Here is a 115,343-nt window from a genome sequence, read left to right as displayed (position 1 = left end):
CGTTCGTGATACCCGGCATAACCTTTGCGGAAGGGACCAAAGCCAAGCTTTGCGGGTGCTTCGCAGCCTGACAGGGCGATGAGGTGCAGGATCGCTCCGTTCCGGTCGAACTCGGACATTCGGATGTAGATGTTCGCCGCGATCAGAGCAGTTGTCAGGGGTAAGGCCACGACCATCAGCCCAATGCGAAAAGGCGACAAAGCCCGCCGCCGCGTCGCATCAGCGCGCAGGTGTCGCTTTGAGGGCTGCGGGTTCAGGTGTTCCTGTTCCTGCGTAGGGCGATCCAAATCCATACCCCGTCTGTATACGCGATTTGTGGCAAAGCCGAGGCGGCGGCGACCCGACGGGCTGGAACTGTGTCCCTCAAACCCGTATCAAATGGTCATCTCTGACGCGACAGCAAGCCGAGTGCGATGCCCAAGGCCGACCCATACCAACCCACGGACGATACAGCGCGCAAGTTGGCGCGCGATCTGGTGGGCAGCGCTAGTTTTGCCGCGCTGTCCTTTCTGCGCCCGGACAACGGCTTGCCATCATCGTCGCGCATTGCATTGGCGACAGATGAGAATGGGCAACCGATCTCGTTGATTTCAAACGCTGTCCGATCACACACGTGCTCTGCACGCGAACCCAGCCTGTGCGCTATTGATCGGAGAACCGGCGGACAAGGGCGATCCGCTGACACATCCGCGCCTAACATTGCACGCCACAGCGCAGTTGATCGCCCGAGGCACACCCGATCATGCGGGTCTGCGCCTGCGCTATCTGGAGTTGCGCCCGAAGGCCAAGCTTTATGTCGATTTTGCCGACTTCGGGTTTGTTCGCTTTGACATCACCGACGGGCTGCTCAACGCAGGGTTCGGAAAAGCCTACCGTCTGAGCCCTGCGGATTTCTAGACGTCATCGGACCACGTGAACCGCGCATTTTGCGTGGCGCACCACATGCGTCGCGGTAGACCCCAACAGCAGGTCCTGCATCCCCGGCCGATGCGATGCCATGATGATCAGATCCGGGCTGTGTGCCTCGGCCCAGTCCAGGATACTGCGGCCCGAATGCCCCTCGATCACCAGCCCTTCGGCATTGGGCAGTTTTGCGGCAAGGTCATCCAGCTCGGTCTGAATGGCCTTGCGCGCTTCGGTCAGATATTCGGCGGGCATGTAGGAAATCGCATAGTTGGGAATATGCTCGACAACATGCAGCAAGGTGACCTTTGCGTCCGGTGTTGCCAATACCTCGGCCAGTTTGATCGGGCCGGACGTATCCCGTTCGGTGTCGAAGGAAATGGGGACAAGAATGTTGTGATACATTTTAGGGCCTCCGTTTAACCGCAGTCATAGTAAACCACGCGGAAATCAGAGGCCTTGATCCAGGTCAGGATCGGTCAAAGGTTTCGGCCACCTCGTACATGACCGGTTCGAAACTCTTGCATAATTCATTGAGCTTGCGGTTGCGGTCCCGCATCTCGGGCGTGCGCAACATGGCCAGGAAATCCTCACGGCGTTCCCACTGTGAATAGTTGGCAATGCGGGTCTGCGCGTCGTTCACATGAAGGCCCGCTGATACGAATCCCGGCTGCTTGGAGATAAAGCTGGAATAGGCATCCGTCAGCGCTTCCAACAGGTCCTGACAGGTTCCCGGTGTCATTTCAAATGTTGTAATGACGGTCTGCACGGTTGCGGTTTTGGCGATGGTCGGCATCTGATCCTCCTTTGGCTGATCTCAGCCTAGCACAGGAAACCTATAAGTCGCGCAATTCCTTGGATTCTTGTAATTTTGGCAAGAGAATGACGGCCGCCCGCTTGGGGCGACCGCCTGAGCACTTACCGCTCCATTCGCACCAGAACAGATGCCGTACCCCTCAGGTTTTCCTGCCACCGCAGGCGAACACCGTCTTCGTTGTTCCCCTGCTCGACATCGACATAGGGCGTGGCATAGCGAACTGTGCCAAGCGTACTTCTGAGCGCCCCCAGCGCGGTGACGGAATCGCAGCTTCGCGCCTTGCCCTTGAATGGCAAGCGGGCAGAGGTCCAAACGCTCCATGTCCCGGCAGCCGTGTTCTGTGTATGGCGAAGCCGAAGAGGGTTCGCTACTTTCTTGTCGATACCGTGAAAGGTGTTGTTCTGGAACGTCACATTGACGTGGCGATCCTTATTGAGGTCAGCAAACGTTGTATCCACCCGCTCGGCGCGTTCAATGTCGCTGCTGCTTGACCGGAACACGTTCCCCGTTACCGAAAGCCCGTTCAGAAAATGCCCCGGCCCATGGGGGCGGACCACGATATAGCTGAACCAGGGCGGTGCTTCGCTGGAATAGAAGATGTTGTCCGTGATGCTCATGGCGCTGAACGAATTGCCCGAAACATAGCTGGGTTCTGCGTCGCGCTCGTTGCTCCATTCGATAAAGCAGTTGTCGATGTAGTTCTGGGCAATGGTCGAGCTGTTGTAGGTGCCAATCATGATCAGGCCAGCGGTGCGAACGCCCTGCGGAATGCTGTCCCCCTGAAAGAAATGATTGCCCAAAATCATGTTGTTGTCGCCGCCCACCACGGCGAAATGCTTGAACCTTACGACGCGGTTATGGCGCAGCTTGATGTCATTCGCGTTTGTGTTCAGCGCAATCGAGTTACGCTCGGGCACGGTGAAGGATTCCTCGGCGGACAGGAACTGGCAATTGTCGATCAGCATCCCCTTGCACCCGGTCCCGGTTGACGAGATGCCGCGATCTTTGGGGCGGCTGATGAAACAATCGTTCAGCGAAAACGTGCTGCCCGACTGCGCCAGACGGATGGCGCTGCACCGGCTGTTGCACTGGAATTCGATCTGCTCCATGCCGAATTTGCGCAGCGTACTGAAGCCGCTGAAATCCAGCAGATATTTGAAGGACTGGAACGTATAGGTCTGCGTGCCCGAGGCGTCATAGATCGGCGCATTCAGCGTGATCTCGCCCGCACCGACATCCTTGGATCGCACGTAAATCTCGCGCCCCACGCCTGCGCCCTGCACCAGTGATCCAACAGGGATATTCGCCACATTGGCCACATCCGTAAGGCGGGTATTGTCGGAAGGGTCATAGGTGGCGACCGAGGTGAAGGTCTCGGTGTCCCAATCCGTGCTGCTTTTGACGTCGAACTGTCCGTTACGGATCACACGTCGGGTGGAGAAGCCTTGCTTGTTGGGCACAGCCGCCGCCATATCAATCGGCCCCGTCACCGCGACCTTGCGCCCGCCAAGATCCAGCGAGTCGTGGTCCGAGTTGTTCAGCAAAGCCTGAAATGCCTTTTTGAAGGCCAGTTCCTCATCCCCGAAAGCGGTGATGTAGGCAGGCAGATCGAAATTCTTGGTCAACAGCAGCATCTTGTCGTCGGGCATGGTCACCGTGCCTTCGAAATCCATCTCGGACGCCATGCTGGTATTTTCGGCCAAATGATACGTGCCCTGCGGAACATAGACCCGACGACCGCCCGCAGCCTGATCCGCCGCCTCGAACGCAGCCGAGTCATCGGTGACACCGTCGCCAATGGCCCCGTAATCGCGCACATCCACAACGCTGATCATCTCGCGCAGGAACACGCCGCTCACATCCGTGATCTCGATGTCATCGACCCGCACCAGTGCGCCGTTGGCACCAAGGATATCCAGACCAAAATGGCCGTACAGCGCATCGACACCCCAGGGCATGTCCACCCCGGGGCGACGCCCGGTGCCGACGATTGCGGTGATTTCATGCACTGCCCCATAGCCGGAAAGCTGCGTCGCCGGCCCCTCTTCGATCACGCCGGTCAGGTTTGTATCCCCGGCCCCGCCAGCCCAGGCCGCAATCCGAACCTCGGGCAACGGACCGCTGACGGCTTTGACACGCGCCTTGATCTGCAGATAGCAGCCGGGCAGCAGTGGCGTCTGGCCCATATAGCGCAATTGCTGCGTTGGATTGACCTTCAGAATCTCAAGACAGCCGCCAAAATCCGCATCCGCTGGCACAAATGCCCCCGTGCCCGACCCGGCATAGGTGGGCGAGCCCGGTGTCCCGTCCCCCGCAGACCAAACCCCCAGACCATCCGCGAATTGAGGCGGCATGAAAACGATGCCGTCGGTGATTGCCTTGTTCATAGAAATCCCTTTCCCAATCGCGCCGCACAGAACAGCGACACGTTCAAACCCTCAGCCCGGGTCCACCCCGAACGCGAAAGTCTGAGTATCCAAAAGGGATTAACTGCGGCTCATCCCACCGTGACGGTGGCGTTGCCTCAGGCTGATGGGTCGGAATTGCCCAGCAATTGCACGCCGTTGATTTTCCAACCGTTTTCCTGCTCGATCATCTGGTAGTCGAGAATGTGAACCCGGCCGTCACCATCCACGATCATGACCTTTTGCCACAGCGCGCCCGCAATCTCGCGCAGTTCCAGAAACCGCACCTCGGACGGCCGCCACACCATCGGATAGCCGTTGCGCACCATGGCACCAAAGTTGTCGGGATTCTGGAACAGGCGCTGGATATTCGGGCTGGCAAAGGTGAAGGCGGTGGCGAAATCATCGGCTTCGAACGCTTCGATCTGCGCCGCGATATTGGCCTCGATCTCTTCGCTCTGACCATAGGCACCCGAAGCCAGAGCGACACTCAGGGATACAGCAAGCAAAAATCGACGCATGGGGCCACCTCCTGACGGAAGGGTAGCCCCAAGCGGGATCAGGTCAAATCAGACCAGCTCTCCGGCCAGGGCCTTGTCGATCAGTGCGATCGTCTCGGCCACGCCGTAAAGCGCGATGAAACCACCAAAGCGCGGCCCCTGCGAGGCCCCCAGCAGCACCTCATAAAGCGCCGTGAACCAACCGCGCATCGGGTCGAACCGCTCGCGTCCGATGGAATAGACCACTGATTGCAGCGCCTCGTCCTCGACCGGGCCGTCATAGGCCTCAAGCGCAGCTTTCAGCGCCTCCAGCGCTTCGCGTTCCTGATCGGTTGGCGCGCGGTGCTTGCGGGTCGGTTTGACGAAGTCGTTGAAGTAGCGCACGGCAAAGCCCGCCGCCTGATCCAGATCGGGATGGCTTTCCGCAGTCGCGTCGGGCGCGTAACGGCGGATAAAGCCCCACAACGCCTCTTTGTCCTCGGCCCCGGACACTGATGCCAGGTTCAGCAACATCGCAAAGGGCACCATCAGGGTCGACTCGGGCACCTCTCCGCCATGGATATGCCAAACCGGGTTGTTCAACTGCGCCTTCAGGTCCTGACCCGGATAGGCACGCAACTGTTGATGATACTCGTCATAAGCTTTTGGGATCACATCAAAATGCATCCGCTTGGCGGTCTTGGGCTTTTGATACATGAAATAGGCCAGCGACTCGGTCGGCGCATAGGTCAGCCATTCGTCAATCGACACGCCATTGCCGGAGGACTTGGAGATCTTCTGACCGTTTTCATCCAGAAACAGCTCATAGCTGAAATGCTCAGGCGCACGGCCACCCAACGCACGGCAGATCGCGTCATAGATCTTTTCGTTGGTCGCGTGTTCTTTGCCGTACATCTCGAAATCGACGCCCAGCGCCGCCCAGCGCGCGCCGAAATCCGGCTTCCACTGCAGCTTCACGTGGCCGCCGGTGACGGGCACGGTCCATTCCTTGCCGGTTTCATCGTCAAAGGTCACCGTGAAGGTCTCGGCGCAGACCTTTTTCATCGGCACATACATGACCCGCCCGCTTTCCGGGTGCAGCGGCAGGAAGATCGAATAGGTCTGCTGGCGTTCTTCCCGCAGGCTTTTCAGCATGATTGCCATGATCTCGTCATAGCGTTCGACCGCGCGCTTGAGGATCTCGTCAAACTGCCCGGACTCGTAGAATTCCTTGGCCGAATAGAACTCGTAATCGAACCCAAAGGTATCAAGAAACCGCCGCAGCATCGCGTTGTTGTGCGCGCCAAAGCTGTCGTATTCACCGAACGGATCCGGGACCGAGGTCAGCGGGCGCTGCAAATGCTGTTCAAGTATCTCAGGGTTCGGTACATTGGTCGGAACCTTGCGCATCCCGTCCAGATCGTCCGAGAAACAGATCAGCTTGGTGGGGATATCCGACAGCGCCTCGAACGCACGCTTGACCATCGTGGTCCGCGCAACTTCGCCAAACGTGCCGATATGCGGCAAGCCAGAAGGGCCATAGCCCGTTTCAAACAGAACATAGCCCTTTTCCGGCGCATTCTTCTGATAGCGTTTGAGCAACCGGCGCGCCTCTTCAAAAGGCCAGGCCTTGGACGACATTGCGGTGTCACGCAGTTCAGACATTTCGATATGCTCCATCGGGAAGGCTGTGCCGGTCACCCGATGCGACCGGACCGACCCCTCCTATTGTGCTAGTGCAGCATGAGTCAATAATGGCTCATGCTTTTTCGGCCCAGCAAGCGTGGCAGGCTGGTCGCGCGCAGACGAAATCGGCCTGACTGGTCAGCCAATCCCCAAGATCGCGCGCGCCTCGGCCGGAGATGCGACCGCGCGCCCGGCGTTGCCAGCACATGTGGCCAGCGCTTCGATCAACTGCCCGTTGCCCGAGGTTTTGTCGCCTGACGGCAGATAGAACGTGTCCTCAACCCCGGTGCGCAACATACCACCCAACTCGGCGCTCAGCTGGTGCACTGGCCAAATGTCCGCCCGCCCGATCAGCGTTGTCTGCCATTTTGATCCGGGGATCATGTATTTCTGAAGCAGACGCAGCAGATCACCATCCACCGGCATGCCCGAGGCGACACCCATCACAAGGTTATACTGTGCTTGCCTGGCCATTCCCGCACGCACATACATCTCGACCGAGCGGACAATGCCCACGTCAAAGCACTCAAACTCGGGAATGCTTCCGGTCTCTGCCATTACGTCCAAAAAGCCCTGCACCTTTTCGGGCGGGTTATCGAAGACCATCGGTGGCCAGGCCCAATCGCCCGAGGCCCGCAGCTTGAGGTAGTTCAGCGTCCCGGCATTGCAGGCCGCAATCTCGGGCCTGAGTTCACGCAACACACCGACCGGTGCGCTGATATCCGCACCGGGCAAGCCGGTGGTCGAATTGATCAGCACGTCCGGACAGGCATCGCGGATTGCATCAGTAATGTCGCGGGCAACTTTTGGATCCCAGCTGGGCAAGTGACCGCGACCGGGGCCCTGATCCCTGTAATGGACATGAATGATCGACGCCCCTGCATCATAAGCCTCATGCGCCGAGGCTGCGCAGTCTTCGGGGGTAACCGGAACGGGATGCTGCGCCGGGTTGGTCAGCACCCCGTTCAGCGCACAGGTCAGGATCGCCTTATCCATGGTTAAGGCCGTGGCAGGCACCAAACGCAGCGGGTTTGATGGGGGTGGTTGGGTCGTTCAAATGGGGGCTCATAAAGGCTCCTGTTCGGGGGGATTTGCATAGATTGCGTCGATTAAAGCGGCATGGTTTTCCTCGATCACCCGGCGCTTCATCTTAAGGGTCGGGGTCAGTTCATCGGCGTCCTGAGACAGAGGTCGGTCCAGAATACGGAATTCATGCACCTGATTGACGCGAGAATAACGAGGGTTGATCTGGGCAATGGCGGCAGCGACAACCTCTTGCACGCGGGGATGCAACGGTGTCGGATTGTCCAACCCTTCAGCCTTGGCAAAGGCGGCCAGCGCATCTTCCGAGATACTCAGCAGCGCGGCCACGAATTTGCGCCCATCTCCCAACAACATGGCGTGTTCGACCAGCGGAATATCCGTCAGGTCATTTTCAATCGCGGCGGGCGAGATGTTCTTGCCGCCGGTGGTGATCAGAATTTCTTTCTTGCGCCCGGTGATGGTGACAAACCCATCCTCGTCGATCTGCCCCAAGTCACCTGTAAGAAGCCAGCCATCTTCGGTCAGGGTTTCGCTGCTGGATTCAGGGTCTTTCAGATACCCATCAAAGACGTTCGGACCACGCACCAAAACCTCACCGTCCTCGGCAACGCGCGCCTCGATGCCCGGCAGAGGTTTGCCGACACTGCCCAATCGGTTGGCGCTGGCGCAGTTCATCGTGCTGGGGCCGCAGGCCTCGGACTGGCCGTAACCTTCATAGACATCGATGCCGAGGCCGAAAAAGAACTGCAGTGTCTGAACCGAGATCGGTGCCGCAGAGGACAGGATCGTACCGCAATCCGCCAGCCCCAATGCGCGGCGCACCCTTCTCAGCAACAGCCGATCAGCCAGACGGTATTGCAGCGCAAGGCCAAAGCCGGGCTTTTGACCCCCAAGCCGCTTTTGAGCCACCTCCTGCCCAACACCCAGTGCCCAGCGCGCCATCGCGCCTTTGGCCCCTTTTGCCGCAGCAACACCCGTGGTGATCCGTTCTTCGATCTTCTGCCAGACGCGCGGCACGCCCAGAAACACCGTTGGGCGGCACAGGGGCAGCACATCGCGCATGGTCAAAGGGTCCAGACAATACCAGACCTGACTTCCAAACACGGCTTGGCCCAAAATCGAGTTGTTGAACTCTGCAATATGGGCCAGCGGCAGGTATGACAGCATACGCGCGCCGTCCTTGACCTGCATGAACTCACCAAGCGTCTGCGTTATCCAGATCGCGGCGCGATGCGACAGCACAACCGCCTTCGGTTTCCCGGTGGTCCCCGATGTATAGACTAGAAGTGCCGTGTCTTTCAGCGTCAGCGCATTGCGGCGGGCGTCCAATTCGGGCTGAAACTCTGCCCCGCCAAGCCCAAGGAAATCAGGCCAGGACAGCACATCGGCCTCTGCCACCTGTCGGTTCATGGACACGACGTGGCGCAGACCCGGGACATCTGCCCGCACCGATTGCACCCGCGACAGGTTTTCGTCCGTGTCGCACAAGACCAGCGGGCAATCCGAATGGCGGATGATATAGTCAATCTCTTCGGCTGATGAGGTGAAATAGATCCCTGTCGGATTGCACCCGGCCGCCATTGCCGCATGGGCCATGACCACCCATTCCGGGCGATTGCGGCCGAGAATGCAAACGACCTGTCCGGGGTCAAGCCCCAAGGCGATCAATGCACGACCCGCCCGCTCAACCTCGGCCCCGAACCCCGACCAGCTTTGCGATCGCCAATCCCCATCAACCTCGTGCCAATAAGCAGGCGCATCCCCAAGCCGCCTGACGGTGTCGATCAGGTGAAGCGGTACGGGCTTCAGGGTATTGGCGTCGATCGGCTGCATCTCGTCCTTTCCGGGGTCAGGACCGTTTATTGCCGGAACCGCGATCCGGGCGGCGGCGTGGTCTCAGGCGGTCCAGCAAAGCACTGGGCGTTTTCCATCCATTCCCTCGCCAGATCGCCCGAAACGGTCAGATCAGTGTCCACATAGCTGCGCGTCTGCGTCACCGTCTGCGCAAACCCAAGGGCCGAACCGCTGATCTGCCCCACCGACGCGTCGCCAAATTGCCAGACCTCGCCCGAGGGCGCAGTCAGTTCGACGGCAGGCATCGCAGGCGGAACCTCTTTCCCGCGCAGTTGGAACGAAAACCCGAATGTGTTGACGCCCAGAATGACGATGTTCTTGATCCGGTCGCTCTCGGTGCGTTCCGCGCCGAAAAGGTCAAAGACCTCGTGCCCATGGGCCCAGGTCTCCATCTGGCGCGCGCTGATGGACGACCGCGCCGACATCGACGGTCCCACCCAGGGCAGGCGCGTTTTGGGATCCACACCCTGCCAACGGGTGGCCATATCGCGGAAGTAATCCCGCCAGAGGGTCAGCAGCGCCTCGCCCCGTTCCGAGATGGCGGCGTTTTCCATGGCCCGAAACCCCAGCGTCTGGATTTTGGGCAGGCTTTCACCCAGCATCGCATTGAACGCATCCGCCGAGGTCAGCGACAGATCGGCGGCCCGGTTCCAGAAATGCAGATGCACCAACACATCATTCACCGTCCACCCCTTGAACTGGGTGGGCGCATCCCAACGTCCGTTGCACTGCGCCTCGATTACGGCAGCCAATGCTTCGCTTTCCTCCAGAAAGGCAGTGACCTGTTCCATTATGTCTCCAACAGAGTATTGAGCCGGTCGACGGCGTCCAGAAAATCGGCTTTGAAATCCTGAACGACCTGCCCGGCCGAGGTTGTTTCATTCATCAATCCAACCGCCTGCCCGACCCAATAGGTCGCCAGTTCGGTCGCACCCTCATGCCCGGCTGAGGCCAGTTTTTCGGTCAGATGCAATGCCGGCTCGCTGACGATGGTCTGGAACGGCATCGGCAGGGGGGAAACTTCGCTGTCCTCCCACGCATCTGTCCAGGCCGATTTCAACTGTCGGGACATCTTGCCGGTACGCGACTTGCTGCGCACAGTGTCCGAGGACGTGGCCGCCAGCATCTTGTCCTTGATCGGCTGCGCCGGTTCCCCTTCGGCAGTTGTCAGCCAAACCGAACCGCACCACGCTCCCGCAGCCCCCATTGCCATCGCCCCCGCCATCTGCCGACCGGTGGCAATACCGCCCGCCGCCAGAACCGGCCTGCCCTGCGCGACCGAGACGATCTCGGGCGTCAGCACCATGGTTGAAACCTCACCGCAATGACCACCCGCTTCGCCGCCCGCAGCCACAAGAATATCCACCCCGGCGGCGATCTGCCGTTCGGCGTGTTTCTTTGCCCCGACCAGAGCGGCCACCGGAACGCCCCGCTCATGCGCCATGTCGATCATGATCTTCGGCGGCTCACCCAAAGCGTTTGCGATCAGCTTGATCGGGAACGAGAACGCAACCTCAAGCATCGCCTGCGCGCCTTCTGCATCCATGTTGCGGGCGAAATCCAGGAACCTGATCCGATCATCATCAATCCCGGACGTGTCGATGCCATGGCTTTGCAGGACTTGTTCGGCCAGTAGTTTCTGCTCGGCGGGCAACGCGGCCAACAATTGGTCGGGGTCAAGCCCTGCACCAGAGGCCGCAAGGTTGTTCGGTACGATCAGGTCCACGCCGTAAGGTTTGCCATCGACGTTGGCGTCAATCCATTCCAGTTCCTGCCGCAACTGCTCGGGCGTGTACATCACCGCGCCAAACACACCCATCCCACCGGCCCGCGACACCGCAGCGACCACATCCCGGCAATGGCTGAAAGCAAACAGCGGGAACTCCAGCCCCATATTCTTGCACAGCTCAGAATTCACGGCGCGTCTTCCTCCAACGCGATCATCAGCGCGCCAGCGGTCAGTTGCGCACCGGCCCGGGTGACAACCTCGCGGACCTGTCCGTCGCGCGTGGCCGTGATCTGGTGCTGCATTTTCATCGCTTCGAGAACGGCCAGCGTCTGGCCCTTTTCGATCTCATCACCCGGCGCGACGTTGATCGAGACCACAACCCCCGGCATCGGAGCCACGATCCGGCTGCCGCCCGCATCGTCGCCTGACGCGGTCAGTGGATCGAAAATCGTGAACGCGAGGTCAACTGTGTCGAGGCGCAGGCCGAATTGGCGGTTGCCCCAGCGGGTGAAGCTGACGGTAACGCGCCGCCCGTCCAGCGTCAGGGTTGCGCCGGTGTCGTCCATGCTCTGAACCGTCGCGACAAAGCTGTCATCGCCACAACGGACGTCGAAACGATTGCCAACCGGCGAGACCGAGACCTTGGCCTCGGTCTCGCCGTGGATCAGTGTCACCATGTTCGGCAGTGGCGCAACGCTGTGCCAGTCAAGCAATTCGACGCTGACGACGGTGGATTGCGCAAACAGGCGGTCGCGGTCCTGACAATGGATCAGAACGGCGGTCAACGCGAAATCGGCGGGCCGGGCCTGAACCGGGTCGACGCCATCGGGATAGGTCTCGGCGATAAAGGCCGTGGTGGCCGACCCGTCGGCGAAACCGGGCTGGTTCAACGCGTCGATCAGAAAGCCGCGATTGGTGGTCAGACCCAACAGCGCGGTTTCCTTCAGCCCGGCGACCAGACGACGACGCGCCACGTCGCGGCTGGGACCGATGCCGATCACTTTGGCCAGCATCGAATCGTAAAAAGGCGAGACCTCACCCCCCGTTTCGATGCCGGTATCGGTGCGCATCCCTTCGCCGTCGGGTGTTTGCCACAGGGCAATCGGGCCAGTCGCGGGCGCGAAATCCGCGCCGGGGTCTTCGGCATAGAGACGCGCCTCGATGGCGTGCCCGTCAAGCCGCACATCCGCTTGCGTCAACGGCAGGGGCAGGCCTTGCGCCACGATGATCTGCAACTCGACCAGATCGAGGCCGGTGATGGCCTCGGTCACGGGGTGTTCGACCTGCAACCGCGTGTTCATTTCCAGGAAGTAGAACGCACCCGAGGCATCCAGCAGGAACTCGACCGTGCCCGCGCCGCGATAGTCCACCGCACGGGCGGCGGCGATTGCAGCGTCAGTCATTTCCTTGCGCAGTTCGGGCGTCATCACCGGGCATGGCGCTTCTTCCAGAACCTTCTGGTGACGGCGCTGGACCGAGCAATCGCGTTCGCCCAGATGCAGGGTTGTGCCGTGATCGTCAGCAAAGACCTGAACCTCGACATGGCGCGGTGCGATGACGGCTTTTTCCAGAATCAATTCGCCGGACCCAAAGGCGTTTTCCGCCTCGGACCGGGCCAGTTGCAGACCCGCCGCCAAATCGTCGGCACCATGCACGATGCGCATCCCGCGCCCGCCGCCACCGGCAGCGGCCTTGATCATCAGCGGGAAGCCGATTTTGGCGGCGGCCTCGGTCAAAGCGGCGTCGGACTGATCCTCGCCTTCATAACCGGGCACGCAGGGAACCCCGGCGGCGATCATCAGCCGTTTTGCGGCTGCCTTGTTGCCCATCGCGGCGATTGCGCTGGCCGGTGCGCCGATAAAGGTCAGGCCCGCTGCGCCCACGGCGGCGGCAAACGCCTCATTCTCGGACAGAAAGCCATAGCCCGGATGGATCGCCTGTGCGCCCACCTGTTGGGCAGCGGCAATGATGGCATCGCCGCGCAGATAGCTGTCCGCCGGGGCCGAACCACCGATATGAACCGCATCGTCCGCCAGTTTCACATGGCGCGCGTCGCGGTCCGCGTCCGAGTAAACCGCGACTGTCCGCAGGCCCAGCCGCCGAGCGGTGTCGATGACGCGGCAGGCGATCTCACCCCGGTTGGCAATCAGAATTGTGTCAAACATCTTCGGCCTCGGCCCATTTCGGATTTCGTTTCTGCATAAAGCTGGTGACGCCTTCGATCCCTTCGGGCGACAACAGGCACCCGGCGAAGTCATCGGCGGCGCGGGCAATCTGGTCCTGTCGTGGCAGGCTTTCCATGTCGCGCAACAGCGCCTTGGTCACCGCCAGAGCATTGGGGGATACATGGGTGATCTGCGCCCGAATGTCGGTCAAGGCCGCATCGATCCCGTCCGCGCCGCTGACCAACTGGTCGACCAACCCAACCTCAACGGCTTGCTGGCTGGTCAGAGTGGCAGCAGACAGCATCAAACGGCGTGTCTGACGCCGCCCCAGCCGCCGCTGCACCATGGGTGCGATCTGGGCGGCAACGATGCCGATCCGGGTCTCGGTCAGGGCGAACTTGGCGTTTTCCTCGGCGATCACCAGATCACCGCAGCAGACCATGCCAAAACCTCCGGCCATGGCGGCCCCTTCGACCACGATGACCACGAACTGCGGCAACTGATCGATGGCATCGAACACCTGAGCCCCACGGACCGACGCCGCGATGACCTCATCGCGCGCATCCGCTCCTTGGAAAGCGGATTGAAACGCTCGCAGGTCCCCCCCGGCGCAGAACACCCCGCCCCGACCGCGCAGGACCACGCCGCGAATGTCACGGCGTTCCTGCAGTTCGGCGCAGAGGGCCAGCAACTCGTCGATCCGCTCGAACGTCAGCGGGTTTCGACGGGCCGGTTCGTTGAACCAGACCGTCAGCCACCCGCCCCGCTGTTCAAGGTCCAGAGCCTTATAGGCAGCGCCGTCCATCACATCCGCCCCACGCCAAATGCGTTGGGTTTGAGACGGCGATTGCGGCCTTCCTCGACCGTTTCCAGACACATGGCTAAAACCTTGCGGCTGTCGCGCGGATCGATGATGCCATGGTCCAGAACACGCCCCGAGGTGACGAAGCTATCGGATTGTTCGTCAAAGATATGGCGGATGATCTTGCCTTGCTGCTCCAACGCCTCTTTCGGCAGGTCTATGCCCTTGCGCTTGGCGGTCATGGCCTGCACGACACCCATGGTCTTGGCAGCCTGCTCGCCCCCCATCACACCGGATTTCGAATTCGGCCAGGCGAACAGAAAATCGGGCGCAAAGCCATATCCGGCCATGCCGTAATTCCCGGCGCCGAAGCTGGACCCGATATACATCGTGATCTTGGGCACCCGCATGTTGGTGACTGCCTGAATCATCTTCGAGCCGTGCTTGATCATGCCCGCCTGTTCATAGGCGGTGCCGACCATGTAACCGGTCGTATTGTTCAGGAAGATGACCGGGATGTCCGCCTGATCGCACAGCTGGAAGAACTGCGTGGCCTTGTTCGCCCCTTGCGTATCAATCGGACCATTATTGCCAATGATGCCGCAGGCAAACCCGTGGATCGAGGCGCGCATACAGACGGTGGCCGGGCCGAAATCCGGTTTGAAATCCTCAAACTCAGACCCGTCGACCAGACGCGCCACCACCTCGCGCACGTCATAGGGCACCTTGGGGTCGGCAGGCACAATCCCAGCCAGTTCCGCCGGGTCATAGACCGGAGGTTCAAACGCGCGGCGCGGCGGCATGGATTGTCCCTTGTTCCAGTCAAGCTTGCCGACCACATCGCGTGCCATGGCAATCGCCTGCACATCATCCTCGGCCAGATACTCGACCAGTCCGCTGACCGAAGCGTGCATCTCGGCCGAGCCAAGCTCTTTCTCGTCCGCCTCTTCCCCGGTGGCCGCATAGACCAAGGCGGCCCCGGCCAGAGCCGCCATGCCGTTCTTTTTCACCCCGATCACATAATCCGACAAGCCGGGCATATAGGCCCCGCCCGCAGTTGACGCCCCGTGCAGGACCGCGACTGTGGGAATGCCTGCCGCGCTCATCCGGGCCAGATTGGCAAAGGCTGTGCCGCCCCGCGCCCACATCTCGACCTTATAATTAGTCAGGTCGGCCCCCGCGCTTTCGACCAGATGAACAAAGGGCAGCTTGTGTCGCAGCGCCAACCGCTGCACGCTTAGCCCGGCCTCAAGCCCCTTGACGCCCATCGCACCAGCTTTGATGCCGCTGTCATCCACCCAGATGATGCAGCGCACGCCGTTCACAAATCCGATCCCCGCGATCAGCGAAGACCCCGGCACCGATTTCTCTTCTTTCGAGCTGTCGATCAGATACCCAGCAATGGTGTGCAGCGCCAGAAACGGCATGCCGGGGTCAAGCAGCCGGGCCAGACGCTCGCGCGGTAAAATCTGCCCGCGCTTTTCGAACCGCTCGCGTTTCTGTTCCGACAGCTTCACGGGCCGCGCCTCAAGCTCGCGCAGCTTTTCGACCAGAGACAGCATCGCCGCCTGATTTTCGTGAAAAGTTTCGCTGCTGGTCTGAATTGATGATTGATATGGCACGGTGGCTCTCATATAAAACAGGACGTCCTGTTTTTTTCACAAGTCCAGAGCAGCCTGTCAACATGAAAACCAACACGACTTCGTCTGACGCAACTGGCACATCGCCCCGTCGCCAGCAGGATCGCGCCGTTGCGACACGGCGCGCGGTGCTGGATTCCGTGATCGAATGCCTTGACCAACTTGGCTATGCCGAGACCAGTTTCAGCGCGATCCAAAGCCGGTCAGGCCTGTCGCGCGGATCGGTGAACTATCACTTTCCAACCCGTCACGACATGATCGTGGCCGCTGCGGAACTGATGTTGGACAACGCCCGCGCCGGTGCGATCAGCTATTTCGGACGCGCGCATGGTCAGGACAGCGCCGGGGACTATGGGCAGATCGCGCAATTGCTGTGGTCAAGGGTTGTGAACACCTCGGCCGGGCGCGCCTTTGTCGAGCTGATGGTTGCTGCGCGCACCGACCCCAATCTGGAATTTGCGCTTAACGATATGCTGGCGCAGTGGGACGCGGACTTAAACCAGCAACTGCGCGCCACCTATCCCGATGATCCGGAATTGATGGTGATGGTCTGGGATCTTTGCCGCACCTATTTGCGCGGGCTGTTGATTCAGGCGCGTTTTGCGCCGGACCCGATGGCCCTGCAATCCAAAATCGACCAGTTCTCAAAAATCGTCTGGCAATTCGTTCAGTCCAGAAAAAGCACCTGATCACAGTTCGGGGGAAAGAGCATCATGTACGACAATACGCGGCCCGACCGTCATTTCAGCGCAGAGCATCAGGCCTTCCGCAGCAGCCTGCGCGCCTTTGTCGAGGCCGAGATCATGCCCAATATCGACACATGGGAAGACGCCGGTCGCCTTCCGCGCGAGCTGTACAAGAAAGCTGCCGAGGTTGGATTTCAGGGCGTCGCCTTCCCCGAAGATCTGGGGGGCGCGAACGGTGATCTGTTCATGCAAGTGGTTGGCACCGAAGAGATAGCGCGCTGTGGTGCGGGGGGCGTTGCAGCCTCGCTGGGGTCTTTTTCGATTGCGCTGCCTCCGATCGCGCAAAGCGGCAACGCGGTACTGCTCGAAAAGTTCGTGAAACCGGTGATCGCAGGCGACCGCATCGCGGCGCTGGCCATAACCGAGCCCGGCGGAGGATCGGACGTGGCCGCCCTGCGCACCACGGCGATCCGGGATGGTGACCATTACATCGTGAACGGGGAAAAGACCTTTATCACCTCGGGCATGCAGGCCGATCAACTGACCGTGGCTGTGCGCACAGATCCTGACGATCAAAGCATGACCGGCATCTCGTTTCTGGTTGTCGAAGGCGACACGCCGGGGCTGACCCGGACAGAACTGAAAAAGATGGGCTGGTGGGCGTCGGACACCGCGCATCTGCATTTCGACAACTGCCGCGTTCCGGCTGAAAATCTGGTGGGTATGGAAGGCGAAGGCTTTCTGGCGGCCATGCTAAACTTCAACAATGAAAGACTGGCCCTGGCGGTGCACGCCTACACGATGGCGCAGGTCTGCTACGACGAGGCCCTGGCCTGGGCCAGACAGCGCACTGCCTTCGGCAAACCGCTGACAGCGCGTCAGGCCATTCAGCACAAGCTGATCGACATGGCGGCCCGGATCGATGCGGCCCGAACCCTGACCTATGACATCATCTGGCGCTACATGCAGGGCGCTGACCCCTTGAACGTCCACGTCGCCCGCACCTCGATGGCCAAGGTAACAGCGACGGACGCGCTGAAATTTTGCGCCGATGAGGCGGTGCAGATTCTGGGCGGTGCGGGATATATGCGGGGGACGGCCTCGGAACGGATTTACCGCGAAGTGAAGGTGATGACCATCGGCGGCGGCACGGATGAGGTGCTGCGCAATCTCGCAGCGTCACAACTGGGGATTTGACGGGGCATTCATCCTCAAAGTTGCATCTGCCATCTGAAGCACATCGGCCTGCCGACAGATCAATTCAAACCGCTTCACGTGCTGGAATTTTGCCGGTCCGCATACGACCCCGGCCTGACGACCGGGGTCAAAGGCAGATCAATGGCCGGTCAGGACCAGAGTGTTCACCGGCATCAGGATCAGCCGCAGACGCAATCCCGCAGCATGAACCACGCCGATGGTGTCGACGACATGCAGGAAGGCCCCTTCCCAAAACCCAAGGTCTTCATGCTCTAGCCGTTCGTGGTTGTCGGTGTAGACATTTGCCAGACAGTTACTGCCCGGCGGGATGTCGTCGGTCATGCCTTTATACAGCGGCTCCATATACACCAGAATTGAACCGGGGTTGTTGTTGGTCTGCACGTCCCGCAACTCATCCGACGGGCGGATCTGGCCCGAGGGGATCACGTCCTGCACTTCGACCACGACCATCGGGATCACGGTAAAGGGCTTGGTCATGCAACCCAGCTCTCCGATCATGCCGGGTTTGATGACTTGTGCCGAAAGCTGGTTGAACGCAGCCTGAAACCTGTCATGCCCGGAATGCGACGGCACCAAAATGCCGGCAGGACGTAAAAGCGGGCTGACGTAATCCCCCACTTGCAGCCCGAATTGTTCGACCCGACCGGTTACTCCGGCGTTGATCACGGTCTTGTCCAACTCGGTCAGCGCGGCGTCCAGTTGGGCGTTGGCGCTGGCTAGCTGGGCCGGGATCAGCTCTTCGATCTGCTGAACAACCGCCGCGCGCCGGGATTCCGCAGCCGTGACCTGCGCCTCGCGCTCCTCTACCAGGTTCTCCAACCGCTCGATCTCGGTCAGACGAACAGCGCTCGACCCTTCGTCCCGCAGCGTGGTATTGCGTTCCAGATCCTCAAGCGATTGATCCAGCGCGGCGCGGGCACCCGCGATCCCGGCGTCGGCTTCGGCCAGATCGGTTTCGGCCACTTTCAGCGAGGCCTGCACCTGAGCAACCTGCGCATGCGCGGCCTGAACCTGCGCCTGCTGAGTGAAATCCTCGATCCGGAAAATCGGCTGGCCGGCCTGCACCAATTCGTTGTTGCGGACATAGACCTCGGACACGCGCCCACCCAGTTGCGGCAGGATGGTGACTGTCCTGAAATAGGACGCAGCGGTTGTGCTGGCCGGGTGGAAATAGAACAGCGTGGTGATGACCGTCAGGGCCAGAATGGCGCAGGTGGTCAGCCCCCAGCGCAATTCATACCACATGGTGAACAACGTAATCTCATGCCCGATCCGCTTACCTTGGACAAAGCGGCGGAACAGATAGTCGGGCAGCACCGTAATCAGGGCGCAGATCATCGTCTCGATCATGACTTAGTGCTCCTGCGCTTCGGTTTTGTCCGCACTCGGCGCGGCTGGGGGCGGCGCTTCGGGCAGCGTCTCTGGCACAGGTGACCGACCCAAAGATCGAATAGCGTCGGCAATGTTCTTCATCGGCGTCGCAAAATCCGGGAACTGGAACCCGGCAACCAGAATGGCCGCAATCCAGAAAATTCCGTTATGCGTGAACAGGGCCAACAGCGCCAGAATTCCCACCAACTGGAACTGCGGATGGTTGTTTTCATGCGCCATTTTCTCGGGAACCGAATGAAGTGTCAGGTAGCCAACACCGATCAGCACCACAAGCACCACAAAGAAAACGACCATGGCGGAGAAAAGGTAATCGCTCCCGTCAGCTGCGACGACGTATCTGGGAATATGCCCGGTGGCCATTGGATGAAGCTCTGCTGCGGTCACCTTACCCTCCTGTTTGTTTTGCTACTTCTTTGACCGGGTTGAAGCACAAATTCAAGCTTGCTTATAGTCCACGGACCGACTGTCGAGACGAACAGGGACCTCAGACACCGATATGAAACCTGAAACCCTTTGGGGTAGCTGCCTAAATGAAAGCACATGATATGATTGATTTCCTCATCATCGGCGGCGGCATTGCGGGGCTGAGCGCAGGCGCCCGGCTGTCACAGCACGGGTCCGTAACCGTGATTGAGGCAGAAGATGCCGTGGGGTATCATGCATCCGGTCGATCGGCCGCCCTGTTCGAGCAGAATTACGGCCCGCCATCGGTGGTAGAGCTGAACAAAGCCAGCGCCCAGTTTCTGCATACAGAGAACGAAGGCTACCTGACACCCCGCGGACTGATGTTGGTCGCAGCCAAAGATCAGCGTGAAGCCTTCAATGCTGATCTGACCAGTCTCGGTATGAGCAGGGTGTCGGTCGAAGATGCAGTTTCCCGAATACCAATTCTTGATCCCGCAGGTGTTGGCTATGCCGCACTCAGCGAAGCCGCGTTTGACATCGACACGGACCGCCTGATGCAGGATTTCTCGCGCACCATTCGCAGAAATGGCGGGGCCGTGCTGACAAAGCACAAGGTGACGGCCATTCACAAATCGGCGCATTGGCGGGTCGAGGCCGGAGACGTATTCGACGCCCGCCACCTGATCAACGCGGCAGGCGCATGGGCGGATGAGATTGCACAACTGGCCGACGTTCAGCCCATCGGCATCACCCCGCGCCGCCGTTCCATGGCGCGAATCCCGGCCCCAGGAGGGCACGACGTCTCGGGCTGGCCGATGATGCTGGGCACAGACGAAAGCTGGTATGCTAAACCGGATGCGGGCAAGTTGCTGGTATCTCCGGCCGACGCAACACCGGTTACACCGCATGACGCCTATGCGGACGACATGGTACTGGCCGAAGGCTTGGCGCGGTATGAGGCTTTGGTGACCGAACCTGTCACGCGGATTGAGACAAACTGGGCCGGGTTGCGCAGCTTTGCGCCAGATGGGACGTTGGTGTTGGGCCCCGACCCGCTGGAACGGTCGTTTATCTGGTGCGTTGGTCAGGGCGGGTACGGGTTCCAAAGCGCGCCAGCCGCTTCTCAGTTTCTGGCAGATCTTGTTGTCGGAAACACTCCGATATTTGATCAAACCATCATCGACATGCTAACCCCGGACCGATTGAACAGATGAGCAAGCGCATCCCTCCGCCAAATGCCAGCGTCGCCACCCCGGCGGAAAACGGCAAACTGGTCGCGCCCGCCGCCACCCGGAACGCAGGCGTTCTGAGTGACCTTTTGGAAGCGTGGGCCCCCTCCGACGGCTCCGCCCTCGAAATCGCCAGCGGCACGGGCCAGCATGTTTGCGCCTTTGCCGAGCGTTTGCCCAACCTGTTCTGGCAGCCGACAGAGATTGATCCCGAACGCCGCGCCAGCATTGATGCATATGCACTCAATCTCCCCAACATCGCACCGGCTTTGGAACTGAACGCAACGCAAGCGGGTTGGAGCAAGCAATTCGCGCCGAAGGACCTGATCGTGCTGATTAATCTGCTGCACCTGATCAGTTGGGAAGAGGCGGAAACTCTGGTGTCGGAAACCGCAAAAAAGCTCTCACCCGGTGGGCGCTTTATTCTGTACGGCCCGTTCAAACGGGACGGGCTGTTGACCAGTGACGGAGATAAACGGTTTCATGAGGCGCTTGTCCTGCAGGACCCCGAAATTGGTTACAAAAACGATGCCGACATTCGATCAATGCTGTTTGCCAAGGGGATGAAGCGCGTCGAAACCGTTGAAATGCCCGCAAACAATCTGGCCTTCATTGCCACGGCATAAGTCAGCCGGCCTTGTTCAAAAAGCCTGCTGTCGCAGGCTTGCCTCCGGCGGAGGTATTTTTGAACAGAAGAAGTAACGGATCGTTAACTCTAATCGGCGACAGTGTTTTTGCGGTACAGGCGGAGGCGCCGATGACCGTAACAGGAGAAGGCCCCCCTCGCCAAAAGCAGGGGGGCTGAATCTTGTGACCAGCCCCCGCTTCTCTTGTTCAAAAATACCTCCGCCGGAGGCATGGGGCGCCGCAGGCGGCCCATTTATTGCGACCCATTAGCCGTCCTTGCGGATGACCTCGTTTTTCGGGTCATACGGGCTGTCGCAAGTGACAACCGCATCCCACAGTTTGTCCTGCATTTTGACCTGCAGCTTGGTGCCTTCGACCGCCAGTTCGGGTTTCACGTATCCCAAACCGATGGATTTTTCGAACGCCACCGAGTAGCCACCCGAGGTCAGACGTCCCACGCGCTCACCTTCCGGCGTATAGAGCGCCTCGCGGCCCCACGGATCGGCATCGTCCGGCCCGTCGATCAGCAGCGTGCAGCATTTCACGCGCACGCCGGTTTCTTCCAGCTTGGCCTTGCCGTGGAAATCCTTGGACAGATCGACAAAACGCGGCAGGTCGGCCTCGAGCGGGGTCGCGTCGCGGCCCAGTTCAGTGCCGAAAGCGCGATAGGATTTCTCTTGCCGCAGCCAGTTCTGGGCGCGGGCGCCGACCAGTTTCATGCCGTGTTTCTCACCGGCTTTTTCCAGCAGGTCGAACAGGTAGTTCTGCATCTCGATCGGGTGGTGCAGTTCCCAGCCCAACTCACCGGTATAGGCCACGCGGATCGCGTTGACCGGGCACATGCCCAGTTCGATCTGGCGCGCCGACAGCCACGGGAAGCGCTTGTTGGACAACGCAGTGTCCGGGTCGGCGTCCTTGATGATCTCTTTCAGAACGTCACGCGACTTAGGTCCGGCGATGGCAAAGACGCCCCACTGGGTGGTCACGTCCTGGATTTCGATATAGCCGAACTCCTCCATCTTGTCCTCGGCCGCCTTGCGCAGGTAGTCGGCGTCATACTCGGTCCAGGCACCGGCAGAGACGATGTAATAGTTGTTCTCGCCATTGCGGACGATGGTGTATTCGGTGCGGGTGGTGCCATGCGAGGTCAGCGCGTAGGTCAGGTTGATACGACCAACCTTGGGCAGCTTGTTGCAGGTGAACCAGTCCAGGAACGCGGTCGCACCGGGGCCTTTGACGACATGCTTGGTGAAGGCCGAGGCATCGATCAGGCCGACGCCTTCGCGGATCGCCTTGGCTTCTTCGACGGCATATTGCCACCAGCCGCCACGGCGGAACGAGCGGCTTTCCTTGTCGAAATTGTCCGCCGCGTCCAGCGGGCCAAAGTAGTTGGGACGTTCCCAGCCATTGACCCAGCCGAATTGCGCGCCGCGTGCCTTTTGGCGGTCATACGCAGGGACGGTGCGCAGCGGACGGCAAGCCTCACGCTCTTCATCCGGGTGGTGCAGGATGTAGACGTGTTCGTAGCATTCCTCGTTCTTGCGGGCTGCGAATTCGGTGGTCATCCAGTTGGACGAGTACCGCTTGGGGTCCAGCGAGGCCATGTCGATCTCGGCTTCGCCATCGACCATCATCTGCGCCAGGTAATAGCCGGTGCCACCCGCAGCGGTGATACCAAACGAGAAACCTTCGGCCAGCCACATATTGCGCAGGCCCGGAGCCGGACCGACCAGCGGGTTGCCGTCAGGGGTGTAGCAGATCGGGCCGTTGAAATCGTCTTTCAGACCGGATTCGGCGCAGGAGGGGACGCGCTCGGCCATGGCCATGTACTGATCGGCGATCCGGTCCAGATCCAGCGGGAACAGGTCGGCGCGGAAGCTGTCGGGCACGCCATGTTCGAACTGTGCGGGCGCGCCATGTTCGTAGATGCCCAGAATCCAGCCGCCGCGTTCCTCACGCGCGTAGGATTCGTTGTCGGCGTCGCGGACAACGGGATGCTCGGGGTTGCCCGCTTCGCGCCATTTGACCAGTTCGGGGTCCTTGTCCATGACGATGAACGTGTGCTCGACCGGGATCGCGGGCATCTTGATGCCCAGCATCTTGGCGGTGCGCTGCGCGTGGTTGCCTGATGCGGTCACCACATGCTCGGCGGTGATCACCACCTGCTCATCGGACGGGATAAGGTTACCACCTTTTTCGATCATCTTGGTGCAGGTGACTTCCCAATGGGTGCCGTTCCAGTGGAAGGCATCGGCCTGCATCTTGCGTACGATGTCCACGCCGCGCTGGCGCGCGCCCTTGGCCATGGCCTGCGTCACGTCGGCCGGGTTAATATAGCCGTCTTCGGTGTGATAAATCGCGCCTTTCAGATCCGAGGTCTCGATCAGCGGCCAGCGGTCCTTGATCTGTTCGGGCGTCAGCCATTCATAAGCGACATCGCAGGTCTCGGCAGTCGAGGCATAGAGCATGTATTCATCCATACGCTCCTGCGTCTGCGCCATGCGCAGGTTGCCGACCACGGCAAAGCCTGCGTTCAGGCCGGTCTCTTCCTCAAGCTGTTTATAGAAATCGACCGAGTATTTGTGGATATGGGTCGTCGCGTAGGACATATTGAACAGCGGCAGCAGGCCCGCCGCGTGCCAGGTCGAGCCCGAGGTCAGCTCATCCCGTTCGATCAGCATCACATCGTCCCAGCCCGCTTTGGCCAGATGATAGGCAATCGAGGTGCCGACGGCACCGCCGCCAACAACCAGTGCTTTGACTTGGGTTTTCATAACCGGGCGTCTCCCCTTGAATTCAGTTGCACCCATATGGCGCAAATCCAGGGCGCGGCGCGACATTCATCCGACCGGTGATAAGAAAAAAACGACCCGCAGGCTGAATCAGTGTCCTAAAAAGTCGCAGTGAGACAGCGAATATGGCCCCGCGATACAGCGGGCTATTGGTCCGGAACGATCTTTCCCGGGTTCATGATATTGTCCGGATCCAACGCAGCCTTGATCGTGGCCATGTACCGGGTCGCAGCGCCAAGTTCCTTGACCAGATAAGGGCGCTTTCCCTGACCAATTCCGTGCTCACCCGTGCAGGTTCCATCCATCGAGATTGCCAGATCGTTCAGCCAGCCAACGAACTGATCGGCCCTGGCAACCTCATCTTTGTTGTCCATATCGATCAGGGGTAACGTGTGGAAATTCCCATCGCCCACATGCCCTACAATCGGCGCGATCAGGTCCAGTTCGGCGGCTTTGCCCTGCGCGGCACCAACCGCTTCGGCCAAGCGCGAGATCGGAACGCAGACATCCGTCGATATGCCCTGTGCGCCGGGGCGCAATTGCAGGCAGGCCCAATACATATCATGACGCGCCTGCCAAAGCTTGTTGCGTTCTTCGGTGGTCGAGGTCGCAGCGAAATCGGCACCCCCGAATTCAGCGGCGATCTCACCAAAGGTTGCGGCCTGTTCCGCCGCGCCATTCTCGGACCCGTGGAATTCCAGCAGCAACAGCGGAGTTTCGGGCAACGTCAGGCCAGAATAGGCGTTCGCGGCCCGAACCGACATCTCATCCAGCAGTTCAATCCGCGCGACCGGGATGCCGTATTGGATTGTCATCATCACCGCCTGACACGCGGCATCGACGGTTGGGAAAGAACAGCGGGCCGAGCTGATCGCCTCGGGTATCCCGTGCAACCGCAGCGTCAGTTCCGTAATAATGCCCAGCGTCCCCTCGGCCCCGATCAGCAGCCGGGCCAGATCGTAGCCGGCCGAAGACTTCTTGGCGCGGTTCCCGGTTCGGATCACCTGCCCGTCTGGCATCACGGCCTCAAGGCTCAGCACGTTGTCGCGCATGGTCCCGTATCGCACGGCATTGGTGCCCGAGGCCCGCGTTGCGGCCATTCCACCCAGCGAAGCGTTGGCCCCCGGATCGATGGGAAAGAACAAGCCCTGATCGCGCAGATGGGTGTTCAGGTCCTCTCGGGTGACGCCGGGTTGCACGACACAATCCAGATCGCTGGCATTTACCGCCAGCACCCTGTTCATCTGCATCAGATCAACGCAAACCCCACCGGCTGGCGCATTGACGTGCCCCTCAAGCGAGGTGCCGGTGCCGAAGGCAATCACCGGAACCTTGAGGGCCGCGCAGGTTTTTACGATGTCGGCGACCTCGCTGGTCGTCTGCGGAAAGACGACGGCATCGGGGCTTTGGTTCGCGATCCACGTCGTGGTGTGACCATGCTGTTCCCGGATCGCGGCGCTGGTTTGAAGCCGGTCGCCAAAGCGCTGTTTCAGAATTCCAATCGCCGTTTCAATACCCGCGTCATTGCGGGGCAGCGCGGTTGCCTGCACCATCTTGGTTCTCCCCTGCCCGACAGGGTGCCGGGCCTTTCAGTTCATGACTAAAAGGCCCGGCAACGCGGGACAAGTCCCAAGACCTATTCGCCCAGCGCGATGCCTTCGCGCCGAGGGTCCGCGCCACCGCTCAGCCCGTCGCGAATTTCGATGGCGTGCAGGCCCGAGGTCAGGTCGCGGGGGTTCACCTCGAACCCAAGCTCGGTCAGGGCATCGACATAACCTTCGGCGGTGGTCCCCAGTTCAACGTCATAGGTGCCGAACCGGTTTACCAGATGCGGCAGCGAGACGGCCTGCTGCACATCCATGCCCCAATCCGCCCAGGCGATGATCGACTTGGCCACGTAGCCAATGATACGGCTGCCACCGGGCGATCCAATGGCCAGAACCGGCGCGCCGTCCAGCATCACAATCGTCGGGCTCATCGACGAGCGGGGACGTTTGCCAGGCTCCAGCCGGTTGGCAATGGGTACTCCGTCCGAATGGGTCTTGAACGAGAAATCCGTCAATTCGTTGTTCAACAGAAACCCGTTGGTCATGAGGCGCGAGCCAAAGCCGTTTTCGATGGTCGTGGTCATCGACAGGACATTGCCATAGCCGTCCACAATCGAAATATGCGAGGTCGAAGGCAGTTCCAGCGAGGCATCATCGGCCCAGTTCAACGCGTGGTCGAATTCGGGATTGCCGGGCGCGACCTCGGTCAGCGCGCTTTCGGTGTTCAGCAAGGCAGCGCGTTCCGACAGGTAGTCCGGATCCACCAGCCCATTGGTCGGCATGGGGACATAATCACTATCCGCCATGTACCGCCCCCGGTCCGCAAAGGCGAGGCGCGAGGCGTCTCCGATCAAACGCCAGGCTTCCATGCTGTCCGGCCCCATGGCGGACAGGTCGAAATTGTCCAGCTTGCCCAGAATCTGACCAACCGTCAGCGCGCCCGATGAAGGGGGCCCCATACCGCATACGTCAAACGACCGGTATGCCGCGCAGACCGGCTCACGCTCGATCACCTGATACAGCGCAAGGTCAATGCCCGACAGAACGCCCGGATTGCCCGGAGCGGTCCGAACGGTGTTGACGATGCCCGCAGCGATATCACCGCCATAAAACCCCGCGGCCCCATCGGCCGCCAGTGTCCGCAACGTCTCTGCATAGTCGGGGTTCACCAATCGCTGCCCTTGTTGCAAGGGTTCTCCGCCGGGCAGGAAATACTCGGCCGTTGCCGGAAAGCGGGAAAGCCGTTCGGCATCATTCTCGACCAGCGTGGCGAGGCGCGGCGACACAAGGAAGCCGTCCTCGGCCAGCCGGATACCATCTGTGAACAGGCCGGGCCATGGCGACCGGCCCCAGCGGCGGTGCGCCTCTTCCAACAGCGCGGGCGTTCCCGGAGTACCCACCGACAGCCCGCCAACTACAGCGTCGAAGAATTTCAGCGGTTCACCGTTTTCGTCGTGAAACAGCCGCGGCGTCGCCTCCAGTGGGGCCGTTTCGCGCCCGTCCAGCGTGTTCAATTCTCCTGTGGCGGCATCGTACCAAACCAGAAATGCCCCGCCCCCAAGACCCGAGGATTGCGGCTCGACCAGCCCCAGAACAACCTGAACAGCAACCATCGCATCCGCAGCCGAGCCGCCTGCGCGCAGCACCCGCGCCCCGGCTTCGACGGCCAGCGGATTGGCGGCGGCGACCATCCAGTTGTCGGATTGCACCGGCACGCCTGCGGCCTTCGCCTCAAGCGCGGCAACCACTTCTTCGGTGAGGGCCTGAACCTGACCTTCCGTTGCCCCTTCGGGCGCAACCGCATCTGCGGTTTCCTGCGCAATAGCCGGGGCAGCAAACGTGATCGCAGACAGTATGAGACCTGAAATATAACCGGAACGCATCGTATCCTCCAATTCAACTATTGCTTTCAACACTGTACGGGCCACCGCAACACCGCAACCATCGGTTGATACAGAACCGAACGACGGCAGAGTTCCGCCACACCGTTCATCACCTAATCTGCGCGGTCCCGATCGTATCGTTGCATGCCCTCAAATTCGGGCAGCCAGCCTTCCCGCCGGATTGTCCAGCATTCATATGTCGGTTTCAATTGGTCGGGTTGGTCAAAACTGCCCAAATGAACCTCGACCTCTTCTCCGGTTTGGGCAAATACCGGCGAACCGCAGATCGGACAAAATGACCGCCCCGCATAGCTGCGGACCTCTCCGCTGATCTCAACCGCGTCCCTGGGAAAGATGGCAGCGGCATAAAACAACGCTCCGTGATGCTTACGACAGTCAAGGCAGTGGCACATCCCAACCCGCGACGGAGGCCCATTTGCCGTTACGCGCACGCTGCCACAGCGGCATCCGGCCCGATAAACCTCCATCACAGTCCTTTCCCAATGCGCTATAGCATAGCGGGCACAACCTGATCCGGCGGGCGGTGGCCATCCTCAAACGTCTTGATGTTGATGATCACCTTCTCGCCCATCTCGATCCGCCCTTCCAACGTGGCCGACCCCATATGCGGCAGAAGCACAACGTTCGGCAATTGCCGCAGGCGCGGGTTCACATTGGTGCCGTGTTCATAAACATCCAGCCCGGCCCCGGCGATCTCACCCGCGCGGATCAGGCGGGTCAGGGCGTTCTCGTCCACCACCTCACCCCGCGACGTGTTCACAAGCACTGCCGAGGGCTTCATCAGCTTCAACCGTCGCGCATTCATCAGGTGAAAGGTCGATGGCGTTGACGGACAATTGACCGAGATCACATCCATGCGCGCCACCATCTGATCCAGGCTTTCCCAATAGGTCGCCTCAAGCTCTTCCTCGGTCTCGGGGCGCAGGCGGCGGCGATTGTGATAATGCACCTGCATGCCAAAGGCGCTGGCACGGCGGGCAACGGCCTGCCCAATCCGGCCCATGCCCAGAATGCCCAGACGTCGACCACCGATCCGGCCACCCAGCAATGCTGTGGGTGCCCACCCGGCCCAATCGCCCTGCTGCATCACGGCCAACCCTTCGGGAATGCGGCGCGTAACCGCCAGAATAAGACCCATGGTCATGTCGGCCGTATCGTCGGTCAGCACACCCGGCGTGTTCGACACCAGAATGCCGCGCTGCCGGGCTGTGGCCACGTCGATATTATCGACACCCGCGCCATAGTTTGCGATCAGACGCAGGTTCTCACCCGCCTGCCCCAACAATCCACCGTCAATTGTGTCGGTCACTGTGGGTACCAGCACATCGGCCTCTTGCACCGCCGCGACCAGTTCTTCGCGTGTCATGGGCGCGTCATCCTCGCGCAGGCGAACATCGAACAACTCGCTCAACCGCGTTTCCACTGCCTCGGGCAACCGTCGCGTTACAACAACACTCAGACGTTCTCTTGGCACCTCAGCCCTCCCATCGCTTTGCAAACGCGCGCGCTCCATGGCATCGTGGCGCAGGATAAGGCGGGGCACAAGAACCCCTAAGGCATTGAGTCGACCTTTTTTCGAAAGCAGATCAACAGGCACAAGAGCAGACAGTCAGTGAGTGGTCTTCTACCGGTGAAACGCCGCTGTTTGGCGATCCTTACCGTGGTTCTTATGGCGTTCGGCCCAATCGCCGCCGCGACGCAAGAGGCGCGCGGCCCTGTCACGAATCTGCCCCTGCCCCGCTATGTCTCGATGAAAGCGGCCGAGGGGAATGTGCGGCGCGGCCCGTCCCTGACCCATCGAATCGACTGGGTGTTCAAACGTCGGGGCATGCCGCTGCAGATCACGGCAGAGTATGGCAACTGGCGCAAGGTACAGGACCGTGACGGAGCAGGCGGCTGGGTCCATTACGCGTTGCTGTCAGGTGTTCGGACCGTTCTGATCGAATCCGATATGTTGCCCGTCTACGCCCGCCCTGACCCAAATTCTCAGATCAATGCGCATTTCGAAACCGGAGTCGTCGCCCGCCTTGGCACCTGCTCATTGGATTGGTGCCGTATTTCCGCAGGCGGCTATCGCGGCTGGACCTTGAAATCCAACCTCTGGGGCGTCGAACCCTCCGAAATCCGCGAGTAAGAGCCACCGCCTTGTGCTGGCTGCACCGCGCAATCGTTCGGGCGCGACCGAGGTTCGAATCTCTGGCAATGCCCCGCGACGCAGCTAAATTGACCTGACAGGGCCGAGGGGACACCATGAAAGCCATCACATATTCAGCGTTCGGCGATGCGTCAGACGTTCTGAAACTGCAAGACCTTCCCGACGTGCCTCCGGCCCCAGGTGACGTGACCGTTGATCTGGCCTTTTCCGGTGTGAACCCCTCGGACGTCAAAGCGCGTGCCGGATCCAGACCCGGGGTCACGAAACCTGCGTTCCCGGTTATCGTCCCCCACAGCGACGGGTCCGGTGTAATCTCTGCCGTTGGAGAAGGCGTTCCAAAATCGCGGCTGGGTCAGCGCGTCTGGATATGGAATGGCCAGTGGAATCGCGCCTTGGGAACAGCGGCCACCCAAATCACACTGCCCTCGGATCAGGCGGTTGCCCTCCCGGACGCCGTCTCCCTGGAAACCGGGGCAGTTCTTGGCATTCCGGGCCTGACGGCCAGCCACGCTGTCTTTTCAGGCGGTGAAATTGAACGCCAAACCATTTTGATCCACGGCGGAGCAGGCACGGTCGGCTATCTGGCCGTCCAAATGGCGAAATGGGCAGGCGCCCGTGTCATTAGCACTGCACACCCTCGCAACTATGAGCGCGTGCGACAGGCCGGATCGGAAACGGTACTGGACTACAGCGATCCCGATCTGGCCCAGCAAATCCTTGCCGCCAATGATGGCGTTCCGATCAACCGAATCGTCGATGTTGAATTTGGCCGGAATGTTGAAACAAATACTGCCGTGATCGCCGAGAATGGACGTATCAACGCGTTCGGCTCTGCGCAGGAGATGTACCCCACCCTGCCCTTTTACCCCCTGATGTTCAAAGCTGTGACGCTTGAGCTTATCCTGATCTACCTTCTGCCGCCTGCACCGCGATCTGCGGCGATCAATCGGCTGCATGCAGCATTGGAAGATGGCAGCTTGATTTGCCCGGTTGAAACGATCCTGCCGCTACAGGATTGCGCATCCGCCCATGACCTTGTCCAAACCGGCAATCGCAACGGCGCAGTGCTGTTGAAAACCACCTGACGACCGGCCAAAAATATTTTTCCAAGGCAGTCGCATTTTTTACCCAAAAGCCCTTGAACCCCGCCAACAACAATCGTAGATAGCCGCTCACCGTTGGGGTGTAGCCAAGTGGTAAGGCAGCGGTTTTTGGTACCGTGTATCGTAGGTTCGAATCCTACCACCCCAGCCATGATTTTCCATTAAATCACACACTGAATAATTGGTTGCCGATTGTGGCTAATTTTCAGGGACTTAGTTTTTGACGATTCGAGCTGAGACGCGAACGTGAGCACAACAATAGCCGATTTCGGGCCGCAGTCTCAGTACGCGGTTCCGGCGGTACGAGTTTGGTGACTTTGGGAGAGTCTGTAGATCAGAGCGCAGCGAACTGCTGGCGCTGTTCTGACCAGATCGCTGGGAAGCCGGACTTGATGAGGTAATCCGTGGTCAGGCCGTCAGGTTGCTCGCCTGCAGCGATGGCATCCAGAACATCAGGCGCTAGCATGGCCAGATCGACCACATCCTGAACGCGGCGTTTGGAAATGCCCTCTTCTTCAGCAATCTCAGAAAACGTTCTGCCGTCAATAATCATCGCCAACAATTGGCGCGCCTTGATTATGTTGCGGACAAGTGTCTGATCGATCTCAGGAGGCGGATCGCCCAAGTGCAATTTCAGTTCCACGCCTCTGCGGCGCATCTGGAATGGAGCTTCAATTGTTAGTTCTTCGGCATTGACCTGATCCGCTCTGCACTCGATCATCCGGGCCAATGCCTGTAGATCCAGCTGCAGACTCAGCGACCCCTGTCGTATGTCTGCCCGCGCAATCAGGTCGAGGCATTTCCTGACGGACTGGCAATTTCTGAGATGCTCCGCTGCTGAAGCAATTTCGGCCGCAGACATATCCTGTAACATTGATGTCACAGCGTTCGGTCGGCTTAGGTGTTGTCTGACCACTTCAGCCAGGAGGTTCTCAAGCTGTTCTGCAGGCAGTCGCCACGTATCGGGAAACTTCTGACTGCGATCCGTCACAAGACGACCAGAGATATAGTACCGCAACCGCTTTCCATTTTTGCGACTATGGCTGGGCGTCAGCCGATCTCCGGTCTCATCATAGAGCTTTCCGGCCAGTGCTGATCGCTTTGCTTTCTGCTTAACGCCGCGCTCCCTTACTGCGCCATCTTTCAGCAGCTGCTGCACCCGCTCCCACACCGCCGGGTTGATGATGGCAGGATGCTGCCCCTCATAAACCCGACCCTTGTGTCGGATGTGGCCAGCATAGATTGGGTTGCTGATCAGATGATGGATGTGTCCGCGATCGAAGAACGTACCACCTGTCACGCGTCCGCCAGAACGTTCCCGGCGGCGCGACCGGAGACCCAGTGCTTCCGCCTGCTCTTTCACGTCAAGAATGGTCTGATGCTCCAGATAGAGATCGTAGAGCGTCCTGATGATCTCAGCTTCTTCTTCGTCGATTTTGAGCGTCCGGCCGTCAGCCTGATACCCAAGTGGAACGTTCCCGCCCATCCAAAGACCCTTGCGTTTTGAGGCAGCATTTTTATCCCGGATACGCTCAGCGGTGACTTCCCGTTCGAACTGAGCGAAGCTGAGCAGCACGTTGAGTGTCAGGCGACCCATACTGGTCGACGTATTAAAGGACTGGGTAACGGACACAAACGATGCGTCGGCCGCGTCGAGGCGTTCGACCAGCTTTGCAAAATCAGCCAGCGAGCGCGTCAGCCGGTCAATCTTGTAGACAACAATCTGATCCACGCGTTTCTGGTCAACAGCCTGCATCAGCCGCTGCAACGCCGGGCGGTCAAGATGACCGCCCGAGATACCGCCATCGTCATAGTGATCCGGCAATAATTCCCAGCCCTCATGCTTCTGGCTCGCGATGTATGCTTCACAGGCTTCCCGCTGGGCATCGAGTGAGTTGAAATCCTGCTCCAGCCCCTCCTCCGAGCTTTTCCGAGTGTAAATGGCGCAGCGGATGCGTCGCATCACTGAACCCCGAAGAAGCGCGGCCCGGACCAGTGCGCTCCGGTGATGTGCTTTGCTATGGCGGACAGGGAACGCCATGTTTTGCCGTCCATGACGAACCCGCGATCAACCACTTCAATCTGATAGGTGCGTCCGTTCCATTCCCGCACTAGATGTAAACCCGGCTTCAGACTAGGAGGCGGCGTTTTTCCCAACGCGATATTCTGCAATCGGCGTTCTGTCTTCGCAGACAACCCTCCCAATTCCCGGTTCTGTAGTTCCCAGATTAGTACCCGTTTCATGAACTGCGGGGACAGGTATTTTGGCGGCGACCGACCGAACACTTCCCGCCATCGGTCAAGACAGCCGAGGCGATCTAGGTGTTCAATGTCGTCAAATGTCTTCGCAAGGTCACGATCCGCGCGCGTAGGATCCATGGCGATCACACCGACTTCACTATCCGGTAGAGCGTACCTTTGCCAGATCCAGATCGCTCAACAGTATGTCCCGCCTTGCGCAACATCGAAATCGCCGCGCGCGCGGAATGCGGTTGCCACCCAAAGGCGTTCTGAATCTGCGCAATCGTTGCACCAGCCTTGCGGGACAACAGTTTCTGCAACTGTTGCTGTCGCGTCGGGTTGTTCCGGGCGGGTTTGGCGGGTGGTGTTTTGATTTCCGTATCACATGAAGTTGTCATTGATGTCTCCACTTTGCGGGCACAGGCTGATCCTGCGCCCTGTACTGAGTGGAGCCCGGGTGCCCCGAGCGTATCTCAACCGTCGTCAGTACCACTTCCGTACAAGCCAAAGTCCAGTTGTTTACTGTAAGAATCGGGCGGAAAGCGGTCTTTCGCTGCACGTGCAATGGAAACCTTTCTTCAGGGGAAAGCGGGCGTTGGATTTCGTCCAATGCACGGGGGTGTTGCATTTAGACGCCAGGGAATTCGCCAATAACAGCAGTCGGCTTTCCAAGAACATGCTGTTTTTCTGTCTCAAGTCTGAGCGTCTCGAAATCTCACAATTTGAATTTTCCGGGGAAAAGTCCGCACAAGAAACGTCTAATAAGATCAACAGAGCGTCGTCGTGAAAAACCCTGCATATCTGTTAGGTAATTGACCCACATACCTTCCAGTAAAGCCAGCGTTCCGGCGGTGGCATCGTCCACCAAGTTTGGGTCACGCTCGTTTTTTTGGGCTATTTCCTTAAACGCAAGCCGCAAGGTCTCGACAAGTTTTTGATCTTGGGTGCTGCTGTAGCGGGCAATACCTGGGTGTGAGCTCGCGATGCCGCGAAATGCATGCCAGATTTTCGTACTTCTTGGATTGAGCAGAGCTTCGGATAGGTCCGCCTCGATCACGGCCATCACACGGTCTTCGGGCGATGCATCCGAACCCAGATCGGTCAATTTGTCCATTTCGGCATAATATTGAGCACTGAAATGCTGGGCTGCTGCCGTCAGCAAATTGTCCTTCCCGCCGAAATGCAAATGGATCATTCCGCGCGATAAACCAGAGCGCTCGCAGATGCGGCTGACCGTCGTATCGGTGACTCCAATATCCGCGATAGAGTCCAGAGTCGCCTTGATCAGAAGTTGCTTATTGGCATCCGGAGCACGTTTCGAGCCACGTTTTCTTCCTCTGACGTTTTCCACTTTATTCAATAATTCCATCCTCTTGATGGCATCCTTCAAGTCTATCTCACAGGAAGATTGACACGAAAGACCGTTCTGGCGCAACATTTAATGGACGATCGTCCATTAGTGACTCGTGAAAATCCGGAAGGGAGGTTGGGTAATCTTTCGTAGCGAAGCATCCCGGGGCTATACCCTCAGCGCACCAGCCACGGCTTATGTGGGTTTTCTGGTGACGGCTCCATTGTTGATCCTGATCGCCTATTCGTTCTGGACGCAGACTTACGTAACGCTCGACAAGACGCCGACACTAAAAAATTATAGCGACGCGTTTGCAGATCCTCTGGTCCGACACTTGATGCTAAGGTCGATCTGGATTGCCGGAGCAGTAACAGCAGTTACCGTCGCACTGGCATATCCCATCGCTTATTTCATCGCGATGAAGGCCCGGAAAAAGACCATCTGGCTTCTGCTCATCACCATTCCATTCTGGTCTAGCTATCTCCTGCGCGTTTTTTCCTGGAAACTCATTCTAGGGTTCAATGGAGTGATGAACTCCGCACTGTTGATGCTTGGCTTGATTGACGAACCGCTGGGCTTCCTTCTCTACAATGAATTTGCAGTCGTGCTGACGCTTGCTCATGCCTGGGCGCCATTTGCGATCCTGCCGATCTATGTCTCATTGCAGAAGATCGATCCAAGCTTACTAGAAGCCGCCACCGACCTCGGTAACAGCCCTTTTCAACGCTTCATGCGGGTGACGCTGCCACTAACCATCCCGGGGATTATTGCTGCTTGTCTGATCATATTTATCCCCACGGTAGGTGACTATGTGACCCCGGCACTGGTTGGAGGGTCGGACGGGAAGATGATCGCCAACCTAATTCAGGTGCAGTTCGGGGCCGCCAACAACTGGCCACTCGGCGCCACCCTTTCACTGATCGCGATGCTATCGGTTGGCTTTGTCGCCATAGTGTTTGTAATTACCGCCACCCGGCTAGGGAGGCGCATAAGATGAGACGCCCTTCGACCCTGACAGCCTACGCTTTTCTGTATTTGGTTTTTCTTTACCTGCCCGTCCTTTTTCTGCCCTTGTTTTCATTCAATAGCGGCACAATAATTGCCTTTCCGATCAAGGGCTGGACGCTGGACTGGTATCGGAAGCTGGGCGAACAGGATACCTTGATCCAGGCCCTTTGGAATTCGATTGGCGTCGGCACCGTCGTGGCACTTCTGTCTACCGCAATGGGGTTGTTCGCCGCTCGCGCCTTTGTTCGGTACCGTTTTCGGGGTCAGCGTGCTGCCGAAGGTCTGGTGATGCTGCCTTTGGTTATTCCCGGCATTATAGTTGCTTCTTCAATGCTGGTTCTGTTTCTGTTTGTCGGACTCAAGCCGTCTTTGCTGACCGTCGTTCTGGGCCATACATTTCTTGCGCTGCCGTTTTCCGTCTCGATCCTGAAGTCTGCGTTCGATGACTTCGATGCGTCGCTGGAGGAAGCATCTTACGATCTGGGCGTCGGCGTGTTCGACACCTTCCGCCGCGTGACGCTTCCGGTCGTTTCACCAGGTATCGTAGCCAGTTTGTTGGTCACTTTCACAGTCAGCTTCGACGAATTCGTCCTCGCCTTTTTCCTGTCCGGCAACCAACCAACCTTGCCAGTATACATCTGGAGCCAGATTCGTTTCCCCGCCAAGCTTCCAAACGTTTTGGCCCTAGGCTCTATCCTGCTGCTTACGTCGGTCCTGCTTTTGGTGCTGGCTGAGTATTTCCGGCGCCGCTCATCCGCATCAGAGGTCAGATGACAGACAAAAACATCATAGAACTCAGGGGCGTCGAAAAGCGCTATGGTACATTCCTGGCGGCTAGCGGGATCAATCTCGATCTTAAAGAAGGCGAGTTTTTCTCACTCCTCGGCCCATCGGGATGTGGCAAAACCACGGTATTGAGGATGATCGCGGGATTCCAAGAGCCGACCAAAGGCACTGTGCTGATCGACGGTCAGGATATGGATGGTGTGCCTGCCAATAACCGGCCGACCAACACGGTATTTCAGAGCTATGCTATCTTCCCGCACCTGAATGTCGGGAACAACGTGGCCTATGGATTACGCGGCAAGGCCCCCAAAGCCGAAATCGACCAGCGAGTAGCCGAAGCCTTAGAAATGGTCGAGCTGGGAGGTCTTGAGGATCGCGGCGCAAGTGAGTTGTCAGGCGGGCAACGGCAAAGGGTGGCGCTCGCCCGCGCGCTGATCATGCGACCCAAAGTATTGTTGCTGGATGAGCCCTTGTCGGCCTTGGACAAGAAGCTGCGCGAGCAGATGCAATTTGAAATGCGCAATCTGCAGCAATCGCTGGGTATTACCTTTGTGATGGTCACACACGACCAATACGAGGCGATGACAATGTCTGACCGCATTGGCGTGATGTTCAAAGGGCGCCTCAAGCAGGTGGATACGCCAACAACGCTTTACGCCCGGCCTTGCGATCAGCAGGTTGCCAGTTTCATCGGTGAGATGAACATTCTGCCTGCCCAGTTGCTAAAGGAAAATGGCGAAACGCTTTCAATCCACGCGAAGGCCTTTGGCCAAATGGAAATTGGAAGAAACCTCAACGTTGCAACCAGCGCCCGAGATATGAACATCGGTATTCGACCCGAACAATTAGAAATCACCGCTGAAAAACCCGAAGACTATCCATTAACCGTTCAGGGCAAAGTCAGCAATGTGGCCTTCTATGGCGAGAACATTCACTACCACATTCAAGTTGCGGAAGCCGACGCGCCGATCGCGGTCTCGGTTCCGAACTACTTTCATACGGTTGATTTCAATCGCGGCGACGCAGTTTGGCTGGGAGTCCAAAGCGCCAGCGTGATCGATCTTGGCACGGACACAGAATAAGACAATGGGAGGAAAAAATGAAACTTCAGGGAATTGCGGCTTTCGCATGTGCGACGGCGATATGTGCAGGAAGCGCCAGCGCCGGTGGAGCTGATCTGACGGTTTTTGATTGGTCGGGATATGAAGACCCGGGCTTCTTTGCCAGCTACATGGAAAAATACGGGAATGAGGCACCGAGCTATTCCTATTTCGGAAGCCAGGAAGAAGCCTTTACCAAGCTGAGTTCCGGTTTTACTGCTGATCTGGCACATCCTTGTTCCGACGCGGTCAGAAAGTGGGTCGCAGCAGATCTGATTCAGCCGCTGGATGAAAGCAAACTGACCAATTGGGCCGATGTACTGCCCGAGATCAAGGAGGTCGACGCCATCGTTCTGGACGGCCAGCTTTACATGTTGCCGTTCGAATGGGGGAACACGGGCCTTATCTATCGCACCGACAAAATCTCGGGCGACGATATCTCACTGCAATTACTGGCCGACCCGGCCTATGCCGGTAAGATCGCGATCCCGGATGCCGCATCATCTGCGTATGCGTTAGCGGCGCTGGCTACTGGAAATGCTGACGACTACACCAACTTGAGCGATGAGCAGTTCAAGGAAGCGTCTGACTTCCTGCGCTCGATCCACCCGAACATGCGCTTTTACTGGTCCGACGCAGGTCAGTTTGACCAGGCAATGACCAGCGGCGAGATCGAATTAGGTTGGGCCTGGAACCAGTCAGAACTAAACCTGATCTGGAATGAGGTGCCTGCCGCGATGATGCGAGACGTCGATAAGGGTATCGCGACTTGGGCGTGCGGCTATGTGCATCTGAAATCATCCACGACACCGGTCGATCAGGTCTATGATCTGTTGAACGCGCTTACCGACCCGGCCAGCGGTCAGTACATCATCGACAACTGGGGCTACCCGCATTCCAACGCAAAAGCGTTCGAAGTTGCCGATCAGGCCAACATCGAAGCCTATGGTTTCTCCGATCCAAAAAGCTTCTTCGAGGGCAGTTTGTTCTTTGACGCGGTGAACCCCGAGCTTGAGGCAAAAATGCTGGCGGAGTTTGAACGGATCAAAGCCGGCTTCTGATTCAACAATATCTCCGGGGCCAACCAGCCCCGGAACACAAACACAGGAAAACGCGTGAACATGTCAGACGCGAACCCATATGCTGTGCTCTTGGAACCGGTTCAGATCGGGCCAGTCACTGCCAGGAACCGCTTCTATCAGGTGCCTCATTGCACCGGGTTGGGGCACCTCCGACCAAGGGCGGATGCTGCCGTTCGTGGAATAAAGGCCGAAGGCGGGTGGGCGGTGGTTTCCAATCAGGAGACCGAGATTCACCCGACTTCTGACCTTTCTCCTTATGCCGAAGGGCGGCTATGGGACGCGCGCGATGTGCCCGCGTTGCGGCTGATGACAGACGCAGTACATGCACATGGTGCACTGGCGGCTATCCAGCTGGTTCATAACGGCAATCATGCGCAAAACCTGCTAACCCGCGCCCCGGTTCTTGCACCTTCCGAAATGTCCGTCGACACGACACACCCCAAGCAGGCGCAGGCTATGGATAAGGCCGACATTCGGGAATTCCGCCGTTGGCACCGCGAGGCCGCCTTGCGCGCGAAAGATGCCGGGTTTGACATCATTTATGTGTATGCCGGGCACAACATGACATTGGCGCAGCATTTCATGCTGCCGCATATGAACCAGCGTAGCGATGAATATGGTGGGTCGCTCGAAAATCGCGTGCGTCTGACACGTGAACTGCTGGAAGACACTCACGAGGCCGTGGGCGACAACTGCGCTGTGGCGTTCCGTTTTGCTATTGATGAGATGATGGGTGCCGGGGGCATGCAGGCAGCAGAAGAAGGCCGCGCCATTGTCGAGCTCTTGGCTGATCTTCCTGACCTATGGGATGTGAATGTGGCTGACTGGTCCAATGACAGTGCCACGACTCGTTTTCAGCCAGAGGACGGATATCAGAACGCGTTTCTGTCCCACGTTAAGCAGATCACCCGCAAACCTGTGGTTGGTGTCGGTCGCCTGACGTCGCCTGACATGATGTTGTCGATGGTCAATAAGGGAATTGTCGACCTTATCGGAGCCGCGCGACCTTCCATAGCGGACCCGTTCATTCCGAAAAAGATTGAGAAGGGTCGCATTGACGAAATCCGCGAATGTATCGGCTGCAATATCTGCGTCTCATCCGACAATCTGGGCATCCCGATCCGCTGCACTCAAAACCCCACCATGGGTGAGGAATGGCGACGCGGTTGGCACCCCGAGATCATCGCGCCGAAAAAGAGCAACGCGGACACTTTGGTTGTTGGCGCTGGCCCTGCCGGTCTTGAATGCGCCATGCAGTTGGCAAGGCGAGGATATCAGGTGACGTTGGCCGAGGCGTCAGCCGAATTGGGCGGGCGGGTTACGAAGGAAAGCAAACTTCCCGGCCTCGCAGCTTGGTCCCGCGTCGTCGACTATCGTCTGCATGATTTAAAGCAACGCGGCAACGTTCAGCTGTTCACTGACAGCAGGCTTGATGGCGATCAAGTGGCAGAGCTGGGCGTCGAACACGTCTTTGTGGCCACCGGCAGCCTTTGGCGAACCGACGGCATGGGCCGTAACACCCAGCGCCATGTGCCACAGATCGAGCAAAGCGCCAATGTGCTGACACCTGATGACATCATGAATGGTGTTCTACCGCCGGATGGCCCGGTCTTGATCTATGATGACGATCATATCTATCTGGCAGGAGTGATCGCCGAAAAACTGGCGACTGCAGGATACCAGGTGGTCTTTGTCACGCCGGAGAGTTTGGTTTCAGCTTACTCCATCAATACTTTGGAGCAGCCTCGCATTCAGGCCCGCCTGATGGAGCTTGGTATCGACATTCATTGCAATCAGGTGCTGACGGCGGTTCAAGGTGACATGGCCCGCATCGGTTGTGCCTTTACTGGTCGCGAAATGGATATTCCATGTGCCTCGACAATTCTGGTCACTGAACGTCAGCGTGAGACGACGCTATATGAAAGCTTGCGCGGGCTCAGGTTGAAAACCGTCGAACTTATTGGCGATGCCGCTTCTCCAGGGCTGATCGTCGACGCAGTCTTCGCGGGCCACCGCGCGGCCCGTGATTTTGAACGCCCCAAGGCAGAAGCAGATCAGGATTGGTTTCGCCGCGAGATAATCGATTTGGAGGAAACGAGATGAACAGCCGACCGTTTGAGTTGGATGCGCTGATAGCCTCGCACCAGTACGGCCACGCCCTGCCGCGCGAATTCTATACCTCCCAAGACATCTATAACTATGACATTGCCCGGGTCTGGAACCGCAACTGGCTTTGGGCAGGGCATGTCAGTCAGATCCCAAGCCCCGGTGACTACTTCCTGTTCGACTATGGCCCGGAGAGCATTATCATTGTTCGCGACCGCGATGGAGATTTTCGTGCTCATTTGAATGTCTGCCGCCATCGCGGATCTCGCGTCTGCACAGAACAGTCCGGCAACGCCCGCGTTCTTGTTTGCCCCTACCACGCATGGACATACGAGCTATCAGGAAAACTTCGTGCAAGTCACAATATGGGGGAACAATTCGACCCGTCAAAGTTTGGGCTTCTTCCCGTTCAGGTGAGTGTATTCAAGGGCCTGATCTTTGTCTGTGCCGATGCAAACACCCCATCACTTGATCCTGTCCTCAGCAAACTTGAGCCACTCGTCGAACCCTATGGCCTGAACGATTTGAAAGTAGCGCATACCGCGTCATTTCCTGTTCCCGCGAATTGGAAACTAGCTGTTGAGAACTACCTTGAATGCTACCACTGCGGGCCAGCGCACAAAGAGTATTCTCGCTCCCATAGCTTGAAATCACCGCAAGACATGGCTGGTTTGGTCGAGCCGCTAAAGGCTAGGGCTGTAGAAGCCGGGCTGTCACCCAATGAATTGACTCTTGTCGGCGACGCTGCGCTGACCCCATTTACCAGCGGGTACTATCGTCGCTATCCGCTTTACCAAGGCTACAAAACCGGCAGCCAATCGGGCGAGGCACTTGCACCATTGCTTGGAACGCTCAAAGGCTTCGACGGTGGCGCAACTGACTTTGATATTGGTCCATTGAATTGGTTCCTGATTTATTCGGATCACATGGTCGGCTACCGCTTCATTCCACGAGGCTTACAGGAAACCGACATTCAGGTGGTCTGGCTGGTTCGCGCTGACGCCGAAGAAGGCGAAGACTACGACAAAGAAGACCTGACCTGGCTTTGGCATGTCACATCTTTGGATGACGAACGCATCATTCGCCACAACCAGTCCGGCGTAAATTCTCAATACTTCCAACCGGGCCCCTTGGGCGAGATGGAAACCTCGATCCAGGACTTCTACGATTTCTATTTCAACATGATCAGCCCGGAACCAGAACAAAGGATGTCCGGTCATGGCTGAGGCAAAATCACGCCGTCGCGGCGGCGGCGGACGCGCCGCGCGCATAAAGGTTCAACAGGCTACCACGGGCAATGAGGCCGTACGTGGAGGCCTAAGTGGCGGCCGCTATAAACCTCTGACCCGAGCAGATATGGAGAACATCCATCAAGCGGCCTTAACCGTTCTGGAAAACACGGGCGTTACCGACCATTTCCCGGAATTGCTTGATCTGGTGCTTCCCAAAGGCGCAGTTTTGAATGACCTCAATAGGTTGTGCTTCCCCCGCGCCCTTATGGAAGACATTCTGGCGGCTGCCGCCAGAGAGTTTTATGTCTATGCCCGCGGTGAGCGTGAAGGCAAAGACGATATGCAGTGCTCGGCCGAGAGTGTCTATTTCGCCAACTCTGGCACCGCCGTCACAACCTTCGATTCCGAGACCAAGTCCTATCGTCCATCGGTTCTGCGCGACGTTTATGATTTCACCCGACTAGTGGACCGCTTGGACAACATCCATATGCTGGGCGACACAGTTTTGGCTACCGATGTGACCGATGATTTCGCTCACGATATGAACACCATATATGCAATGCTAGCAGGCAGCCAAAAGCCTGCCTGTCTGACCTTTCGCGACCGGAGCCATATCCCGCATGCCATCCGCATGTTTGATTTGGCTCAGGGTGGCGAAGGGGCTTTCATGAAAAAGCCAAGCGTCATTTTTGGCGGCTGTCCTATGGTTTCGCCGCTGCGGATCGGCAAGGAAAACATGGAGATCCTGATTGATACCGCCAAGCTTGGCCTCACCGTCGATCTGGCTGTGCCTCCGCAAGCCGGGGCCACAGCCCCCGCGACGCTTGCGGGAACGTTGGTACAAACCGTGGCCGAAACGCTGGCCTGCGTTGCCATCGTAAACCTCATCACTCCAGGCTGTCCGGTTTGCTTTGCCGCCTGGCCCTTCATCACTGATTTGCGCAGCGGCTCGTTCACCGGTGGCAGCGGCGAACAAGCCCTGATCGGCGCGGCTGCCATTCAAATGGGCAACTTCTATGGTCTGCCCACATCCGTTGGCGCAGGCATGACCGATGCCAAATTGCCCGACGCGCAATACGGGTTAGAAAAGGCGCTGACCTTCACGCTTGCTGCTCATGCCGGTGCCAATCGCCTTTGCGAGTTTGGCGGTATGATCGGTAGCCTCATGGGGTGTAGTTTTGAAAGTATGGTCATCGATGACGAAGCGGGTGGAATGATCCTGCGGTCGTTGCGCGGGATAGAGGTCACGGATGAAACCATGGCTGTGGATGTGATCCACGATTGCGCCATCGACCCCGGCCATTTCCTCGGCAACCCGCACACGCTGAACTATATGAACAGCGAATTCGTCTATCCGCGACTTATGGATCGTGAGCGTACAGACACATGGGAAAACGAAGGCAAAACAGATTTGCTGGACCGCGCCCGTGACAAAGCCAACTCTATTCTAAACAGTCATTTCCCCAACTATTTCGGCGCTTTGGACACTCAGGTGCGTGAAGAATTTCCCATTGTAATGAGCGCGAAAAGCATGACCCATCATGGATAACTCTAATGCCAAACAATGGGACAACGATCACTTCCTGCACCCGTGGGAAGGGATGGAAGCTTTAGGCAAAAATAGCCGTACTTTTGTCGAAAGTGCCAGCGGCATTCATGTAGTGAACGAAAAGGGTGAACGCTTGATCGACGGACCGGGAGGCATGTGGTGCACCCAGATCGGTTATGGGCGCGAAGAGATGGCCGAGGCCATGGCTGAGCAAGCTAGGAGACTTGCCTATTTCTCGCCTTTCAACAACACCAACTCGACTGCTGCGCGGTTCGCGCGCGAAATAGCCAAACGAGCGCCTGGCGATTTGAACAATGTCTTCTTTACCACGGGCGGCTCCACTGCGGTGGATACGGCTATCCGATTTGTCCATTTTAGAAACAACCTTTTGGGTCGACCCGAGAAAAAGAAAATCATTTCAAGGCAAAAAGCCTATCATGGAAGCACCTACTTGGCGGCCAGCGTCAGTGGAAAAGAGCGTGACCGGCTTTGGCTCGACAAAGCCGATGACCTGGCACATTTCCTGCCAGACGTGAATCCGCTCTACCGTTCACCTGGTCAAAGCGAAGAGAGCTTTTTGAAGGAGAAAGTTTCCGATCTTGAAAACGCCATTTTGGCGCTTGGCCCGGAAAATGTTGCCGCTTTTATCGCCGAACCGGTTCTGGCATCTGGTGGCGTGATTGTGCCGCCAAAAGGATATCACCAAGGCTGCCTAAACATCTGCAAAAAGTATGATGTTCTATACATCTCCGACGAAGTGGTGACAGCTTTTGGGCGATTGGGCCATTGGTTTTCGTCAGAGGTTGTTTTCGGCATTCAGCCGGACATAATAACTTGTGCTAAAGGAATGACATCTGGGTACGCGCCGATGGGTGCCGCGATTATCTCTGACCGATTGATCGCCGACGTTTCGGGAAAAGATGCTAACTTCTCAAATGGTTACACCTATTCTGGTCATCCAGTTAGCGCGGCCGCGGGTTTGAGGGGCATTGAGATCATTGAGCGGGAAAAACTTCTCGAACACGTTCAAAAGGTCGCTCCGGTTTTTCAGGATCAGCTGCAGCATTTGCGACAGATTGACATCGTTGCCGATGTGCGTGGGATGGGGTTGATGGGATGCGTACAATGCTCAGTCGATGGTGATCCCAGGAGCGATCTGGGATGCGACTACGAGATTGGCGGCCAGATCGATATAGAATGCCAAAAACGTGGGTTATTAGTTCGACCTATTATCAACATGTGTGTTCTTTCGCCGCCCCTTATCATCAGCGAAGGTGAAATTGAGCAGATGTTTTCTATCTTGCGCAAAGGGCTTGAAGCGACACGAACGTGGCTTGGCCGAATTCAGTGAACAATGAAGAGCTTGCGCCACTGTTGCGGATGTCCGCAGACCGGTATGCCACTGCAGCATTTGCATTCCGTCCTAAATGTCCGCAAGGGGCCGGTTCCGGCGTCGCATTTTCTTGACCCACGACTGATGCTTCATGTCATGGGACATTGGGCCCACAAGTTTGGGACCTCAATTAGTTGTGCCATGTCCCATAAATTGATGTGGATTCCTCAAAGCGTTTTTTGTCGTACATCCGATGATAGTAAAGAAATTGCTCGACTTCCATGGCTTGGCAAGCGGCACTGCTGGCATGGACAACACAACCCGTGAACAGCTCAGTTTCGTTTTTGCAAAGCTAACGGGTAGTTTGGAGGACGCGGCATCGCAAGCTCTCAGAGGCCAGCGATCGAAGATTAGCCCAAAAGAAGCAATAGAGCTTGTTCAGTCCCTCCAGGTCCCGCTGCAACACGCCGCCGCGCGTATGCGGGCGATTGAGCTCTTAGCCCGTCAGAACGGGCGAAAATGAAGCGAAGCACCAACTTTGGATTGCGCAAAGCGGGCGTATGAGCCTGCACAGGATCGGTAGTCAGTCAATCCGTAGAACTAGTCCAACAACTCACCCAGCGAGACACCAAGCGCGGTAGCCAGTTTATCCACAACGGTAATCGTTGGGTTGCGGGCACTGCGCTCGAGATCGCTAATGTACGTCCTGTGAACATCCGCTTGATGCGCGAACTCCTCTTGCGACCAGCCTTTTATCTGCCGCAAGCGTCGCAGGTTTTTGGCAAGGCGGTCGCGCACATCCATACAGCGTGTTGGACATCGACACAGATGATCAGTCTACAGACGATCAGTGACATATTCTGTTGACTTCCGTCCTAAACGAAGCGCTGGTATGTCACCGATCGACGACAAGGCGCGGCAGATGAAAGACCAGTTGAACCCATCAGATGTGCGATATGTAAAGCTAGGCTCTGGCGGCAAACATGTTGATTATGCCCTGGAGAATGCGGTCATTCCTGTCGACTTTGACCTGGCCGACCACTCGCTGTGTCTGGAAGGCGATTGGGAGATGTTGCTAACAACGATGACCCAGGCCGGGCGCGGAATTCAGGCCGCAAAAGAAGATATACGGGAATTGAAAGACTTCTACGACCTGCCAGACGGCTCGCTTTGGATTACAATGGCGCGTGGGCACCTATGGTGGGCGCTTGCGGGCGACAAGATCGAACTATCCAAGGTAAAATCGTCGGGCCCGGTGCGTTGGCGATCAACACAAAGTGGCTGGTCCAAAATATCGCTTGCTGGCACCCCTCTCCAACTAAACACCCTGAGTTCAGCGCTCACCAAGACAGCATCATACAGGCGGACAATTTGTAAGGTCGAGGCTCAGGACTACCTGTTGCGATCCATCCGGGGAGAGCGCCATCCGCTACAACACCACGCCTGCGCGCTCACCGACGAGATGCATAGTCTGGCAGAGCAAATGATCAGGACCCTGCATTGGGCAGAATTTGAAACATTGATTGATCTCATCTTCCTGCGAAACGGCTGGCGGCGTACCAGCCTGCTGGGTGGCAACATGCCTGATGTGGACCTGGTGCTCGAGCAACCCCTGACCGGGGAAACGGCCTGGGTTCAGGTCAAGAGCCAGGCACGTCAGGCTGAGCTCGACAGCTATATTGAACGTTTCTTAGCCGATGGGTCCTGGGACCGTTTCATATTTGCATGTGCCGATCCACGCGGCGCATTGGCCCTTCCAACGCAAAGGGATTTGAACCTGGACATTTGGACAGGCAACGAGCTGGCCTCAAGAACTTTGGAGTCCGGGCTTTTTAAGTGGCTGTCCGACAGGATGGTCTGACTCACTTAGCTACGCCATTCCAGTGCTGCCTATGTCGGACGGTGCCAGGGTTGTTCATCCTCCTTAACGTATTCGACCCTGAGCAGCGTGGTCTCAAGCGTGCAACCTTCAGGCGCAACAAGACAGCCGTAGCCCATGTTATTGACCTCCTGCGGGCTGTATTTTTCCTGTAGTTCATCAAGTAGAACTTTGGCTTTCAGATTACCCTTCAGCGCTTCACGCTGAATCATCTTCAACACCAATTCCACAGTCGAGTAGCGCTTGCGTTCGCCGTCTTCGCTGACAACATGTGTTTCATGCGCAACTCTCTGGACAATAGGCTTCATCCCTTTCGCACCGCGCGGTCTTCCCTTGGGATTGCCAGATTTTCCTCTTTGGAACCTGGTGGGATAAAGAGGATCGAAATCCTCAAGCGGGTCAGCACCATCGGTCATAGGCTAATTCCTTGATACATAAATTAGGGGCTTGGCCATACTTTGCACCTCGCGGCTTGCCCCAGTCTTTGAGCGTTGAAGATAGCCATTAGGTGTCGTTTTCATGTTCTTGCACGGGGGCTCTTGGTGCGATCACCACGCCTGTTTGTATCTTCGATCGCGGGGGTGTTATGGCTTCATATTTTTCAAACTGCTTTAGCACGTACCTTGCCGATTGGATGTTTCCCTTGAGCGCTTTATCAACCTGCACACGCAGTGTGGCTTCGCGCGCGTCCATGTTTTTGCTGCCGCCGGGCAAACGAACTCTGACCTGCTGATCCAGGACCTGATCCAGATCCAGTTCAATGGACCCTTTTTTTACGGGGCCTGCCTTTTGGATTTCCGGATTGTCCCTTTTGGAACTGAGTATCCCGAGGAGGACGACCGAAGCCAACTTGGTAGTCTTTGTCACGCATCTGCTGCCTCCGATTCAGCTATCGCACTGACACCTTCGCTTGCACGATCAGCCGCGACCTCATGAAACACCGGACCGTCTTCACCAAGACGTGGGATCAGGCCGAATGTTTCCGTCAAACGACGCAGGATCACGTCACAGTAGGCTGCATCAAGCTCGACCCCATATCCACGGCGACCCGATTGCTCAGCCGCTACAAGTGTGGATCCCGACCCACAGAATGGGTCCAACACCAACCCGCCACGATGTGAGCAGTCCAGAATGGCGTCCCTCACCAATGCCACAGGCTTAACTGTAGGGTGCATCTCAAGGCCGCCCTGCCCTTCACCAAAACTATTGGCTCCGGCATAAGTCCAGACATTCGTCCGGTTCCTGCCATTCTTTCCAAGTTCGACATTGTTGATGTGTTTGCCGGCCCCCGATTTGAACAAAAACACCAACTCGTGCTGTGAGCGGTACAGCGATCCCATTCCGCCATTGGTCTTAGACCAAACACAAAGGTTTTTGAGCTCGGAGTAAGCCACGTCCCCTGCCCCAAGGATTTCTCTTATATGGCGCCAGTCCATACACTGAAAATGAATGGAACCGTCTTCACTATAGGCGGCAAGGTGTTTGAATACAGTCGTCAAGAAGCACTGAAAGTCTTCTGGCGACATTTCACCGGACGCCATGGCAAACTCTCGATGCTGAACCGATCCCAAGCCCGAGACGTGTCCCCGTATGGGCACGTTGTAAGGGGGATCTGTGAAGACCATCTGAGCACGTTCCGATCCGAGCAAAGCGGCATAGGTCTCCGCCCTGGTGCTATCCCCGCAGATCAGGCGATGAGGGCCAATGTGCCAGATGTCACCCTCCCGGGTTACCGGCGAATTCCCAGTTGGTGTCGGAACCTGATCCAACGGATCCTGCCCTTCCTCACCATCCAGTCTCAGCGCCTGGATGCTCAGATCGATCTCAGGCAACTCGAAACCCGTTAGTGTGAGATCAAATGGGATTTCCAACTCATCGAGGTACTGGAATTCGAGCGCCAGAAGGCCTGCATCCCAACCCGCATTTTCAGCAAGCTTGTTGTCCGCGATGACATAAGCCCGAATGTCCTCTTGGCTCATGCCTGACAAACAGATCGTTGGGACTTGCTCCAACCCCAAGAGTTTGGCTGCCTCGACACGGCCATGTCCCGCAATGAGCTGATTGTCATCATCAACAAGAACGGGGTTGGTAAACCCAAAGTGCTCGATTGAGCGCATCACCTGCCGGATCTGGCTTTTCGAATGCGTTCTGGGATTTCTGTTCCTTGGCTTAAGAGCGTTGGGAGATTGATAAACTAACTTCAGCGCAGTCAATGACGTGGCTCCTCACATAGGCGGAGCCGAATTCAGAACGTCAGATACAATGCGGCCCCGGGTTTCACTTCGGGTCCACGCAAGCGCATTCTAACGTGTTATATGTCTGGGCACTTGTTTCAGCCAGGCGCTGTCCCGGTTCAATCTCAGACAGCGTCAAGATCATTCCGGCCATTTTATTGTTAAGATCAATGTAACTATTGCAGTGAAAGATTCAATATCAACCGGTGCATCCACGTCGAACTCCAGGCAAACCGAAGAGATTCAGAACGCCGGGAAACTCAACTTTAACCCGATACACTCTCGTTCAAGAAGCATTGTTATTGCTAAATCCGGACTACAAATATCAGAGCCAATCAAAAGCTCTAGAAGGGTCCAAAGCCGACGATCCTCACAGAGGTTCACAATTACCGCTGTCGGGACGACGCGGACTTCCAAGTCGGGTCTCTGAAGGTCTGCTTTGATGGCCCACGAATTTAGGCAATGAGCAGTGCCAAAATTCAATAAGTTTGCATCCTTTATCAATTTGATAGAACCATTCCTAAACGATGACGGGAGCTTTGGAGTACACTTGAAAACTGCACTTGATGCCGATGACGCGTTGCTGGACGCAGACGAAAGAAGCTTCGTTGATAGCGTTCGCACAAATGGATGGTCCGCAACCCATTTTCTCGAAGATTCTGATGGACCGGGCTTTTCATATACGACGGGCTTTTGGCACAAGTTCGCCTTTCCCGAATTGATACTATTTGCGCTACCCAAAGAGGTAGCACACGGAATTTTTTGGAACTTCTATAATGATTTAGAGGCTCAAAAACGGTTCGTCGTTAATGAGCCAATATCCGAAGTCCTGAGTGGCTATGATGTGATAATTAGGGAAGTTAGGCCCGGTCACTTCGCGGAATATTTGGGATGGAACCGTTGGTTTTATGGTGGCGACAACTTCAAAGCGTGCCAAGTTTTCTTTCCGGACAAATCCGGAAGGTTCCCATGGTCAGAAGACGCCTCTCCGGAGTTCAGCCAACTGCAACCAAACCTTGCAGGAAAAATGGACTGAGAACTACCTAACCCCGGCGTCGCTGATCAGACCGGAGAACACGCGAGCGGCACAGCGTCGTGCCGACCAAAGCTGCATTTCGCGCAACTTGCAGCATCCGGTAAGATTGGGGCTCGCTCCAGACCTTAGCTGCATGGCACATGGACGACAGCAATGCGGACTTTGCGGCGGAAGGAATTTCTTACACCCAGGTGCTGAGCCCTAAAAGTGAACAAATTAGACTGTTCCTCTAAGCCGATGTTTTTCCTATCGTTGGTAAGAAATTGCGTGTCGGGAGGTCTTAATGAACAAGTTTGTCTCACTAGCGGGCGCGGTCTGCTTTGCTTTCAGTGGAGCTTTTGCCGACGAGCATGCGCCGCCCAACATTCTTGTCATCATGGCAGATGACGTGGGTTGGGCGAGCGTCGGCGTTTACCATGGGGGTGTCAAAAGCATCGAGACTCCGAACTTGGATCGCCTCTCGTCTGAAGGTGCTCGTCTCACAGATTATTATGCCGAGCCAAGTTGTACTGCCGGTCGATCAGCTTTCATGACCGGACAATTGCCAATACGGACTGGTATGCACACTGTAGGACTTCCTGGCGATCCGATAGGTTTAAACCCAGATGACCCAACGCTTCCGATGTTCTTGAAAAAGTTGGGGTACACGACGGGGCAATTCGGAAAAAACCATCTGGGCGATCTCAACGAATTCCTGCCGACTACAAAAGGTTTCGACGAGTATTGGGGCTGGCTGTATCACTTGAATGCTATGGAATATACGTCTGATCCGGATTGGCCAAACGACCCAGAGTTCAACGCGCAATTTGCGCCTCGAAATATCATTCATTCTTTTGCCACAGACGAAGAGGACGAAACAGTCGATCCGCGTTTTGGAAAAGTCGGGAAGCAGCGCATCATTGATGACGGGCCTGCGCCTCCGGAGCGCCAAAAGACTTTGGACGACGAAGTGACATCTTACACCAAAGACTTCATTTCTCGAGCAGTAGAGGCGGACACACCATTCTTTGTTTGGATGGCCCCAGCCCGAGCTCATGTTTGGACCCATCTCAGCCCAGAATACGAAGCTATGTTGGGCAACGGGCGCGGACTTCAGGATGTTGTCATGAAGGAGTTGGACAACAACATTGGCAACGTTCTCAGCCACCTTGAGGATCTGGGAGTTGCCGATAATACCATAGTGATGTTCACTGCCGACAATGGCCCAGAAACACTGACGTGGCCCGATGGTGGAACGACACCGTTTCATGGGGAAAAGGGTACTACGTGGGAAGGCGGCTTCAGGGTTCCTGCGATTATTCGCTGGCCGGGCAAAATTCCTGAAGGTCAAGTCTTGAACGGTATCTTCAGCGGAATGGACTGGATGCCAACATTTGTAGCTGCGGCTGGAGGTCCGACAGATCTAAGAGAAAAGCTCCTAGAGGGATATGAAGGCTATAAAGTGCATCTCGATGGCTACAATCAACTATCTTACCTGACGGGTGAGGATGAAGAGAGCAATCGCCGCGAGCTGATTTACTATCAGGGTACGGACCTCCAAGCAGTACGCTACAACGATTGGAAAGCGCACTTTGTCGTTCAAAACCACGGCTGGTCAGGTCCGAAGGAAGAATTGGTCGCCCCCTTGCTTTTCAACCTTCGCCGCGATCCTTACGAGAAAGCAGCGGAGGAAAGCGGTATGTACGTCCGCTGGATGGGTGAGAAAATGTGGGCATTCGGTCCAGCCGCCCGACTAGTGCAGGCACATCTCGCTACCTTCGAGGAGTTCCCTCCGCGCGGGAAGCCGGTCGCCAATCAAGACCATGTTGAAGAACAAACATCAACCGAAGGCGGCATCTCTCAGTAGAAGAAGCGAGGCAACCAATACGCCTTTCCCACCGCAGCGTGGGCATCCGGCTCGGATCATCGGATGCCCAAAATAACCGACTAGGAATTTCGCAAAAAGCGAAACCTCTACGAGAAGGAGTCCTCCATGAGTGCTAGATTAGTCCTTCTGCTTGCTGCCGTCGGCCTCGTGCCAATTGCGTTGTCATACGGTCTGATGCCCGGCCGTTCGATCCCAGTTTTGCTGGGATTTCCAGTGGAAGGGACGAACCAGACGCATGTCTTCCGAGCGATTATGGGTCTTTACATGGCAAACGCGCTGTTTTGGTTGGCGGCTGCTTCGAAACCAGAGTTACAACGCCCCGCGCTGTGGGTTCTATTTTTGTTTATGTCGGGACTGGCCGTTGGACGCATACTAAGCATTCTTATCGATGGAGTGCCGAATGGGATACTTCTCTTTTATCTTGCGGCCGAGATAGCATTTGCGGCTCTGGCGGCGGTTTCACTGAAAAAAGTACGATGAAACAGGAAGTGATAAGGTGCTGAGGTTTTTCTTTGTTCTCTCGATGATTGCAACTTTATCAGTATCGGCATCCGCTGTTGCACAATCTTCATCTGTCCAAAACGCCGTGGACGAAAACTTCTTAGAGCTTGAGACTGCCGTTGCCGAAGCGGGAGCTACTCCAATCGCATCGATAGATCATTCGCGTTTGGCCAAAGCCGAAGGTGTAGAAATGCCAGCGTCCCGTGTGCTCATTTTCTCTGATCCAGAGATAAACACGCCCATTCTGAAAGAGAACGTGCGAGCAGGTCTGGACCTTCCTTTTCGCGTTCTTTCCTTCGATCAGGATGGTCGTCCACAGATCGCCTACACAGGCCCTCAGTTTCTCAAAGTCCGGCATGGGCTCACTAACGCCTCTTCGTTGCGTGCATTTCAGAGCAAGATGCTCGAAGTTCTAAGCGGCTTGGATGCAACACCAGCGCCGACCAACGGGTTGTTTGCAGACTATGGGGTCATCGAACTGCGATCACAGCTCAGCGTACCAGAGGCAGTCGAACGTCTCAGGACAGCTGTGATGGGGCAGGACGATACAGTTTGGTTTGGGGAGATCGATTTTGCGGCCGAAGCATCCCAACTGGGGGTGGAACTACCGGAGACAGTTCTCTTACTATTTGGCGGGCCAGCACCCGGTGGCGTGGCTATGGCGGGCTTTCCGGCAATTGGTTTGGATGCCTTTTGCCAAAAACTATTGGTTTACGCGAATGAAGAAGGCGGATCCGTAGTCGTTTTCAATGACATCGCTGCTTTGGCGGAGTTGCACTACGGTTCTTCGGCCGAACCTCATCACGGTTTGAACACACGGCTGACCGAGACATTTCGGACGGCAATTGAGTAGCCGCTGCTTAGAAAACGCAATAGAAACCCAATAGCGATTGGCCGTCTTTTCGTCGTCAGCCTTGGGCTCGCTATCAGATTTCGCCGCTCTTCACATGAATGACGGTTGCTGAAACCAGAATGGCGGCGCACTGGAACAAGTGTTGTAAAAGCAAGAGTTTGACCGTCATGACGAACAGCCGCTCTTGTGGTGCCTTGTTTTCGGTGATACCGAAGATGGCACTGACCAACTGCTGAGGGATATGCCAGCGGCAAATCGAGTCGGTTCCTGGTTGCTACACAGGTCAACTATCGCGCTAGCATGAATTTGAGATGTTTCTACAGCCCTAATGACGGGCTAAGCATGGCTAAAATATTTCTGGTTCTGCCGAAAACACCTAGCGAATGTACTAATTTCGAGTGGCGTCCGTGCGCCTACAGTCCTGGTCTGATGTAATTCAGGATCGAATTCATCCTGACAATTACTTTGCGGATCACGTGCGTTGCCGCTGCTGAATCAGTGTACATCGCCGCCAAACCGGCTGCGCCCGGAGGAATCGATGCCAGTACATCAGGGTCGTCCGGAATAATGGTAACGATGAAGGGCTCGCTTACGATCTCCCCAGCCTGAAAGACAGTTCCGCTGACTTGAGCTTGTCCCTGTGAAGAAATATCGAAGATCGTATCCACCGTGCCGGTTACCAGCTCTCCCGGTCTGATCTTGAAGGCAATTTCAGCAGGTTGACCTGGCCGAAGATGGCGGAGGTAGATCTGATGTACCTGAACGACCAAGGCTTTTTCAGCAGTGTCAACGAACACTCCAGCGGGCGAAAACGGGAACGATACCACTCTTTGACCTTCTGTGATGGCAAGGTTGTTCACAAAGCCTTCCGAAGGAGCACGGACAATTGTCTCTTGCAGATTCCACTGCGCCTGATCAAGCGCCGCTTGCGCCTCTGCAAGCTTAGCGACAACGCCATCCGGTGTGAGGGCATCGAGTTCGACCTGTGCCCGAGACACGGCCGCCTGTGCTTGATCAACTGAGCCTTGTGCCGCTTCGAGATTGGATTGACGGGTTTCAAGCCGATTTTCCGAAATAGCCCCGCTTTCGACAAGCCTACTATCATCCTCAAATCGTGATTGAGCCAGGTCTCTTTGCGCGATTGCCTGACGCAGTTGCGCCTGGGCGGAGGCAAGGCTCTCACGGTCCTGTCGAATTTGTGCCTCGACACGTGAAAATGTTGCTTGCGCTCGTTCAACCGCAATTTGAAAGGGCTCCGGATCGATGCGGAATAGCACGTCACCCTCTTGCATCGGAACATTTGGCTCTGCCACGACCTCTACCACCTGGCCAGCGACGTTTGGTACAATTGGAACAGCTCTCGTCAAAACCTTAACGGGTCCAGAAGGTGCTCCCCATTGCATTGGAATGAAAAGGAAGATGAGCAAGATGACCATCCAGCCGATGGTCGAAAGCCAAGTCGCCTTGGAGTTGGGAAGAATCCTGAGTTTTACAAGAACGAAAAGGACTGCAATATATATGAGGGTCAGAAAGACAATCATGACGAACCTTCCGACCGAGGACCGGTTTTGGCTTCGATTGCTGAATTCGTTAATGTTTGCAGCGGCGATTTTGTGAATGCCCAAATCAGTGCAAGCGGCCAAAACACGCCAAAGGTAATCGCTCCCACCCAGCCAGCGACATTGATTGCATCTGCCTGGGGATGTTCGCGCTGCTTCGCGATTTTCCCCGGCAGCATTGCCAAGATCACAAACCCTACGATGGCTGTGAGGATCAGTATGACTAGTACGACCCACGCAAATATGTCCAAGCCACTCACTCGAAGTGCCTCCCTGTTTTAGCTATGCTCACCGAACTTTGTTTGTCTAATTAGCCGGAACAATATCCGGAACACGGTAGGCTCGAAATTCTTCGACATCTGGTCGATATGCCCGTAGCAGCAGGTTCCAACCGTCTTCGGGCGTGAACACGAAGTTAGGTGCAAGTGTGCGACAGTCCTCGCTACCGAATGCAACGTCAAACGAGCCATCGTCGTTGCTGACAACGCCCTGGTTGGAGCTGACGATGTTATCGGTATCCGACATCAGGTACTTCTGCGGGCCATACACCGTGATTGAAAAGAATGCGTCGACCGGCACTTTCGGGAAAGTTGCGGTGTAGCAAGCGCCTCCCACAGCGTTTTCAGGACCACCGATAGCGTACATTGCGTTTTCGTCCGCTGACAAACCCCAGGCGCCTGCCGTCACATAGGTGAAATACTCCCAGTCCTCAACATCGGCGACCCGCTTCTGCATCGCACCGAACGATGAAGGCAGCTTGGAATACTCAGCCAGCAGGGCGGCGCGCACCCTTTCAAGCACCTCCGCGTCAAAGCTCGGCAGATCATTCTCTGGTGCGGCGCCAGAGATTACATATTGTGGCTGAAGTTCTTCTGTCACAACACGCACATCATCTGCCGTAGCATCCGTTCCGGTCCGAATGCCAACGGCAACGAAATCGGTCTCGAAATCCTCGGACGAAAACGTGTATTGGCCGTCCCCGTACAGGTAGAACGGCGTCATGTGGTCTTCCGTAATGATCTGGATCGATAGAAACCGGTCGCCCACATCTGGCACATCCAGCGTAAACCCCTGTCGCGCGTTAACGATTGCAATCGAATAGATCGTGTCGTTATTTGGCGAAACGACCCAGCGGTCGTCGGCGGTAGACAGGTTCGTGAAGTGAAAGAATTGGTTTATGCCAGAGCGGCCCATGAAGTTCGCGAAAAACGCCCGGCTATCTGCGTTGATGTATTCGGCGGCGCTCATCCCGTAATCGTTCGGATCTGCGGACCAGCCGGAACTGTCTATGTCCGGGATATCCGCTAGCACCGTCGGTACGATCAGAGTGCTGCACAACAAGGCGGCTGTAATCTTGTGGAACTTGCTGGATGCGCTTTTCATTTTGTTTCAACCTCGACTGTCAAGTCAGCGCCGGGAACGGGAACATAGGCGCGAAGGACGCCATAAAATGGCGTTCCGGTCGGAATGCCGTTCTGCCCCTCGCCGGACGGGCTGAGCGTTACGGTATAGGTGCCGTCTTCATTCGGCTCGGCTGTATAGCTGGTTTGATCATAGATGCCCTTGTCGTTGGGGATCAGCAGTTTGTTGGCGGACGCATAGACCGTAACGGAGAAATAGCCGCCTTCTTCGACGATGTTTGCAGGGACTGTCAGAACGTAGGTGTCTTCACCGTTGAACGGCTGGCTGTTTTCGTCAAACGCAAGCAGGCCGTACCTCACCACGTTGGACGGCGTGCCAAGCTGTCCTTGGAACACGCCGACCGCAGCGTGAATCTCGCCCACATCGCCTGAAACCGACCCGAATATCTTGTCGGTATCTACAAGCGGCACCGCTGTTTCGATGAGCGTCAGTGCCGCCGCCTCGGTTTCAGGCGAAAATCGCTGCACGTCGCGGTCCATGTCACCCTGGCCGCCTTCCATCACAATCTCGCTGCTCAGCGCCATGACCTCGTCAAGATTGTCGACGACGACCATGCGGCTAAAGGCAAGCCCTTGGTCGGTTTCGAGAGACAATTTGTGGAAGTTGCCCTCGGGCAGGGATTGCCCGGGTCGGTACAGCAGGATCGGCAAATCCGGGTTCACGATGACGCCCGGTATGTTGTGCTTCATGTCGAAAATCGACACCGAGAAGTAGCGGTCGTATTGCGGCGTGTGGATGATCGCCGGGCCTTCGGACAGGCTGAACCAGTTATAGCCGTAATTTACCGTCGCCTGGGGCGTGATCACCGTGTCATCGGTGGGATCGACGAGTCCCGTGAACTGAAAGCTGCCCGGCTCGTTGGTTTCGAGCCAGCGCTGCATCATGCGCACCTGTTCCTGGTTGGGATACTCGCGGATATAGTTTTCGATGGTGTCCTGAGCAAATGCAGGAACAGCAAAGAACGGCAGAAACAATATCAGATTGCACAGCTTGCGTATCAACATGTCGTTTCGTACCTTCTTGATCCAGTGATTTCGAGTTTATCACCTTGAACGTAACACTGAGCCAATCTAGGTCAAACTTCTGGGGATTGGGTGCTGTTGTGACGCACAATTCATACGGGAGTTGTATGTCCGTAGAAAACGGATGAGTTTGACATGGCCCAAAACCCTTCAAGAATGAGCCTTTGTCTCACCAAGTTTCGGCACCATTGTTGATCATATACCGCCGCCTTCGACTGGCTTCCCCAAAAGCGGTCGTTGGCAAACTTGCGGCGAATGGCCGTTTCGTCCGCGCCTTGTTCATTGCCTGAAGAAATCTCGCTGCGCCCGTTACGAATGGCTGCTCTCCACGCCGCATTGCCGTGCTCAAGATGATGCGCACGCGGCAAAATTTGTGCTGCGAGCGCTCGCAGCGAGAATTATAAATTCACTGGATGGGCTCGTAGTCGCCTTTCGCTGCCTCCGGTGTATATGACTGGAGGCAGCCCAAAGCGGTCCTTCATCGCCGAGCTTTGCAAGCTCCCAGACACATAATATGGCTGTCTTTTGTAGCGACATCGGGCGTGTCCGGATGCGCTACTTTCTTACTATACAATGTGTTGCTGCAAACGTTTGCATTTGAACAGGTCATGATAACAAAGTGTACAGCACCCGTAATTCCTTCGGATGCTGTGGAGGTTTATACGCTATCGCGCCAATTCATAGCGTTTCATCGACATTGAGGTTGCGTCGATCATACTCATGAACTTCTCGGCTGCTTGGGCGGAAGCAAAACTGTCCATCGACGCTTGCGCGGCCTCCGCGCTTTCCCAGTTCACCACGACAGCCCATTTGCCGTCCGCGAAGGCCGCTTGGCGTGAGATGAAGCCGGGCTGCTGGCTGACATGCTCTTCTTCGATGGCCTTATCGACCGGTTCGAATTCTTGTGCCGTGACACCTTCTGCGAGGTTCATAGTCGCGATCTCAATTACACCAGCATCTTGTGCCATGGCCGTACTTCCCAGCATCATCATGAGAGTGATCAGAAACGTTTTCATGTTGCCGCCCGATCAGAACTTACCGTTTTCATGGGCCATCTCGGATGGGATATCCGCGATCACATCCCAGTGTTCGACGATCTTGCCATCCTCAACGCGGAACAGATCATAGAACGCGGTCGGTACACCGCCCAATGTGCCCTCGGATGCGGTGAAGACAAAATTACCCTCGGCCACAACCATGTGCACATCGGTATAGATCATCTGGATGCCCTGATCCGCCATCGCCATCAAAGCGGCGCCCAAACCGTCCAGACCATCAGCGATCTGGCTGTTGTGCTGAATGTAGGTTTCGGTGGACAGGAAGTCGGTGATCCGATCAGTTTCACCACCTTTCAGGATGGTTTCAACGAAATCCGTGACCAGTGTTTTGTTCTCTTCTGTCCTGTCCAGATCAGTGATGTCGGTCGGGCCATCGGTTTGCGTGTGACCGGAAGGGTTTGGCGGGGCGAGCGGAGTCAGATTGTCCCAATGCTCTGCAACCTTTTCATCTTCCACGCGGAAGACGTCGAAGCCAACCAACGTATCTGCGCCAAAAGCCTGCGCATTGTTGTAGGTCGTGTGCAAAACAACCATGTCCCCTTCGGCGATCACGCGGTGAATGTTCACTTCGATCCCACTGTCCTTCAAGCCTGGAATGAAGCCAAGTATGGGGGCTGCACCTGTCGGCACGGCGGGGTTGTGCTGGATGTAGTCCGGCGCCAGCAGTTGCTGCGCTGCGGATGGGTCGAAATTGATAAAAATGGCTGCAACAGCCTCCAGTACGAGTTCTTTGGGGGTCATTGATTTTCTCCTTGTTTTGAAGCGGTGGTGATAGGAATTCACGCGGCGCGGGCTTGCGTCGCGGTGATTTCGAATTCAGTTCCCCACGGGTCGATCAGGCGACCAGGGTTTAGGCTTTCAGATTCCGCCAGAAGCTCGACACTCGCGAGGCCTGTGCTCCATTCTGTGCGCTTGTTTGCCCCTTTGGATTGCCATTCGTTGACTGCAAGGTGATGGTGGTAGCCGCCTGACCCGAACCAACGCGCCGAGGGCAGTTGGAACGTCTGCACCATTCCAAAGGCCTGAGTAACAAATCGCGCGGCCTCATCCACGTCGCCAACACGCAGATGGACATGTCCGATGACAGTGCCGCCAGGCGCGCCGTGCCACGGCGTGGCATTTTGCTTCAGCGAGTTCAGGTCAAGCGGTTGCGTTGTCATTTGCACTTGGTCGCCGCTGTGCTTCCAGATCTCGCGCGGCAGGTCTCGGTAGATTTCGATGCCATTCCCCTCCGGATCACTTAAATAGAGAGCTTCGCTAACGCCGTGATGTGATGCGCCATCAAGCCGGAGCTCGCGTTCCTCGGCATGAATCAACCAAGCGGCGAGATCATGCTGGGTTGGCAGCAAGAACGCCGTATGAAATAGTCCGGCCTCGCGCGGGAAAGGCCTGGCATTGCGGTCCTGGCGAAGCTCGATCAGTGACCCAGCGTCGGTCCCCAGACAGGCGGTTTCGCCGTTGCGTTTGATCAGTCCAAGGCCAATCACGTCTTCATAAAACGCGGCCATGCCATCAAGGTCGCGTACAGTCAGGGCAACCTGACCAATCGAGATAGGTGCATGTGAACTTGCCATATTCTTGTCTCCAGCGTTTGAGCTTGAGAAGAACTTAGGTGTGGCTTTTGTTCGTTGAAATGGCGATAATTGAGAGTATGTATCGCCACTCTGGAGATAAATGATTGGACCGGGTTGATGGAATGCGAAGCTTTGTGGCTGTCGTGGAAACTGGTTCCTTCGCTGCCGCTGGGCAGCGCTTGGGGATTTCGAACAAATTGGTGAGCAAGCGTGTCGCCGGGCTCGAAAACCTGCTTGGCATGACGCTCCTTCACCGTAACACGCGCTCAATGTCTCTGTCTCACGAAGGAGAAAAGTACCTGGAAGGGGCGCGACGTGTTCTTGCCGAGCTTGAACAGCTGGAAGCCGAATTCGATACTTCAGGTGGTTTGAAAGGTGTAATTCGCGTTGCGGCACCCCTCACCTATGGCGACACCGCGGTGGCGGTAGCCGCAACTCGTTTTGTTGAAAAACATCCGAGTGTCACGGTCGAGTTGGACCTGTCAGATCACTATGCTGATCTGGCCAAGGGTGGCTTTGACATTGCAATCAGGATTGGGAACCTTGATGATTCAAGCCTGATTGTCCGCAAGCTGGGCGAGACGCATATGAAGGTCGTGGCTGCACCGGCCTATCTTGCAGAGCATGGCACGCCTTCACATCCTGCCGAGCTTTCCGAACACATCTGCATAAGGGATGCGAACAACCCCGACCCGAACCGCTGGCCGTTTCAGGTCGAAGGCCAAACCATACAAGTGCCCGTATCCGGGCCGTTTCTCGCCAATAGCCCTCCTGCCTGTCTCGTGCCGACACGCGCAGGGCGGGGTATCTTTATCTGCCCCGATGTATTCCTCGGGGATGACCTGGAAACAGGGCGGTTGGTCGAGCTGTTCTCTGGAATCCGCTCCCGCACGCTCCCGATCCAAAGTGTCCATTTGCCCTCAGCTTTTCGCAAACCGCGCGTGAAGGCCTTTGTTGAATTCATGAAGGCCGAAATCAGAGCGTAGGTTCGTCAAAGATTGCGTTCAGATTTGTTTCACGAGCACCCACTTTTGATAGGCGAACAAAGTGACGCTAAAAAAAACTTGGTCGTGCGGTTAAAGGGCGCTTTTGGATTAAACTACAAGAAGGCGCTTGATAACCTGGCGGCGATGATTGCTTAAAGGGTTGAATAATGGGGCGGCGATGCGACTATTTCGTGCCGCTTACGACGTCGGGCAACGATGCTCGAAGTTGCCCTTTCCTTCTTCTTCCATCAGTGACGGGTGGCAGCCCATACAAGACCTTCTAATCGAGAACTCTGTGTCCAATTTTATTTGCGATAAAGAGTGCTTCTGAATTCGGTGGGTGAAATGCCCATTTGCCTTTTAAATGACCGGCTAAAGTTATTGGACGTTTCATATCCCAGTGCGGTAGCGATGTCAGATACCGCTTCCGTTGGTAAAGCCAAAAGTTCAGTCGCGCGTTCTATGCGGACTCTATTGATAATATTACGATAACGTCCGCCCTCCGCTTCAAGCCTGCGCTGAAGGGTTCGCACACCTACATCTAGAGAACGCGCAATTGAGTCTATCGAAACCGCATCACCATGAAGTTGCTGGCGCGCGAGTTCTGCAACACGTTCAGAAAGCGTCTCAGGAGGTCCACCTAGACGCTCCCTAGCTATGTCTTCGACTGTGGTTGGACTTTCGGTGTTGAGTCGACTTGAGCGGCCGGCTTGCAAACAACACCTATCAAACTCGATCCCCAACCGCGGCGCGTCCCAAATAACCGGGCACCTAAACACATCTTCAGCTTCGTTCGCGTTCGTCACTTTGTGGAAATTCAACAGAACGGCACGCGGCGTCCAATTCGCTCCGAGATAAGCTTTAAAAATACTAAGAATGACTCCTATCGCGGAGAAGCCGACATCGGGATAGGCGCGGTGAGATTTAATACCAAAATCGTAACAATACCTGGCGGGTGATCCAGGGCTTTCCAACCATGCCCTATCTGTGGACGAGTGAAGCGGCATCACAAAAGAAGCACGATTGAGGGCCGCACCCAAGTTCGGGGCCGAAAGAACATAGCGCCCCCATGCGCCGTACTCTGCGACAGTCAGGTGAGGAGACCAAAAAAGACCGATGTTCTGTAGCCCGGTTGACCGAGCCGCTTCGTGTATGAACGTCGCCAGCGAATGAGCCGAAATATAGCCGGAACGTGCATCCACGAATTTATACGACAGTTCGGCTGCCCTCATCGCGGCGATAAGCCTTCTCTCCCCCGCCACATCCAAGACAAACTGCGGCATTGCTCCAAGTGCTTTCGCCGAAATCATTGGGGGTAAGCTCATGCCAGATTGTCTCGCTTCTACAAGTCCGCTGTCGTGAAATGATACGCATCCCGTTTGGCTTTGTGCAATAAATTCACATCCAAGCATACGTGGAGAAAGCAATGTCGAATAACGTTCCCAGAATTGGATGCCTTTCAACTTGGGCCACCGCTGCGATCCTGTTTTTACCCATCAGCGCAAGCGCCGAGATGTCAGACGCACAACGGAACCTGATCGAACGTCGCGCGTGTGAAGCTGCGATTTGGGGCATGCCGGCGGTCGGCGTTTATGACATCGAACTTGCAATCCAGCGCGATGCCGGCGCTGATCGGGGCGTTATCGCCTATATGAGCGAGCCGATGGACAGTCGCCACGGCTTTCTAACGGCCAACGATGTCACGCCCTATGTATTCGGCGGCGGAATCACTGTTGACGAGCCTGTAGTCATTGATGTGCCCCCTGCCGGTGATAAGGCGGCCTTCTTTGGAACCATCGTGAATGCCTGGCAAGTCCCGCTGGCAGACGTCGGAACGACAGGCGAAGATGCGGGGGAAGGTGGCAAATACCTCATCCTGCCGCCTGGTTACGACGGAGACGTACCGTCAGACGGGTACTACGTTCACCAGTCCAACAGCTATGGCGTTCATTTTGCTTTCCGTCCAGTTGCAAAAGATGGCGGCACAAGCGCAGACCAGGCCGCATATGCCCAAACGCTCCGAGTCTATGCCTTGTCGGATGCGGACAATCCTCCGGCAACACGGTTCATCGACGTAAAAGAGAACCCCATCAACACGCTGCCTGTATACGACATGACTTTCTTCACTGATCTGAATGCGGTCATTCAGCGCGAGCCTGTTTTGGAGCAAGACAAGGTAATGATGGCGATGCTGGCGTCTCTGGGCATTGTGCGAGGCCATCCTTTTGAACCAGACGAGGAGACACAAGCGGCCATGCTGGATGGTCTCCAATGTGCCTACGATACGATGCAAGAACACTTCATAACGCGCTCTGTCGTGCCTTTGTGGGAAGATCGCCAATGGGGTGTCTGGGCATTCGCCGAAGGCCAGCCGGAAGCCGGATTTCCCTATGTTACGACAGATATGGTTTTGATCGACGACCGCGCGGGCGGGTCATATTCTTGGATCACTTACCTGCCCAAAAAGCTCGGTGGAGGCACGTTCTACCTGACAGGTTTAACCGACAGTGATGGCGCCATGCTCAACGGTGAAGATACCTACAAACTGACAGTTCCATCAGACACGCCCGCCGAGGATTTTTGGTCCGTCATTGTATACAGCATGAAAACTAAGGGCTTTGTAAAAGGCAAGGAGCGGGTGGGATTGGCGACGCCTGACCTCCCTGACATGCAGGTTAACGAAGATGGCTCGGCTGACGTGTATTTCGGCCCAATTGCTCCGGATGGGCTGGAAAGCAATTGGATTCCGACCGGCGAGGACTTTTTCTTGCTTTTTCGTCTCTATGGACCAGCTGAAGGCTGGATAGAAAGCGGTTGGAAACTACCCGATCTGGAAAAAGTGAATTGAATAGTAGACTTATCCCACTAGGAGAAAACGGTATGAAAAGACTGATGTTCGCAGGTGTAGCCGCATTGTCTCTTGCGATCCCGGCCTTAGCACAGGAATACAGTGCGAACGTCCCCGACAGCATCATTGTGCCGGACACGGTGGAAACACGTTTTGGTGCGTTGGAGTATTTCGATGGACTTCCAACGCCAGAAACCGCGAAGTTGTCGTACAACGCGCTTAACTTCGTGCGGGGTATGCAGATTTTCATGGATGGTATGCCCGCCGCATCGACCTATGCGATGTGTCATGGTCTTGAAGAAGGCGCTGGTGTTGATCCGATGAAAATCGGCATCTTTGAAGACTTGTATAACGCGCGTTCGCTACTGCTGACACCCAACACGACAACAATTTATATATTGAACTGTACCGATCTCTCCGAAGGTCCGGTGGTATATGAAGTGCCCGAAGGTATGCTGGGTTTCGTGAACGACGCATACATGCGATACGTCACCGATATCGGTAATGCTGGCCCTGACGAAGGCAAAGGCGGAAAATTTCTGATCGTGCCTCCCGGATTCGAAGGGGATTTGCCGGAAGAGGGCTATTTTATCGTTCAGCCACCAAGCTATCGTAACTGGTTTTTGCTTCGTGCGTTCTACGGGGATGACGGTGTTGAAGCGGCGGTAAACCGGGTCAAAGAAACTTTGCGTGTCTATCGCTGGGAAGACAGAGAGAACCCACCAGAGCAAGAGTTCGTGAATCTAACGGACAAACAGTTCAACACAATCCACGCAAACGATTTCAGCTTTTTCGATGAAATGAAAGCCGTCGTCGATAGCGAAGCCGAAGGTGCGCTGCCGGAAGAGTTGATGGGCGCTATGTTCTCGATAGGGATTCGCAAGGGAGAGCCTTTTGAACTTGATGATGAACTGAAGTCCTTGCTGAGCGAAGCCGTGGCACTTGGCACTGCTGCCGCGAAATCTCTTAACTTTGCCCCACGATCCCGCGCACCTTTCTACTATGACGACGGGTATTGGAAGACCGCGTTTGTCGGGGGTAATCACGAGTTCCAAGCCGGTGACGTCAAAATTCTAGATGCGCGGACTCTGTTCCACTACTACGCGACAGGAATCACGCCTGCGATGGTCGCTCAAAAGGTAGGGGTCGGATCGCAATACGCACTCGCGAATCGCGACAGCGATGGAAACTACTTCGACGGTGGTAAAACTTACTCGGTGACAATTCCCCCAAACCCGCCAGCAAAAGACTATTGGTCATTCGTTGTCTACGACACGCAAACCCGTTCACTTCTCGAAACGGACCAGAAACTTGCAGGGGTCGATAGTAACCAACCCACTTTGGAAGCAAACGAGGACGGCAGTTTTACGGTTTGGTTTGCGCCAGAAGCGCCAGAAGGCAAAGAGGGCAATTGGATACAGACAATGCCCGGAAAATCCTGGTCCACGGTTCTAAGACTCTACGGTCCTTTGGAGCCTTGGTTTGAAGGAACATGGCGGCCCGATGAGATCACACTAATCGAGTAGATCCTCGGTATCTTGGAGTAGTTTCAAAACAACGAAAAAGGCGACGTGTACTGACAACGTCGCCTTCCCTCTTGCGACCGTTCTGGATCCTCGTACTCGGTTGAGTGCTTTTTGCTTCCGGATTTCACCAGTTCAAACATCAGTTTAAAGAACACCTTCAACTATGGATTATGAAAGGTTGAAGGCAAATCGCTGCATAGGTGCGGAAGTGAAATATTGGCAACGCCAAATAGGCCGATAACAAACGGACCAATCATTAGGTTCTAAACGTCGAATAGAGGAAAATTACTCAAACTTTGCAAAGTCAGCTTTCTGCGCATTGTTGTCATTCGGGCATCGCGCAGCATCGGTCAGAGTGGGCTCACAACAGCCGTTGGTTACACTTCACGTGAATGTCGGCTTCCGACATTCAGATCAGGTTTGTTTAGCCCGCTCCCCCTATCCTCTTCACTGTTAGTCGTAAGAAATTCCCTGATCATCAGAGAAAAATTCCCTGTTAATCGATCTAGGGAAAATCCACGCAAGCCACTGTTTTTAAGAGTAACTTCGAGCTCCAAACCTCCGAAAACGGCCTAAATCTATTAGTTTTCCCTGTAAATTCCCTGTTTACAGGGAATTTTGGGCCGAGACTAGCTAGCTACAAACTGCCTGCACAGCCATGATTTTCCGAAAGTACAGCAAAAAAACGGGAAATCCTCCCGTTCCACCTGATGTGTATCCAAGTCTCCCGACAATGGGACGAAAGATCGGTTGCACACTTCCTGTCCCAAAATCGAATATCGTAGCCCACGGTGCAGGCGCGTCGGGTCTTTTCTCTAGCCTCGCGGTCGCTCCTTCTAGTTCATGAAGCGCCTTGTCTATTTGCGTTGATCTGTTGAACGCCTACGGCAGGAAACTGGAACTGAGATCATCGGAACGCTTAGGCGAACTGGCTTGCGGAACAACGATCTGTATTCGAGGAGGTGCGCATTTTTCGGGCGGACGGTATGGTGTATCTTCGCGCGATCCAAAAAGGCTTGGGCATCGGGATCGGCTGGCGTCCGATACTCAATGAGTTTCTTGCGAATGAAACACTGGCTCTTGCCTGCAGCTACGAACACCCAACATCGCGTGGTTATTTTTGCTCGATCACGCCGGAAGGTTCAAGAAAGCCCGGCACCGCGCGGTTCCTGGATTGGATAGGCACAACATAACCTGAACCATGTGACGGCCGAGCGAGCCGCTTCCGATTGGATTTTTTGCTTATTCCATTCTGGCAAAGCAGATTTTGGCAAAATACGAGCGCCTTGCTTCCGGAGTTTGAATTCCAGACTCGCATGTTTACCGGATCATTGATCAACAGGTGACGGCGCGATTTCGTCCAATGCGGACAGAATATCCTCGGCATGGGCCGGATCAGCAAACAAAGTCCGAAACAAAGCCGCAAGGGGGTAGTCAGGCCAGGCTTCCTGCAAAAGCAGGATTGTTGCACCGGCTTGTTCGTGTTCTCCCAACCTTTGATATCCGGCGGCCAGATACCCAATCGAAATTGCGCTTACCGGGTCGCCCAGTCTTATCGCTTCGTTGAACTGGTTCACTGAATACTGAAAATCCCCCAAATGGAAACTCGCAGAGGCCAGGACGCTTCGATATGGGAACCTTCGATTGTTCGGGTCGCTTTCTTGCGCGCGCTTGGCAGAGGCAATTGCGCGTTCGAACGCGCCGCCAAACAACGCAAACAAAGCGTCAAAATTTGTGACATGGATGTCGTCCGGCGCGAGGCTGATCGCCCGCGCGGATTGGTTGAGTGCCGCATCAAAATCGCGATTGGCGAATGAGACCAAAGCAAGCGCAGAGTGGCTCCACCCCTCATCAGGGGCCAGTTCCACAGCCTTGATCGCGCGCACCCTTGCGAGGTTCAGCAGGTCGCGTTTTTCCTCACCGGGCGGAGCGGTGATTGCCAGAATTCCCATGGCTTGGGCCGAGCCTGCGAAACCGCCGAAATATGTCTCATCCAAAGCGATAGCCCGGTCAAACATACCACGTACTGCGTGCAGCCGTTCACGATCAAGAACCGGAAACATCAACGGGCGCGCCTCGGCGGCCAGGTTAACCGCCTGCAACTTTGTGGGGTTGGTGGAAAACAACGCTTCTCTGACCGCTTGCTGTTTCAAGGTGTCATCGGACTGAACAGAGGTGAATTGCGGCATGTCTGCAGCCTTGGAGAAAAAGACGACTGCCCCAACCCCCAGCGCCGCCAGAACGACCATTCCGGGCAGCAGGTATCTCGGCAACGGCCGCTTCCGTTTCTTTCCTCGCTCAGGCTCCAGCAACTCGAACCGGGGCACATACCCACCGGGATCGACATGAATACGTAGGCGCTGTTCTTTCCCGGAGTTCGAGTAGTAACTGGCCAGCCGTCGGCGCATTCGGCCCGCGTCGACACGTACGACCGCCATCGGGTCGCCACCTGCGTCCAGCGATCTGCCATAGACGTCCTCGGCAATTGATTTGGCGCGAATGTCCTCGGCTTGCCCCGTCAATAGCTTTTCGACGACGTAGCTTAGAAAAGACTGCAAACGCTCTGCCCCGTCAAATTCGGGGCTTTCCAGAATCGATGCCAAAGCCTGCCGGATTTCTACATCCGAAAGAGTCGACCCAACCGGATCAGGACCCGGATCTGTCTGCAATTTCGTCAACGACATCGCCTTGGAAGCCTTCAGGCAACCTATAAGCCCCTGAAAAATAACATGTTACGTCGTAACATACGTTAAGATACCTGAATATGTAAATGAATTTCAGCGATATTGGATGGGAAAGGAGGGGGAGCGCGCCTCGTCGCTGGGGCAGAACTTGGGAACATGCGATTTGAGGATCACTATGGACACACTGTCGATGTTGTTTCCGGACCGGGCGAATGAAATCGGACGCCTTCGAAGCGCGGACACTGTGTTCGCCCAAATCTGCGTTGATTATGAAAGCCTGGCTGCCCTGTTACCCTGCGATGCCAGTGATCCGACCTACTCTGATTTAATCGATAGCCTTCGGGGGCTTGAGGACGAAATTCACCTTTACCTCGCGTCCAGATCAAAACCTCCCGAAGGCTAACCAGAACACGGCAAAGGCGATCCAAATGCTGGCAAATCTCTTATTCTACGCGGGTCTCATCGTATCGTTGACGATAGGGTTCATGTATTTCCGCGACCTCGGCGACATCAGCCAGATGGTGTTGAAGGTGAAGCGGAACAACATGATCCGATTTATCCGCAACGAAAACGCCTATCTGGCCGCCGGTATCGGAGCATTGATCCTTATGCTTATTGGCCATTTAATGGGCGGTGGCCCCGGATGGTTGTTTTTCCTGGGCATGCCGGCCGTGACCGTGCTGATCATCTTCCTGTTCGTCTTCCCCTGGGTTTGGGTCCACATCGGCCTGCGCAATCAGCAAAACAGCGCGCAGTATTTCCCGATCTCAGAAGCGCGCGATTACATCAATCCATCGGCAAGCGTTCTGGTGATCGAGAACAATGGCCACGCACGCGCGCATTCCGACGCGCAGTTGATGCGCCCGCATCTGGCCGGGAATGCGAAAGGGCTGGGTGGAGACGACATCGTGATGACCTATTGCGCGATGGCCAATCTGGGTCTGGCCTACAAGCCCTTAGTCGATGGCAAAAGACTGGACCTGGAAGTGCTGGCCCAGCACGGCAACAACCTGATCCTGCGCGACAACACCAGTGGCGAACCGATCCAACAGATCTATGGCCATTTCGACAGCGATGCCTCAGGGCAGTCCGCGATGCAGCCCTGGCCAACCTTCCGGATGAGCTTTCGTGGATTTCAGAAAGCCTACCCGGACGGAGAGGTTTTTCTGAACAAACCGTCATCGAACCCATTTCTAAGGCTGTTCGATATGTTCACCGAAACCGTGTTCTCGTCGGGCATCGCAAAACAGCATCAGGAATCCGCGCCGGTCATGGACAACATGAGCCACAGCGACGACCGCCTTCCAAACAAGACATACGTCTGGGGCGTGACGGTTGGTGACGATGCCGTGTGCTGGACCGATGATTTCATTGCCGAACATCACGGGCTGATCAACGCCACGGTGGGCGGTCGCGAGGTCGTCGTGTCCTATGACCCGACCTATGAAAGCGTTGGCGTCTGGTACAATGACAGCGGCACGCCAGTGACAGAGATCGATTTCTTCGGAAATGCAAATTGCGGCAGGCTGAACCGGGTCGAAACCCTGCGATCCGGGATGTTCTGGCACGTCTGGGTCGAGTTCTTCCCCGGCACCGACATCAACCGCACAACCGCAGGGCACACCGAGCCCACTCGCCCGCAGTCCGCTGTCGACTCCGCAACCGAACAAACACCTGAGCAGAACCAATGAGGAGCACCGAAATGAAAAAACGGATTGGCCTTTCGGCACTCATCTGTCTCGCTGCAAACGTCGCAACAGCGCAGAACGCACCCATTGTCCACGACGCCGAATACTATATCCTCGAAGCGCAAAACGCGGAACAATGGGCGGCGGATAATGCCGAGGTCGATCAACTGCTAGAGGACTTCCGGGCCACAAACGAAGGCAAGCCGCCGAATATCCTCAACATATTGATTGACGATATTGGTTTCGGCGATCTGGGCATTCCCGAACTCAATGCTGTGCGCGGGTATTCCACCCCGAACATCAACGATTTTTCGGATCAGGCGATGCGTATGGTGCGCATGTATACCGAGCCTTCGTGCACACCCACCCGTGTTGCGATGATGACCGGACGGCTGCCGGTGCGGATGGGGATGGGCGACACCACCGTCGACATCGCAGGGTTCGGCCTGCCCGCTGACGAGGTCACACTGGCCGAGGTCCTGTCAGGTGCAGGGTATGCGACAGCGCATGTCGGCAAATGGCATATGGGCGATATCCCCGAAGCCTGGCCGCATAACCAGGGGTTTGACTGGGCCGGTTTCCCGGTGCACCAGCAGGGGCAGCTCACGATCTTCAATGACGACGCAATCCGGGAACAGGTCTCTGTCGGGATATCGGATTTCGATGATCGCTTTGTTCTGGACAACTTCTTTCGCCCCGACCCGGCAGCCATGGTGACCGGGCTAGAGGCCGAAAAAGGAGGAACCGCGCGCGAAGTTCATATGACCGCGGGCGAACGCTGGACAGCAGAAAAATACGACGACATGAACCAGCGCTATCAGGATCAGACCCTGGAACAGCTGCGCAAGCTTGCGGGCGGTGATCAGCCCTTTTTCCTGCAATACTGGCCTCTGATCCCGCTCGATAATACACGCGCAGGCCGCAGCGGGCCGCAATCGCCAAACGGCGGGCTTTATGTCGACAAGATGCAACTGCTTGATGAGTGGCTGGGCGACATCTTTGCCGAATTAGAGGCACTTGGCATCGCCCAAAACACCATCGTCGTCGTCATGGGCGACAACGGTCACTTCACCAAATACGCCCCTCAGTCCGGGTTCACGCCGATGGTTTTCTCGGGCGGCAAAGGCGATGTGTCCGAAGGCGGTATCCGGGTCGACAGCTTCATCCGCTGGCCCGGCATGATCGAGGCAGACGGGATTGTCGGGGATATCGTCCATGTCTCTGATCTGTACACAACACTGGCTCGGTTTGCGGGGGCGGATGCAGGTATCCCCAGGGACCGGTTGGTAGATGGCGTCGATCAATCTGCGCTGTTGCTTTTGGGGGAAACCAAAGGCCGGCGGGATCACCTGATCGTGTATTCGGTCAAAACGCCCAAGGCGATCATCAAGGATCAGCTCAAGCTGCGTATTCCAGGATCCGGTGAAAGCGCAATCCTTGCTGACTTCTTCGATGTTTACCGGGACACGCATGAAAAATACCCGGTCTCTACCGAGGTTGGCGCCTGGGGCGGGCAGGAATTTGTACGCATTCTCGGACGGCATCTGAAGCGCAAGGAAATGTACCCCGACACCGAACCCGCACGCGGCGTTCCTTATGAAGGCATCGACAACCTGCGTCCCGAAACCCAGGCCGCTGTTGAGGCCTTCCTGCTCAAACAATCCTCGGTCAGCAAGTGACCAGCGGCACTGCATTCGTGACGAACTGACTATCCGCCTGGCCGCAGAGTACATTAAGGAGATTGAGACATGACCATCAGATCAGCCGCCTGCACCGCAAGCACAATTGCTCTGCCCTGTCTGCTTGCTTTTGGCGCATCTGCACAATCTCTGCCCGCGCCCGGCCAGAATGACAAAGGGTGGCGACATACCCTGGGCTTCTATCTGTTTACGCCACTCAGGACCTCTGGAACGTCAACGGTTGCTGGTGTTTCCGCCGATATTGACCTTGATCTCGGCGATGTGCTGAGCGTTCTGGATTTCGCGGCCGCCGGGCGGTACGAGGCATGGAACGGCGATCTGGGGATTATAGTCGACGCCAATTATGTGGGCATCGAAGAGGATGCGACACTTCCCGGCCCACGCGCGACAGCCGTGAACGTGGATGTCCGGCAGAAGTGGTTCGCGATCCTCGGCGCATATCGCATAGCGGACGGAACCTATGGTGCGATCAACCAACGCTACACCGTCGATCTGCAAGGCGGCCTGCGCTATAACTCGATCCGGCAGGAGATCGATTTCACCACAACCGGGCCAGCAAACCCACCCACCCTTGGCGGAGACCAGGACTGGATCGAACCAGTCATAGGGGCCCGCGGCATGTGGCGCCTCAACGAGCGCTGGACGACCATCGCCTCACTGGATCTTGGCGGCTTCGGGGCCGGAGGCAACGACCTTCAGGTCGGGGCCAATATCGGATTTGACTATCAGCCTTGGGAGAATACGGCGATTACGTTTGGCTACCGTTATTTCAGCGTCGATTACAGCGATACACTCGACACTGGCGACTTCGCCTATGACGTCACACAGCACGGGCCCTATTTCGGGGTTAAGATTTTTCTGAACTAGGCTCTGGACCCAGTGCTTTCAGAGTTTCGGCATTTTTCCCGGCCAAATGTCGAGTGAGGCATTACCCCGCTCTCATCATATTTCGACAGTGCCGATAGAACTGCATTAGCTCCCAATCCTGCACTGGTGCGCAGTATTCTTCTCGAGGTGTTTCCGCTGCTTTCGCCAGAAGAAAATCCTCATCGATTTTCAAGGTATCTCGGGCCCATTCGATGTCGTCTGATGCCGCTTCTCTGCATCTGTCTAGTGTCTTGCGTTGAAGGGAAAACTTTCTCCCTCCAAACTCACTACAGTAGCTTTGCACGAGCGGTCGATACTTGCTGTAATTGCGACTAGCCCTTTGCCGACAAAGCGGGATTACCTTAGACGCAACTTTAGCTTCAAACAGACTAATAGACGTGTTTCTATTAATTGCAGGGATTTCGGCACCAAAAATATCACATTTGCTTAGAAAATCAGCAACAATGCATCCGCTTTTCAACGCTGACTTGTCAAAAGCACTTATGTGAACGTTTTTTACGCCGAATAGATCAATAAATTTTTCAAAACTCTCCCGGTACTTTGGGTAGATTTCTATTTCAGAAACCTCATCGATTGTCTGCACCCCTTGTTTAATAATTTGCTGGGAAAAACTATTTGCCCAACTTTCTACACTGCGAGCGTACCCGATTACGCGCACCCTTGATACTCCGAGTTCGCTAAAAAATAGTTTGGCGGCTGCCAATTCCTCATAAGAAAGAGCGCAAAAATCCTCAGCAGAAAGAATAAGCGGGACCTTTTGCTCACGCGCCGTGTTCAATTCGTTTTTGATGTGTTCTTTCGCACTGTGCGCCTTCATGAACCGATAGGGGATACCAGAACCAAATTTCAAACTCTTATGGTATGGAACACATGCCGGGTCAGCAAAGGCAGAAGCGACCAAAAAAGAGTGGTTTGGCCGAGAAAATTCGCAATATCGAACGCCACTTAACAGCTTCGCTCGCTCAGCCCCCTGCAGGGAGTTTTGAATAGTAGAAGAGGCCGTTTTGTGCTGCCCTATGTGGAGAATGACTTCAGGCTGGTGGTTGAGCCATCGGAAGAGTCTCCGAAACCTGCTCCCATGCTTCGTTAAGTTGGCAGAAGTCATATTCCCTTATTCTCCGAGTGTTCTGTCGGTTGGTCACACAGTTGCTTTACGCCGTTGCGGAATCAAGCTGGTTTTGTCGAGGAGAGCTGTTTGCTATCGCATAGAAGCCTGAAGCCGGGCGCGACACCTGCGTTTATTCTTCCGTTGGTTTTCTTTTTGTGCTTGGCGCCGCGCACCATCTTCTGATCTGGTCTGCTTGCGAACAACTAAATTTGATCGTTCATAGATGGTTGGGACCATTTCAAAACCGCCGCCCGAAGGGAGAAACCCACAGGTGAGCAGGAGAAGGATTTAGACCGGCCCTGGAGGAAGCACGGTGGTTAAAAAACTTTAAGCAAGACTGAATAAAGATAGCATCCTACCGCTTTGAAATGGTGCCCGGGGGCGGAATCGAACCACCGACACGAGGATTTTCAATCCACTGCTCTACCCCTGAGCTACCCGGGCACGGGAACGGTGTTTGCCGTTGGGTGGAGGCGTTCTATGACTTGCGTTCAGCAGTGTCCAGAGGCTTTTTTACATTTTTTCAATGTGGCCGCTGAAGGGCTTCGGGCGCGTCGGAAATGTCGGCCTCGATGTCCTCTTCGCGTTGCGATGGAACCGCGTATGAGCCGTTGAGCCATTTGGCCAGATCAATATCCGCGCAACGCTTCGAGCAGAAAGGGCGGAAGCGGTTCACTGTCTCTTCACCACAGATCGGGCAGCTCATTTCCACACCTCTTTCAAAGGGATACGACCCCTTTTGCGCTGCAGTTCGAAGTGGCCCAGAGGGGTCCAGCCTGCCAGCGTTGTTTCGACGGGGTCGTGCCGGAAGGCGGTGCGCAGGGCTTGTTCGAAGCCGCGGCGGTCCTTCTTGGGCATCGGGGCCAGATCCAGCGTGATCTGTCCGCCTAGGCCCCGCACACGCAAGGCGCGGGCCAATTGTTTCGCACAGGCGAAGTTGGCCTTGGTTCCGGCCGCCAAGGACGTGTCCGAGCCGGTGTTTACGTCCACTGCCACCAGTGCCCGCGTGGGTTCGATGTACAGGAGCCCTCCTCCGGTCAAAGGCTCTTTGATACTGCGCGCGGTTTCGAGCGCGTCCAGCACGCCGTGGGTTTCAAACCCGCCGGTCTGGGTGACAACTTCTGCCGGATCGGTCCAGTCGCGCCATGCAAGCAGATGTGGACCATCCCCTTCGCACAGGGTTTCCGGCTCTGTTCCGGGATCGTTCACCACCTGTTCGGCCTGTGCGAGCATGGCACTGATGTCTTCTGCAATCTCGTCAGCATCGGCCCCGGCGCAACAGGAACGCAGGATCAGCCCGTAGGGACTGTCGCCCATCATCTCATGCGCAATTTCAAGCAGCCGGTCCCGCTCATCCTCGTCCCTGATACTGCGCGAGATGTTCAGGCCGGGCGCATCGGGTGTGACAATGGCGTAGCGGCTTTTGAACAGAACGCGATCCGTGACCGGCAGCGCCTTGCCGTTTTCTGCGTAGCCCGTGACCTGAACCAGCACCAAGGCACCCGGGGCCAGACCCTTCACCTGCCGCAGAAACGCAGGGCCGTCCGGCGTGGTCAGGAACATCCCCCCCTGCCCCTTGACCGGGCGATCCGCGCGGGCGCGGTAGATCGTACCGGGGGTTGGCGCGTCGCCTGCGATCAGAAAGTCGTCCAGCTTGCCGTCCACCATCAAGGCCGCAGCTTCGTGGCCTTCTATATGGTCCAGAACAATGGTGCGGCCCTTCATGGCGTTCCTCGATGTAATGGGTAACCGATCGCTTGCAACAGCCCCGACGTTTCGGCCAAAGGCAGACCAACGATGCCGGTGAATGAACCGGAAATCCAGGGGATGAAAGCACTTGCCGGACCTTGGATAGCATAGGCTCCAGCCTTGCCTTGCCAGTCCCCTGTTTCAAGGTAGGCGTTGACCTCAGTATCGGACAGACGCTTTACCCGAACTTGCGAAACCACGTCCTTTTGCAGAACACGGTCACCACGGCGTACGGCAACCGAGGTGATGACGCGGTGACGCCGACCGGACAGGGCAAAAAGAAATGCCGCCGCCTCACCTGCATCTTCAGGCTTTCCCAGAATGCGGCGGCCCAAAGCAACCGTGGTATCCGCGCACAGAACGATATCCTCGGCATCGGCCTGCACGGCCTGCACTTTTTCGCGTGCGATGCGGCTGCAATAGGGAACCGGCAGTTCCCCTTTCAGCGGCGTTTCGTCGATATTCGGGGGTCTGACAGCATCGGGCTGCACGCCAAGCTGGGCCAGCAGGTCCAGCCGCCTTGGGCTGCCCGATCCTAAGATAAACGCCATTGCGGCAGGCGTTACTTGAAGCGGTAGTTGATCCGACCCTTGGTCAGATCATAGGGGGTCATCTCGACCTGAACCTTGTCGCCGGCCAGAACACGGATGCGGTTCTTGCGCATCTTGCCTGCCGTATGTGCGATGATCTCATGGCCGTTTTCCAGCTCGACCCGAAACGTCGCATTAGGCAGGAGTTCCTTCACGACACCGGGAAATTCGAGCGTATCTTCCTTGGCCATGTTGTCTCCATCGTTACGTTGCACCCGCAGAATCTGCGAGGATGTGCGCTTAAATGAGCCTATTTCGGCCTTATTTCAAGGCCAGAATCATCAAAGCTGAGAGATTGTGGCCGATTCGACTCGGGGGATTTGTTCGTCCCAATGGGTTCGGTTCAGAACATGACCATCGGCGCGGACAGTGGCAATCGCGGTCAGATCAATGTCGGCATAGGTCCAGCCGGGCTGGTTCAGGGCACCTTCGGCCAGCACGCCGGTTTGCGGAAAGCCCTTGTCGGGCGGGCCAAAGATGCCCCCGGTGCCGGTGTTCATATCAACCGCCTCGGACCAGTCATTGCTGCCGACCAGCGAGGACATCACCGTCACACACTGGTTTTCCAACGCCCGCGACATTGCACCAATCCGAACCCGCCAATAGCCCGAAAGCGCCTCGGTACAGGACGGCACGAGGATGATATCCGCATCGCTCAGCGCCCGGCCCAGCAGGGGAAATTCACTGTCATAACAGATCAGAATGCCGATCTTGCCCAGCGCCGTATCGAACAGTTTGAGCGGACCGCCAGGGGCGATGTCCCAATCTTCACGCTCGAACCGGGTCATGATTTGCTTGTCCTGATGATCCTGCCGACCGTCCGGCGCATATAGCTCGGCGCGATTCACAGGACGGCCCGGCCCGGTAATCACCGGTGCCGAGGCCCCCAGAATGTACGCACTGTGCTCAGCTGCAAGGCGCTGTTGCAGGGCCTGCGCATCCCCCATCCGATCGGACACCGCCCGGATCGAGCGTTCCAGATCGCCTGCCACCTCGGGCCCGTCCAGTGTCGACAACTCCATCGCACCATATTCGGGGAAGACCAGCAGCTCGGCCCCCTGCCCTACGGCGTCCGAGACCCAGCGGTCCAGCTTGTCCTCATACTGCGCCCAACTGTCGAGCCAGTCGAGATTGTAGGCGGCGGTGGCGACTTTCATTTCAGCGATCCCAGCTTATCGGTCCGCGGGCGAGACTAATCGTCTATGTCCAAGTTTGTATAGTGAGCATGGGCACGGAAACGCGAAAACCGTCGAATTGCCAATCAACTTTTGGCCGGTGTCAGGTCAATCGGTCCGTTGGCCGCCCGAAGCCAGACCCCAACTCTCTTCGTACTGCCCCAAAATCCGCGACATATTCAGCAAGGAATCAAACAGTCTGGCGTATACGTCCCGTGACATCATCGGCTTGGTGTCATCCAGCACATTCACAAGGTCCACGATGGTTGAGGCGAAACGTTCATAGACCACAGCATCTGCCGCTGTTGGGTCCAATGTCCAAATATCGTGCTCGTCATAATAGCGGGCTGGCTTGGGTTCGTTCTCAATCATTCTGTGACCTCGTTAATTCAAGGCCAACTTGAGGGGAAAACCCGCGCCGACAAGTCTGCTGGCAAGAAGTCACAAGATGTTGGCGGGAAAAAAGGTCTAAGCAACAGCCGCTTGGACGATCCGGTCGGCTCCGGCTGCCCTAAGGTGTCCCGCCTACCAAGAAATGCCTAAAGATTTCTGATCCAGAACTGCAACGGCTTCAGCGTCTCACCGTCTTCCCCGATATCCTTCCACGAAAAATGCGCAATCACACCCGGCAGAGGCTCATAGCCACGGGCGCGCCAGAAATCGTCCAGCGGGCGGTAGTTCTCGGGTCTCAACGGGTGATCCGTCGGGCGCTGCACGCCGCAAAAGGCGCATTTGGTGAAGCCCAAGGCGCGCGCATGAGCTTCGCGCAAGTCAAAGAACTTATGCCCGACGCCCTGCCCGCGATAGTCAGGCAACAGGACGGATTCCGCACAATAGAAGATCTGCGACAGGTCCAGTCCCGTTCCATCGAACGCCACTGCGAAATCGTCAGCGTGATCCATCAACGGCGCGCCTGTTGACGCACCAACCAAACGATCCCCTTCAAACGCTCCCACGACGATGGCCTTGTCGCTATCGCGGTAGGATTGCAGATACGTCCGCTCGTACTCCAGATCGCCGTCGTACAAATACGGCCAGGCCCGAAACACCTCGATCCGCAGGCGCGCCACGTCGTCCAGAGCAGCCTCAAGCGCCGCTCCGGTCAGGGCGCGGACCGCGGTGACCTCAGCCATTCGAGACCTGCTTGGTCCAATCCGCAAGGTTGTAGAAAGTGGTGACGCGAGTGATTTTGCCGTCTTTCAGATCGAAGAACGACCCGGCCGGCAAGCGATAGGTCTGACCATGGGCATCCGGCAACCCTTCGTCGGTTTCCAGATAGGTGCCGTTGACGATGAACTCGGCTGCCGCACGGGTGCCGCCTTCGGCCTCGAACACTACGATGTCGGTCAGGTTCTCGCTATAGCAGCGGTTCATATGGGCGCAGAAAGCCGCGAATTTCTCTTTGCCGACGCGAATCTGGCCTTCGTTCACGTGATGGGCCACGTCATCGGACAAACAGGCCAGCATGCCGTCTAGATCCCCGGCGTTGAAGGCATCGAAATAGGTTTGAACGGTCTGTTTCATGGGTCACTCCGTTGGTTCGCCCCAGCGGTCTTTCAGATGCTTGATGATCTGATCGCGGGTCTGTCGGTAGTGGTGTAGCTTTGTTTCGCGCGTCTCACCCATCCCGGTAGGGTCCATTATTGGCCAATAATCGACATCCAGATGAAAAATCCGGGTCAGCTCCAGCGCTTTGCGCTGACTGGCGGGGGACAGGGCGACGATCAGGTCGAAGGAACTGAGGTCATCGCCCCATTCCTCCATCTCGTCGAATGAGCGTGAACGATGGCGGGACAGCTCAACATCGATCTCGTGGCAGACCGAGATGCAGAACCCGTCAATCTCAAGATCATTATGCACGCCGGCAGACTGCACATAGGTGCCGGTGCCGTAGAACTTTTTCATGATGCCCTCGGCCATCGGAGACCGAACCGAGTTGTGGTCGCAACAGAACAGGATCGACTGCGGCAGAGGCGTCACCCGTTAGCCTCCGAAATGCAGCACGCAGATCAGCGTGAACAGGCGTCGGGCGGTGTCAGTGTCCACATCGGCCTTGCCCTCAAGCCGCTCCTGCAACACCCGACTGCCTTCGTTGTGGATGCCGCGCCGGGCCATGTCGATGGTCTCGATCTGGCTGGGCGGCAGGGTTTTGACCGCGTTGAAATAGCTTTCGCAAATCTGGAAATAGTCTTTGACCACCTGACGGAACGGGCCAAGCGACAGGTGGAACTCAGCCGCTTTTTCCGCAGCTTCGGTGGCAATGTCGAAAACCAGCCGCTTGTCGCGGATCGACAGTTGCAGATGATACGGCCCGTCCGGCACCTGACGCCCGTCCCGCGCTGGCAGGGCAAAGCTGTTGTCTTCCAACAGATCATAGATGGCGACCTTACGCTCCTGCTCGATCTCGGGGGTCGGCGGGGGCAGGTTACGGTCGTCCAGTTCGATATGCGAAATGCGGGTCATCTTAACGGTCACAATCCTTCACGTCTGCTCAGACCTATAACAACGCATTTCATTGGGCAACGCACAGAAGCGCCATATTCCACAGGTCTTTGCGTCACATCAGCCGTTCAGCCGATTCAGACGCGCCGTCACCGACAATCCATGTGCCTCAAGGCTTTCGGATTGCGCAAGTTGCTCGGCTGCCGGACCGATGGCACGCAACGCTTCGGGTGTCATCTGGCTCAGCGTCGTGCGTTTGAGGAAATCCATAACGCTGAGGCCGGACGAAAACCGCGCAGACCGTGCCGTGGGCAGCACGTGGTTGGGGCCGCCCACATAATCGCCAATGGCTTCGGGCGTGTATTGACCCAGAAAGATCGCGCCCGCGTGGATGGTCTTTTCACTCAGCACCACCGGGTCTGCGACACACAGCTCAAGATGTTCAGGGGCAATACGGTTGGACAGCGCAGCGGCTTCCTCAAGATCACACACGGTGATGATCGCGCCAAAATCGCGCCAGCTTGCCCTGGCAATCTCGCGCCGCTGCAGGGTTTCCAGCCGCTTTTCAACGGCCCGCGCCACGGCCTGTCCGAATGCGGCATCATCCGTGATCAGGATCGACTGCGCGCTTTCGTCATGTTCGGCCTGGCTGAGCAGGTCCAGCGCGATCCAGTCCGGGTCATTGTCCTTGTCGGCAATGACCAGAATCTCGGACGGGCCCGCGATCATGTCGATGCCCACTTTGCCGAAAACCCGCCGCTTGGCAGCCGCGACAAAGGCATTGCCCGGACCTGTGATCTTGTCGACCGGCGCAATGGTCTGCGTGCCATGGGCCAGCGCGGCAACAGCCTGCGCGCCGCCGATGCGATAGATCTCGTCCACGCCTGCCAGTTGCGCCGCCAGCAGAACCAATGGATTTACCTGACCGCCCGGCGTCGGCACCACGATGGCCAGCCGTTCCACGCCCGCCACCTTTGCCGGTATGGCGTTCATCAGCACGGATGAGGGGTAAGAGGCCAACCCGCCCGGCACATAAAGCCCCGCCGCCGAAACCGCCGACCAGCGCCAGCCCAGCGTAGCCCCAGCAGCATCCGTCCATTGCTGATCCTGAGGCATCTGTTTTTCGTGATAGTCACGGATACGCGCAGCCGCCAGTTCCAATGCCGCACGGTCGGCCTCTGATACCTGTGCAACCGCTTCCGTCACCTCTTCGGCCGAAAACGCCAGCGTGTCAGGCGTCAGTTCCAGCCGGTCGAATTTGGCGGTCAGCTCGATCACTGCTGCATCGCCGCGTGCCCGGACATCCTCGATGATCCCGGCTACAACTGCATCAACATCCGGGCTGTCCTCGCGCTTGGCGGACAGCAGGGTTTGAAAAGCGGCTTCAAACTCGGGCGATGTGGTATCAAGGAATACGGGCATGATCGGGCACTCCGGAGCGTTTCACGGGGACATATCGCCGGGACCCGCAGGTCTCAACCCTTCTTGGCGGGGTGCAGCGATTTGCGCATGGGAAACTGGGTCATCCCGCGCCAGTCTTCCGGCTCGCCCGCCTGCACCCACCCGTATCTCAGGTAGAAGGCGCGCGCGGTATGCGTGGCATCCAAGGACGCTTGTTCACATTCCTGATCTGCAAGTTCTTGCTCCAGCCGCGCCAAAAGCGCCCGACCGATCCCACGACGGACATAAGACGGATCGACGTATAGCAGAGAAATCTTGGACCCCAGCCGCACGCCGCCGACGGCTGCAATCTGCCCGGCCAGTTCTGCGACCCAGACTTCGGACCCGGATTGAATCCATCCCCGAATGGTCTGCGGATCCTTGTTGGCCGTCCACAGGGACAGAAGATGCGGGTCTTTCCCATGATCCGCAGCACAAAGATGGGTGATCGACCGGATCAACACCTGGCTCATCTGGAACACGTCGAACACGGTGGCGCGGCGCAGCACCACCCCCTCGACAGGGTTGGTGAACGCCTGCGATATGCCGCGTTTATTCCGGATGGTTCGGTGCCTGACCGGACGGGGCCTGATAGGGCCGCGTCACGTCTTTGAGCGTTGCTTCAATGGCCTCAACCGTCAGTCGGATCGCTCCATCTCCGGCGAGCGTCAGCATGATCTGGCCCGCGCCATCTTCACCGGGCTCAAAATCGACCGACAGAAGCGACATGACCATATCCGTGTCGCTGCGATCGACACCCTGACTGGCCACCGAAAGCACGGAATCAAAAACCAACACCGATTGCACCCGCTCGAACGGGCGGTCACGGCGCGTGGCTGCGTCCTTGTCCTCCCAGCGGAACCGGTTGAGCAGCAGGCCAAACCGGCGCTGCGAGGGATGCCATGTCATCTCTGTCACCGGAAACACGGCGTCCTGCGCGAGGGTTGAGATTACCTGCAGGTCATCCGCATCCTCGGCCCCCAGATTCAGCGGGGCCTCGCGCCCGTCTTCAAAGCTTGCGTCTGTCATTGGCCCTTGATCCGTTCGATTTTGGCACCCACACCTTCCAGCTTGCGCACCACATGTTCATATCCCCGATCCAGATGATAGACCCGGCTGACCGTAGTCTCACCTTCCGCCGCCAGCCCCGCAAGGATCAGCGAGACCGAGGCGCGCAGGTCGGTCGCCATTACCGGCGCACCTTTCAGACGTTCGACACCCGTCACCGTGGCGGTGCCGCCATGTACCTCGATATTCGCACCCATGCGCACGAGTTCGGGCGCATGCATAAAGCGGTTCTCGAAGATACGCTCTTCCAGTACCGAAGTCCCCTCGGCCGTGCACATCAGCGCCATCATCTGCGCCTGCAGATCGGTCGGGAAACCGGGGAAGGGCTCGGTCACCACGTCCACGGCGCGCACCGGTCCGTTTTTGCGGGTGACTTTCAGGCCTTTCTCGGTCTCTGTCACGCTGACGCCCGCTGCATCCAGCTTGGCCGCAAACGACTCGACGAGAGACAAACGCCCTCCAAGCAACTCCACCTCACCGCCGCAAATCGCCGGGGCCAGCATATAGGTGCCCAGCTCGATCCGGTCGGTCACAACCTGATGCGTTGCACCGTGCAGCCGCTCGACCCCCTGAATTTCGATGGTCGAAGTGCCCTCGCCGGAAATCTGCGCCCCCATCTTGCGCAAGCAGTCGACCAGATCGACAATCTCGGGCTCGCGCGCAGCGTTTTTCAGAACCGTAGTGCCCTTGGCCAGCGTCGCGGCCATGACGATGTTCTCGGTCGCACCCACCGAGGCAAAGCGCATCTCGTGCATCGCACCTTTCAATCCGCCCGGTGCCTTGGCGTGCAAATAGCCGTCTTTCAGCTCAATCTCGGCGCCCAGCGCCTCAAGCCCTTCGACATGCAGGTCCATCGGCCGCGCGCCAATCGCACACCCGCCCGGCAGCGACACAACCGCCTGTCCAAACCGCGCCAGCAACGGTCCCAGCACCAGATTCGAGGCGCGCATCTTGCGCACGATGTCATAATCAGCTGTCTGGCTGGTCAGGCTGTGGCTGGACATCGCGATCACCTGTCCATCCTGCAATGACGACACCTCGGCCCCCAACGACTGCAACAAGGCTGTCATGGTCTTGATGTCACTCAGCCGCGGCGCATTGGTCAGCGTCAGCGGTTCTTCGCTCAACAGCGTTGCAGGCATCAGCGTCAGACACGCGTTCTTGGCCCCCGCAATCGGTATCTGACCGTTTAGCGGCCCGTTGCCCGTCACCAGAATCGAATCCATCTGCTCTTATCCCTCGTCCTTACCGGCCTTGTTGTCGGATGCCGCCCGCGCCCTGGCCTGCGCCTTGCGCCGCGCCATGTTCGCCTTAAGCGCAGCCTTCAAACGCTCTTCCCGCGCATCCCCGGATTTGCCGTGTTTTTTAGGTGTATCTTTGTCTGCCATGGTCTTTCTCTACAGGAGGCGAAAAAAACCGTCCAGACACCCTTGCGCCCCGTTTCGTTTGAGTCTAATCACCCGCCCACAGCGCTGCTGTAGCTCAGAGGTAGAGCACTCCCTTGGTAAGGGAGAGGTCGAGAGTTCAATTCTCTCCAGCAGCACCATTTTTCGCTTTATTTTCTAGCACTTACAACGCAGCAGATTGATGCACATACACCTTGTGTTTTTTTTTGGGCAGCACCTGGGCAGCACCGAAAATTCTAAGCGGTGCGAACGTATCAATCACGTTTGAGCAAGAAATTCCGCTTTAACCAATCGCCATTGGCCTGGGCTGGGCTGCTTCGCTGAAACCGCTGTCCAAGAAAAATTTCATCAAAAAATGAGTAATGAAAGAGTGAAACGGCTGAACATAGAACTGCAATTCATCAAGTGGTTCGACTAGGCCGTGTTGACAAAAGGGATTCACGTCCGGCTTTGAGCATGATTCAAGCTGGTATCTGCGATACAGACCAGCTTGGCACGAGACTTGATTTCTGACGAGGAGTGGGCGTTTTTTGAACAGTTCATCCTTTCCGTCCGCGCCCCGAATGGGCGCAAACCCACCAACCACCGCCTTGTTCTTGATGGCGTTTTCTGGATAGCAGGTACCGGCGCGCCGTGGCGGGACCTTCCCCAAGAGTTTGGGAAATGGTCGAGTGTCTATCGGCAGTTCCGGCGCTGGACACTCGCCGACCTCTGGGAACTGGTCCTGGAGGCGCTGACCGAGAGCAGGATCGTTCCTGACGCCCTGCAAATGGTCGACAGCACCATGGTTCGGGCCCATCATCAGGCAGCGGGCGCTAAAGGGGGACTCCGCGACAGGGTTTTGGCCGCTCAAAGGGTGGCTCAACGACCAAGATCCATCTCCGGGTGAATGCCGCCGGTCTGCCGATGCGAACTGACATTACGCCTGGCCAGTCGTCCGATTATCTCGGCTTCGATCTCATCATGGACGACAATTTGCCGGAACCATTGGTGCTGCTGGCCGACAAGGGGTACGATGCCGAAAGTATTCGTGACCAAATGCGCAGCCGATACATCCAAACTGTGATCCCGATGCGGAAGTCGCGAAAGAAGCGTGTCGGTGTTGATCGCCCACTGTATCGACTGCGGAACCTGGTTGAAAGATGCTTAAACAAGCTGAAAAATGCCCGCCGCGTCGCGACACGTTACGACAAGACCACCGAAAGCTACCTCGGATTCGTCGACATAACGTCAGTCCGCCAATGGCTCTGACATGCGCCATTTGTCAACATGACCTAATACGTGCTCGCCAGTTCTCTGCTCTGTGCAAGTTTGAGAATTTTTGCCGAAAAGCAGAACAACACGCGTTTCTTCAGGTCTTCTTTCGACTCCACCCTCGCAGGGCACTGACGAGGATTTATGAGGCTTGAGATACGAGACGAATGCTGAACTTTGCATAGGCCGTTTTATGCGCACAGGAGACACTGATAGATTGTTTCGAATGACCGATACCTGAACAAAAGCTCCAAATCGCTGCCGAGCGGCATCCCGGCCGCAGAACGTTAGAAATGCGCAGTTTGCAGGCTATTCAAATTCTTGATGAAGGCCCATACGTTCTGGCCGGATAAATCGGCTTTAGGCAGGCGGCATGCTGAATCTCCCGAGAACATAGCGGAGCTCCTAGATCATTTTTTTTGAAGCTCAAATCAGCCTTCGAAGTCCTCCGCATCCTCTGCAATTGCATCTGTGGAAACATCCTCAGCGGTCGGTTTTTCCTGCTTGATCCTTGGCGCAGCTTTTTTCCAGACGGACAGATTTGCGCCTACTTCGCCGTAAAACAGAGGAACGACTTCTTCCAAGTCTGATATAAAGTTGGCCTGTTGTGTGAACCGCCCTCCGAGGCGCTTGGATAAGAAAACGTGGAAACCGTGGGTAACCAGATGGTCCTTGCCTTCTTGGCAGATATCAATGTCTTCTCGCAGGTCTGAGACTAAGTGCTGTGTCGGCTCGCTGGCGCCAGGCCAAAGCAAGCGAATATACAGGCCCTCCATGTTATCGACCTTGATCTGCCGAAGAAGCCAATTCAGCCTGGCTTTTGTCGATTTCTTATCCTCAGGCGCTCGGATGGTCATACCGACATCGACGCACCGCCGCTTCAGGTCTGCGGTGACTTCGATAGGGGCTGCCGTATCCGGAACATCCAATGTGCATTGGAGCTGGTGGTGTTCGCGAAGCATCAGCAGTTCATCCTTCTTCCGCTGAGCCGGATCATTGATGTGCTTGCGCGACAGTTTCTCACTGACGGATGTTTCCACCAATCGGCTCAAGATCAACGACAGGTCTCGGGTTTCTTGATGCCAAGCGTCAATAACGATCTGCGCCTCTGGTGACCGCGCAGGAATGATACCGCCAGACGACACCAGTTTGTTGAGATCGCCCCATTCTTTGGGCATCCTATGGAAGCCCTGAACGCCAGCGCTTTCATGATTGAGGAAACGCCTAAGCTCATTCAGCAACAGTAGTTGATCCTTGTCCTCGACCTGCTCGTTGCTGATCAGCAACTCCGCAGTCGTGACCACATGCATCCAGGACCAGTGATAAACGGGAATCTTGGACCTGCTCTTCCTGACTTCCTCGACCGGGTGCGCGGTCGGCGTCGTCGCGAATTGATTGGATATCGTGATGACGCAATCTACGCCGTTCTCTTTGGCCAGAGCCCGGTATCTTTCAATTTGCTCGGCATCGAGGGTGTTGTTCCCAACTTTGGTTTCAACAAGAGCCTTCCACTCGCGGGAGCCAACCTTCAGGATTATTAACCCGTCGGGCCGGTCCTTGATTATCTTGGACTGGTTCTTGAACACAACCTCGGTGAAAGCATGAACCTGGGCCCGTTTCCCGCGCTTCTGGCCTATTGATTGCAGCAGCGCTGCTCCCAGCTCTTCAATCTGAACCATACAGGCCAGCACAATAGACGTTGTGCGGCCTTCCTTTGACGTGGTTGAGAGAACGGGGAACAAACGGGCAGCTTCGCCTTGAGCCAGGTAATCTGGCAACTTTTCAGTCATCTATGTGCCTACAACTTGAAATTGAATGTCATGTCTCAAATAGACAGTTGCAACAGCTTTCCGTCAAGTTTTCAATGAAGTACCGTCCTCAAAACGTAGGTGGAAACGGCCTCAAACATGCTTGGTTGACCACGCTCTAATGGGAGTAGCGCACTTCAATGAAGTTTCATTCTGATTGGAAGTTCACGCAATGGCAATCAGTTGAACGAGTTGCCAACAATGACTTAACGCGGGTTGTCGCGTTGGTACCAATCGTTGGTTACTTAATCCTGTTCAACGACCAAATCGCGGAAATAGCGTCATTTCGGATGATCGCTGGTGTTGAGCCGGGTGCTGCTACACCGTTTTTCTTATCTGGTATAGCCAAAATGAGGCTGGTCTTCTTTGGCAGTCTGCTTTTGCTGACTTCAAATTTGACTTTTAAGGTCTTTCGTCCACAGGTTTTAGAGCTTGCCAAGGGAGACATGGAGTTTGCCGCCAGAGTGGGAGAACGCTTCAGCCTCCACGAGCTTGCAGACATGGAAGCACAAGTGTTTTCTGATCACTGGAAACCGAGGCTGCCTTTCTTCTGGAAAGTGCACGACGAGTTTAGAAACAAAAAACCGGTGGTTTCAGGCTATAGGCCTGATGCGCGAAAGGCCATGTTCGACACGAAAGGCGATTACATCAGCTACCTTTCGCGAGAATGGTGGACCGGCGAGATGCACACATTTCGTTTAGCTCGCTTAGTTTCACTAACTTTGGGCGTCACCGGAATACTCCTACTGGCAATTCCAACGCTGGATATCACACAGGCTGTCATCGGAGACGTATTTCTAAACCTTGGTGATTTGTTTGGCAGCTGAGACTGATGTCACCTCAAGTACAAATGATTGCTTTGATACACCACCGCATTTGGACGCCACCGGCCGAATGCAAGTGCAGCATGCTTTTGACTTGGCGTGGGAGGTCTGGACTCTGAATTGGACTTTAAACATCTTTGTCGTGACAAATTTTGGGGTTGGATTTGAAATTCGCAAACGAACCAAACATGTCTCCTGAAATACTGGTCGTAACCCTTACTTTTTAGTCGAATTGCAAAGGGAAACTTCCGAATTTGCCTCACCACTTTTGTATACTGTGTCGATGAAGTAAAGTGGCCTTTGCTTGGTTTCGTTAAACACTCTACCGAGGTATTCACCGATTACACCTAGCCCAACAAGTTGAACGCCGCCCAGAAAAGTGACAGTCACAAACAATGTAGGGAAGCCGGCAACCGGGTCGCCGAAGAAGGCGGCTTTGATAAGAATGTACGAGCCGTAAGCAAAGGACATCATTGCAACGCAAAGACCCAAGTAAACAAACATTCGCAACGGTAGAGTGGTAAACGACGTAATACCCTCCAACGATAGATTCCACAGCTTCCAATAGTTGAAGCTTGTCTTTCCCGCGTGACGTTGGTCGCGTTTATAGTCCACAAATGTCTGATTGAACCCGACAAGCGAGAAAATGCCTTTCATGAATCGATGTCGCTCGCGCATTGAATTTATTGCATCCAAAGCTTGTCGGTCGATCAGACGGAAGTCTCCAACGTTCGCCGGGATTTGTATCTGACGATTGAAGCGCTGAATCAGCCGATAGAAGACAGAAGCTGTCACCCTCTTCAGAACCGTTTCACCCTTTCGACTGATTCTACGTGCGTTAACAATTCTGTAACCCTTTTTCCAGGCAGCGACGAGTTCGGGGATAAGTTCCGGAGGATCCTGCAAGTCCGTATCAATTGGTATCGCTGCACGACCACGTGCTGCATCGAGGCCAGCCGTTAGGGCGATTTCCTTGCCAAAGTTCCGGCTAAGATCAATTATCACAATACGCGCATCGTTGCGTTGGTGATTTAATAGCTTTGCCAGTGTGTCGTCGGTGCTGCCATCATTAACGAAAATTAGTTCGGCGCCCATTCCCAGCGTTTCGAGAACCTTTGAAACTCGTTCGTAAAAGACATCAATCGAGGCAGCTTCATTGTAGGCTGGCGCGACGATCGAAATGTCTATTCCGGTGAGATCAGGCATGGGTCACACTCTGAACGTTATTTTGCTGTGGGCGAGGTAATTGGCTACAAACACGGTAATTGTGCTGCATATCTGGGCCGAAAGGACTGACATATTGGTAAAAGACAAAAGACCAAAGAGGGTGGCGGTGTTGAGCACAATACTCAGGCCGACGATCGCAATATACTTCGATAACGCTAAACTGTGTGGTGCAGAGCTCTTGAAGGTCACGAAGTAGTTCGCCAGATAGCCAACAATGCTGCCGCATACCGCGCCCAAAAATGACCAAGTGACCGGCTGCCCGCTTAGCTGCAGACCTGAGAACATAACCGAATAATGCACCAAAGTTGCTGCTGCTCCGACGCAGCCGAAGTGAAAAAATCGTTTCATACCGATCCAGTATTTCGACATTGGGCTGCTCTGAGTACCGTTCATTACCTTCATAGTTCCGCTTTGTGCTGTTTGGCGACCCGCAGTCCAAAAAACTGCATGGTGCGCGAAAACCGTTGCCCCAATTTCTCAAGAGATGAACCAGTTGAACATGTGATCGTCGCTGTCAAATGACCGTGTTAGAACAAAAGTACATTCGTAAGAGGTATCGAGCTCAACGATAGCGTTCAATAGAACCCGGAGACAACTTTGGTGAACGAGACCTACACTTCGCATTTATTCTTCAGAAATGGCCGGGATTATGGATCAATTGTTTCTGACTATGTCGCGAAGGTGCACTACGCATTGAGGTGCGCGGTTTTCACCACTCGTATTGAGCAGCGTTATAGAATGGGCAACATCCCCTTCTAGAAGGTTTATTCCTAGCCTTAGCTTGTCGTTTTTGCGAAACTGTCCAAAACCTAGAAGCGCACCTTTCGCATCCGTCACGACCGCAAAGTCAAACGAAGCAGGGTCATCTACGGTGGCAGAGAATCGAAGAACATTCCCGTCGGTGCTTCCATAAGAGAACTCACCAACGCAGCCTTCAAGCTCGTGCACATGCTCAAAGCTTTTGACACTCGAAAGCCATCTCCACCCCGGTGCTCCAAACTGCGCGACTCCATCCGCTTCAAGCGTGTCAACAACGTTGATCAAAGATCTTTCGAAAAGATCCGTGACATCTTGAGTCATGCTTTCAAGATCCTTCGGACTACCTTTTTTGAGATCTAGGTCTGACTGGGGCGCGTGGTCAACAAGACTTCGACGCTTCAAAACCTGATAGAAAGACGTGTTCTGACTTCCGATCGTCCAGACTTCTTGTTCGGCAAACGCATCAAAAGTCCTTGGAACATTGACTAAAAGCAGGAGACCTGTTGCCAGAATTGTCAAAACTCTCATGGCTTTGTTTGGTAGCAAACAGAAGAGGTACCAAACAGAAAAGAATAGGACAATGATTGAATAGCTGGCGTAACGGTTCACCTCTTGCAGCTGATCTTCATACAAATGGCCTCTTCCCAAAGCAATCAACACAACAGCACCCATCTGGCTCAGAACAGCTAAGAGAAAAACGGCGGAGTCTTTGTCCTGAGACTTAAAAACCTTAACGCTGGCAATACCCAGAAGACCAATTACGAGTAGGAAAAGACAGGCCTGTACAAAAAACGCTGCGCCATGGATCTGCGTTGAAGACAAAGCCCTCTCAGTCGTCGCTGTCGAAAGCCGCACGACATTGACTATTGAAGCTGCAAGGTTGCCACCAGCCGTTTCGGTTTCGTTGATTTCTGCGAACTTTTGGTAAAAAGAGTTTAGAACACCGTCTACGTAAACAAGATAGACCACGTAGAAAGCCAGGCACAAAATTGCGGAGTACTTCCTCTTTCGCGATGTGGAAATCACAAAAAGGACCAGGAACGCAATAGTTGGGGCAACGTAACCAATGTGAACCTGCGAAAAAAGAAAGAGAAATGATACAAGCAGTACCTTTTTCACAGGCGGCGAGTCGTTCCATGACAGGATCAGGAGGGCGCATACTGCCAAAGACGCCAACTGGGAACCGGTCTCCGATATTCGCCACAAAAACCAGTACACCTGATCCCCATTGAACCACAGCACCCAGGCCAAACCAAACAGCGCGGTCAACGTAAGCCCCTGGGCAAATCCAAGGCGGGACGAAGCAAGATAGAAATAAACACTGAAGAAAACAGCGGTTAGACCATACCCCACAAAGTAGGACCAAAATCCATAAGGCCCCCAATGTGTATCCAGATACAGCCCCAGCGCAGGCATCCAACTGGCTGATCCGTTGTGCCAAAGGGCTTCAAAAACGTTCTGTCCTTCCGTCCAAGCAGAGAACTTCACGATAGAGTCGTATCGAATTGGGAGTGCCGAAGAGTAAAGATGCCAGGAAGCGACAAGCGCAAAGCCGGCGGATATCAAGACTGCGCTAAAGGCGAATAGAAAAACGCTTTTTGCGCCTGAGGGATAGCCTGGTTTTATATGCAAGTTGATGTTCATCCACCTGACTTCTTGTTGGTCGTCGCGCGACCGCAGGCCGCCCAAGAAAAGATCGACAAGATGATGTCGAAGCTCCGATTCTGATACTGACTGCTGTGAGGCATGTCTAGAAATGGATGCCGTCGCAAGGACAGGAGTTCCTGATGACAATACTTATCCAATGTCGCGTGAAAAGGTAGCCGGTCGAGCAAGTACATTCACGATTGTGAACCAGACCATGCTGAGTACGGCCGAGCGTTCTAAGTGGTATTCGCGCTGCTGCCTGACGCTGACTTTTTCTCCCACGCTCCGACCATCGGCAAAGCGTGGAAGAATTGTTATCAGAACACAAAGTCTTCCTCGGAAAGTGATGAGGCCGAGACATCTTCAATTGTGATGTTACCTTGACCAGCCAAATCCACGGTGACGCTGTTTGCATTTTCGCTAATGCCCAAATCCGCGAAACTCAATCCAATGTTGCCTAAGTGGATTTGATCAACGCCATCTTCAAAATCCAAGATGGTATCGTTGCCCCCTCCTGTATGAAAAACAAAGGTGTCAGCTCCCTGCCCTCCGGTGAGAAAGTCATTGCCTGCCCCGCCCGCGATAACGTCGTCCCCTGCCTTTCCGTTGATCCGATCATTGAAGTTTGACCCATTGAGTACATTGTCTTCAACCGTACCAGTTATTGATGTTTCGGGTGTCGCAGCATTAAGCACATTGATCACCACCCCGCTACTAAACTCGATCTTCTCTATTCCGTAACCTTTGGACGGATTTTCAAAGTTCCGGTCGATTGTTATGGTTTCGTTGCCGTTCGGCCCAGCGACCCTAACTTGCAAGTCGTTACTACCATTTGCCCGATGCAGAGTAACTGCACCTGAATCCACCTCGTGTAGGTACAGTCTGTCCACTTCAGATTTTGATCGACTTAGGTCAGCTATGCCGTCGTTACCATCCCCGTATGACCAAACATAAGTGTCACTTCCATTATTCGTTTGATCAACAATACTCCCACCAAATAGCGCATCGTTGCCTGTACCACCCGCAATGACGTCATTTCCACCATGACCCACAACAATATCATTGCCTTGGTAGCCAAACAGATAGTTGCCTCCACCTGTACCATGCAGCGTATCGTCTCCTGGGTTGCCCCAATCTGAGGTGTTGGCCACAATATCATTTAGCGACCAAACAACGCCGTCGCTGAACTCGATTTCTTCAATGCCGAATCCTTTGCGCGTGTTTTCATACTGACGATCAATAGTGATAACTTTGTTTGCGGAAGAACCAATAATCACCAGTTTCAGATCGTTACTTCCGTTTGGCCGGACTAGGACGACATTGTCTGAGTTTACATCGGTCAGGACCAGGCGATCTATTTCCGCTTCTGACGTACTAAGGTCAGCAATGCTATCGTCACCGTCCCCTGTGGACCAAATATATGTGTCGCTGCCGTTCTCTGCCTGTTCGACTATACTACCGCCGAACAAGGCATCATTGCCCGTACCACCTTGAATTGTATCGTCGCCTTGATGACCAACGAGAATGTCATTGCCCTTTGCACCGAACAGGTAATCTGCTCCGGCAGTGCCTATGAGCGTATCGTTTCCGGAATTTCCAAAGATCACTGTGTTGGACAGTATGTCATTCAGCGTCCAGATTACCCCGTCGCTGAACTCAATCACTTCAACGCCGTAGCCTTTGGCCGGATCTTCAAAACGGCGATCAATGGTGATCACGTCATTGTCGCCATTGTCATTCAATACAACAACTTTAAGGTCGACACTGTTTTGTGATTGAACCAACAGAACTTTATCGGATGCCACATCGGACAAAACCAATCGATCAACTTCTGTGAGAGACGAAGCATAGTCCCCGATAGCGTCGTCGCCATCCCCGCGTGACCAGACGTAGGTATCGCTACCATTGCTAGTCTGATCTCCGACACCGCCGCCAAGCAGGATGTCGTTCCCGGTCCCACCGGTGAGGGTGTCATTACCACCTTTGCCTCCGAGAATATCGTTTCCTGCCTCTCCTAGCAGGTTATCAGAATAAGCCGTGCCGTTTATTGTGTCATTTGAAGTTGTTCCCAGAACAACCGTATTGGACAGGATATCGTTCAGTGTCCAGATCACGCCGTTGGCAAATTCGATCACCTCAATGCCGTAACCTTTGGTTGGATCTTCAAAGCGACGGTCAACGGTGATCACATCATTGGCGCCATCATCATTCAAAACAACAATTTTCAGATCGACGCTGTCTTTCGGCCGAACCAATAGAACCTTATCGGAGTCCACATCGGTCAGAACAAGGCGATCCACCTCTGTGAGAGACGAAGCATAGTCCCCGATCCCATCATCGCCGTCACCGCGAGACCAAATGTAGGTGTCGTTGCCATTGCTCACCTGATCGCCGATACCTCCACCAAACAGGATGTCATCGCCGGTCCCGCCGGTCAGTGTATCATCGCCTTGCTTGCCCTCAAGAACATCGTTTCCGGCTTCCCCATTTATCAAATCCGCAAAGTTCGAACCGTTCAATGTGTTATTGCCTTCGGTGCCGCTTATTTCGGTTTGAGCTACCGAGTGGTTATTGATTTCAATTACCACACCATCGGCAAACTCGATCACCTCAATACCGAAGCCTTTTGAATGATCTTCAAAGCGACGATCGATTGTTATGACCTCGTCACCGTCTGGGCCGGAAATAATAACCTCCAGATCAGCACTGCCATCCGGACGCCAAAGAGAAACGTCGCCGGAATCAACACCATTAAGCACAAGTCGGTCCACTTCCGTCAGCGACGAAGCGTAGTCGCCGATCGCATCGTCGCCGTCACCACGCGACCAGACATAGGTGTCGTTGCCGTTGCTCTGCTGTTCGTTGATCCCACCGCCAAGGAGAATGTCCTCTCCAGTCCCACCTGTTAGTGTGTCATCGCCGTCCTTGCCCTCAAGAACATCGTTGCCCGCGTCTCCAAAGAGATTGTCAGCATAAGCCGTGCCATTCCGGGTCTCGTCTGCACGCGTTCCTAAAACGAACGTATTTGACAAAATGTCGTCCAGCGTCCAGATCGCCCCGTCCGCAAATTCTATCACCTCAATGCCGTAGCCTTTGCCAGGATCTTCGAAACGGCGGTCAATGGTAATCACATCATTGTTGCCATCGTCGTTCAAGACGACAACGTTCAGGTCAACGCTGTTTTGTGACCGGACCAGCAAAACCTTATCCGAAGCCACATCGGTCAGAACAAGGCGATCCACTTCCGTCAGGGACGAGGCGTAATCTCCGATTGCATCGTCGCCGTCCCCGCGAGACCAGATATAGGTGTCATTGCCGTTGCTTTGCTGGTCGCTGATCCCACCTCCAAATAAGATGTCGTCGCCAGCTTCACCGGTTAGTGTGTCATCACCTCCCTTGCCCTCGAGAACGTCGCCTCCGGTGCCGCCAAGCAGGTTGTCACTGTATGCGGAACCATTCAGGGTATCGCTTGCATCCGTACCAAACGTAACCGTGTTGGCCAGAATATCATCCAGCGACCACATCACGCCATCGCTGAACTCGATCACCTCAATGCCATAGCCTTTGGCAGGATCTTCGAAACGGCGGTCAATGGTGATCACGTCGTTGTCGCCATCTTCGTTTAAAATAACAACTTTCAGATCGAAACTGTTATGCGGTCTGACCAGCAGAACCTTATCCGAAGGCACATCAGTCAGAACCAAGCGGTCCAATTCTGTTGTGGACGAAGCGTAGTCTCGGATACTGTCGTTACCATCGCCGCGGGACCAAACATACGTGTCGTCACCGTTGCTCTCTTGATCTGCGCCGCTACCGCCAAAGAGAACATCTTCCCCAATCCCACCAGTCAGGGTATCGCCGCCCCCTTTTCCTTCCAGGTGATCGTCGCCAGCCAGCCCCAAAAGCGTATCTGAGTGAGTGGAGCCGATTAGGGAATTCCCTAAATCATCGCCATATGTGAACACATTTGCGAAGATGTCTTCGAGTGTCCAGACTTCGCCATCCGCAAACTCAATTGCTTCAATTCCGTAGTTTTTGGTCCAGTTCTCAAAACGGCGCGCGATTGTAATGGTCTCGTTGACCCCATTGTCACCTGGGATCACTATTTTAAGGTCATCACTGTTGTTCGGACGAACCAGGAAAATTTGATCCGAGTTTATATCCGTAAGTCGCAACACGTCTGTTTCGAGATTAGACCCGGCAAAGTCATTGATCGTGTCGTTGCCATCACCCCTGGCCCAAACGTATGTATCGTTCCCGTTTTCCGAACTGAACGCACCGTTCGCGCCGCCCCAGAGTTGATCATCTCCCTTACCACCAATCAAAACGTCAGACTGACCCTGCCCTATGAGGGTATCGTTGCCGGCAAGAGCATTGATGTAGTTCTGGCCGTTCCCTCCTGTGAGCGTTTCGTCGGAGGACGTTCCGGATTGAGCCTGAACCGTTCCACTTTCCGTGGCGACATGCTCATAACCGCTGGCCTTGTGTTCAACACTTTGTGCCAGCGCCGCAACGAACTCTCCTTTTGTGAGGAGCCCGTTGGCAAGGTTGTCAGACCATGTCGTCAGCTCAGCCTGAGTAGGCACGCGACCAAAAGCATTTAGATAGGCCTGTTCAACAAAGTCCTCGCCGGATAGATCGTTTAGGCTGTTGGTTGCCGTTCCCTGCAGTTCTCCAGAAAGAGAGAGCAGTTTGTCTGCCAGATCTGACGGGTTGTCGACATCCCAGAGAAGCAAGTTAGACAGGTATTCAAGTTCCTGATCAGTTGCATCACGGTCGTAAGCGACATCCACAAGGCTTTTGACAACGTTTTCAATATAGGCCCTGTCCAGACTACGTTCATATTCCGCCGGGTTGAGTATAACGTCAAAGTTGTTCGTCGCCATATGCCCGTTGCCGACAACAAGATGCTCGGCTGACTCCGAAATCTCCAGCGCAAAGTTCCGCCAAGCAACAGGACGACCGTCATATCCCGGTTCAGGATTGATCGCTTCAGCGATCTGGGCCGTCCACTCAATTTCTTGGAGATGCTCATCAAGTTCCGTCAGGCTGGGCGCACGACCGAATGCATTCAGATATACCTGTGTCACGAACTCCGCGTCTGATAACTCGCCGTATCGGGTTCCAAACTCACCGGACTCTATTAACGCAGACGTCAAACCTGCCTTATCCAGTTGACCATCCTCGATATGATCTACAAGAATCTCAAGTTCAGTGAAATCGGCGTCGCGATCAAGAATCGTATCAAATATCCGCGCGGCTTCCTCAAGGACCCGCGCCTTTGCTGCTTGATCGAGTTTAATTTCTTTGAAGGAAGTGTCCGTCTTGGTTTCCAGAACGTAGTAGAAAAGGCCGTCAGCACGCTGCTCTACAACGTATTGAATTTCCCCATTCGCATCGACGACAACCTGTCCATTTGAATCAACTTCTTCAATTCGATCTTCGTACTGCCATTCCCTGGCAACCGACCAGGTTTCTACGCCGAGCACGTCAACTTCATGTGAGACAAACACATGAGCAACGCCCAAATCCGGCTCAGCGCCGTTGTCCCATGTGTAGCTGCCGTTATCGATAGCAGATTTGACAATGGTCTGTTCATTGCCATTTCTGAGTATCGTTTGGATCAACCCATCTGAGGATGTGGTGGTCACAAAGGAATTGGTTTCGTAGCCCGCCCGGTTAAACGCGGTTTCTGTGACGATCTGCTCACCATCAGCACGAATTTCCACCTCGGTTATTTTGTCCGCAATTCCATTGCCGTCAAAGTCCTCACTCTGAACGATCGTGCGTCCATCTCTGCTGACCGAAACGATTTCTTCGGACCTCAATTCGCCGTCGGCATATTCGACCGTGTTCGTTGTGGTTTGGCTGCCATCGTCGTTGAGGATGGTTTCATTCCGAGCGGTACCATCCAACTTTCCGTCGCCATCCAGATCGAAGGTCGAGGTCGAGAGCAAACCATCCGCAGAAACCGTCTGCGTCTCCTCAAAGGTCACTTCAACATTCGCGCCAAGCTCGGTGAAGGTTGTGACCATGTTGCCCAGAGCATCATAACCAATTTCGGTCGTGCGGGTCAGGTCGATGTCTCCATCACCGTCAATGTCCAGCTCAAGCGTACGAGTCATTCCATTTGCTGAAACGGTTTCTACAATTTCAGACTCGACACTCGAATCCTCAGCCAAATCCTGAATCGTTGTGATGACTTCCCGATTGCCGTTAATCACGGAGTTGACCTCGCGATCGACCTCACCGTCGCCATCCAGGTCAGAGGACGTCGTTTCCGTCAGACCATCTGCGCTAACTGTCCTGACATGTGAATTCTGAAGGCTTGTTCCGGCTCCAAATTCCGAAATCGTTTCGGTCAGGCCGCCATTCGCGCTCACCACCAAAGAGGATATTCGATTAGGCGTGCCATCACCTGAGAAATCTGTCTCAACAGTGGTGCGCAGCCCGTCACCGCTGGTATGTGTTTCAATCTCAGACTGAACCTGGAAGGTCTCATCAACGGTGGTCTGGTTGACGGTGATGTCGCCGTCGCTTTCCAACACAGTGTTGCTGGTTGTCGTGTAGTCAAACAGCCCGTCGCCATTGAGGTCAAACTGCGTCCTACTGTGCAGCCCGTCATCACTGGTGTGATAGACCTCCTCTCCAAGGCCAACATGCCGACCGGTGCTGTGGGTCACGGTGCGCGTCGATGATCCATTCGCGGCAAGAACCGTTACATCATCGATCACATGGTCCGCTTTGCCATCACCGTTTCGATCAACCCAGTACGTTGTGGTGAGCCCGTCACCGCTGACTGACGTGGTAGCGGTTGCCTCCAGGCCGCCACCATTCGAATAATAATTCGTGTTGGTTGTGGTGCGGCCGCTGTCATCGGTACTGGAGACCGACACCATATCATCAACACCGTTGCCATCTGCGTCAACGGAGTGAGTTATGGCGCGTCCGTCCGCACTGATAACGGTTGAGGCCGTGTTGAGTATTGATCCATCAGCCGCCGTTTGAGTGACGGATGTGGTCTCAACCCCGCTTACGCTTAGGTCGTAGAACTGCGTGGTAGTAAGATCATCATCGCCGTCATTGTCCCAGTCTTCACGTGTCGTCGTGGTTCGCCCGTCGCTGGACGAATCAGTGACCACCCGGCGATAAACAACGCCCGTTTCAGTTTTGTCCTCTGATGTCTGTGTCGTTGAACCATCCGCGTTCAGAACGGTTGCGCTGTCCATACTGCGTTCGTAGACACCGTCGCCATCCGCATCGTACCGCGTGGTGCTCTCCAGCCCATCATCGCTGGTTGTCGAGACCATCTGACTTTGAAGCGATCCACCGCTGTTCACCGCGGTCTCGGTGACAGTAACCGTGCCATCATCGCCGATAACCCGATGAACACTCAAATCAATGTCGCCGTCGCCGTCGATGTCAGATGTCTCCAGCGCGTCGCGGCCATCATCGCTGGTTATCACAACGCTCTGCGACCTGAGATCGTTGTCACTTCCGGAAACATCCGTGACTGTCGATGTCACAGTCGTGCTACCATCGCCATTCAAAGTTGTAAGGCTGGTCGAAACGATATCTACAACACCATCGCCATCATTGTCGGCTCGGGTCTCAACTTCCAGCCCATCATCGCTGGTCTCGAATTCTGTGCTGGACAGAACCGTGTCGTCACCAGCGCGGATTTCTTCCGTGGTGCGCCGCGCACCATCAGCCAACAACTCCGTGGTCGAGATCACCGTCGCATCAACGGCACCGTCCCCATCAAGATCCTCAGTGGTTGTAGCAACAAGCCCGTCATCACTCACTGTGGTAATCGTCTGACTGCGCAAGCTGTCATCGCCATTCAGAACTGAGGTGGTCGTTGTGCGCCCACCATCCGCATTCAAAACAGTGTCCTGAGTCGTTTTGGTTTCAACAACTCCATTACCGTCCAAATCTGTCTTCACAGTTACGGTAAGACCATCTGCGCTGACATCGGTTTGCTGTTGGTAAAGCACATCACCGTCTGCATTCAGACGTGTCTCCACCTCAGTCATACTGCCGTCAGCATGTTTCTCAGAGCGCAGTACAGTATCGTTTGCACCATCCCCATTGGCGTCAATCACCGTATCCGTGATACGGCGATCCGCGCTCTGCGTTACTGTCGTTTCAGACAGCACAGTGGTCTGATCACCCGCGAAGTTCTGTTCAGTATGCGTAACGCTGCCGTCCGCATTTGGCGAGCTGACAGATACCGACTTGCCATCAATACTGCCGTCGCCATCCGCATCTGTCAGCCTTGTGACCGTTAGCCCGTCCGCACTGGTGGTCATAACCTCCTCGCTGATGAGCGTGCCATCCTGTGCGCGTTCGGTGATGGTCCGCGTTGAGGTGCCATCTGCATTGTCAATCGTCACATCGCTGACGACCATATCTGCATCGCCATCGCCATCCGCATCAACAACAGTGCTTACGGTGAGGCCGTCCTCGCTGGACACAGAAACAGAGTTTGCACTGAACGACCCATCCGCATTGCGGGTCCAACTGGTGGTCGTGCGTTCGCCAGTCACCGCATCTACGGTAACGCTCCGGCTCAGATCTGTGGCCTGGAACACTCCATCCTGATTGTGATCAATCCAGGTCTCGGAACTGACCTGATCGCTACCCAGCGTGACATTAATCATGCTGCGAATTGAACCATCCGTGTTGGTTTGGGTCGTCGCGGTCTCACGACTGTCATCTGCATGGATCGTGGTCACCTCGACCGTAGTCAGGTCCACATCGCCATCACCGTCTTGATCCACGGCAGAGGATTTGGTTAAAGCATCCTCGGACTGGTCATGCGTGCTTGTGCTGCGAGTGCTGCCGTCGCCGTTTTTGACGGTCAGGGTCGAATCCGTCGACCCGTCTGCGTTCACGGTAATGTTCAGCTCTTCCTGGACATCTGTGTCCCCATCGCCATCAAGATCTCGCGCAATCGTTTTGGTCTGACCGTCCGCTGAGACGGATTCCGTCACAGAGCTGCGCAAAGACCCGTCTTCATTGAAGTATTCAATCGTTTCCGAGCGGCTGCCGTCGGCATTGATCACGATGGTATGCGTGATGGTCAGGTCGACGCCCCCATCCCCATCTTCGTCAATTGCGTCCGTACGTGTCAGCCCGTCGGCAGAGACGGTTTCGGTGGAACTGCGGATCACGCTGCCATCCGGGCCGATATCTGTCGTGACGATAGTCATGCTGTCATCAGCATGGGTCGTGCGCACTTCGGTCTGGTCATACCAGCCACCACCAGTGGAATCCCGCTCGATGGTGATCGTATTGCCATCGGCACTGGTCGTGGTCTTGGTCTCGCTGGTCAGGATACCCGTGGCAAAGTCCGAGCCGACCTTGTTCGTGACTGTTCTGCTTTCGCTGCCATCGGGATTGCTGACGGTGATAATGCTCTGAACCTGATCTACAACGCCATCACCATTGGTATCGTAGCTGTTGGTGATCGACGATCCGTCCGCTGTGGTCACCGAGGTGATCACAAAAGAAATGGCGCCATCGGCGCCATACCCGGTCTGGATATGCGTACGCACCCCAGCCCCGTCGATGACCTCGCTTTCTTCGATTCGATAGCTGTTGCTGTCAGAGACCAGAGTGGTGTCAGCGACCGTTCCCGTGGTGCCATCCGACCATGTGAATGTTGTAGTACCGGTGATGACCGAGCCATCGGGCAGTTCGATATTCGTCGCATCCGCCGTCAGATCAATCGAGGTGATGCCCAGCTCATCCAGCGTCATCGCAACCAGAGAACCGTCATCCTGTGTGACCAGCACCCGGAAGTCCCCCCAGGCGTCGTCATTGGCGTCAAAGACACCGTCGCCATTGGTGTCAAACACAGCTCGGAGCGCTTCAATATCGCTGGTCGCTGTTGGGTCCCACTCCGTGAAGACATATTCACGCTTTTCGGAGATCGTCCCGTCGCCATCCGCGTCGTAAAACAAAACCCCGTTCCCAGCAGCAGCCCAGGCCGTCCGGTTCAGCAAGCCGTCACCCGAAGAATCGATGAAAACCGTCGAGTCCGAGAGCTCCGTCAGCTCAACGCCCGTGCCGTCAAGATCAAGTACGATTGGAACAGGACCATCAAAGTTCGGATCGCTGTCCGTGCGCCCTTGGGTGTCTGTGCGACCCCGACCACTGTCACCTCCGAAAGAACTTGTATCGGAGTGACCTCCATTCGTGCCAAGTCCCGAACCAGAGGCCCCGTTACTCGAACCTCCGGAGCTAGATGCACCGCTGTAGTCTCGATCATCTCCTCCGCTTTCATTGCCTCTGGTCGGAGACCCCTGATCCAATGAAACACCTGGACCATCTTCGTCATAGAGACTGCGATCTGAATAGGGTGTGGAGTTTGGGTTGGAGAATCCGGGTTGTGGCACAGATGGAGCGCTGGTCGGGTGATGGCTGTAAGCGGGATCGCGAAAACTGCCTGGTCGGGCAGATGCATCTGCCGCTGGGCCTTTGCGGTCGTCTGAAAAGTAACTATAGTCTTTTGATCGGTCGAAATCCTGGGCAATCGGAGAGGTCGAGGTCGTCGTGTCTAGTAAATTGTCTAGTGGACTTGGCTTGTTAGCGGGATGATGATCCAACCCAGCTTTGACAATGGGAGTGATTTCTGGAGCAAAATGGTCCCAATCCACCAACGGCACTGAAACAGAATAGTTGAAGCCCGCTCTATAATGGGTTGTGCCATAAAGATCTAAGTTTGCCGTTCCGGTTACACTCGCCTTTAGACCAAACCCAGTCGCATCGGCATATAGTCCGGCAAAAGGTGACACGTTTGCTGATACAGGTGAATTTGCTGTTTGGCCAAATGAAATCGATCTGCCAACACCAACCTCCGCGGACACGACCTCGAGGGATTCAGGATCATAGGATACCCTTCCTGTCGCTAAACCATATTGGGCGTTTACTCGCCCAATAGTTGTTCCATCTACGCTTGAAAGCTCTTCATGGGCAACACGTGCCAAACCGATGTTGACGCCGACACGCTCGACGCCAGTGAAATTGCTTTCCGTCATTCAGTCTATCCTTGATTATGTTTAGGTAAGCGAATTATTTCATCGATGGCCAAAGCATCTTCCTCGGACAACGAGAAAACCTCGCCGTCAAGCATCTTGATAAGGCGCCCTGACGCGCGATCCCAACCGTACCCAGGCGGCAGAGGACGCGAGCGATTTTGAAACGTGTCAATGATTAATCTCCAGTCAGCGATGCCGGAGAAAGAGAGGTTGTACAGAGTGTCTGCCGAGTTGATCCGACGAAATACTCTTTGGTTTCTAGTTAACCTAATCGTTCTGACTGTCCCTGACGGGTCTGTTTCTATAGTAACAATTAGACCCGAGTTAAGAGAATAACTGGAGAACTCCCGATTTAGGAGATAGCTTTTGATCAAAGACAGGCGGACAAATATCCTGTCTAACGCTGCATTCATAATTGACAATATGTTTTCGTAGCTATTCATGATCTAAATTTGTTACTTCGCGCCGGAAAGCCTGGCTTTCATTTGCCTCGTTCGTCAAATCCCAAAGCCTCTGCTACGGCCTCACGCAGGTGATCAGCTTTAACAATTGTTTTCCAAATCGCAGTTCAAGGCGTCTCTCCTCAGACGAAACCATTGTCGCACACGCGCAAAGGCTCGCCTCCCGTAATGTCAGTGTCAAGCAACAACACACCAGTCAGCACAGAAGCAATGCCACTAAATTAAGTGCACATTATCATGAGCAGACTTATGCTCCGTATCTTAACTCTTATGCCTTAACGCTTACGTAAATTCATGCCGTCATATCCATGGCGTTTGCTTAGCGTCAGAAATCGACTGCTGCCTAAAACTGTGGGAATCGGCTTGGCATGGTGGAGCTCTAAAACTGTGCCACCACAGTTCCTGTGAGAACGGAAGGACCAATTGCGTAGTCCGACAACACTTTGAATATCTTCCGAAGGGATCTTTCCCCCAAAGTCCTAATGTTGCTAGTGGAACCTATCTTTTACAGAGACTTAATGCTCTCCTGATGTTTCAAATTCACTCTAAGTCTCACGAGGATAGTTTAAATGAACGGGATCTAAATTACTCCAGACTCAAACTGTGAATCCGTAACGGAAGAGTTCATCCGCATAGATCAGACATAGCCCGCCACAGAAATTTGTTGCGATTGATGAAGACCATTGCCGCTCAGAACCCAGCGATGATTGACACACGGTCTGCCAAAAAATCTAACATAGAACATCATAGCATGCACTATCTCGGCTTCACGCAACTAGAATAGATCAGACATATTCACCTTTTTTCGAGTCCCCCAAAAAGGGCCAGCCGGACGTAAATGGGTGCGAATTAAAAAAGCTAGCCATGTCAGGCTGGCAAGCCCATTTGGCTTTGCAAAAGCGAGCCAGGGGAGTGGTCTGACGCAAGCAAACGAGTTGCTTCAGATCAACCGCTTTTGGTCAGGATCATGTGTCGGAGTTGTTGGGGTCGCGAGCGGCTTCCCTAGAGTGCGATCAAGGTCCAGCAAACCGAACCGCGACCCGACATAGACATTGTGAAGCGTGTTCTGAAAGAAGTGAGAGACCGCCAAGGCCCTCACCCGAGCTTTGCCTTGCTCGCGGCATTTATCGGCTCCGGTAAGGTCTAAAAGCGCTTCTAGGGCGTTGAAGCCCTCGTTGACGAAACGCTCGCCTAGAAGACGCGGATATCGGGTCAGCACGTTTCTCCTTGCCTTTGAAATCTCCTTTCGAAGCAAGCTGTCTCGAGGAACGCTCTCTGGGCACTTTGCCATCATCGTCCGTATTTGGAAGAAAGCATATGCGAGGTTGTAGAGATCATAGATGAAGTCAGATGCCCCATTGTGTTCTCCAACATCATTTCGATTGAACGTTTCAAGGAGCATCAAAGCTCCGTCGGCACTGTCTGCTGCTGATCTTTTGAACGCCTGCTCTGTTGCAATATACACCTGCTCGCCCCTTTTGGCTGTTTGCTCTTGGCGAATCATTCGCAGATGAAGATTTGGAGAAAAACAGTGAATTTAGCGGGGGTTTCTCGAAGGTTGTTTGAACCTAATTAGCTAAACGGTCCCTCGTGGGTTGGATTTGAGATGTCAGCGATGCGGACAAAGCTGACGCTAAAGCGACGCATTGTGGGTACCAGAAATACGCAAGAATCTAAAACTAGGACTGCTTGCAAGCCGTATTCTTGATTAGCTTCAGATTGCGTTGAAGGAAACCAAAACAAGTAGGATCATCGCACAAGCCAATACTGCGATTGCAATATTCCATTGCCTTGGACTATCGACCTCAGCGATTAGAAAACGATGAAGTAAAATCGCGCTAAGCAAAACACCCAGCGGGACCAGAACGAAGGTAACATTGCTTAGGGAGGGTGTAAGCCGTTGGATCAAAGAGCTAAGTATAGCTGCGGGAACGAAGCCCAAAAGTATCGACCTAAGTGCGGGCCAAAACAGCTTTGCTGCCTTAACGGGATTCAACACCAGCCCGTTCTGACGCAACAAATTGACAAAAAAGCACATGAGCACAGCGTTGAAATACACACCGGGCAATGATCCTATAACAAGAGTGTTCATATTAGTTTACCCCCATGTAGTTGCCCGGTCGCTATTCTCTTTGGTCATCGTACTGTCATGTTAGCCAAGCATTTCCAAGTACCCAATTGGCTCGAAGCGGTCGTCCGACGGTTCGGGTTGCTCGGCCTAAGCGACTGCTAGTATCGGGCCGTCCAAGAGTCGAACAAGGTCACCGAAGTAGCCACCTGATCGGGCGGGCAAGGTGGGATCCGAAGTTATTGCTACGGCGAGGCTTCGTTCGAAGTGTGCCGCGATGACTTGGCCTCCATAGCCTCTCGCCAGGGCATAGCCGGAAGACGACAGAAACCATCCGTATCCGTATGCTAGGCCTGACCAAGGGGATCGAGCGTGGGGTTTGGTTGAAACCTCAATCCAGTTTGTGGGAATGATCTGAGTCTCCCCGACTGCCCCGCGATCACGCAGTAGGGTTGCGATCTCCAACATCGCCGTGGGTTTCAGTGCCATCTCGTTTCCGCCGAGATAGTAGCCTTGCGGGTCTCGCGTCCAAGAGGGAATCTCAATTCTCAGCGGGTCACCGAGCCGTTCCCGAGCCTGCAAAAGAAGGCTTTTCCCCGTAGCTTCCGCAAGTGCGGCCCCGAGGATGTGTGTGGAACCTGTTGAGTACAGCATACGCGTACCGGGTTCTGCCACCATCGGACGGGTCAGAGCATCCGCAATCCAGTTTCTTGAACTCACCCAATCACCGTAGTTGGCGCCTGAAGTCCTTTCGAGGCCGGCTCGCAGTGTCACCAAGTCCTCCATCGAAATCTCCGCTGCTCCGGGAGTGGCATCTGGTGGAAGAATGCCAGGTGCGACCTCGCCAATAGTCGAAGTGATCGACGGGATTTCGCCGTTTTCGATCGCCGCCCCGAGAAGCAAGGAAACGATGCTCTTTGAGCAGGATTTGATGTTTGCCGGTCGGTTGAGACCGGGGCCGCGAGGCGCCTCGGCAAAGACTGTGTCGTCGCCTCTTTTGACCTGGAGGGAATGTAGCTGCGGGAGCTGACCAACCGCTTTGCTTAGTACACCGGACTGTGCGCTCGCGATGTGCGGAGCAGCAAGTGCAGCAGTTGCGACTGCAACAAATTGGCGGCGACTGATCATACCAACACATGTGGCTACGTTTGCCGGAATTTCCAGTCGCGCCGGTCTCTCATGTTGTGAACGTCAATTTCCTTAGTCCCTGCGCAATTTCCGAGCTGACAAACGGACGCTCCGGGCTCAATGCGGTCATTCCCAGTAGTGACATTGAGAGCCTGAAATCAATCATGCCTATGCAGAAGTTTCTAAACAGATAGCCGCAATTTGTCCCAAAGTTCCTCGCCACTGCAAATTTGTGCGCGACTGGGGCGTAGGCTTTTGGCGAGAATTTGGTCTATACCCCAGGGGGCGGGGCCCGGTTTTTCCGGATCCCGCAAGTCGTCATTAGTTCCGAAGCGTCTCAGACCGCGGTAAGGGTCAACGCCTCATCAAGAGCCTCCCTGGCCTTCACAGCTATCTCTTCGTTTTCGGATTGCGCCAGCTTGCTCAGTTCCGTCATCGACTTGATAGAATAATTGTGGCTGCCATTGATCGCGATACCTTCCAGATCATCGATCCATTCGAGAGATGGCTCAATTTCACCCGTGTTCTTGTACTCACGCGCGCCGGCAACGGCATTCGCGAAATACGTCTCTTCCGTATCTGACATTTGCTACTCCTATGCTGAATGGTACTAGCAAGCTAGAAGGCTATCAGTGCTCTTGTCACTAAAATTAGTGTTCATAGACAATGCGTTACACCACCATACAGACGGTACACTGCAAGTCAATTGTATGGTGGACGATCCGTATCGCCTTCAATTTCTTGAGTTAGATTGTCCGACAAAATGAACGTTGGCAGACAAACTCAAGGACAACGCCTGACAATGGCCGGTTTTGGCAAAGCAAAAAAGTTCCGTTTCAGGTTTCTCATTTGGGTACACCCCACCAAAACGAAGCGGTGAGACACCAAAAATGTCTCAAATAAGTGTATTGTAATTTCATAAGTGATTCTTACATCGAGTTTAGAGCCAAACGAGACACGGTGTGAAAGATGAAAATTGGATATCGAAGAGTCAGCACGGCAGATCAGACCCTAGACCGGCAAGAGCTGGACAGTTGTGAAAAGGTCTTTGAAGAGAAGCTGAGCGGGGCGAACAGGGATCGGCCGGCACTACATGATTTGATTGATTTTGCCCGAGAAGGCGATGAAGTGATCGTTCACAGCCTCGATCGCTTGGCCCGAGACCTGCGCGACCTAAAAGGCATCGTGGATGAGTTGAACAAAAAGGGTGTTACCGTCGAGTTTTTGCAAGAGCGGCTCCGCTTCGCACCAGACGCCGAGGATCCGTTGTCAAAGCTGCAATTGCACCTGATGGGCGCATTCGCCGAGTTCGAGCGATCAATGATCCGCAAGCGCCAAGCCGAAGGGATCGCGCGAGCTAAGGCAAAGGGCGTCTACAAGGGCCGCCGAGCCACCATAGACCGTGAGCGGGTTGCACTTTTGCACGCAGAGGGAATGGGAGCTACAGAGATCGCCAAGGCACTCGGTATCGGTCGGGCGTCGGTCTATCGGGTTTTGCAAGAAAAATGTCAATCAGCCTGATTGCCCCTCAGCGTTGATAGGGCTTGAAATATCGACTGACACTCTATCAATTCGATATTCTTTGACAGTTTGAGCTTCGGCAGCGTTCACGTCAAAAAGTGCAAGGTTCATGCCCTCACTCACAGAGCTGCTATATAAAACACCTGAAAAGCCTTGCTTTTTTATAAACTCGCAAAGGAACTGGCTGGGCACATAGTCGATTGCTGCGCTCTTGGGGAGAACCGGTCGTGTCAGTTCATTTCCCAGTTTCTCCAAGAAAGGGAGGTCTGCACGTAGTTGAGAGATTTCGTTAGTTCCCTGCAAAAGGAATGGCGAAACTAGTTTCCTTGGGTTTCTCAAATCCACAACGCTAATCCCCGTGGGCACAAAGAACTCTGCCACACATGCTTTTTCCCCCGTATGTGGGCGAACTTCGGCAACTCCCGTTTGCGGTGTCGATGCCACGTACAAATAAGGAATCCCCGATGGGTTCGCGCGACCGTGGGATGCCTTGCCCTTCGGAGGGGCCCCCATGTCCTTCAAATCGAAGAGATCGTCTCCGGACATGATGCGGGCACGATACCAGTTCTTCGGAATCGGATCCGAAATAAGATGATCTAGCAATTCTCGTAATCTGTCTTCTTTCAGTCCTTCGTCGAGAAAGTACCGGTTTTGGTATCGAAGCTCATCCTTCAACGTTTCCCAATTGGCGAAGCCCGTAAACTCCGAGTCTCCTGATGGACTAAAGGGTTTACGCACCATCTCCCCATCATCTAACACTTCGGCCAACAATAATTTCGTGGCAGCTAAATCTAAGTTTGGACAGTCAAAAAGCAGCCAATCCTCACTTAACCACTCAGCAATTGTTTTCTCACTGTTGCCGTCTTCTTCATAAGCGGAAACCAATAACTCGAAATACTCACGAAGTTCGATCGGATCTATCAGAGCGTTACTAACGCTGTTGCAGTACGAGCATTCACCTACAGAAAGGTTCAATGTGGGAAAAATATTTTTTTCTAAGCCGCGGTCGCCGAAACACGCGGGACAGCACTTCATTTTCACAGGTGGTCCTCACGAAAAGTAATCAGCAAAAGTTTCGATGTGGTGCACCATTGATAGCTTTTTTGCTTGCCCTAGGCCTGGAAAGTGCCCTTTCTTATGTAGCTCTAAAAACTCTTTCAGTGCATCGCCTTCGTATAGCTGAGAGGTTCCCGAGTCGTACTTCTTCTTGAGTTTATCCAACGCCTCGGCAAACTTGCCAGCGGGATCAGTCGGCGTATCTTTGCGCTTTGAAACGAAGTGGTAGATAAACATTTCTTCGTCTTTTTCTTCATTGATGTAGGTCAGATGGATTGCAACCGCATATGCAGGGCCCCCGCTTTCGCTAAACTCGTCTCCTACTGTCAAGAAGTCTCCGAATCCGTCCATTCCCTCATCAGTGTAAGTTACATGCAAATCGGAAAATGCTTCTTCTGGCATGTGATCTGCATTTCTGCGCTTCTGAAATCCATCTCTAAGCAAAACGCGGTGCGCGCCGTCGAAGTGCTTTCTATACAGCTTCTTACAGTTCTTCTCGAAAAAAATGTGGCGTGACTTGTGCAGTTGATCGCCAATTCTTGCGGCTAACGACTTTGCCTCCAAGAAGCCAGCGTGGATAAAAACCGGAAGGTGTTCCCTATGATTATTGTATAGCTGAACAACGTTTTCGACGCTCATTGCGTCGGTTAAGATGATACCAGCATAAACATTGTCGCGCTCCAAATACTCGTCGTTCAGAAGCTTGGATATCCCTTCGCCATCGTCGGAATGGTCGCCGTGTTCAGGATTAACAACCACAATAACCGATCCACCGGCGTCACAAATTGCATCCATAGCACGTTGCAGACCTTTGAGCTGTGCCTTAACCGGCTCAATGATTGGGGTAAAATCGTGTTTAGCCATCAAAGCAGCCGTATCGCGTATCGCTATTAGTTCAAACTGCTTTCCTCTAAAATACGGGTAGTACATTCAGTCTCCTTAGTCCCAAGATCGAGCAATCACGATTGGGGTTGAAATAGCGTTGACTAAATTTGATTGCTGGTCACTTCTGATTTTGAACGTCAGCGCCGCGGCTTGTAGCGATTGCGGTAACACTTTCACGAACGAGGATAAGGTTGAAAGATCTCGAGTGTCTTTTAAAACCGAGACCATAGTTGAATGTATGAGGTCAGGTGGAAGGCTTTGAAACTTTCTCAAAAGCTCGGTTCGCAACCTAGTGTTTGGAACATTCGGAACCTCCCTTCCCAGTTTTTCCAATATCGAAACAGCCTCACTAGAGCGAAGTGAGTCGAGGACAGTCGCGGGGTCAATCGAGGATGTATGCTCAACGGCTTCACGCAATGTGGTTATCCTGTTCCACCGCTTTAAGCACATTACGCCCACACATCCCGGCATGAGGCCAATCACATCTTCGACGTGGTCGGCACTGGCGATCACAAACACCTTTGCAAACACCCTTTGGTAATCCGCAACCTGTTTCTCCAGCCGCGATAGTGTATCCCGGTCGGATTTTATCTCATACACAGTGGCAGTCCCGTTTAGGATCACCAGATCAGCCTTGCTTTGACCTGCCCGGAACTCAGTCAGCATGCTCGCAGTGGCCAAGGAATGTGTACCTAAGAGGATGTTCTTTACGAGCGCAGCTCGATAAACGTATTCGTTGCGAAGACCCGCTTTCCTCAACTGAGCGAACGCTTTTTCAAAAACATCCCCAACCGTTGCATCATCTGAATGATCGGAGTCCAGCCCGCATTCGTTGACCAGTCTCGAGAAAAGCGGCGATCGCCCCTTGCGAGCCAGTTCATGAAACACGCCAGCGGAAAACAGCCTCGATAGCGCAGCAGAGTGAGAAGCCTGTATTTTCATTGTTCGTGCTCGTCAGTTTCCGAGCTTTCCTTTTTCACGATGCTATTACATGTGCAAACGATTTGCGAATAATGGTTGGCAGTAGGTCACCCGAATAATATACATGATGCCCCTAACAACACACACAACAATTTGTCGCTTTAATATAAATACTTTACCCGTTCCGCCAATGCTTATCACAACACGAAACTACTACGAAAACACCCCATCGCTGTCAGTCTCCGACGCTGCGGTCCGCATTGATCTCTCAAGTCGCCTAATCTCACGTTCGATCTGAGCAGGCGTCATCTCGTGAAGCTCAGGCTGTGTTTCGTCGTCCGTGCGATCCATCAGTCCAGCAGCGCGGTAAATGGCGTTGATCGTGGCGCTCTTCGCCTGTGAGGGCGCTTTGGGGTCTCTCAGAAGCTGTAGGGCGGCGTCTGTGGCCACTTCAAGGCCTTCCGTCTTGATCCTCACCCGGGTGCGTTCCAGGGCTTCCTCGGGCGTGATGTCGTCTCTCGTAGTCATTTGAACACCTCGGGCAGTTCGTCTTCGTCGTATTGATTGAATTGCAATTGATGGACTCGGTCTTCCAGCGTCCGGATCTGCGCCTCCAACGTGCCGACCTCGTCGCTGACAGGCGCTTCGGATTTCCGGAGACCTTGGACCAGCTTTTTGGCTTTACGGCTGTCTCGGGCGGCTTTGCGTTCCGTAGGCGTGCCTGGGCGCTTATGTCGGCGCCTCTCTTCGTGCAGCGCGCGTTCTTCCGGCGACATGGCGGCTCGCCGCTCTTCGGCCTTCTGGTCCCGCGCTTTCAATTCACGGAGTTTCTTTTCGAGTTTTTCGATCGGCGCTCCTTTTTTCGGGAACTGTCGGCGGTGCCAGTCTTTGCCTTTAGGCGTGGCGCCACCATGAAGGCGACAGCGCTGTCCTTCCTTCACCACAGGATTTCTACATGGCTCGCCGTCCGTGCGTCTCTTCGCTCCGCACTTTGGCCCGCCTGCTTGTTTTGCCCATGCGTTTCGCAGGCCTCGCATTCTGGCTTCGTGGAAATATTCGCTGTTTAGAAATTCTAGCTGTTTCTTGGAGCGCGTCATTCTTTGCACTCCCGCTTGAAGTAATTGCCTACCAGACAATTTTTCTTTTCATTCACGAACCGTCCGGGTTGGGGGTCGAGCAATTTACATGCTCGTTCCCCCCGTAGGGGGTAAATTGCGTCAATTGTGTAGTTGATTGTTTTTAAACACAAAAATCGGGCCAATTTACAACTAACATCTCGGATCAACGTCAATTGGTGCCGATTTTCCTCCAACCATCTGAAATAAAACACAAAAAGCAATTTACGCATCGTGCTACAATTGGCGTAAATTGCTACACGCTGGCCACCGCCAATAGCTGCGAATAGACCGCCACGCCGAACCCTGAGACCCCTGCTACTCATGTTCACCGCCCTCTCTGTCGGACAGATCGTCCGGTGTCCACGTCAGATACAGTGAGCGTTTTCCGCCCCGTGGTGTCTTCCTTTCCTCCATTTTCAACACGCCGTTTCGCCCGTGACGCACGGTGCGGACACCACCCATTATCGCCGCCCTCAACTTCGGATCGACGGCGCGCCTACTCGCAGCTTGGGTGATCCCCTCCGAGAAAAAACGCTCTCCGAGATAGTCAGTCACTTGTGAGACGGCCACAGAGTCACTGTCTTGCAAAGCCTCCAGCGCTATCTCGCGAACTCGTACCTGCGTGAAATCCTCGTCGTTGGCCCGCTTGATCGCGGCCTCGGCTTTCAGTTTGCCAAGATCAACAGCTTCCAGAACGGGAGCATAGTCACCTTCAATCCGGTGCCTCTCCTGGTGCGGTAGCTTCATAAACTGGTCGGTCGGTAGGACTTCACCCCCGGGGCAACCTTCGCCATTTCCGACCAGAATTGAGGCTCGTTTGAACACCTGCGGTTTGGTTGGTTTGCGTGCGTGCGACACCTTGGCATAATCGAGGCGAATAAGCTGATCTTCGATCGAGACGCCCCAGTCTTTTTCATCTCCGGCCCCCGTAACGTTGACCAGAGTAAAGGCGCTACGGACCTTTGCGACGGCAGCGAAAGAGCCGCGTCCGGCGCCCATATCGCCTTTAGCGTCACGCGTGTGCTTGGCCGTATGGTGAATAACAACGATCGTGATTTCACATTCGGATGCGATCTCTGCGAGCGTCTGAAACACGGCGTCCATATCCTCGCTGTCGTTTTCGTGAGCACCTGAAGCGAGACTTACTTGTGGGTCGAGATAGACCAGCTTCACGCCGTTTTCCTTGATGACCCGCTTCAACACGTCTGCACCGGGCGCAGGCGTTAGCGGCGCGCGATCTCTTGCCCGATGCAGAAGCTTTAGGCTTCCATGGTCCAGTCCGGACCAGAGAATGATGTCGTGCTGAGTTTCGTTGATTTCGTAACGGCGCATTATCGAGGTTAGGCGCCGATCCATTTCATCATGGCTGTCCTCGGCGTTGTAGATGAGCACTGGACCTGAAATGTGTACTTCTTCCGATGGGTCGATATCTAATTTCTCCGGGTTACCAGAAGCGACGAGAAGTGCATCTCTCAAAGCGAATGCCGATTTGGATACACCGGGTTCGCCAACACACTGCACAACGTCAGATAGCGGCAACCGGGGCTTAATCAGGTGCCGGCGTCTTGGAATTGGACCGATGTCACTGATCGACCTAACGGGCCTCAATTCTGGCATCCTAACTTGAGGCGACTCCGGCCCCGATGCACCATCAGAGAACATATCCCGGATCGTTTCATCATTTGTGAGTTGCTCAATCGGGACCGGCTTGAAGAAATCGTGCTCCGTTCGGACAAGTAAATAATCTACACCACCGTGTGCATGACTCCAAACGCGAGCGGGGTGATCCGTATAGAGAACTGCAAGGTTGTTTCCCCCGCCATAGTCGGGCTCGAGCGGATCGGCACAGGTTTTACTATGGAACGCTTTTTTATTCGCCAGTATCTCCGAAACGGTCGCGCAGGTACCATCGTCGAATTGAATCTCAAACTCACCGGATAGTTCTTCGCGCTCTATCGCGCGCTCAATACCGTCTGCCACCTGCTGCGGATCCCGCCCGTCTCGCACCGCAGCCTGTAGGCGCTCCTGCTTCCATTCCTGTCGAACCGCGGCCGCTTCGTCCGCTTTGCTATTTCTGATTTCTAACTCTGCTTCTCTTAGCGCTGAGGTTTCCGCTTCGTTCAATTCGGGCAATGCAGCGGTATTCAGAACGCCCCCTGCGCAGACCGACACAGAACGCGGTCGTTTGTACTCAAGAACACCTCGAAGAATGGCGTCTGCCTCGTAAACCACGCGGTAGGGAGCCGTTGCCGAACGGTCGATTAACGTCCGTGTCAAAACACGACCGGACTTTGAGACTTCGCCCCAACCCCAACCGTCAAGAACAAGACGATCGTGCAACCGCTGTGCGAAATCAGCTACATCCGTTCCGTTCGCAACAATGAAATATAGATGCTCGCCGGCCGGACCAGTTTCGTGTCCCGTGATAGGATTTTCGATGTCTGAGGAAGCAGAGGCGCGACGCAGGTAGCCTGCATGTTGAAATCCCTCGGATACACTGTTCAGAACCTCAAGCATCCCGCCGCAATCTTGGATCTTCTGCTTTATCTCGGTTGGGTATGTCTTTGTGTCGAGGTCGAGACATAGAAGCGAAGGACCTTGTGACCCGGTAAAGCAATCTGATGAGCGAGAAATCTCGGCATCACCGGCTTCAACGTCATTCTTGGTGCCGAGGGTCCACTCAGAGCCCTCATAGATAGGCATGCCGGTTATTATCGCCTCGCTATGTCGCAATTCCGTCAGCACATTACCTAGGTGTTCGAGATGCTCTTCGGTCGAACCTGTGAAACTCTCCAGGCGCGCCACGCCACGCGACAGCGCACCTCGGTGGACGGCTTTGGGAGCGCCAGTTTCATCGACGTCGTAAGCCTTTGTGAGAGCGCCACCAGCGTTTTCCACGACAGTGAAACTAAGCGGGAAGACTCTTGCCTCGGGTTCATTATTATTGTATTGTTTCTGCACGATAATACCTTTCTGGCGTGCTCGCGGTTCCATCGCGGCACGCCATTTCTTTTGTTCGCTACCTGTTACTCACGACAAGCCTGAGAGGGCCCGCATTTCTTTGACGCTTTGCTTCTTTCCGAGCTGTCAGTTGGATCGTTTCTGAGCGCTCTATCAGCCGAAGAACGCTTTCGACCGTGATGACGGCCTGGGATCCCCCGGGGATGTTTCGTAGATCAAGTTCGCCATGGAATATTCGATCTTCAAGCGCGTCAGGATGAAGCCCAAGAATACGGCCGGCATTTCGAACTGACACGAATTTGCATTCCTGCCATGGTACTATTGCTCGTCTCACTTCGCCCATTCGATGCTCCTATCAATTTCGTAAATTGACTTTCGGCCACGAAGTTTTTGACAAACAGCACGATCTTTCGCGTACTTCTCAGACTTTTTGTGATTGTCCCAAAACAACCTTTGGAAATCATAGAAAAGACGACTATCCACCAGTTTTGCGAGCTGATCTTCGCTTTTTGAGCGTACATAAAATTCATGCACGCCACGTTTGAAAGCCTGCTTGACGGCTGTCTTCTTTACGCCCGGACCGAGTAGTCGGGCGACATGCTTGAAGACTCTGTCGTCTTTAGCGGTCGGATCGATTGATCGTTCTTCGTTTACCAAGAAAACAACGATCAGGCTTAAGGGCAGAGTTGCGCCGCGCCTCTTGGGGAGCGGGGGATTGTACTCTTCTGACACATCTCGCAAAAAAGCCGCAGTGCTTTCCAAAAGTGCCTCATAGCCGCAAGTATTCAGAAGAGGCAAAGCTCGAAGGGACGGGATTCCGGCTTGTTGGGCCTCGGCTTCTAGCATTTCCTCTGCCATGCCCCGCCAATAGTTGACGCGCTCTTCTTCCGTTACCGGCGATAAATCAATTACACGGTTCAATTGCTCCAGTGTTGAACCCTTTGGATAAGGATACTCCAACGTTGCGCGTTCCTGTCGTCCCATGGCTGGTTTCCCTTCCGTTTTAGTGATCTATCCTGGACTCAATCAGCAAGGATGTGATCGAGCAGTTCGTCTTCTTCGGAAGCCTCGCTATCGGGCTGGGCCTCGTTAACCTGTTGGAGGACAGCGATGACCTGCGTCGCCCGCACCCCATATCGCTGGGTGATCAATCGGCTGGAATAGGCCGCTTCTGCCGGGTTGAACTCTTCGAGGATATTGGCGAGCAAATCCGGATCGTTCGCGACAGTCGCTGTCAGTTTTTCCAGAGCGATACGACGCGTTTTGACGCTCATGTTGCGCAAACCATCGGCGACCCAGCCCGTTAGAGCAACGGGTATCGCCATACGTCCCTGTCCAACTGCTCGAATATCGGCCGAAGCCCTTCTTGCAGTAGTAGCCGCACCCCGCTGCGCCTCCAGACGCGCAATGGACTGAGTTGTGCCAGATCGGCCGGGTGCGGTTGTGCGTCCAGGCGTCGCTGCCTCCAGTTGCCGGTAAATGTCCTCAAGGGCTTCAAACGACCTGTACTCGTTACCAGGCCACAGCTCTTTAGCGACCTCCCTGACTTTCGGGTCGCTCAGATTGTTGACCATCGCCTTTGCGTTCCAGCGAGGTTCGCCTTCGAGAGTCGTCGCAAAACGGCCCTTGCCGGTGCCCGCACCGCTCCCGTCCAGCCATTGCCAGAAACCCGCTCTTAGGTCTTTACGCGCCGTTTCAGTGTCGCCAGCGCGCCTGATGAGCTGCCGAGTCCGATCTGCGACGCTGCCGCTGTCAGAGCCGCGGATCAAGTTGTTGATGCTACCTACAACATCTTCCGGCGCATAGCGCGTGTACTGACCCTCGGGGCCCTTCCCCCCGGGTGTGATGTCGCGTCGGAGTGCCTCTGCGTTCCTGGTTGCGTCATCCAATACGCTCCGTGAGGCCCCTGCCTCTTCAAGAGCGCGCCGCGTTTCGGGGAATTGTTCTAGCTGCACATTGTGGTCAGCGAGGAACCGAGACAGCGCCT

The 115,343-nt window shown here is 55.4% G+C and carries 102 protein-coding genes and 3 tRNA genes (2 of these 105 only partly in view); 32 read left to right on the top strand and 73 right to left on the bottom strand.

The features are described 5' to 3' along the window. A protein-coding gene (locus ACR0C9_RS02095; RefSeq protein WP_480780281.1) for an excalibur calcium-binding domain-containing protein crosses the window boundary here: on the bottom strand, nucleotides 1–293 show its 5' portion. Its footprint begins 124 nt before the window's first position; only the first 293 of its 417 coding nucleotides appear in the window; it begins with the start codon at nucleotides 291–293; the stop codon falls past the left edge of the window. 352 nt (nucleotides 294–645) lie between these two features. Here ACR0C9_RS02095 and ACR0C9_RS02090 point away from each other — a divergent pair, with 352 nt between their 5' ends. After that, the gene (locus ACR0C9_RS02090; protein ID WP_480780280.1) at nucleotides 646–897 is read left to right on the top strand and encodes a hypothetical protein; all 252 of its coding nucleotides are present in this window, start codon (nucleotides 646–648) and stop codon (nucleotides 895–897) included. A gap of 3 nt (nucleotides 898–900) precedes the next feature. On the opposite strand, the gene ACR0C9_RS02085 is transcribed toward ACR0C9_RS02090, so the two are convergent. The 12 genes from ACR0C9_RS02085 to ACR0C9_RS02030 form a co-directional block, all read right to left on the bottom strand. After that, the gene (locus ACR0C9_RS02085) at nucleotides 901–1,308 is read right to left on the bottom strand and encodes a universal stress protein (protein WP_170452242.1); all 408 of its coding nucleotides are present in this window, start codon (nucleotides 1,306–1,308) and stop codon (nucleotides 901–903) included. Nucleotides 1,309–1,372: 64 nt separating this feature from the next. Then, nucleotides 1,373–1,699, bottom strand: a complete 327-nt coding sequence (locus ACR0C9_RS02080) for an antibiotic biosynthesis monooxygenase family protein (protein ID WP_170452244.1) — start codon at nucleotides 1,697–1,699, stop codon at nucleotides 1,373–1,375. 122 nt (nucleotides 1,700–1,821) lie between these two features. After that, entirely contained in the window at nucleotides 1,822–4,107 is a 2,286-nt protein-coding gene (locus ACR0C9_RS02075) for a glycosyl hydrolase family 28-related protein (RefSeq protein ID WP_170622331.1), read from the bottom strand. Between the two features lie 137 nt (nucleotides 4,108–4,244). Then, complete coding sequence (locus tag ACR0C9_RS02070; protein WP_170452248.1) at nucleotides 4,245–4,646, bottom strand: DUF4864 domain-containing protein; 402 nt, start codon at nucleotides 4,644–4,646, stop codon at nucleotides 4,245–4,247. Nucleotides 4,647–4,694: 48 nt separating this feature from the next. Further along, entirely contained in the window at nucleotides 4,695–6,269 is a 1,575-nt protein-coding gene (locus ACR0C9_RS02065; protein ID WP_170453123.1) for a lysine--tRNA ligase, read from the bottom strand. A 159-nt stretch (nucleotides 6,270–6,428) separates the two neighbouring features. Further along, a complete protein-coding gene (locus ACR0C9_RS02060; RefSeq protein ID WP_170452250.1) occupies nucleotides 6,429–7,286 on the bottom strand; it encodes a beta-keto acid cleavage family enzyme in 858 nt (285 codons plus the stop codon). 69 nt (nucleotides 7,287–7,355) lie between these two features. After that, entirely contained in the window at nucleotides 7,356–9,167 is a 1,812-nt protein-coding gene (locus ACR0C9_RS02055) for an AMP-dependent synthetase/ligase (RefSeq protein ID WP_480780279.1), read from the bottom strand. Nucleotides 9,168–9,193: 26 nt separating this feature from the next. After that, nucleotides 9,194–9,979: a TIGR03084 family metal-binding protein gene (locus ACR0C9_RS02050; protein ID WP_170452253.1), complete on the bottom strand. Its 786-nt coding sequence runs from the start codon at nucleotides 9,977–9,979 to the stop codon at nucleotides 9,194–9,196. Further along, nucleotides 9,979–11,106 (bottom strand): NAD(P)H-dependent flavin oxidoreductase, encoded by a 1,128-nt coding sequence (locus tag ACR0C9_RS02045; protein ID WP_480780278.1) that lies wholly within the window; start codon nucleotides 11,104–11,106, stop codon nucleotides 9,979–9,981. The genes ACR0C9_RS02050 and ACR0C9_RS02045 overlap by 1 nt, the downstream gene beginning before the upstream one ends. Next, nucleotides 11,103–13,082, bottom strand: a complete 1,980-nt coding sequence (locus ACR0C9_RS02040; RefSeq protein WP_480780277.1) for an acetyl/propionyl/methylcrotonyl-CoA carboxylase subunit alpha — start codon at nucleotides 13,080–13,082, stop codon at nucleotides 11,103–11,105. Before ACR0C9_RS02040 ends, ACR0C9_RS02045 begins: the two co-directional genes overlap by 4 nt. Further along, a complete protein-coding gene (locus ACR0C9_RS02035; protein WP_480780276.1) occupies nucleotides 13,075–13,887 on the bottom strand; it encodes an enoyl-CoA hydratase/isomerase family protein in 813 nt (270 codons plus the stop codon). Before ACR0C9_RS02035 ends, ACR0C9_RS02040 begins: the two co-directional genes overlap by 8 nt. After that, nucleotides 13,887–15,506 carry an acyl-CoA carboxylase subunit beta gene (locus ACR0C9_RS02030; protein ID WP_480780275.1) on the bottom strand — a complete coding sequence of 540 codons (1,620 nt, stop codon included), beginning with the start codon at nucleotides 15,504–15,506 and terminating at the stop codon, nucleotides 13,887–13,889. The genes ACR0C9_RS02035 and ACR0C9_RS02030 overlap by 1 nt, the downstream gene beginning before the upstream one ends. Before the next feature lie 62 nt (nucleotides 15,507–15,568). Between ACR0C9_RS02030 and ACR0C9_RS02025 the strand changes: the two genes are divergently transcribed. Both ACR0C9_RS02025 and ACR0C9_RS02020 read left to right on the top strand, forming a co-directional pair. Next, nucleotides 15,569–16,213: a TetR/AcrR family transcriptional regulator gene (locus ACR0C9_RS02025; RefSeq protein WP_170452262.1), complete on the top strand. Its 645-nt coding sequence runs from the start codon at nucleotides 15,569–15,571 to the stop codon at nucleotides 16,211–16,213. 24 nt (nucleotides 16,214–16,237) lie between these two features. Beyond that, complete coding sequence (locus tag ACR0C9_RS02020) at nucleotides 16,238–17,407, top strand: acyl-CoA dehydrogenase family protein (RefSeq protein WP_170523138.1); 1,170 nt, start codon at nucleotides 16,238–16,240, stop codon at nucleotides 17,405–17,407. Between the two features lie 138 nt (nucleotides 17,408–17,545). Here ACR0C9_RS02020 and ACR0C9_RS02015 read toward each other — a convergent pair whose 3' ends face one another. Next, the gene (locus ACR0C9_RS02015) at nucleotides 17,546–18,778 is read right to left on the bottom strand and encodes an HlyD family secretion protein (RefSeq protein WP_170633721.1); all 1,233 of its coding nucleotides are present in this window, start codon (nucleotides 18,776–18,778) and stop codon (nucleotides 17,546–17,548) included. Nucleotides 18,779–18,781: 3 nt separating this feature from the next. Then, nucleotides 18,782–19,180: a hypothetical protein gene (locus ACR0C9_RS02010; protein WP_170453124.1), complete on the bottom strand. Its 399-nt coding sequence runs from the start codon at nucleotides 19,178–19,180 to the stop codon at nucleotides 18,782–18,784. A 185-nt stretch (nucleotides 19,181–19,365) separates the two neighbouring features. Between ACR0C9_RS02010 and ACR0C9_RS02005 the strand changes: the two genes are divergently transcribed. Together ACR0C9_RS02005 and ACR0C9_RS02000 are read left to right on the top strand one after the other, a co-directional pair. Further along, complete coding sequence (locus ACR0C9_RS02005; protein WP_480780528.1) at nucleotides 19,366–20,439, top strand: NAD(P)/FAD-dependent oxidoreductase; 1,074 nt, start codon at nucleotides 19,366–19,368, stop codon at nucleotides 20,437–20,439. Continuing rightward, nucleotides 20,436–21,080 (top strand): DUF938 domain-containing protein, encoded by a 645-nt coding sequence (locus tag ACR0C9_RS02000; protein ID WP_170452270.1) that lies wholly within the window; start codon nucleotides 20,436–20,438, stop codon nucleotides 21,078–21,080. The genes ACR0C9_RS02005 and ACR0C9_RS02000 overlap by 4 nt, the downstream gene beginning before the upstream one ends. A gap of 267 nt (nucleotides 21,081–21,347) precedes the next feature. On the opposite strand, the gene ACR0C9_RS01995 is transcribed toward ACR0C9_RS02000, so the two are convergent. From ACR0C9_RS01995 to ACR0C9_RS01975, 5 genes are all read right to left on the bottom strand, one after another. After that, nucleotides 21,348–23,855, bottom strand: a complete 2,508-nt coding sequence (locus ACR0C9_RS01995) for a GcvT family protein (protein ID WP_480780274.1) — start codon at nucleotides 23,853–23,855, stop codon at nucleotides 21,348–21,350. Between the two features lie 164 nt (nucleotides 23,856–24,019). Next, nucleotides 24,020–25,426, bottom strand: a complete 1,407-nt coding sequence (locus ACR0C9_RS01990) for an FAD-binding oxidoreductase (RefSeq protein ID WP_480780273.1) — start codon at nucleotides 25,424–25,426, stop codon at nucleotides 24,020–24,022. A gap of 83 nt (nucleotides 25,427–25,509) precedes the next feature. After that, a complete protein-coding gene (gene ggt, locus ACR0C9_RS01985) occupies nucleotides 25,510–27,303 on the bottom strand; it encodes a gamma-glutamyltransferase (protein ID WP_170452275.1) in 1,794 nt (597 codons plus the stop codon). A gap of 113 nt (nucleotides 27,304–27,416) precedes the next feature. Continuing rightward, nucleotides 27,417–27,791 carry a GFA family protein gene (locus ACR0C9_RS01980; protein WP_170452277.1) on the bottom strand — a complete coding sequence of 125 codons (375 nt, stop codon included), beginning with the start codon at nucleotides 27,789–27,791 and terminating at the stop codon, nucleotides 27,417–27,419. 20 nt (nucleotides 27,792–27,811) lie between these two features. After that, nucleotides 27,812–28,798, bottom strand: a complete 987-nt coding sequence (locus ACR0C9_RS01975; RefSeq protein WP_170453125.1) for a 2-hydroxyacid dehydrogenase — start codon at nucleotides 28,796–28,798, stop codon at nucleotides 27,812–27,814. A 195-nt stretch (nucleotides 28,799–28,993) separates the two neighbouring features. Between ACR0C9_RS01975 and ACR0C9_RS01970 the strand changes: the two genes are divergently transcribed. The 3 genes from ACR0C9_RS01970 (at nucleotide 28,994) to ACR0C9_RS01960 (ending at nucleotide 30,733) form a co-directional block, all read left to right on the top strand. Next, the gene (locus ACR0C9_RS01970; protein WP_170453126.1) at nucleotides 28,994–29,458 is read left to right on the top strand and encodes an SH3 domain-containing protein; all 465 of its coding nucleotides are present in this window, start codon (nucleotides 28,994–28,996) and stop codon (nucleotides 29,456–29,458) included. A 116-nt stretch (nucleotides 29,459–29,574) separates the two neighbouring features. After that, nucleotides 29,575–30,564 (top strand): NADPH:quinone reductase, encoded by a 990-nt coding sequence (locus ACR0C9_RS01965; protein ID WP_480780272.1) that lies wholly within the window; start codon nucleotides 29,575–29,577, stop codon nucleotides 30,562–30,564. Nucleotides 30,565–30,658: 94 nt separating this feature from the next. Then, nucleotides 30,659–30,733 (top strand) — tRNA-Gln (locus ACR0C9_RS01960). A gap of 183 nt (nucleotides 30,734–30,916) precedes the next feature. On the opposite strand, the gene ACR0C9_RS01955 is transcribed toward ACR0C9_RS01960, so the two are convergent. The 4 genes from ACR0C9_RS01955 to ACR0C9_RS01940 form a co-directional block, all read right to left on the bottom strand. Further along, a complete protein-coding gene (locus ACR0C9_RS01955) occupies nucleotides 30,917–32,545 on the bottom strand; it encodes a recombinase family protein (RefSeq protein ID WP_480780271.1) in 1,629 nt (542 codons plus the stop codon). Beyond that, on the bottom strand, nucleotides 32,545–32,961 hold the full coding sequence (locus ACR0C9_RS01950; RefSeq protein ID WP_480780527.1) for a DUF2924 domain-containing protein: 417 nt from the start codon (nucleotides 32,959–32,961) through the stop codon (nucleotides 32,545–32,547). Before ACR0C9_RS01950 ends, ACR0C9_RS01955 begins: the two co-directional genes overlap by 1 nt. Nucleotides 32,962–32,966: 5 nt before the next feature. Then, nucleotides 32,967–33,221 (bottom strand): DUF3489 domain-containing protein, encoded by a 255-nt coding sequence (locus ACR0C9_RS01945; RefSeq protein WP_170452284.1) that lies wholly within the window; start codon nucleotides 33,219–33,221, stop codon nucleotides 32,967–32,969. Nucleotides 33,222–33,538: 317 nt separating this feature from the next. Next, nucleotides 33,539–34,213 (bottom strand): TetR family transcriptional regulator C-terminal domain-containing protein, encoded by a 675-nt coding sequence (locus ACR0C9_RS01940; protein ID WP_480780270.1) that lies wholly within the window; start codon nucleotides 34,211–34,213, stop codon nucleotides 33,539–33,541. A 103-nt stretch (nucleotides 34,214–34,316) separates the two neighbouring features. Between ACR0C9_RS01940 and ACR0C9_RS01935 the strand changes: the two genes are divergently transcribed. The 8 genes from ACR0C9_RS01935 to ACR0C9_RS01900 are packed head-to-tail and all read left to right on the top strand — an operon-like array spanning nucleotide 34,317 to nucleotide 44,388. Beyond that, a complete protein-coding gene (locus tag ACR0C9_RS01935) occupies nucleotides 34,317–35,171 on the top strand; it encodes an ABC transporter permease (protein ID WP_170739588.1) in 855 nt (284 codons plus the stop codon). Continuing rightward, nucleotides 35,168–35,956: an ABC transporter permease gene (locus ACR0C9_RS01930; protein WP_170739422.1), complete on the top strand. Its 789-nt coding sequence runs from the start codon at nucleotides 35,168–35,170 to the stop codon at nucleotides 35,954–35,956. Before ACR0C9_RS01935 ends, ACR0C9_RS01930 begins: the two co-directional genes overlap by 4 nt. Continuing rightward, nucleotides 35,953–37,050 (top strand): ABC transporter ATP-binding protein, encoded by a 1,098-nt coding sequence (locus ACR0C9_RS01925; RefSeq protein WP_480780269.1) that lies wholly within the window; start codon nucleotides 35,953–35,955, stop codon nucleotides 37,048–37,050. Before ACR0C9_RS01930 ends, ACR0C9_RS01925 begins: the two co-directional genes overlap by 4 nt. Nucleotides 37,051–37,067: 17 nt before the next feature. Then, nucleotides 37,068–38,129, top strand: a complete 1,062-nt coding sequence (locus tag ACR0C9_RS01920) for an ABC transporter substrate-binding protein (protein ID WP_480780268.1) — start codon at nucleotides 37,068–37,070, stop codon at nucleotides 38,127–38,129. Between the two features lie 60 nt (nucleotides 38,130–38,189). Further along, entirely contained in the window at nucleotides 38,190–40,253 is a 2,064-nt protein-coding gene (locus ACR0C9_RS01915) for an oxidoreductase (protein WP_170739425.1), read from the top strand. After that, complete coding sequence (locus tag ACR0C9_RS01910; RefSeq protein WP_170739426.1) at nucleotides 40,250–41,482, top strand: aromatic ring-hydroxylating dioxygenase subunit alpha; 1,233 nt, start codon at nucleotides 40,250–40,252, stop codon at nucleotides 41,480–41,482. Before ACR0C9_RS01915 ends, ACR0C9_RS01910 begins: the two co-directional genes overlap by 4 nt. Beyond that, on the top strand, nucleotides 41,475–43,037 hold the full coding sequence (locus ACR0C9_RS01905; protein ID WP_170739427.1) for a trimethylamine methyltransferase family protein: 1,563 nt from the start codon (nucleotides 41,475–41,477) through the stop codon (nucleotides 43,035–43,037). The genes ACR0C9_RS01910 and ACR0C9_RS01905 overlap by 8 nt, the downstream gene beginning before the upstream one ends. After that, complete coding sequence (locus tag ACR0C9_RS01900; RefSeq protein ID WP_480780267.1) at nucleotides 43,030–44,388, top strand: aminotransferase; 1,359 nt, start codon at nucleotides 43,030–43,032, stop codon at nucleotides 44,386–44,388. The genes ACR0C9_RS01905 and ACR0C9_RS01900 overlap by 8 nt, the downstream gene beginning before the upstream one ends. 582 nt (nucleotides 44,389–44,970) lie before the next feature. Here the strand turns inward: ACR0C9_RS01900 and ACR0C9_RS01895 are convergent. Then, nucleotides 44,971–45,174: a helix-turn-helix domain-containing protein gene (locus ACR0C9_RS01895; RefSeq protein WP_170452299.1), complete on the bottom strand. Its 204-nt coding sequence runs from the start codon at nucleotides 45,172–45,174 to the stop codon at nucleotides 44,971–44,973. An 88-nt stretch (nucleotides 45,175–45,262) separates the two neighbouring features. Here ACR0C9_RS01895 and ACR0C9_RS01890 point away from each other — a divergent pair, with 88 nt between their 5' ends. After that, nucleotides 45,263–46,231: a restriction endonuclease gene (locus tag ACR0C9_RS01890; RefSeq protein ID WP_170452301.1), complete on the top strand. Its 969-nt coding sequence runs from the start codon at nucleotides 45,263–45,265 to the stop codon at nucleotides 46,229–46,231. A gap of 29 nt (nucleotides 46,232–46,260) precedes the next feature. Here ACR0C9_RS01890 and ACR0C9_RS01885 read toward each other — a convergent pair whose 3' ends face one another. From ACR0C9_RS01885 to ACR0C9_RS01870, 4 genes are all read right to left on the bottom strand, one after another. Continuing rightward, nucleotides 46,261–46,665 carry a DUF5681 domain-containing protein gene (locus ACR0C9_RS01885; RefSeq protein WP_170452303.1) on the bottom strand — a complete coding sequence of 135 codons (405 nt, stop codon included), beginning with the start codon at nucleotides 46,663–46,665 and terminating at the stop codon, nucleotides 46,261–46,263. Nucleotides 46,666–46,753: 88 nt separating this feature from the next. Beyond that, complete coding sequence (locus tag ACR0C9_RS01880) at nucleotides 46,754–47,011, bottom strand: DUF5681 domain-containing protein (protein WP_480780526.1); 258 nt, start codon at nucleotides 47,009–47,011, stop codon at nucleotides 46,754–46,756. Then, on the bottom strand, nucleotides 47,007–47,120 hold the full coding sequence (locus ACR0C9_RS01875) for a DUF5681 domain-containing protein (RefSeq protein ID WP_480780266.1): 114 nt from the start codon (nucleotides 47,118–47,120) through the stop codon (nucleotides 47,007–47,009). Before ACR0C9_RS01875 ends, ACR0C9_RS01880 begins: the two co-directional genes overlap by 5 nt. Continuing rightward, complete coding sequence (locus tag ACR0C9_RS01870; RefSeq protein WP_480780265.1) at nucleotides 47,113–48,462, bottom strand: site-specific DNA-methyltransferase; 1,350 nt, start codon at nucleotides 48,460–48,462, stop codon at nucleotides 47,113–47,115. Before ACR0C9_RS01870 ends, ACR0C9_RS01875 begins: the two co-directional genes overlap by 8 nt. Before the next feature lie 571 nt (nucleotides 48,463–49,033). Here ACR0C9_RS01870 and ACR0C9_RS01865 point away from each other — a divergent pair. From ACR0C9_RS01865 to ACR0C9_RS01850, 4 genes are all read left to right on the top strand, one after another. Further along, nucleotides 49,034–49,519 carry a DUF4262 domain-containing protein gene (locus ACR0C9_RS01865; protein WP_480780264.1) on the top strand — a complete coding sequence of 162 codons (486 nt, stop codon included), beginning with the start codon at nucleotides 49,034–49,036 and terminating at the stop codon, nucleotides 49,517–49,519. Between the two features lie 283 nt (nucleotides 49,520–49,802). Beyond that, nucleotides 49,803–51,365 (top strand): arylsulfatase, encoded by a 1,563-nt coding sequence (locus ACR0C9_RS01860; RefSeq protein ID WP_480780263.1) that lies wholly within the window; start codon nucleotides 49,803–49,805, stop codon nucleotides 51,363–51,365. Between the two features lie 126 nt (nucleotides 51,366–51,491). Then, entirely contained in the window at nucleotides 51,492–51,866 is a 375-nt protein-coding gene (locus tag ACR0C9_RS01855; RefSeq protein WP_480780262.1) for a DUF4345 domain-containing protein, read from the top strand. A 16-nt stretch (nucleotides 51,867–51,882) separates the two neighbouring features. Beyond that, nucleotides 51,883–52,740: a DUF302 domain-containing protein gene (locus tag ACR0C9_RS01850; RefSeq protein WP_480780261.1), complete on the top strand. Its 858-nt coding sequence runs from the start codon at nucleotides 51,883–51,885 to the stop codon at nucleotides 52,738–52,740. A 73-nt stretch (nucleotides 52,741–52,813) separates the two neighbouring features. Here the strand turns inward: ACR0C9_RS01850 and ACR0C9_RS01845 are convergent, their stop codons facing one another. The 8 genes from ACR0C9_RS01845 to ACR0C9_RS01810 form a co-directional block, all read right to left on the bottom strand. Next, on the bottom strand, nucleotides 52,814–52,969 hold the full coding sequence (locus ACR0C9_RS01845; RefSeq protein ID WP_480780260.1) for a hypothetical protein: 156 nt from the start codon (nucleotides 52,967–52,969) through the stop codon (nucleotides 52,814–52,816). 184 nt (nucleotides 52,970–53,153) lie between these two features. Continuing rightward, nucleotides 53,154–54,281: an HlyD family secretion protein gene (locus ACR0C9_RS01840; protein ID WP_480780259.1), complete on the bottom strand. Its 1,128-nt coding sequence runs from the start codon at nucleotides 54,279–54,281 to the stop codon at nucleotides 53,154–53,156. Beyond that, nucleotides 54,278–54,559, bottom strand: coding sequence for a DUF3302 domain-containing protein (locus tag ACR0C9_RS01835; RefSeq protein ID WP_480780258.1), 282 nt, complete (start codon nucleotides 54,557–54,559; stop codon nucleotides 54,278–54,280). Before ACR0C9_RS01835 ends, ACR0C9_RS01840 begins: the two co-directional genes overlap by 4 nt. A 46-nt stretch (nucleotides 54,560–54,605) precedes the next feature. Then, on the bottom strand, nucleotides 54,606–55,682 hold the full coding sequence (locus ACR0C9_RS01830; RefSeq protein ID WP_480780257.1) for a DUF1214 domain-containing protein: 1,077 nt from the start codon (nucleotides 55,680–55,682) through the stop codon (nucleotides 54,606–54,608). After that, a complete protein-coding gene (locus tag ACR0C9_RS01825) occupies nucleotides 55,679–56,725 on the bottom strand; it encodes a DUF1214 domain-containing protein (protein WP_480780256.1) in 1,047 nt (348 codons plus the stop codon). Before ACR0C9_RS01825 ends, ACR0C9_RS01830 begins: the two co-directional genes overlap by 4 nt. A 683-nt stretch (nucleotides 56,726–57,408) precedes the next feature. Further along, nucleotides 57,409–57,759 carry an antibiotic biosynthesis monooxygenase family protein gene (locus tag ACR0C9_RS01820; RefSeq protein WP_170452351.1) on the bottom strand — a complete coding sequence of 117 codons (351 nt, stop codon included), beginning with the start codon at nucleotides 57,757–57,759 and terminating at the stop codon, nucleotides 57,409–57,411. A gap of 12 nt (nucleotides 57,760–57,771) precedes the next feature. Beyond that, the gene (locus tag ACR0C9_RS01815) at nucleotides 57,772–58,542 is read right to left on the bottom strand and encodes a nuclear transport factor 2 family protein (protein ID WP_170452353.1); all 771 of its coding nucleotides are present in this window, start codon (nucleotides 58,540–58,542) and stop codon (nucleotides 57,772–57,774) included. A 38-nt stretch (nucleotides 58,543–58,580) separates the two neighbouring features. Then, complete coding sequence (locus ACR0C9_RS01810; RefSeq protein ID WP_480780255.1) at nucleotides 58,581–59,375, bottom strand: VOC family protein; 795 nt, start codon at nucleotides 59,373–59,375, stop codon at nucleotides 58,581–58,583. 104 nt (nucleotides 59,376–59,479) lie between these two features. On the opposite strand from ACR0C9_RS01810, the gene ACR0C9_RS01805 reads away from it, so the two are divergent. Beyond that, the gene (locus tag ACR0C9_RS01805; protein ID WP_480627410.1) at nucleotides 59,480–60,361 is read left to right on the top strand and encodes a LysR family transcriptional regulator; all 882 of its coding nucleotides are present in this window, start codon (nucleotides 59,480–59,482) and stop codon (nucleotides 60,359–60,361) included. A gap of 305 nt (nucleotides 60,362–60,666) precedes the next feature. On the opposite strand, the gene ACR0C9_RS01800 is transcribed toward ACR0C9_RS01805, so the two are convergent. Further along, nucleotides 60,667–61,824: an AraC family transcriptional regulator gene (locus ACR0C9_RS01800; protein WP_480780254.1), complete on the bottom strand. Its 1,158-nt coding sequence runs from the start codon at nucleotides 61,822–61,824 to the stop codon at nucleotides 60,667–60,669. On the opposite strand from ACR0C9_RS01800, the gene ACR0C9_RS01795 reads away from it, so the two are divergent. From ACR0C9_RS01795 to ACR0C9_RS01785, 3 genes are all read left to right on the top strand, one after another. Then, nucleotides 61,788–63,209, top strand: a complete 1,422-nt coding sequence (locus tag ACR0C9_RS01795) for a DUF1214 domain-containing protein (RefSeq protein ID WP_170452361.1) — start codon at nucleotides 61,788–61,790, stop codon at nucleotides 63,207–63,209. The genes ACR0C9_RS01800 and ACR0C9_RS01795 overlap by 37 nt on opposite strands. 32 nt (nucleotides 63,210–63,241) lie before the next feature. Beyond that, nucleotides 63,242–64,735, top strand: a complete 1,494-nt coding sequence (locus ACR0C9_RS01790; RefSeq protein WP_480780253.1) for a DUF1254 domain-containing protein — start codon at nucleotides 63,242–63,244, stop codon at nucleotides 64,733–64,735. A gap of 986 nt (nucleotides 64,736–65,721) precedes the next feature. Further along, nucleotides 65,722–65,928: a type 2 periplasmic-binding domain-containing protein gene (locus ACR0C9_RS01785; RefSeq protein ID WP_170452383.1), complete on the top strand. Its 207-nt coding sequence runs from the start codon at nucleotides 65,722–65,724 to the stop codon at nucleotides 65,926–65,928. A gap of 135 nt (nucleotides 65,929–66,063) precedes the next feature. On the opposite strand, the gene ACR0C9_RS01780 is transcribed toward ACR0C9_RS01785, so the two are convergent. Continuing rightward, nucleotides 66,064–67,419: a tetratricopeptide repeat protein gene (locus ACR0C9_RS01780; RefSeq protein ID WP_480780252.1), complete on the bottom strand. Its 1,356-nt coding sequence runs from the start codon at nucleotides 67,417–67,419 to the stop codon at nucleotides 66,064–66,066. Between the two features lie 428 nt (nucleotides 67,420–67,847). On the opposite strand from ACR0C9_RS01780, the gene ACR0C9_RS01775 reads away from it, so the two are divergent. From ACR0C9_RS01775 to ACR0C9_RS01765, 3 genes are all read left to right on the top strand, one after another. Then, the gene (locus tag ACR0C9_RS01775; protein ID WP_170452387.1) at nucleotides 67,848–69,110 is read left to right on the top strand and encodes a DUF3179 domain-containing (seleno)protein; all 1,263 of its coding nucleotides are present in this window, start codon (nucleotides 67,848–67,850) and stop codon (nucleotides 69,108–69,110) included. Between the two features lie 11 nt (nucleotides 69,111–69,121). Then, entirely contained in the window at nucleotides 69,122–70,786 is a 1,665-nt protein-coding gene (locus tag ACR0C9_RS01770; RefSeq protein ID WP_480780251.1) for a sulfatase-like hydrolase/transferase, read from the top strand. A gap of 69 nt (nucleotides 70,787–70,855) precedes the next feature. Continuing rightward, complete coding sequence (locus tag ACR0C9_RS01765) at nucleotides 70,856–71,674, top strand: outer membrane protein (RefSeq protein WP_480780250.1); 819 nt, start codon at nucleotides 70,856–70,858, stop codon at nucleotides 71,672–71,674. 61 nt (nucleotides 71,675–71,735) lie between these two features. On the opposite strand, the gene ACR0C9_RS01760 is transcribed toward ACR0C9_RS01765, so the two are convergent. The 17 genes from ACR0C9_RS01760 to ACR0C9_RS01680 all read right to left on the bottom strand — a co-directional run bounded on the left by ACR0C9_RS01760 (nucleotide 71,736) and on the right by ACR0C9_RS01680 (nucleotide 82,655). Next, entirely contained in the window at nucleotides 71,736–72,545 is an 810-nt protein-coding gene (locus ACR0C9_RS01760) for a hypothetical protein (RefSeq protein WP_480780249.1), read from the bottom strand. A gap of 627 nt (nucleotides 72,546–73,172) precedes the next feature. Further along, a tRNA-Phe gene (locus ACR0C9_RS01755) sits at nucleotides 73,173–73,247 on the bottom strand. A 79-nt stretch (nucleotides 73,248–73,326) separates the two neighbouring features. After that, nucleotides 73,327–73,509 (bottom strand): DNA gyrase inhibitor YacG, encoded by a 183-nt coding sequence (locus tag ACR0C9_RS01750; protein WP_170452396.1) that lies wholly within the window; start codon nucleotides 73,507–73,509, stop codon nucleotides 73,327–73,329. After that, nucleotides 73,506–74,528: a ribonuclease E/G gene (locus tag ACR0C9_RS01745; RefSeq protein ID WP_480780248.1), complete on the bottom strand. Its 1,023-nt coding sequence runs from the start codon at nucleotides 74,526–74,528 to the stop codon at nucleotides 73,506–73,508. Before ACR0C9_RS01745 ends, ACR0C9_RS01750 begins: the two co-directional genes overlap by 4 nt. Beyond that, on the bottom strand, nucleotides 74,525–75,103 hold the full coding sequence (locus tag ACR0C9_RS01740; RefSeq protein ID WP_480780247.1) for a Maf family protein: 579 nt from the start codon (nucleotides 75,101–75,103) through the stop codon (nucleotides 74,525–74,527). The genes ACR0C9_RS01745 and ACR0C9_RS01740 overlap by 4 nt, the downstream gene beginning before the upstream one ends. A gap of 11 nt (nucleotides 75,104–75,114) precedes the next feature. Beyond that, complete coding sequence (gene infA, locus ACR0C9_RS01735; protein WP_005978431.1) at nucleotides 75,115–75,333, bottom strand: translation initiation factor IF-1; 219 nt, start codon at nucleotides 75,331–75,333, stop codon at nucleotides 75,115–75,117. Nucleotides 75,334–75,423: 90 nt separating this feature from the next. Continuing rightward, nucleotides 75,424–76,299 carry a carbon-nitrogen hydrolase family protein gene (locus ACR0C9_RS01730; protein ID WP_480780246.1) on the bottom strand — a complete coding sequence of 292 codons (876 nt, stop codon included), beginning with the start codon at nucleotides 76,297–76,299 and terminating at the stop codon, nucleotides 75,424–75,426. A gap of 126 nt (nucleotides 76,300–76,425) precedes the next feature. Beyond that, nucleotides 76,426–76,689, bottom strand: coding sequence for a hypothetical protein (locus ACR0C9_RS01725; protein WP_480780245.1), 264 nt, complete (start codon nucleotides 76,687–76,689; stop codon nucleotides 76,426–76,428). 167 nt (nucleotides 76,690–76,856) lie between these two features. After that, complete coding sequence (locus ACR0C9_RS01720; protein ID WP_480780244.1) at nucleotides 76,857–77,450, bottom strand: GNAT family N-acetyltransferase; 594 nt, start codon at nucleotides 77,448–77,450, stop codon at nucleotides 76,857–76,859. Next, on the bottom strand, nucleotides 77,443–77,841 hold the full coding sequence (locus ACR0C9_RS01715) for a ketosteroid isomerase-related protein (protein WP_170452409.1): 399 nt from the start codon (nucleotides 77,839–77,841) through the stop codon (nucleotides 77,443–77,445). The genes ACR0C9_RS01720 and ACR0C9_RS01715 overlap by 8 nt, the downstream gene beginning before the upstream one ends. A gap of 3 nt (nucleotides 77,842–77,844) precedes the next feature. Continuing rightward, the gene (locus ACR0C9_RS01710) at nucleotides 77,845–78,297 is read right to left on the bottom strand and encodes an arsenate-mycothiol transferase ArsC (protein WP_170452411.1); all 453 of its coding nucleotides are present in this window, start codon (nucleotides 78,295–78,297) and stop codon (nucleotides 77,845–77,847) included. A gap of 3 nt (nucleotides 78,298–78,300) precedes the next feature. Continuing rightward, nucleotides 78,301–78,780 carry a UPF0262 family protein gene (locus ACR0C9_RS01705; RefSeq protein ID WP_170452413.1) on the bottom strand — a complete coding sequence of 160 codons (480 nt, stop codon included), beginning with the start codon at nucleotides 78,778–78,780 and terminating at the stop codon, nucleotides 78,301–78,303. A 99-nt stretch (nucleotides 78,781–78,879) separates the two neighbouring features. Next, on the bottom strand, nucleotides 78,880–80,181 hold the full coding sequence (gene hisD / locus ACR0C9_RS01700) for a histidinol dehydrogenase (protein WP_480780243.1): 1,302 nt from the start codon (nucleotides 80,179–80,181) through the stop codon (nucleotides 78,880–78,882). A 53-nt stretch (nucleotides 80,182–80,234) separates the two neighbouring features. Beyond that, nucleotides 80,235–80,708 (bottom strand): GNAT family N-acetyltransferase, encoded by a 474-nt coding sequence (locus ACR0C9_RS01695; protein WP_480582473.1) that lies wholly within the window; start codon nucleotides 80,706–80,708, stop codon nucleotides 80,235–80,237. A gap of 43 nt (nucleotides 80,709–80,751) precedes the next feature. After that, on the bottom strand, nucleotides 80,752–81,228 hold the full coding sequence (locus tag ACR0C9_RS01690; protein WP_170452417.1) for a DUF2948 family protein: 477 nt from the start codon (nucleotides 81,226–81,228) through the stop codon (nucleotides 80,752–80,754). After that, nucleotides 81,225–82,493, bottom strand: coding sequence for a UDP-N-acetylglucosamine 1-carboxyvinyltransferase (murA, locus tag ACR0C9_RS01685; protein ID WP_170452419.1), 1,269 nt, complete (start codon nucleotides 82,491–82,493; stop codon nucleotides 81,225–81,227). The genes ACR0C9_RS01690 and murA overlap by 4 nt, the downstream gene beginning before the upstream one ends. Nucleotides 82,494–82,499: 6 nt before the next feature. Beyond that, on the bottom strand, nucleotides 82,500–82,655 hold the full coding sequence (locus ACR0C9_RS01680) for a hypothetical protein (RefSeq protein ID WP_170452420.1): 156 nt from the start codon (nucleotides 82,653–82,655) through the stop codon (nucleotides 82,500–82,502). 83 nt (nucleotides 82,656–82,738) lie between these two features. Here ACR0C9_RS01680 and ACR0C9_RS01675 point away from each other — a divergent pair. Continuing rightward, a tRNA-Thr gene (locus tag ACR0C9_RS01675) sits at nucleotides 82,739–82,813 on the top strand. A 338-nt stretch (nucleotides 82,814–83,151) separates the two neighbouring features. Further along, a protein-coding gene (locus ACR0C9_RS01670) for an IS5 family transposase (protein WP_480780525.1) occupies nucleotides 83,152–83,924 on the top strand; the annotation gives its coding sequence in 2 pieces (ribosomal slippage) (nucleotides 83,152–83,491 and nucleotides 83,491–83,924; 774 coding nt in all). Nucleotides 83,925–84,358: 434 nt separating this feature from the next. Here the strand turns inward: ACR0C9_RS01670 and ACR0C9_RS01665 are convergent. Beyond that, entirely contained in the window at nucleotides 84,359–85,717 is a 1,359-nt protein-coding gene (locus tag ACR0C9_RS01665; protein WP_170452421.1) for a hypothetical protein, read from the bottom strand. Between the two features lie 158 nt (nucleotides 85,718–85,875). On the opposite strand from ACR0C9_RS01665, the gene ACR0C9_RS01660 reads away from it, so the two are divergent. Beyond that, on the top strand, nucleotides 85,876–86,562 hold the full coding sequence (locus ACR0C9_RS01660; RefSeq protein ID WP_170452424.1) for a hypothetical protein: 687 nt from the start codon (nucleotides 85,876–85,878) through the stop codon (nucleotides 86,560–86,562). A 213-nt stretch (nucleotides 86,563–86,775) separates the two neighbouring features. On the opposite strand, the gene ACR0C9_RS01655 is transcribed toward ACR0C9_RS01660, so the two are convergent. The 8 genes from ACR0C9_RS01655 to ACR0C9_RS01620 form a co-directional block, all read right to left on the bottom strand. Next, nucleotides 86,776–87,765, bottom strand: coding sequence for a glycosyltransferase family 2 protein (locus ACR0C9_RS01655; protein WP_480780242.1), 990 nt, complete (start codon nucleotides 87,763–87,765; stop codon nucleotides 86,776–86,778). Nucleotides 87,766–87,768: 3 nt separating this feature from the next. Then, on the bottom strand, nucleotides 87,769–88,188 hold the full coding sequence (locus tag ACR0C9_RS01650; RefSeq protein ID WP_480780241.1) for a GtrA family protein: 420 nt from the start codon (nucleotides 88,186–88,188) through the stop codon (nucleotides 87,769–87,771). A 252-nt stretch (nucleotides 88,189–88,440) separates the two neighbouring features. Next, on the bottom strand, nucleotides 88,441–90,189 hold the full coding sequence (locus tag ACR0C9_RS01645; RefSeq protein ID WP_170452429.1) for a hypothetical protein: 1,749 nt from the start codon (nucleotides 90,187–90,189) through the stop codon (nucleotides 88,441–88,443). Between the two features lie 320 nt (nucleotides 90,190–90,509). Beyond that, complete coding sequence (locus tag ACR0C9_RS01640) at nucleotides 90,510–101,237, bottom strand: calcium-binding protein (protein ID WP_480780240.1); 10,728 nt, start codon at nucleotides 101,235–101,237, stop codon at nucleotides 90,510–90,512. Between the two features lie 1,401 nt (nucleotides 101,238–102,638). Next, on the bottom strand, nucleotides 102,639–103,202 hold the full coding sequence (locus ACR0C9_RS01635) for a hypothetical protein (protein WP_480780239.1): 564 nt from the start codon (nucleotides 103,200–103,202) through the stop codon (nucleotides 102,639–102,641). Between the two features lie 210 nt (nucleotides 103,203–103,412). Then, nucleotides 103,413–103,790 carry a hypothetical protein gene (locus ACR0C9_RS01630; RefSeq protein WP_170452435.1) on the bottom strand — a complete coding sequence of 126 codons (378 nt, stop codon included), beginning with the start codon at nucleotides 103,788–103,790 and terminating at the stop codon, nucleotides 103,413–103,415. A 126-nt stretch (nucleotides 103,791–103,916) separates the two neighbouring features. Continuing rightward, nucleotides 103,917–104,894: a serine hydrolase domain-containing protein gene (locus tag ACR0C9_RS01625; protein ID WP_480780238.1), complete on the bottom strand. Its 978-nt coding sequence runs from the start codon at nucleotides 104,892–104,894 to the stop codon at nucleotides 103,917–103,919. Nucleotides 104,895–105,231: 337 nt separating this feature from the next. Then, nucleotides 105,232–105,480, bottom strand: coding sequence for a hypothetical protein (locus tag ACR0C9_RS01620; RefSeq protein ID WP_170452437.1), 249 nt, complete (start codon nucleotides 105,478–105,480; stop codon nucleotides 105,232–105,234). 383 nt (nucleotides 105,481–105,863) lie between these two features. Between ACR0C9_RS01620 and ACR0C9_RS01615 the strand changes: the two genes are divergently transcribed. Beyond that, the gene (locus ACR0C9_RS01615; RefSeq protein WP_480780237.1) at nucleotides 105,864–106,415 is read left to right on the top strand and encodes a recombinase family protein; all 552 of its coding nucleotides are present in this window, start codon (nucleotides 105,864–105,866) and stop codon (nucleotides 106,413–106,415) included. Here the strand turns inward: ACR0C9_RS01615 and ACR0C9_RS01610 are convergent. From ACR0C9_RS01610 to ACR0C9_RS01575, 8 genes are all read right to left on the bottom strand, one after another. Beyond that, complete coding sequence (locus tag ACR0C9_RS01610) at nucleotides 106,407–107,450, bottom strand: RES family NAD+ phosphorylase (protein ID WP_480780524.1); 1,044 nt, start codon at nucleotides 107,448–107,450, stop codon at nucleotides 106,407–106,409. The two genes, ACR0C9_RS01615 and ACR0C9_RS01610, sit on opposite strands and share 9 nt — an antisense overlap. Nucleotides 107,451–107,465: 15 nt before the next feature. After that, the gene (locus ACR0C9_RS01605) at nucleotides 107,466–108,401 is read right to left on the bottom strand and encodes a sce7725 family protein (RefSeq protein WP_480780236.1); all 936 of its coding nucleotides are present in this window, start codon (nucleotides 108,399–108,401) and stop codon (nucleotides 107,466–107,468) included. 9 nt (nucleotides 108,402–108,410) lie between these two features. Beyond that, complete coding sequence (locus ACR0C9_RS01600; RefSeq protein WP_480780235.1) at nucleotides 108,411–109,298, bottom strand: sce7726 family protein; 888 nt, start codon at nucleotides 109,296–109,298, stop codon at nucleotides 108,411–108,413. Between the two features lie 192 nt (nucleotides 109,299–109,490). Continuing rightward, nucleotides 109,491–109,805 carry a hypothetical protein gene (locus ACR0C9_RS01595; RefSeq protein WP_480780234.1) on the bottom strand — a complete coding sequence of 105 codons (315 nt, stop codon included), beginning with the start codon at nucleotides 109,803–109,805 and terminating at the stop codon, nucleotides 109,491–109,493. After that, nucleotides 109,802–110,374 carry an HGGxSTG domain-containing protein gene (locus ACR0C9_RS01590; RefSeq protein ID WP_480780233.1) on the bottom strand — a complete coding sequence of 191 codons (573 nt, stop codon included), beginning with the start codon at nucleotides 110,372–110,374 and terminating at the stop codon, nucleotides 109,802–109,804. The genes ACR0C9_RS01595 and ACR0C9_RS01590 overlap by 4 nt, the downstream gene beginning before the upstream one ends. 336 nt (nucleotides 110,375–110,710) lie before the next feature. After that, complete coding sequence (locus tag ACR0C9_RS01585; RefSeq protein ID WP_480780232.1) at nucleotides 110,711–113,389, bottom strand: AAA family ATPase; 2,679 nt, start codon at nucleotides 113,387–113,389, stop codon at nucleotides 110,711–110,713. A 297-nt stretch (nucleotides 113,390–113,686) separates the two neighbouring features. After that, nucleotides 113,687–114,340 carry a hypothetical protein gene (locus ACR0C9_RS01580; RefSeq protein ID WP_480780231.1) on the bottom strand — a complete coding sequence of 218 codons (654 nt, stop codon included), beginning with the start codon at nucleotides 114,338–114,340 and terminating at the stop codon, nucleotides 113,687–113,689. Between the two features lie 38 nt (nucleotides 114,341–114,378). Then, nucleotides 114,379–115,343, bottom strand: the end of a protein-coding gene (locus ACR0C9_RS01575) for a hypothetical protein (RefSeq protein WP_480780230.1). It continues 2,221 nt past the right edge of the window; 965 of the gene's 3,186 nt are visible here — the last part of the coding sequence; its start codon lies beyond the right edge, outside the window; the stop codon is at nucleotides 114,379–114,381.

This window comes from Ruegeria sp. C12 (assembly GCF_056537745.1).
Note: the sequence above shows the minus strand (reverse complement) of the source record. Positions and strands in the feature narration are given on the sequence as shown.

What these genes read in the sequence shown, in the direction of transcription:
- ACR0C9_RS02085 (WP_170452242.1), bottom strand. Translation starts at nt 1,308, where the DNA reads ATGTATCACAACATTCTTGTCCCCATTTCCTTCGACACCGAACGGGAT.
- ACR0C9_RS02080 (WP_170452244.1), bottom strand. Translation starts at nt 1,699, where the DNA reads ATGCCGACCATCGCCAAAACCGCAACCGTGCAGACCGTCATTACAACA.
- ACR0C9_RS02075 (WP_170622331.1), bottom strand. Translation starts at nt 4,107, where the DNA reads ATGAACAAGGCAATCACCGACGGCATCGTTTTCATGCCGCCTCAATTC.
- ACR0C9_RS02070 (WP_170452248.1), bottom strand. Translation starts at nt 4,646, where the DNA reads ATGCGTCGATTTTTGCTTGCTGTATCCCTGAGTGTCGCTCTGGCTTCG.
- ACR0C9_RS02065 (WP_170453123.1), bottom strand. Translation starts at nt 6,269, where the DNA reads ATGTCTGAACTGCGTGACACCGCAATGTCGTCCAAGGCCTGGCCTTTT.
- ACR0C9_RS02060 (WP_170452250.1), bottom strand. Translation starts at nt 7,286, where the DNA reads ATGGATAAGGCGATCCTGACCTGTGCGCTGAACGGGGTGCTGACCAAC.
- ACR0C9_RS02055 (WP_480780279.1), bottom strand. Translation starts at nt 9,167, where the DNA reads ATGCAGCCGATCGACGCCAATACCCTGAAGCCCGTACCGCTTCACCTG.
- ACR0C9_RS02050 (WP_170452253.1), bottom strand. Translation starts at nt 9,979, where the DNA reads ATGGAACAGGTCACTGCCTTTCTGGAGGAAAGCGAAGCATTGGCTGCC.
- ACR0C9_RS02040 (WP_480780277.1), bottom strand. Translation starts at nt 13,082, where the DNA reads ATGTTTGACACAATTCTGATTGCCAACCGGGGTGAGATCGCCTGCCGC.
- ACR0C9_RS02035 (WP_480780276.1), bottom strand. Translation starts at nt 13,887, where the DNA reads ATGGACGGCGCTGCCTATAAGGCTCTGGACCTTGAACAGCGGGGCGGG.
- ACR0C9_RS02025 (WP_170452262.1), top strand. Translation starts at nt 15,569, where the DNA reads ATGAAAACCAACACGACTTCGTCTGACGCAACTGGCACATCGCCCCGT.
- ACR0C9_RS02020 (WP_170523138.1), top strand. Translation starts at nt 16,238, where the DNA reads ATGTACGACAATACGCGGCCCGACCGTCATTTCAGCGCAGAGCATCAG.
- ACR0C9_RS02015 (WP_170633721.1), bottom strand. Translation starts at nt 18,778, where the DNA reads ATGATCGAGACGATGATCTGCGCCCTGATTACGGTGCTGCCCGACTAT.
- ACR0C9_RS02010 (WP_170453124.1), bottom strand. Translation starts at nt 19,180, where the DNA reads ATGGCCACCGGGCATATTCCCAGATACGTCGTCGCAGCTGACGGGAGC.
- ACR0C9_RS02005 (WP_480780528.1), top strand. Translation starts at nt 19,366, where the DNA reads ATGATTGATTTCCTCATCATCGGCGGCGGCATTGCGGGGCTGAGCGCA.
- ACR0C9_RS02000 (WP_170452270.1), top strand. Translation starts at nt 20,436, where the DNA reads ATGAGCAAGCGCATCCCTCCGCCAAATGCCAGCGTCGCCACCCCGGCG.
- ACR0C9_RS01995 (WP_480780274.1), bottom strand. Translation starts at nt 23,855, where the DNA reads ATGAAAACCCAAGTCAAAGCACTGGTTGTTGGCGGCGGTGCCGTCGGC.
- ACR0C9_RS01990 (WP_480780273.1), bottom strand. Translation starts at nt 25,426, where the DNA reads ATGGTGCAGGCAACCGCGCTGCCCCGCAATGACGCGGGTATTGAAACG.
- ggt (WP_170452275.1), bottom strand. Translation starts at nt 27,303, where the DNA reads ATGCGTTCCGGTTATATTTCAGGTCTCATACTGTCTGCGATCACGTTT.
- ACR0C9_RS01980 (WP_170452277.1), bottom strand. Translation starts at nt 27,791, where the DNA reads ATGGAGGTTTATCGGGCCGGATGCCGCTGTGGCAGCGTGCGCGTAACG.
- ACR0C9_RS01970 (WP_170453126.1), top strand. Translation starts at nt 28,994, where the DNA reads ATGGCGTTCGGCCCAATCGCCGCCGCGACGCAAGAGGCGCGCGGCCCT.
- ACR0C9_RS01965 (WP_480780272.1), top strand. Translation starts at nt 29,575, where the DNA reads ATGAAAGCCATCACATATTCAGCGTTCGGCGATGCGTCAGACGTTCTG.
- ACR0C9_RS01955 (WP_480780271.1), bottom strand. Translation starts at nt 32,545, where the DNA reads ATGCGACGCATCCGCTGCGCCATTTACACTCGGAAAAGCTCGGAGGAG.
- ACR0C9_RS01950 (WP_480780527.1), bottom strand. Translation starts at nt 32,961, where the DNA reads ATGGATCCTACGCGCGCGGATCGTGACCTTGCGAAGACATTTGACGAC.
- ACR0C9_RS01945 (WP_170452284.1), bottom strand. Translation starts at nt 33,221, where the DNA reads ATGACAACTTCATGTGATACGGAAATCAAAACACCACCCGCCAAACCC.
- ACR0C9_RS01930 (WP_170739422.1), top strand. Translation starts at nt 35,168, where the DNA reads ATGAGACGCCCTTCGACCCTGACAGCCTACGCTTTTCTGTATTTGGTT.
- ACR0C9_RS01925 (WP_480780269.1), top strand. Translation starts at nt 35,953, where the DNA reads ATGACAGACAAAAACATCATAGAACTCAGGGGCGTCGAAAAGCGCTAT.
- ACR0C9_RS01920 (WP_480780268.1), top strand. Translation starts at nt 37,068, where the DNA reads ATGAAACTTCAGGGAATTGCGGCTTTCGCATGTGCGACGGCGATATGT.
- ACR0C9_RS01915 (WP_170739425.1), top strand. Translation starts at nt 38,190, where the DNA reads ATGTCAGACGCGAACCCATATGCTGTGCTCTTGGAACCGGTTCAGATC.
- ACR0C9_RS01910 (WP_170739426.1), top strand. Translation starts at nt 40,250, where the DNA reads ATGAACAGCCGACCGTTTGAGTTGGATGCGCTGATAGCCTCGCACCAG.
- ACR0C9_RS01905 (WP_170739427.1), top strand. Translation starts at nt 41,475, where the DNA reads ATGGCTGAGGCAAAATCACGCCGTCGCGGCGGCGGCGGACGCGCCGCG.
- ACR0C9_RS01900 (WP_480780267.1), top strand. Translation starts at nt 43,030, where the DNA reads ATGGATAACTCTAATGCCAAACAATGGGACAACGATCACTTCCTGCAC.
- ACR0C9_RS01895 (WP_170452299.1), bottom strand. Translation starts at nt 45,174, where the DNA reads ATGGATGTGCGCGACCGCCTTGCCAAAAACCTGCGACGCTTGCGGCAG.
- ACR0C9_RS01890 (WP_170452301.1), top strand. Translation starts at nt 45,263, where the DNA reads ATGTCACCGATCGACGACAAGGCGCGGCAGATGAAAGACCAGTTGAAC.
- ACR0C9_RS01885 (WP_170452303.1), bottom strand. Translation starts at nt 46,665, where the DNA reads ATGACCGATGGTGCTGACCCGCTTGAGGATTTCGATCCTCTTTATCCC.
- ACR0C9_RS01875 (WP_480780266.1), bottom strand. Translation starts at nt 47,120, where the DNA reads ATGCGTGACAAAGACTACCAAGTTGGCTTCGGTCGTCCTCCTCGGGAT.
- ACR0C9_RS01860 (WP_480780263.1), top strand. Translation starts at nt 49,803, where the DNA reads ATGAACAAGTTTGTCTCACTAGCGGGCGCGGTCTGCTTTGCTTTCAGT.
- ACR0C9_RS01855 (WP_480780262.1), top strand. Translation starts at nt 51,492, where the DNA reads ATGAGTGCTAGATTAGTCCTTCTGCTTGCTGCCGTCGGCCTCGTGCCA.
- ACR0C9_RS01840 (WP_480780259.1), bottom strand. Translation starts at nt 54,281, where the DNA reads ATGATTGTCTTTCTGACCCTCATATATATTGCAGTCCTTTTCGTTCTT.
- ACR0C9_RS01830 (WP_480780257.1), bottom strand. Translation starts at nt 55,682, where the DNA reads ATGAAAAGCGCATCCAGCAAGTTCCACAAGATTACAGCCGCCTTGTTG.
- ACR0C9_RS01825 (WP_480780256.1), bottom strand. Translation starts at nt 56,725, where the DNA reads ATGTTGATACGCAAGCTGTGCAATCTGATATTGTTTCTGCCGTTCTTT.
- ACR0C9_RS01820 (WP_170452351.1), bottom strand. Translation starts at nt 57,759, where the DNA reads ATGAAAACGTTTCTGATCACTCTCATGATGATGCTGGGAAGTACGGCC.
- ACR0C9_RS01815 (WP_170452353.1), bottom strand. Translation starts at nt 58,542, where the DNA reads ATGACCCCCAAAGAACTCGTACTGGAGGCTGTTGCAGCCATTTTTATC.
- ACR0C9_RS01810 (WP_480780255.1), bottom strand. Translation starts at nt 59,375, where the DNA reads ATGGCAAGTTCACATGCACCTATCTCGATTGGTCAGGTTGCCCTGACT.
- ACR0C9_RS01795 (WP_170452361.1), top strand. Translation starts at nt 61,788, where the DNA reads ATGTCGAATAACGTTCCCAGAATTGGATGCCTTTCAACTTGGGCCACC.
- ACR0C9_RS01790 (WP_480780253.1), top strand. Translation starts at nt 63,242, where the DNA reads ATGAAAAGACTGATGTTCGCAGGTGTAGCCGCATTGTCTCTTGCGATC.
- ACR0C9_RS01785 (WP_170452383.1), top strand. Translation starts at nt 65,722, where the DNA reads ATGGTGTATCTTCGCGCGATCCAAAAAGGCTTGGGCATCGGGATCGGC.
- ACR0C9_RS01780 (WP_480780252.1), bottom strand. Translation starts at nt 67,419, where the DNA reads ATGTCGTTGACGAAATTGCAGACAGATCCGGGTCCTGATCCGGTTGGG.
- ACR0C9_RS01775 (WP_170452387.1), top strand. Translation starts at nt 67,848, where the DNA reads ATGCTGGCAAATCTCTTATTCTACGCGGGTCTCATCGTATCGTTGACG.
- ACR0C9_RS01770 (WP_480780251.1), top strand. Translation starts at nt 69,122, where the DNA reads ATGAAAAAACGGATTGGCCTTTCGGCACTCATCTGTCTCGCTGCAAAC.
- ACR0C9_RS01765 (WP_480780250.1), top strand. Translation starts at nt 70,856, where the DNA reads ATGACCATCAGATCAGCCGCCTGCACCGCAAGCACAATTGCTCTGCCC.
- ACR0C9_RS01750 (WP_170452396.1), bottom strand. Translation starts at nt 73,509, where the DNA reads ATGAGCTGCCCGATCTGTGGTGAAGAGACAGTGAACCGCTTCCGCCCT.
- ACR0C9_RS01745 (WP_480780248.1), bottom strand. Translation starts at nt 74,528, where the DNA reads ATGAAGGGCCGCACCATTGTTCTGGACCATATAGAAGGCCACGAAGCT.
- ACR0C9_RS01740 (WP_480780247.1), bottom strand. Translation starts at nt 75,103, where the DNA reads ATGGCGTTTATCTTAGGATCGGGCAGCCCAAGGCGGCTGGACCTGCTG.
- infA (WP_005978431.1), bottom strand. Translation starts at nt 75,333, where the DNA reads ATGGCCAAGGAAGATACGCTCGAATTTCCCGGTGTCGTGAAGGAACTC.
- ACR0C9_RS01730 (WP_480780246.1), bottom strand. Translation starts at nt 76,299, where the DNA reads ATGAAAGTCGCCACCGCCGCCTACAATCTCGACTGGCTCGACAGTTGG.
- ACR0C9_RS01725 (WP_480780245.1), bottom strand. Translation starts at nt 76,689, where the DNA reads ATGATTGAGAACGAACCCAAGCCAGCCCGCTATTATGACGAGCACGAT.
- ACR0C9_RS01720 (WP_480780244.1), bottom strand. Translation starts at nt 77,450, where the DNA reads ATGGCTGAGGTCACCGCGGTCCGCGCCCTGACCGGAGCGGCGCTTGAG.
- ACR0C9_RS01715 (WP_170452409.1), bottom strand. Translation starts at nt 77,841, where the DNA reads ATGAAACAGACCGTTCAAACCTATTTCGATGCCTTCAACGCCGGGGAT.
- ACR0C9_RS01705 (WP_170452413.1), bottom strand. Translation starts at nt 78,780, where the DNA reads ATGACCCGCATTTCGCATATCGAACTGGACGACCGTAACCTGCCCCCG.
- hisD (WP_480780243.1), bottom strand. Translation starts at nt 80,181, where the DNA reads ATGCCCGTATTCCTTGATACCACATCGCCCGAGTTTGAAGCCGCTTTT.
- ACR0C9_RS01690 (WP_170452417.1), bottom strand. Translation starts at nt 81,228, where the DNA reads ATGACAGACGCAAGCTTTGAAGACGGGCGCGAGGCCCCGCTGAATCTG.
- murA (WP_170452419.1), bottom strand. Translation starts at nt 82,493, where the DNA reads ATGGATTCGATTCTGGTGACGGGCAACGGGCCGCTAAACGGTCAGATA.
- ACR0C9_RS01680 (WP_170452420.1), bottom strand. Translation starts at nt 82,655, where the DNA reads ATGGCAGACAAAGATACACCTAAAAAACACGGCAAATCCGGGGATGCG.
- ACR0C9_RS01665 (WP_170452421.1), bottom strand. Translation starts at nt 85,717, where the DNA reads ATGACTGAAAAGTTGCCAGATTACCTGGCTCAAGGCGAAGCTGCCCGT.
- ACR0C9_RS01660 (WP_170452424.1), top strand. Translation starts at nt 85,876, where the DNA reads ATGAAGTTTCATTCTGATTGGAAGTTCACGCAATGGCAATCAGTTGAA.
- ACR0C9_RS01655 (WP_480780242.1), bottom strand. Translation starts at nt 87,765, where the DNA reads ATGCCTGATCTCACCGGAATAGACATTTCGATCGTCGCGCCAGCCTAC.
- ACR0C9_RS01650 (WP_480780241.1), bottom strand. Translation starts at nt 88,188, where the DNA reads ATGAAGGTAATGAACGGTACTCAGAGCAGCCCAATGTCGAAATACTGG.
- ACR0C9_RS01645 (WP_170452429.1), bottom strand. Translation starts at nt 90,189, where the DNA reads ATGAACATCAACTTGCATATAAAACCAGGCTATCCCTCAGGCGCAAAA.
- ACR0C9_RS01640 (WP_480780240.1), bottom strand. Translation starts at nt 101,237, where the DNA reads ATGACGGAAAGCAATTTCACTGGCGTCGAGCGTGTCGGCGTCAACATC.
- ACR0C9_RS01635 (WP_480780239.1), bottom strand. Translation starts at nt 103,202, where the DNA reads ATGATTCGCCAAGAGCAAACAGCCAAAAGGGGCGAGCAGGTGTATATT.
- ACR0C9_RS01630 (WP_170452435.1), bottom strand. Translation starts at nt 103,790, where the DNA reads ATGAACACTCTTGTTATAGGATCATTGCCCGGTGTGTATTTCAACGCT.
- ACR0C9_RS01625 (WP_480780238.1), bottom strand. Translation starts at nt 104,894, where the DNA reads ATGATCAGTCGCCGCCAATTTGTTGCAGTCGCAACTGCTGCACTTGCT.
- ACR0C9_RS01620 (WP_170452437.1), bottom strand. Translation starts at nt 105,480, where the DNA reads ATGTCAGATACGGAAGAGACGTATTTCGCGAATGCCGTTGCCGGCGCG.
- ACR0C9_RS01615 (WP_480780237.1), top strand. Translation starts at nt 105,864, where the DNA reads ATGAAAATTGGATATCGAAGAGTCAGCACGGCAGATCAGACCCTAGAC.
- ACR0C9_RS01610 (WP_480780524.1), bottom strand. Translation starts at nt 107,450, where the DNA reads ATGAAGTGCTGTCCCGCGTGTTTCGGCGACCGCGGCTTAGAAAAAAAT.
- ACR0C9_RS01605 (WP_480780236.1), bottom strand. Translation starts at nt 108,401, where the DNA reads ATGTACTACCCGTATTTTAGAGGAAAGCAGTTTGAACTAATAGCGATA.
- ACR0C9_RS01600 (WP_480780235.1), bottom strand. Translation starts at nt 109,298, where the DNA reads ATGAAAATACAGGCTTCTCACTCTGCTGCGCTATCGAGGCTGTTTTCC.
- ACR0C9_RS01595 (WP_480780234.1), bottom strand. Translation starts at nt 109,805, where the DNA reads ATGACTACGAGAGACGACATCACGCCCGAGGAAGCCCTGGAACGCACC.
- ACR0C9_RS01590 (WP_480780233.1), bottom strand. Translation starts at nt 110,374, where the DNA reads ATGACGCGCTCCAAGAAACAGCTAGAATTTCTAAACAGCGAATATTTC.
- ACR0C9_RS01585 (WP_480780232.1), bottom strand. Translation starts at nt 113,389, where the DNA reads ATGGAACCGCGAGCACGCCAGAAAGGTATTATCGTGCAGAAACAATAC.
- ACR0C9_RS01580 (WP_480780231.1), bottom strand. Translation starts at nt 114,340, where the DNA reads ATGGGACGACAGGAACGCGCAACGTTGGAGTATCCTTATCCAAAGGGT.